The following is a 115,343-nucleotide window of genomic DNA, read 5'->3' as shown; positions in this document are numbered from 1 at the left end:
CTCGAAAGCGCCTACGAACAGACACTGCCGCCGCTCGCCGCTCTCGTGTCGTGACGCATGTGCCCCGAGCCCCGGGGACTCATCAGGAACCCGCCGTGGATGCACTGACGACCGACCCGGTGCCCGAATCCGATCACACAGGCGGCTTAACCGCCGTCGCGCCCGACGACATCTGGCCTCAGCGACTGGACACCTGCTGGCAATGTATCAGTACACCGGCGGGCGCATGCGAGTCACCGGGGGATCTGCCAGACCACGGCTGGCTGGCGGCGCAAGTTCCCGGCACGGTGGCAAGCGCGCGCCGTGCCGCGGGTCTCTTCAACGTGGCGCATCCCGAACCCCTCGCCTTCGACGATCACTGGTATCGCGTGACGCTGAACGGCACGGGCAAACGGCGTCTGCGTCTGCATGGACTCGCAACCATCGCGGAAGTCTGGCTCGACGGCATCAGACGCCTCGACTCCGATTCGATGTTCGTCGCACATGAGCTCGACGTCCAACTGAACGGCAGCGCGACGCTCGACATATGCTTTCGCTCTTTAGCGCCAGCGTTGGCGGCAAAACGCTCGCGCGCAAGATGGCGGCCGCGGCTCGTCTCGCCGCCCACGTTGCGCAACGTCCGCACGACGCTGCTTGGCCACATGCCGGGCTGGTGCCCTTCTGTACACGCGGTTGGACCGTGGCGGCCGGTCGAGATGCTGAGCGATGCACGGAACGGGATCGACCGCTTCGAAGTCGCGAGCCGGATTGACGGCGACGACGGTATTGTTTCGCTAACGCTACGTTTCGTTCATCCGCACGATCGCGCGGCGTGCCGCGCTTCGCTCGGCTGCGGCGGCCACGTTTCGTCGCTGCAATGGCGCGACGCCTTCACACTGACCGGCAGCGTGCGGGTGCCGTGCGTCGAACGCTGGTGGCCTCACACGCACGGGGCGCCCACTTTATATCCACTTCTATTGCACCTCGATGACAGCGGGGTCATTGCGCTGCCGCTCGGCTCCATCGGCTTTCGCGAGATCGCCGTGGAACGCGGCGCTGACGGTACGGGCTTCGCGCTGCATATCAACGGCGTGCCGGTGTTTTGCCGTGGCGCGTGCTGGACGAGCGCCGATCTCGTGACGCTAACCGGCAGCGAAGCGCAACTCCGGCACGCGTTCGAACTAGCCCGCGACGCAGGCATGAATATGCTGCGCGTAGGCGGCACGATGGTCTACGAGTCCGACCTCTTCTATACCCTTGCCGACGAATATGGCGTGCTCGTCTGGCAAGACTTCGCACTGGCGAATTTTGACTACCCGAACGACGCGGCTTTCCGTGCGTCGATCGAATGCGAGGCCTCGCAGTTTCTCGCCCGCACGCGCCGCTTTGCGTCGCTCGCGGTGTTGTGCGGCGGCAGCGAGGCCGATCAGCAGGCCGCGATGTTCGGGCTGCCGCCTTCGATGCGCGTGCAACCAGTGTTCGACGAGCTATTGCCCGCTATCGCCGCTCGCGAGCGGCCGGACGTGCCTTACGTGAGCAACTCGCCGTCAACAGGCGTGTGGCCGTTTTGTACTAATGAGGGCATCACTCACTACTATGGCGTGGGCGCGTACCAGCGGCCGCTCGACGATGCGCGCCGCTCACACGTGCGGTTCGCTGCCGAATGTCTGGCTTTTGCCAACGTGCCGGGCGACGCCACCTTGAATGAAGCGCTCGGTACGATCCATCCGCACGATCCGCGCTGGAAAGCCGCAGTGCCGCGCGATCCCGGCGCAGGATGGGATTTCGACGACGTCCGCGACCACTATCTTCAGACGCTTTATGGCGTCGAGCCGGCGCGTTTGAGATACGAAGACCCGCAGCGCTATCTGGACGCGTCGCGGGCAGTGGTGGCCGACTTGATGTCCGAGGTGTTCACCGAATGGCGCAGGAACGGATCGGACTGCGGCGGCGGACTCGTCTGGCAGCTTCAGGATTTGCGGCCGGGCGCGGGCTGGGGCTTGATCGACGCCACGGGACGGCCTAAAAGCGCTTTACACGGCCTCGCTCACACGCTCCAACCCATACAGGTGCTGCTCACCGACGAGGGCCTCAACGGCCTCGATATCCACCTGATCAATGAGCGCGCGCAAACGTTGTCAGCGCAACTCGAACTCGTCTGTCTGCGCGACGGCCGCGTGAAAGTTGCACAGGCGAGCCGCGCGGTGCAACTCGCGCCGCGTTCCACCGCCCGCATCTCCGCCGCCGCGTGTCTCGATCAGTTCTTTGATCTGACGCATGCCTACCGCTTCGGCCCGCGCGCACACGACGTAACGATCGCGACGTTGCGTGATGCGGCGAGCGGGAAGATTTTGTCCGAAGCGTTTCATTTACCCGAGCGGCGCATTGGCGATCGTCACGAACTCGGCTTGACCGTCGAAGTCGAGCGCGCAGGCGACGGCTGGCAGCTGGTGATAGAAGCACAGCGTTTCGCGCGCTTCGTTCATATCAATGACGCGAAATACCGCGCCGCGCACGACTGGTTTCACCTTGCACCGAACCGTCCTCGCATCGTGCCGCTCATTCCGCTCGCGCCGAACGCATCGCAAAGCGCAGTGGTTGCGTGCGCATCGAACGTCGCCTTTAAAGCGGATGCAACAAATGCGGCACCCGCCGGTGAAGTGCTCGCACTGAACGCGGCGAGCCCCACCTTCTACGGGTAAACGTATCTTCTACCGCTCATCCCTTCGCAAGCCGCGTAAAACCTCGCGCTGCGCGAATGCATTTGTCTGCTGCGGCCCATCACTGTCGTTTTTTTTGCGACTCCCTAAACCACAAATGACGAACCGTACGCCAGCGAACGCAAAGCGTTGAACACATCTGAATCAATTCCGGCACATCGCGGACATCGCGTGAAGCGGTGCCTGGAAAGGCCCGGTTCACCCCGGCGATTGCTGCTCGACACCCCTGCCAGTGGGTGCGAATCCAATAGGATCAAGCACTTGGCTCATATTAAAACAGCGCTCACGACGCCGGCTTCCAGGATGACCGATGTACAGAATTGAAACAAAAAGCCGCATCTGGGTGGGCCAACCCACACTGACGTCCTCGCTGCGTCGCACCAGTCAGGCTTTTCCCTATGGCTGGCACAGTCCTCGCTAATAGGAGAACGCGACACCGCGACGCCGCAGGGGAGCAACGAAAACGGCGTCGCGCATCAGGCAAATACGGGGCCGGTTCCATTCATCCTCCGCTGCGCGCAATGCAGCGGACTTATAAAAGGATGCGGGAATCGGATCAAAAACAGGAAGACGCGAACACGCGCGCCTTCACGCGAGGACCGATCATGTTGACACTTCAATCAGATCTGCATGGAAACCATTTGCTCGGCGCATTGCCGTCACACGAATGGCAAGCACTTGCTCCGCACCTCGAACTGGTTCATCTACGCACTGAGCAACTGCTCTGCGATTCGGGCCAACGTATTCACCATGTGTACTTCCCCACTACCGCAATCATCTCAATGCTGTCGACGATGGAAGACGGCAGCTCGGTGGAAATCGCCGCGGTCGGCCGCGAAGGCATGACGGGTGTGCCGGTGCTCACGGGCGGCGAGACCATGCCGAATCGCGTGCAGGTTCAATGCGCGGGCTTCGCGTACCGGATGAGCGCTCAAGCTCTGAAGCAGCAATTCGCACGCTCCGATTTCCTGCGCCGGCTGATGTTGCTCTACATGCACGCTCTTCTCACGCAAGTCGCGCAAACGGCAGCCTGCAACCGTCATCACGCATTGAACAAGCAACTGTGCAGGTGGCTCCTCATCGAAGTAGACCGTGTCGCGTCGAACGATCTGACGGTCACGCAGCAGTTGATCGCCGACATGCTCGGCGTGCGCCGCGAGGGCATCACCGAAGCGGCCGGCAAGCTGCATGACGAAGGCCTGATCCATCATAGCCGCGGGCATATCAAGGTGCTCGACCGCAAGGGGCTCGAAGCGCGTGCGTGCGAATGCTACGGACTCGTCAAGCGCGAGTTCGACCGCCTTCTGCCGCGCCTGCGCCAGGCTGAGACTGTCGAATAAAACACCGCACCGTTCGACTACCTCGCAGAGTCAATAATGTTCAGGAATACTGCGCGATGCCTCGACGCAATCTTCGTGATCGCGGGAGGCCTGCTCGCCCATTGGATGCGGTTTTCGACGCTCGCCGCATTGCCGGACACGGAACGCCTGCTGATCGCGTTCAACTGCGTGCTGGTGCTGCTGATGTTTCCCGGCTTCGGCGTGTACGAAACATGGCGCGGCAAGCCTTTGATGTCGATGCTCGCAAGAGTCGCGGCTGCATGGCTCGCCGTCGTCGCCGGTGCGTTGCTGCTCGCGTTCACGCTGCATCGCATGGATGAAGTGTCGCGTTTGTGGCTCGCCTATTCAACGCTGATTTCGGGCGTGCTGATCATCGCGACCAAATGCGGGGTGCACGTGGCGTTGCGCAGTGTACGGCGCCGCGGCATGAATTTCCGCACGGTTGCAATCGTCGGCGCCCCCGGGTTTGCGCGCACGTTGCTTGCCCATCTGGAACACGCGCCGCAAGCGGGCTTCAAGCCGGTCTGTGTATTCGATAGCAGCATTCACACCAGCATGCATGCGGGCATCGAAGCGTCCGGCGCTTACGGCGCGCGTCTGAACCGTCTGCCGGTACTGACCGACCTGAACGCATTTGCCGCGAAAGTGCGGGACGAAAACGTGAACGAAGTGTGGCTCGCATTACCCTTATCAGAAGAACGCATGATCTATCGTTTCCAGCGCATGTTCAGGAACGACTTCGTGAATCTGCGCTTTATTCCCGATGTACGCAGCCTCTCGCTTTTCAACCACTCGCTCGTCGACGTAGTGGGTTTGCCCACGCTGAACCTCGGGGCGCCGCCGTTCTCGCCGCCGCAGATGTGGCCGAAGCTGATCTTCGACCGCCTCTTCGCGGCGGCCGCGCTGATCGCGCTCGCGCCGGTTTTCCTGGTGCTTGCCGTCGGCATCAAGCTCACTTCGCGAGGACCGGTGTTCTTCCGCCAGACCCGAAAGGGCGCCGACGGTCAGACGTTCTCGATCTACAAGTTCCGTTCGATGACCGTGCATCAGGAGGCGCATGGCGAGCTCACCCAGGCCTCTCGCAACGACGCGCGCGTGACGAAGCTCGGCGGCTTCATGCGCCGCACGAGCCTCGACGAGCTGCCGCAGTTTCTGAACGTGCTGCTCGGCCAGATGTCGGTGGTCGGCCCGCGTCCGCACGCAATCGAGCACGACGATCTCTACAAGGACCAGGTGTACGGCTACATGTACCGCTACCGTATCAAGCCCGGCATCACGGGTTGGGCGCAGGTGAACGGCTATCGCGGCGCAACACGTAAAGTGGAAAAGATGGAAGCGCGCGTGAAGTTCGACCTCTTCTATATCCACAACTGGTCGTTCTGGTTCGACATGAAGATCGTCTTCATCACGATCTTCAAGGGCTTTGTCGGCCGCAATGCATTCTGATCATGCCGCTACGTGAACCGCTCGTGAAAGTCTCCGTGATCGTGCCGACGTATCGACGCACCGCCGATCTGGCGCGGTGCCTCGCGGCGCTCGACGCACAGGAGCGCCGCCCCGACGAAGTGATCGTCATCGCTCGTCACGACGACCATGCGACGCTCGACTGGCTTCGCACACGCGAAGCCAACCGGCCCGATCCGCGCCGCTATGTCGTGCTCGTGCATAAGCCGGGTGTGGTGGCCGCATACAACCTCGGCATCGAAAGCGCATGTGGCGACGTGCTGTGCTTTACCGACGACGACGCCGCTCCGCATTCCGACTGGGTCGCGCGAATCGCCCGCGCATTCCAGGGCGATCCGGGCCTGGGCGGTCTCGGCGGGCGCGACATCGTGCATGAACGCAACGGCATCCTGCAGGGGCAGAAGCCGTGCGTGGGCATCGTGCGATGGTATGGCCGCACGATCGGCAATCATCACATCGGCCACGGCCAGGCGCGCGAAGTTCACGTGCTCAAAGGCGTGAACATGGCGTTTCGCCGCGAGGCGATCGGCACACTGCGCTTCGACGCGCGCTTGCGGGGCAGCGGCGCGCAGGTTCATTGCGAAATGGGCTTCAGCCTCGACGTGCGGCGGCGCGGCTGGAAGCTCGTCTACGACCCGGCGCTGCTCGTCGAACATTTTCCCGCTCAACGCGGCGACGAAGATCAGCGCTTCACATTTAACGACGCGGCCTTTTATAACGCGTCGTTCAATCTCCGACTCATCATGTGCGAACACCTGACGCCGCCTGGCCGATGGGCGTTCGTCGCTTATTCGACGCTAATCGGCGATCGCGCGGACCCGGGGTTCCTGCGTGCATTGTCGCTGGCATTCGAGCGCGGCGGACTGGCGCTTGCGCTTCGCAAATGGCGAGTGGGTTTACGCGCAATGCGCGGGGCATGGCAGGAAGCGGTGCGCTAACCATCGACGTACCGGCTACACGCGAAGGGACCATAAAATGACTATCAAAACAATTGCCGCGACGCTCGCGGCTGCATCTCTATGCGCCTGTTCACTGGCGCCCGGACCATACCTCGACACGAAACGGCTGGAACCGCCGGCACCGCCCGAGCAGACCGCCGAGAAGTTTCCGGTGCATGCAATCGACGTCGGTTATTTCCGCGAGCAACGCGCGGCCACCGTTCCCGCCGTCTGCCCGTTGACGTGCCTTACACCGCAAACGCGCGGCCTTTACGAGTATCGGCTGGGGATAGGCGACCAGCTGACCATCATCGTCTGGGATCACCCTGAACTGACGGGCGGCGTGGGCCTCGCAACCGGCACGCCGCCGTTGCCCGGAGGTAGCGCTGCGCCCTCGCCCGGCCCTACACAGACGCAAGGCGCGACGCCCATCGCGCCGACCACGATGAGCAGCGGCGAAGGCGGTCTTACGGTGCGTGTCGCCAACAACGGCACGATCTTCTTTCCGCGCGTGGGCCGCATCAAGGTGCAAGGCATGACTGCGCAACAGGTTCAGGAAGCGCTGACGAAAGGTCTCGCGCGCACGATTCGGGACCCGCAACTCGACGTGCGCGTGTCGGGCTTCAACAGTCAGTCGGTGCAGGTGACCGGCAACCTGCGCACGCCCGCGTCCGAAGCAATCACCGATGCGCCGCTCACCGTGCTCGACGCGATCAACCGCGCGGGAGGCGCGCTGCCCGACGCCGATCTGCAAAACGTCGGCGTCACGCGCGACGGCAAACGCCATACGGTCGACGTAGCGGCGCTACTCGAAACCGGCGATCCGCAGCAGAACGTATTGCTGAAGGACGGCGACATCATCGATGTGCCGGATCGCTCGAATAGCCGCGTATTCGTGCTCGGCGAAGTCAACAAGCCGACTTCGCTGCCGATGAACCGCGGCCGTCTCACGCTCGCCGACGCACTCACCGGCGCAGGCAGTCTCGATGTGAAGACCGGCGATCCGCGCTACGTCTATGTGGTGCGTGGCGCCGACAAAACGCTGACGCCGGACGTCTATCAACTCGATATGACGCAAGTGGACGCGTTGATGCTAATGACCAAGTTCGATCTGCAACCGAAGGATGTGGTGTACGTGCAAGTGTCGAATGCCGCGCGCTTCAATCGCGCACTCGAACAGATCACGCCGACTCTCCAGTCGCTGTTCTACACCGTCCAGTTGTCCAGATAAATTGCTTGCAACGGAGTATCGACATGAGTACGTATGACATGCTGGACCACGGGCCGGCGCCGGGCGGCGACGAAGACGCTGTAATGCGCGATCTGCTGCGCACGGTTACGGAGCAGATCTGGTGGGTAATCGGCATTGCAGGCAGCGTGATCCTCGCCGCAGTCGTCTATACGAAGATCGCCACGCCTGTCTATTCGGCCGACGCGCTGCTTCAGGTCGATGCGCAGAGCAGCGGCAACAACCCGCAAGGTCAGAAGCTGCTTTCGTTGACGCCGAGCGTGGGCCCGATGCGCACCGAGGCCGAGATCGAAATCATCAAGAGCCGCGCGGTGGTCGAGCCGGTAGTCGAGCAATTCAAGCTGAACTTCAGCACATCGGCGAACACGGTGCCTGTGCTGGGCAAGATTGCTTCGCTGTTCGCGAGCCCGGGGCACCCGTTCGCTGCACCGTTCGGACTGACCGAATATGCGTGGGGCGGAGAGCAGTTCGAGGTTGCCTCGATCGTCGTGCCGAAGGCGCTCGAAGGCGCGCAACTGACGCTGCGCGCGCTCGACAAAGGCCGCTACGTACTGACCGATGCGCGCGGTGCAACGCTGTTGACCGGCGTGGCCGGCGTGCAGGCGCAAGGCCACGACATCACGCTGCTGGTGAAAAGACTGGTGGCGCGTCCCGGCACCGAGTTTTACATCACGCGATTCAATCAGTTGGACGCGGTATCGGGCCTGTCCACTGCATTGCAGGTCACCGAAAAGGGCCGTGACACGGGCGTCGTGCAATTGTCGTATTCGGGTACCGACGCCCATACGATCACCGCGATCACGAACGCGGTAGCCGCCTCGTATCTGAAGCAACGCACCGAACGCGCACAGGAAGAAGCGAGCCACATGCTCGACTTTCTCAACAGCGAACTGCCGCGGCTGCGCGACGAGGTAAAGAAGACGGAAACCGCACTATCGGAGTATCAGTCGAAAGTCGGTTCGTTTCAGCCGACTCAGGAAGCGGGCGTGTATCTCGCCGGTGGCCTCGACTACGAAAAGCAGATCGCGGCGCTGCGCATTCAGCGCGCGCAATTGCTGCAGCGTTTCACACCTGAAAGCCCGGAAGTGCTGCAGGTAGACTCGCAATTGGCGGCAATGGCCCGTGAGAAAGCGCGCTTCGAAGACCACTTCACGACGCTGCCGAGCTCCGAGCGTAACGCGCTCGCATTGCAACGCGATGCGAAAGTCGCCGAAGAGATTTACGTCGCGCTGCTCAACAGGATTCAGGAGTTGTCGATCTCGCGGGCCGGCACGATCGGCAACGTTCACATCGTCGACGAAGCGTTGCTGCCGTCGAAGCCCGTGCGGCCGAAGTCGGCACTCGTGATTTCTGCGGGCACGCTGCTCGGCGTGATCGGCGGCATTCTGTTCGCGTACTGCAGGCGCAAGTTCTTTACCGGCGTAGCCGATCCGGAGTTTGTCGAACGCCGCTTCCAGTTGCCGATTTTCGGCGCGATCACATTCAGTCCGGAACAGGCGCGCAGCGACCGGCAGTTGAGCGCGACGCGCGGAGCCGCTCTCGCCGCGCCTCGCTCGCGGCCGACCGAAGTGGAAGATGCTACTGCGTCCCCGAGCGGCATCGCGGGACTGTTGTCGTCCCGCTCGCGCGCGACTGCAGCGGCAGACGAAGCGCGCAGCGAGCCAGTCGGCACACAAACGGTGGTCTCGTCGGGCAGGACACCGGTGCGCCCGCTGCTCGTCAAGACGCATCCGTACGACACGACTGTCGAAGGCTTGCGCGGCTTGCGCGCTACTTTGCAGTTCGGCCTGCTGGATGCGCCGAACCGCATCATCGCGATTACGAGTCCGGCGCCGTCCGACGGCAAGAGTTTCCTGAGCGCGAACCTCGCGGCGCTGATCGCCGAATCGGGCAAGCGCGTGCTGCTGATCGATGCGGATTTGCGGCGCGGTCGTCTCGCACAATATCTCGGCCGCTCCCCTGAAGGCGGGCTCACCGAGTTGCTGACAGGCCAGGTGGACCTTGAAACGGCGGCACGCGCGACGGGCGTGGCGGGTCTTCACTTCATCGCGGCGGGCACTTATCCGCCGAATCCGTCGGAGATTCTCACCTCGTCGCGGTTCAGTGAAATCCTTGCGCGTTTCGAACAGCAGTTCGACCTGATCATCGTCGATACGCCGCCGCTGCTCGCGGTCGCCGACGCCGCAGTGGTCGCGAATCTCGCGGGCTCGACGGTGCTCGTCATGCGCGCCGGCGCGCACACCGAAGGCCATCTCGCGGAAGCGTTGAAGAAGCTGCGCCGTGCACGCGCGCGCGTGGTCGGTGGCGTGATGAACGCCGTACCGCTGAAGAGTCACAATAAAAATGGTACGTACGACTATGCTTATGCATACACGTACGCGACTGCCCATCCTGACGACACCGGCAAGACGGGCTGATTCACGCTGCAAGCGATAAACGGTAAGCGATCAAGGGCCGCGCTCCATGGAGACGCGGCCTTTTTTCTATTACCGCGTCGACGCGCGACGATGCAATGGTGAGAGTGCTGGAGCTATAGCAGACAGGGCGCCGACAGCGGAAAACCGCCGGCGCAGAACGAGTGAGACGTTCTGAGTGAAACCAGCCGCACAGACGGACCGCGGACGATCGGCGCCGCCCGGCTACGGCCTTATAGAAATGCGCTGACGTCCGTCTGGAAACGCTGGGCAAGCGCTTTTGCGACCTTCTTGCTGATCGAGCGGCGGCCCGCCAGGATATCGCTCACCACCGTCGGCGACGCGATGCCCATCAGATCCTTTTGCTTGAGACCGTGGGTCTCCAGCAGGTGCCGCAATACCTCGCGCGGCTCGCCTTTCGGAAGCGTCGTATTCTGCGCTTTCCAGGCGCGGACGAGCTCCGAAACGATCGCATGAAGATCGGCAAGCGGATCGTCCTCCTTGCCGTTCAGATGGGCGGCAAGCGCGCTGGCGAGCTCGACCATCGTCTGGTAATCATGCTCGTTGCGAATGGGAGTAATGGGCACGTGAGCCTGCAGCGCGGCCCAGCTTTGAGCAATGTCGGGAAAAGATCCCGGAAGGCGATCGGCATTCATGAGTGTAGGTTCATCCTCGTCCAAAGGTCGTGCTCGCATGCGTCACCACGTGACGAACGACTAACGACTGCCTGTTGTAATAAATCGCCGCGACAATCCGTGCCGGCTGTCGCCGCGTCGAAGACCGTGTATCGAGGCGGCCATGACCCACGCTGGCGCCTCCCCCCGGATAGCCGCTCGGGTGGCATCGCCCGGCGGCTTGTTCGATATGCTGCCCCTGCTGAAACAGGTTTGAATCGCCGAGCAAGGAAGCTCGCGAAAGCCTCGGCTCATCGTCCCCAACTGCTCCGCGACGCCGGCTGTGCAGGCCAGCCAACCTCGTCGGCGATGAGATCGGCGCCAGTTCTCTCCACTACCGCCGCCTCACTGCGCAAGCCCGCCGCGGCGATCGTGCGCGTCACCTCAGCCATGAACGCGCGGCGAAACACAGCCGACGAGAACCGCTCCGCGTTCGCACGGCAAGCGGCTGGCGTGATCTGCTCGCGCTGCCGCTCGAAACGGTCGATGGCATCGAGCATCGACACGACAGTCTGTCGTCCGAAATAAACGCCTGTAGGATGCGCTTCACCGACAGGCACAACTGTTTCGAGCGCTCCGCCCTTGCCGAACGCAATGACCGGCGTGCCGCAGGCCTGTGCTTCGAGCGGAACGATGCCGAAGTCCTCTTCGGCAGCGAAGACAAACGCCTTCGCGCGCTGCAAATAGTCCTTGAGCACGCCGGCCGGCTGGTAGCCGAGTATCGTCACATTCGGCCCGGCCTTGGCGCGAATCGCAGCCATTTCGGGGCCGTCGCCGATCACGACCAACTGGCGGTGCGGCGTTGCGCTGAACGTCTCGACAATCAGGTCGATGCGCTTGTACGGCACCATTCGCGAGGCCGTCAGATAAAAGTCTTCCTTGCGTGTGCATAGCTCGAACTGCTGCACGTCGACGGGAGGCGGAATGACGGCCGCGTCGCGCCGGTAGGTTTTCATCATGCGGCGCGCGACGAATTGCGAATTGGCGATAAGACGGTCCACGCTATTCGCCGAGTGCGAATCCCAGCCACGCAGGTAATGCAGCAGCAGGCGCACGAGCCAGGACCTGGGGCCGTGCGTCAATCCCGCTTCGCGCAGATACTGATGCTGCAGGTCCCACGCATAACGCATCGGCGAATGCACGTAACTCACATGCGTTTGGTCGGGTCCGACGAGCACACCCTTTGCAACCGCATAGGAACTCGTGATAATGAGGTCGTAGCCCGAGAGGTCGAACTGCTCGACCGCGAGCGGCATCAACGGCAAGTAAGCGCGGTAGCGGCGCCGCGCGAGCGGCAGGGATTGAATGAATGAGGTAGTGACCGGTTTGCCGCGCAACGGCCGGCGGTCTTCGAGGAAGTCGACGAGACTGAAAAGATCCGCGTCGGGAAAGCATTCGATGATCTGCTCGAGTACTTTCTCCGCGCCGCCGGGTGCGACGAGCCAGTCGTGCACGATCGCAACTCTCATGATCTCCTTATCCTCAGTCAACGCCTCTGGGCTTAACAACGAGTGTATGTGGCGCTTCGTTTGCTGCGTGTGCGCGTGCACACATTCGACGCGCGACGGGACGCGAATAATTAATCATCGCCATTCGCCTCTTGCGAACGAACAAAAACCAATTAATTCGCCTTCCTATGCGCCCTACGCTCGACGCCTCTCCAATCGCTACCCCGCTGCCGCTCGTGTCGCCGGTGTTCATCGATCCAGTTGCAGCGCCTGCCGCGCCGGTCGGCTCCGGCATGTCGGCACCCACGGTCAGGCAAACGAGCGCATTGCCGCGCGTGCTCTTTGTCGACCAAAGCGGCCAACTCGGCGGGGCCGAGTTCGCGTTGCTGCAATTGGCAGAACATTGCAGATCGCATAGCGAAGTCGTATTGCTTGCCGACGGTCCGTTTCGAATGCGTCTGGAAGCGCTCGGCGCCCGCGTGCAAGTGATGAACGACGCGAAGGTCTCGGGCATCGCGCGGCAAGCGTCGGCTTTGAACTGCTTGCGCGTGCTGCCGGGCATCGTGCGGCAGGTCCGCGCTCTTGCGGCACGCGCGCGAGCGTTCGACGTATTGTTCGTCAACACACAAAAAGCGCTTGTGCTGGGCGCGCTTGGCAAGGTGCTGTATCGCAAGCCTGTGGTCTGGTATCAGCACGACATTCTCACGCGCGAGCATTTCGGCCGGGTGCAACTGAGCGTCATCAAGTGGGCGGTGCGGCTTGCGGTCGACCACGTGATCGTCAATTCGCAGGCATCGGCGAGGTCGCTTGCAGCGCTCACAGGTCTCGCCGCAGACTCGGTACCGGTCGTCTACAACGGCATCGACGCGAGCGCGTTCGATCGCGTGGATGGCACCGACATCGGCTCGCTCAGGCAACGCCTCGGCTTGCCGGAGAACGCATGGCTTGCCGGTCTGTTCGGCCGCCTCGCTCCGTGGAAAGGTCAGCACATCGCGCTCGAGGCGTTGGCGCGATTGCCCGATGCGCACCTCGTTCTGGTCGGCGCACCACTATTTGGTGAGGATGCCTATGCGCAGCGTCTGCGCGACCAGGCCGCCGCGCTCGGCATTGCCGAACGCGTGCATTTCGCGGGCTTTCAGGACGACGTGCCCACGTGGATGAAAGCGATGAATGTGATCTTGCACACGTCCACGGAACCCGAGCCGTTTGGCCGTGTGATCGTCGAGGGCATGGCGGCGGGCCGGCCGGTGATCGCGGCGGCCGCAGGCGGCGTAACGGAGATCGTGCGGCATGGCCGCAACGGCTGGTTGGTGAAGCCCGGCGATGCAGCGGCGCTCGCGGAGGCAATCGTCGCGTTACGCGCAGATCCGGCGCTCGCACAGCGCCTCGCGCAACAGGCGCTGACCGATGCGCAGGCGGAGTTTTCGGTGGAGCGGTATTTGCAGCGAATGATGGACGCGCTGACGGCCGCCATGCAGCGCCCCGGTGACAGAACGAATACGCAGGCGAGCCGCTAGAACGCGTGCCGCTGCTGAAACGATGGATGCGTGCGAGCCCGCGTGAGCAGGCTCGCGCGTGACTCAGTCCTTGCGGTATTCGATGGTTTGCACGCCGGTGTCCGTGCCGAGCAGACACAGATTTGCGCCGCGCGCCGCGAACAGTCCGACCGTGACGACGCCTGGCCACGCGTTGATATGCATTTCGAGCGTGCGCGGGTCGCTAATACGCAGACCTTTGACGTCGATGATCTCGTTGCCGTTGTCGGTGATGAAGGGCGTGCCCTCTTTCGTGACGCGCACCACCGGCACACCGCCGAGCGCCGTCACCCGGCGGCCGATTGCGGTGCGTGCCATCGGCACCACTTCGATCGGCAGCGGAAAATTGCCCAGCGTGTCGACGAGTTTGCTCGCATCCGCGATACAGACGAATACGTCCGATACCGAAGCGACGATTTTCTCGCGCGTCAGCGCACCGCCGCCGCCCTTGATCATCGCGCCGCTGTGGTCGATCTCGTCGGCGCCGTCCACATAAACCGGCAGCGAATCGATTTCGTTCAGATCGAGCACCTTGATGCCGTGCGATTGCAGGCGCGCGGTGGTGGCAAGCGAACTCGACACCGCGCCGCGATAGCGCGCCTTGTTGGCGGCCAGCGCGTCGATGAAGCAGTTCGCGGTAGAGCCTGTGCCCACGCCGATCAACGAGCCTTCGGGCACGTTGGCGAGGACGTAGTCGGCGGCGGCCTGGCCGACCAGTTGCTTGAGTTCGTCTTGAGTCATGGGAATGCCGGCTAGCAGTAAAAAACACTAGTTTACCGGAGTGGGAGCCGCGGGCCGGCCGGAATTACTTCTTCACCGCCCGCTGCCTGACCGCCTCGAACAGACACACGCCGCTCGCCACGGATACGTTCAGGCTTTCCACGGTGCCGGCCATCGGAATCTGCATGACGACGTCGCAGGTATCGCGCGTGAGGCGGCGCATGCCCTCGCCTTCGGCGCCCATCACGAGTGCAACGGGACCGTCGAGCTCCGTCTCATAGAGGCTCTTGCTGGCCTCGCCGGCCGTGCCGACAACCCACACGCCGGCGTCCTTCAGTTCGCGCAACGCCCGTGCGAGGTTCGTCACGGTGATGTACGGCACGGTGTCGGCGGCGCCGCTCGCGACCTTTGCGGCAGTCGCGTTCAGGCCGACGGCGCGGTCACGCGGCGCGATCACCGCGTGCGCGCCGGCAGCATCGGCGACGCGCAGGCAGGCGCCCAGATTGTGCGGGTCCGTCACGCCGTCCAGCACCAGAATGAGTGGCGAACCGTTGATGCCGTCGAGCAATTCAGCCAGGTTCTGCGCGAGCGGCATGTCGCCCGCGCGCGCGACGACGCCCTGATGACGCTCGGTGTGCGCGAGGCCCCACAGGCGCGTTTCGTCGGCGGCGATGAGACGCACGCCCGCTTCTTTCGCCACGTGCAGAAACTCGGTCATGCGACGGTCCTTGCGCGTGGCGTCGTAATAGACATCTTCGACGGTGGACGCGTCGTGCCTAATACGCGCGGTGACTGCGTGGAAACCGTATAGAACCTTGTGACGTGCCATGACTGATACAACCTTTGATTGAGCCCGGCAGGATCGCCGCGCTGCTGTGATGAATATATGTGCCTGTGCGCGATCCAGCCAGCGCGTGAATGCGGGATTGACCGCAGATTGAACCAGGCAGATGAAACGAACACCGCGCGCAACCGGCACGTCAAGACGTACCCGCTGCGCGCGGTTCAAGCCATGAGGCGGCTTTAGCGCTTCTTGCGCGCCGTCGGCTTGGACGCCGGTTTGGGCGCCGCGCCGTGCTTCTTCGCGGCACCGCGCGCGGCGCGTGCTTCCTTGACGGCAGCGCTTTGTGCGGGAGCCGCTTTCTTGCGACGCGCGCCCGCCGCATTGCCGCCTTCGACCGGCGGCAATGCGCGCACGCGCGCGCCGCCGTTTTCACCGGATGATTTGTCGGCCGCCGCCGCGCCGCGCACCGGATGCGGCTTAATCGGCGTATCCCGCACGAGACGGAAGTCGATCTTCCGCGCGTCGAGATCCACGCGGCTCACCTGCACGCGCACGCGATCCGACAGGCGGTAGCGAATGCCGGTGCGCTCGCCGCGCAGTTCGTTCTTGATCTCGTCGTACTGGAAGTAGTCGGAGCCCAGTTCGGTCACGTGCACGAGGCCTTCGATGAAAAGCGAGTCGAGCTGCACGAAAATGCCGAACGACGTGACACCGTTCACCATGCCGCCATATTCTTCGCCGAGCTTGTCGCGCATGAAATAGCACTTGAGCCATGCCTCGACGTCGCGCGACGCTTCGTCGGCGCGGCGTTCGTTGGCCGAGCAATGCAGACCCAGTTCTTCCCAGATTGCCACGTTGTTCGAGCGCGAGCGGCCGCTTTTTTCCTCGTCGGCCTGCTGCATCGCGCGCGCGCGTGGCGACAGCGCCGTGTTCAGCGTGACGCCTTGCGGCGGCTCCGGCTGATACTTGCGGCCCTGCAGGATCGCGTAGATCGCGCGGTGCGTGAGCAGATCGGGATAACGGCGGATCGGGCTCGTGAAGTGGGCATACGCCTCGTAGGCGAGACCGAAGTGGCCGATGTTGTCGGGGCTGTACACGGCCTGTTGCATCGAGCGCAGCAGCATGGTTTGCAGCATCTGCGCGTCGGGCCGTTCGCGGATTTGCGCCATCAGCGCGGCGTAGTCGCTTGCATGCGGCTTGTCGCCGCCGCCGAGCGTGAGGCCCATGCCGCGCAGGAACGTGCGCAGATTCTCGAGCTTTTCCGCAGTCGGCCCGGCATGCACGCGGAACAGACCCGGATGCTTGTTGCGCTTGAGGAAGTCGGCGGCGCAGACGTTCGCGGCCAGCATGCATTCCTCGATCAGCTTATGCGCGTCGTTGCGGGTGCGCGGCACGATCTGTTCGATCTTGCCCTGCGCATTGCAGACGATGTACGTCTCGGTCGTGTCGAAGTCGATCGCGCCGCGCTTCTGGCGCGCGGCGAATAGCGACTTGTAGACGCCGTACAGATTCTGCAGTTGCGGCAGCAGCGCGGCGCGGCGCGCGGCTTCCGGACCCTTGGTGTTCTTCAGCACCGCGGCGACTTCGGTATAAGTCAGGCGCGCGGCCGAATGCATCACGCCGGGATAGAACTGATACGCCTTCACTTCGCCGCGCGCGGTGACGATCATGTCGCACACCAGCACGCAACGGTCGACGCTCGGATTCAGCGAGCACAAACCGTTCGACAGTTTTTCCGGCAGCATGGGAATGACGCGGCGCGGGAAATAAACGGAGGTGCTGCGTTCGATCGCGTCCGCGTCGAGCCCGCTCTTCGGATGCACGTAGTGCGACACGTCCGCGATCGCGACGATCAGGCGGAAACCATCGCCGCGGCCTACCTTGACCGGCTCGCAATAGACGGCGTCGTCGAAGTCGCGCGCGTCTTCACCGTCGATCGTGACGAGCGGCACGTCGCGCAGGTCGACGCGGTGACGCACGTCGGCCGGGCGGACTTCATCGGGAAGTTTCGAGGCTTCGGCAAGCGCGTCGGGGCTGAACTCGTGCGGCACGCCGTACTTGCGCACGGCGATTTCGATTTCCATGCCGGGGTCGTCGATATCGCCGAGCACTTCGGCCACGCGGCCGAGCGGCTGCGAATGACGACTCGGAAAATCGGTCAGCTCAACGACCACCACCTGACCGACCTTGGCCTTCTTGGTGTTCTGCGTGATCAGGATGTCGTGGCCGATGCGCTTGTCTTCGGGAGCGACGATCAGCGCGCCGTTCTCATTGAGCAGGCGGCCAATGACGCGCTTGTTCGCACGGTCGGTGACTTCGACGATATGCCCTTCCGGCCGGCCACGCCGGTCATAGCCGACGATGCGCGCGAGTACGCGATCGTTGTGCATGACCTTCTGCATTTCGGCGGTGGGCAGGAACAGGTCGTCCTGGCCGTCGTCGCGAATCAGGAAGCCGTAGCCGTCGCGATGGCCCTGAACGCGCCCCGCGACGAAGTTCGACGGATGAGTCAGTTGATACAAATTGCGCTGATCGAGCCGGATCTGGCCGTCGCGCTCCATCGCGCCGAGGCGCTTGAAGAATCCCTCGCGCTCCTGGCGCTTGATCGACAAGGCTTCGGCGATGTCGTTGGCGGCGAGCGGCGCTTCGCTCGTACGCAGGACGCCGAGGATTTCCTCGCGGCTCGGAATCGGATACGGAAATTTGCTCAAGGGCTTGTCGATGATTTTTTCTCGTTGCATGGACGTCGGTCGGCGATGTGGCTCGGCTTAAGAAGCGTTTGCAGCGCGCATGATCCGCGCCTGCCGTTGCACTAAAAAGACTGTCTCGGGTCCGGCTCGTTCAAGGCTGAGTCCGACGGGCTTGTGCACCGTGCCAACGAACTACTGCGAGGCATTCTAACACCCGTGCGGCGCGCCACGCGGGCCGTCAATAGTCGCCAGGAAGCCCGCGCAGCGTCGTCGACGGGTTGTTTAAGCAAGTTTTGAGAAACGCTTGACAGGCTCCATCCTGCCGCTATAATGGCGGTCTTTGCTGTTCATCACCTGCCCAGGTGGCGAAATTGGTAGACGCACTAGGTTCAGGTCCTAGCGGTGGCAACACTGTGGAGGTTCGAGTCCTCTCTTGGGCACCAGGATTCAAAACTAAAGCCGCCATGTTGTATGGGCGGCTTTAGTTTTTGTGAAAAGCGTTTTGTGCAAAGCGTTTTGTGCAAAGCGTTTGGTTTGATGGTCATGCAGTCTGATTGCCGGTCGTCGGCAATAGACGCATTGCTCGTAGTTGTAAAAGCGAAGTTTGTTTATAGCGGGGATTGACACGCTGCATCAGCCCGCTAAAATAGCGTTCTAGCTTGAAGACGTGCCCAGGTGGCGGAATTGGTAGACGCACTAGGTTCAGGTCCTAGCGGTGGCAACACCGTGGAGGTTCGAGTCCTCTCCTGGGCACCACAGTTGTTCCGGCGCAAGCCGCAGTAGTTCGAGAAACCCCGTAAGGTCAACGTCTTACGGGGTTTTTTGTCGTCTATAGATTCGTTGCGTTCAACTGACGCCGAAGATTTTTGCCCTACCCCGATATCACGCTCGTTAATAAAGACGGTCGGCCACGCTCAATGGCTCAGACGCACGACGCTGTTACGCCGGTGCACTTCACGTCCTGACGTTTTTCCGGTGACAGTTGCCGCAGCGCATCTGAAATAAGTTCGCCGACCAGGGACCGAATCGCCTCGTCGCCGACTGCTTGCTGCGTGCATATCCTCAAGAAGTGCAAGCCATTGCACAGACTCATCAGCGTCAACGCGACGGCGTCCTGCGGCAAAGGCAGCTCGCAGCCGCCATGCACGACATTCGCTCGCAAATAGGCGCTGACTTCGTCCAGTTGTTCGTGGCGGAGCGCATTCACGCGCTCGCGGAATGCGCTGTCGCGGCGCGCAATGAGATGCGCCTCCAGCCAAAGCGGAAAGGAATCGCTTGGCAGAAAGCAGCGGCTGTAATACGCGATCGCGCGTGAGCTCATATCGTCGCCCCGCTCCGCGACCATGGACTGCAGACGCGCACTTGCCTCGTCGACATCGCGCCGGAGCAGTTCTAGAAGTAGCTCCTCTTTGCAGTGGAAATTGGAGTAGAAGGCGCCGCGCGTATAACCCGCCGCCTTGACGATGTCCTCTACGCTCGTCGCGGCCAAACCCTTTTCAAGGAAAACGCTCCGCGCAGCCTCGAACAGACGCTCTCGCGTCTGCTGTCTTCTCCGCGCGTGCGTCAGGCGTTCGTGCTTCATCGCATAGCTCACCGGTGACGTTGCCGTCTGGACTCGCCGAGCCTCAGCGAACGTGTCAGATGGCGGGTTGCTCGACAGCTCTACTTGTGCACCGAGCGGCGCACCGGTCATGTTTGTATATACAAGTCATGACTGATTATATTGTCAATTCATAAAACAGGAATGGAAATAGTGAACCGTTCCTGCAAGCACGTTCATCCTGACGTTACGCGGGCTCGGCTGCGGTCGCCGCCTGCGCGACGTTGACGTCGCCGAGGTAGACGCTTTCGCCCAGTTCACATTCACGCGACGCCTTGCCGAGCGCGTGAACTATCTGCACCCGGTAGAGGCCGCTGTCCTTTGCGAGGCCCAGGAACCGGAAATCGCCGAACGCGTCCGACACCGTTTCGGCAATCTTCTCGCCACGCGCGTACAGCACAACCACTGCATCGGCCACACACTCGACGATGCCTTTCACCTCGGCACTCACGCTTCCGCCGATAAAGCAGCTTTCCCAGCGCTCAAGGCCGCTGTACCACACGCGAGGTTGTGTGCCGAGGCGCGGTTGCAAAACCTTCAGCCCTTCTTGCCTCGCTTTTTTTGCCATCTTTGCGTCGTCCAGCTTGACCGTTTCGAACACGCCAGTCGGGCATGACTGTTCACATCTGGGACGCTGCCAACCCCCGTCGAGCAGGTGGGCGTCGAAGATCCACGTCTGCGGCAGTTGCAGTTCCTCGTTCCACACAATCGCCTTGTAAGGGCAGGACTTAACGATATCTTTCCGCCCGCGCGCCTTGTCAGGATCGATGATGACGATGCCGTCGGCACGTTTGCGAACGGCGCCGTCACCCGCTCGCACGCATGGCGCGTCGTCGCAGTGATTGCACATCACGGGCAGGTAGGTCGTGTCGACCATGTGCGAGCGGCCCTGCACACGGCGCAAGATCCGGATGGGGCTCCCGGCGCCGGCCGCAGCGGGCGCGGCGTAACCGGGGAAGTCGTTGCCGACGTGCTCGTCGCGCGCGGCGATGACGCAGTTCTGGCAGTTCTCGCAACGTCCGACCTTGATAATCAGATTCCATTTTTTCACGCTGTGCTCCTTACGCTGCGCGGGCGAGCAGAAACGCTTCGGCGCCTCGCCATTTTTCGACCTGTACGAGGCATGAATTCGGGCTCATGCTGCTCGTTCCTGCCGTTTGGGGCCGGTCGGGTGTCAGCATATTCATGCAGCCACCAATTTCGACGCGCTCGCCGTCGATCTCGATCAATTGAAATTCGGCGCTCGCCTCATATGACTTGACGACCCCTGCGGTGACCAGCGGCGAAACGTCGGCCGCGCAGATCACGGCTCCGCGGTCGTTGTAGACCTTTACGAGATCGCGATGACCGATGCATCGCATCGCCGCATCGGCCGCGCTCAACCTGAGGAGCCAGAAACGGTGACCGCCGATGAGCGCGCGATGATCCTCGACACTGTTGATGGATGAATTCTTGCCGTCACAATGCGTATGAAAGCTATAACGGCTGTGCGTGGCGATCAGCTGCAATGGGTACCGGTGAGCCAGGTCCGAGCGCAGTCCTTCCCACGACGGGATATAGCGGTTCAGCGGCGGCCGCTCAGGGTTGTCCGCGGTATGGCGCTTGAGCAGTTCGGGAATGAACTCGAACTTCCCGCTCGGCGTTTGCAGTCCCATGCCGAATTTTTCGGCATGCTGCGACGGCAGCGGATGCGGTTCCTGCAAGTCCTTGCGACGCCCCTGCGCGAACCAGCGCATATCCGGCGGCTGGCGTAATTCCGCTTTCTCGGGTGGCACGACGAAATAGCCTTTGCGGCAGAAATCTCGCCACGAAACGTGATCGGGTAAATCCGACGATTCGAACACGCGCTTGACCCAGTCGAGTTCGCTGCATCCCTCGGTGAACACGCCGCCGAGGCCGAGCCGGCTCAAGATGGCAGTGAAAATGTCGTAGTCGGAGCGCGACTCGCCCAGTGGCTCGATGCATTTGTGCTGCATGGTCATGATGCGATGATTGACCGTGCTGAAACCATGATGTGCGTAGCCGCCGGAATTCGACCATTCGCCAATGTCCCATCGCTCGAGCGACGTGCACGCGGGCAGGATGATGTCGGCGAACTGCGCCTCGCCTTCCATCCAGATCGACTGGTTCACGACAAACTCGATACTCGGGTGCCGGTAAGCCTCGGCCCAGCGTCCGGATCGGGTCACCGTGCTGAAGGCAGAGCCGCCATATCGGTAAATCATGTGGATGGGCGAGTAACCGGGCATCGGATAACTGAACGGCGCAAATTGCGCTTCCTGAGAAATGCCGTCCCATAGATATCCGGTCGCATGGCCGTTGATGATCGCGTCGGGCAGTTGCTGGCGGGGCACCATCTGCTTGACCGGGTTCATGGTGAGAATGTGCGGCATGCGCTGGTAGTTGTTCACCGCGTTCGCGGTCCAGGCCAGGTCGCCAGACATACCGCCGTCCGCATAGCCAGGAAAGTAGAACTGCAGATCGTGTGGGACCCCGATTTCCAGGCAGCCGAAATTGACGCCCGGCTTACCCCAGCCTTGCATCGCCATCATCATGACCATGCAGCGCGCCCATTGCGCGCCCGTGGCGCCGCGTGCGGCACCGCCAAATCCCGCCCCTGTCATGCCGACGGCGAGATAGACCTTCCTGTTCCCCCACCGCCGCGCGAGCGCGCGAACGTCTTTTGCAGGAACGCCGGTTTCCGGCTCCTGCCATTCCGGCGTCTTCGGCACACCGTCGGATTCGCCGAGCAGATAGGCACGCCATTCGTCGAAGCCGGTCGTGCGCGTGGCAACGTAGTCTTCGTCATATAAGCCTTCCACGGCCCATACGTGCATGATGGCAGTAGCCAGCGCCGCATCGGTTTGCGGTCGCACGGGAATCCATCGTCCGCCGAACAGTTGCGCAGTCGGATTGCAATGCGGATCGATGTGCACGAACTCGATACCAAGCTCCTTCGCCCACAGACGCCTCGCCGTTCCTTCGAACCCGGCGTATGCGCCATTGGTGCTCTCCGGGTCGCAAGACCAGAATACGATCATTTCCGCTTCCTTCAGGCAATCTTCGACGCCGCCGTAGCCGGACGGCACGCCGACCCGCATCGAGTTGCCGAAGTGATGCATCGCCCCCCAATACCATCCCTCCCAACTGTCCGGATTCGCGGCCACGCGGGTGAACCCGATCAGGTTCGCAAACCGGGTCAGCGCGCTCAGGTAGTAGCCGACATTGCCCCATTGGTGATGGGAAGACATCGGAAACGTGATCGAACCGGGACCATGAACGCGCTTTTGCCGGTTGATCTCCCGCGAGACGATGTCGAGAGCCTCGTCCCAACTGATCGGCACATAGCCGGACGTGCCGCGGTTTTGGGGATTGCGTTCACCATCAGGATCGAAGTCGACCCGCTTCATCGGGTGAAGGATGCGCTTGTCGGAGTAGACGAGTGACTTGATCGCCAATGCATGCGGCGCGACCATGCCTCGTCGTGGCGGGCTGAAACGGCGTCCGCGCGCCTCGATCTCCCAGCTTGGCGCATCGGAGCGATCCAGGTCTATCGGCGTGACCCGGACGATGCGGCCATCCTTTACATAGACGAACAACGGCCCGCCATTCGTGCAGGTCGCATAGCGCCGCGTGCCATCGCGCATCGGCGTACCCATCGGCAGGCTGACGGTTTGCATCATGCTCAGTGTTTGCATGAGCCAGACCAGCAGTTCGTCGTCGCCTTCCGTCACGACCTTGAAATTCTTCGCCGCATGCACGATCTCGGCCTGATCGGGACGTGGAGAGAGGAATTTGAGCGCGGTGGCGACATCCTTGAATGCGATGCGTACGTCCGGCTTTCGGCGCGTGTCAGCGAGAGAACGGACTCGCCCGTTCTTTATCTGGATTGCGCGCCCCATGCTTTCATCCATCAGTCCGATCGAGGCGACCAGGTCGTGCTCGTTCAAACGATGTCGATAAGCCGGAAAGCGGCGCGCCGTCAGTTCGAGAACTTTGGGCAGCGCAAAAAGAATGGTCTTGAGGACCTGTCGTTTCATCATTCGATCCTATGTGAGCTTTGTGTTGGAAGCGCAGCGGGCGGACTTGCGCTAGAACGTGTACGCCACGTTCACGAAAACGCTGACGGGATCCAGCCTGAGCGTGGATTTCGACACGACCTGGGTTCCCGTGGCGGTCTGCCCGTGCAAGGTCAGGTTGGTCTTGACCGGCATGTAGTTGACGTTGCTTCCAACAGACCAGTGCTTTGTAAGCGCGTAACTTGCGCCCAGCTCGAATACCGGATTCCACGACGACCTAAGCGTTGCGTGCGCCGATCCGCCGGGCCCAAAGCTTCCTTCGACGAACGCTTTGTTAGTAGCCCGTACCTGTGTGAACCACGTATAGTTCACGCCGAGCCCTACGAATGGCCGGAACGCCGAGCCGGCCGAAAACAGGTGATAGCGAAGTTCAATCGCCGGCGGCATGGGCTTCGTCGTGCCGAGATTGCCGTACTTCGCGAGCGTCCCCTCCCCAATCAGATCGACTTTCACTGGAAAACCCAGAAGCGCCGCAACGCCGATGTTGTCCGTCACGTAGTATTCGGTTGTGATCCCCACCGTATCCGACGTCGATGCATGCGCCCCCGTGCCTGTGAGCGTCTGATTCACCGGCTGCCCGCCGACGCTCTCGACCGTGAGCGGCGTTGCGTGACCTTGTGGCGCCACATGCAACCATCCGAGCGACAGCGTCAAGCTGCCTGCGCTCTGCGCGTGGGCCGCATCAGTCAGCGCGATCCCGCAGACGCAAGCCACCGCTCCGGCAATGCCGGTTCTCCTCTGCTTCATCATTGTTTTCTCCTGTCTCCAGTTGCCGCAACTGTTACGAATTGGGCTTGTCCATGCCATTAGTGAGGCATTCTTTTAACTTTCTAATAGTCGTACTAAATTAACTGAGTCGTTGCACGTGCGATGAATAAGCAATGCGCGCAAACGTCCTTGCTTGCGACGATGCCCTATCGTCGCGTCCCTGCTACGGCGGCTTCATCGCTCCTGCTGCTGGCGCACACAAGAAAACGAAAGGGCGAACGGAAAGCGTGCGAGTGCCGAGGCGGCCAAAGCCTCCAGCGCGAGATCGGGCAGTTCAACGCGCAGCGCAAGACCCGCTGTTGCGTCTTCAACGACGCTAATGCTCGCGCCTTCGATGCCAGCCGCTGCAAGAGCGCAATCAACTGCGTCTACCGTCTCGCGCCGTTTGAGCGAGGGCTTGAAAATCTTGCCGACAGCCGTCAACGGCATGGAGTCGACAATGCGGATCGCCTTCGGCAGCGCGGCGCGCTCCTGAATCTCGCCACGCAGGAAATCGAACAATTCCGCTTCTGTTGCGCTCATGCCCCGCTTCATTTCAACATAGGCGACGGGCAGCTCGCCTGCGTGTGTATCCGGGCGGCCCACTGCGGCGGCGAGGCGTACCGCCGGATGACGATGCAGCGGTTCTTCGATTGCCGCGGGATCGATGTTGTGTCCACCCCGGATAATCAGCTCTTTCTTGCGGCCGGTGAGCCAGAAGTAACCGTCGGCGTCACAACGGCCGAGGTCGCCCGTGTTAAGCCAACGGCCGCCGTCTCCCGTATCCATCCAGATGCCGCTGTTCTGTTCTGCTCTCGCATAGCCGACGAATACATTCGGGCCGGAGATCAGCAACTGTCCGACTTCATTTGCAGCGCAGTCCCGGACGTAACTTCCGGCTTCGTCGACCACCACTGCTTTCATCGCCTGACCGGGCAGACGCAGACCGATCGAGCCGGCCCGGCGTTCGCCGAGCGGCGGGTTGACGCTGCTGACGCAACTGCCTTCCGTGAGACCGTAACCTTCGAGAATTCTTATTCCCGTGCGAGCCTGAAATGCGCGGAGCAACTCGACCGGCATGGGTGCGGCGCCGCATAGTGCGTATTCGAGTGAACCGATATCCCGGCCTTCGACTGAAACCTCCATCAATGAACCATAGAGGGTCGGCACGCCGCTGAAAAAGTTGATCCGGTAGTGCTCGACGATTTCCCAGAAACGCTTGACGACGCCCTCGCCCCGATAGCCCTGTGCAGTACCGAGCACGACATGCGCGCCGCGCGAAAATGGCAGCAGACCCGTCACCGTCACGGCGTTGACGTGAAAGAGCGGTAGTCCGCAGAAGATCGTCTTCCCGGGTCCGACGCTTTCCCCAAGGAACCAGCCGGCGCTCCACGCGTTGGCCACTTCGTTGCCGTGTCGGCGCATCGCGATCTTGGGCAGGCCGGTCGTGCCGCCCGTGCAGAAATAGGAGGACACGTCGTCCGCATTCATCTGCTCCGCGGTGCAAAGCGCCTCGCCCGACTCGCGCGCAACTGCCGTCGCGAAATCGTGGAACTCAATCTGCGAGGCCACGGCGCGACTCTCGCCGACAGGTTCGTGCTGCGGCGAGCATTCGCCGGCGAGATCGACGAGCACGACATGCCTGAGCGAAGGCACCTTATGCAGAACCGCCTTCACCTTCTGCCAGACGTCAGTGCCTGGGAACGGTGCCAGCGTGACAAGCACGGCAGCGCCCGACGCCTTCAGCAATTGACCGATCGCCTCGCTTTCGAGCATCGGGTTGATCGCACAGACTATCCCCACCGCCTCGCCGCCCCAGATCACACAATGCGTCTCGGGCAAATTGGGCAGCACATAGGCGACGACGGTGCCGCGCTGTACGCCGAGGCGCGACAGCATGTTCGCCGTGCGCGTGATATCGCGCAGCAGTTCGCTGTACGTCCAGTGCTTCGCGTTCGCGTAATCGTCGGCAGTTGCGAAATACGAAAGCGCCGGTGCCGATGGATCGATCGCGGCGCCCCGGCAGATCATCTCGTAGGTGTTTGACGGCAGATCGGCCGGCTGTCCTTGCGCTTCGATAGCAAGAACATCCTGTAGGTTGGCGACGCCTTTCATGCTGCCTCTGCGACAACCAGGTTACGCTGCACCCCGAGGTCGATCGAACCGTCGGGGCTGGCAATACGCGCTTCCACCACGTCTCCCATGCTCAGATACTGCGGCCGCTCGGACTGCATCTTGAGGAACATGCGCCACTTGTCCGCTTCCGGAAGTTGCGCCGCGGCGCGCTGCTTCTCGGGCGATGGAACGATGAGCGCGCAGCCGGACGGCGTCCCGGTCGCGAGCAGGTCGCCTGCGTACAGGTCATGCACTCCAGAGAGTTCAGTCAAAGTCTCCGCCGGACCGTAGACGAGTCCCGCCGTCGAATCGCTCTGGCGAACCGCGCCGTTCACAGTCAGCGTCAGCTTGAGCTCCTTCAGCTTGCGAATGTCCTGCTGTTGAAGCAGACAGAGGTATGGACCGACAGGGCCAAACGTGCGGTAGCTCTTGCCCTTATAGAACTGCATTTGCGGAATCTGAATATCGCGCGCCGAATAGTCATTCACGATGACGATGCCCGCTACGAAGTCGTGGAGATTCTCGTCGGTAACCGTTTGGCGGCATGTGACGTCGCGCTTGAGAACAAGGCCGAGTTCGATCTCGTAGTCGAGAAACTGCACCTCTTTGGGCTTTACCAACCGGGAATCGGCGGCAACGATACAGCTAGACGCCTTCGTGAAGATCATGTTGAACTTCTTCACATCGGGGTCCAAGCCGGACTCGATCATATGCTGACGGTAATTGGCGCCCTGGCAGATGAACTGCTGATCTGCCGTAACAGGCGAGAGCCACTGCACGTCGGACTCCGAGATCTTCTGGCCGTCGAGGTACAGCAACTGCTCGACAGGATTGGCCTCGATGAACTCCGCGGTGGACTTGAACTCACCGGGGATGGGCGTAATAGCGCCATCGGCCACGACGCCCCAATGTGCGCGGCCCTCATGCAGGTAATGCAGAACGTGAACTGGCATAGGTCGATCTCCGGATTCAAATAAAAGGTGTGGTGTCACGCGAAAATTCTGGCCAGCGTCCTCAGCTTGCTCAGCGTGAGATCTGGGCAGCGTCGCAAATTCGAAATCAATGCGGCAATGCTCGCGGGAGTGAATCGGGGCCTCGTGAAACTGCGTGGCATCGTCGGACCCCACTGAGCCATCGCCTCGCGGCTCACGGCATGAATGCCCGTTGGCGCGGCGGACGTGAACAGATCGCCGTCGCAGTAGTGCTCATGCTTGTCGCCCCACGGGTCCTGCCAGTAGTCGAATATCTGGCTGCCGAGAATATGGCGGCCGATGCCCCACGCGTGCGTCCAGCCTTTGTCGCGCAGAACGCGTTGGCCCATACCGACCGCGTCGGCGTCCACGACTTCGTAGGCACTATGGCTGTAGGTCGCTACGAAGCCTTGTGCGAGCGCGAGCGTGTGATGATCGGCCGGCTCGTCACCGAGATCCAGCCGCAGGAATGCAACTGCGGGCGAACCGTCGGGAAGCACCTGCACGTCGCTCGGAATGAAGCCGAAGTGGCGCGTGTACCACGCACAGGTTTCCTGATAGTCGGCGAGTTCGAGCACGACATGCCCGAGCCGGATGACCTCCGGCGGCTGTTCGGGCGGCCGCTGTGTATCGTTGATGCGGACTGCCGCATCGACGGAATTGAAAGGCAACGGCTGCCGATGGGGCAAAGCCTCCGCTGGCGATTGGCCCCATATCGCATCGACTCGGAAACCCGACGGATCGGTTAGCTGAACGACGTAACCGCCGCCCACGAGCGCAGACGCTTGCACCTGAGACGCGCCCGGCAGGTTGGCCAATGCATCGAGTTCGGCCAGGCTGCCGACCTGCAAACCGAAACCGGCAAAGCGAGCTTTCTGCGCCTTGCGCACGGCGTAGCAGAAATGCGAAGCGCCGGTACCGCGAAGAAGTAGGAGCGCTTCGTCCAGCGATACGCTTAGGAGCCCGAAGTCGTTGAGGAATCGTTCTGCCTGCACGAGGTCTGGCCGCTCGAACATCAAATAACTCAATGCCGTTGCTTTCGCCGTCGGGTTGGCGTGACGAGCAGGCTGTGCGGTAGTGATTTTCATGGCGGGATGTGATCAGGCGATCGTAGTGATCGATGCGGCTTCGAACGCCGGCGAACCGGCAGCGCTCGCATACGATGGAAGATGTCGGCGCCCACCGAGGTTGCCGACGGAACCGTGAATCTGAGAGGTGCCTGGACAGCAGCTGGATAGACCTGTCACGCGACGACGCTCGGGTCGCCGGCCAATCGCTGTCTCCGCTGGCGGGCATTTCGCCGCCACGGCATGATCGACGCATGACGACGCCGCCATGCGCGGAAGAATGAAGTAGTGCCGGCCGGTCGGCGCGACACCCTTTCGCGTTGCTGTCTCCACAGTCACTCCATCTGTTTTCATTAGACCGGCCGTTGCGCCGTTGATGACATTAAACTCATCGCTGATGGTTTTGTCAATGTAGACGTTCGAATCTATACTGTGGACATAACCAGATCAGGATTGAACATGACGAACACGACAAATCGCCGGACAGCCCAGCGTCCGGCGCGTAAGGCGCCGGTCTCGTCGGCGCCTGCCGTCGAAGAACGCGAGCCGCGTGGCGCGCGCCGCAAACGTGAGACGCGCGCGCGGCTGCTGGACGCGGCGCTCAGGTTGATGGCCGAAAAAGGCATGGAGGGCGTGGCGATCAACGAGATCACCGAGGCGGCAGACGTCGGTTTCGGCTCGTTTTACAACCACTTCGAGTCGAAAGAGGCGATCTACGCGACGCTGATCGACAACGTGTTCGAGGAATTTGCGGACATGCTCGATCGTCTCGCGGGCGGCATTTCCGATCCGGCCGAAGTGGTCTCGGTCTCGGTGCGCCATACGGTGCTACGCGCACGGCGCGACCCGGTTTGGGGACGTTTCCTGATTCGCGAAGGGTTCTCTGCTCGTGTCGTGAGCCGCGGGCTGGGCCAGCGACTGCTGCGCGACATTGGCAACGGCATCGCTGCGAAGCGTTTCATCGTCGCAGATCCGTTTGTCGCGTTTCTGGCAGTGGGAGGCACGGTCCTCTCAGTGATTGCAGCCGATCTGAACTTTGCCGCACCGGGCGCAACCGCACCGGCAGTGCTCGCAGAACTCGGTTTCAGCGGCGAGCATTTTCCCGAGCGCACGGCGGCCATGCTGCTGCAAACGCTGGGTCTGAAGCGCGCGGAGGCGGAAAAGATTGCGGCACGTCCGCTGCCCGTCGTGGACGAGGCCGCAGAGGAGCAGTGAGAGGGATGACTGACGCGAGCGGTCCGGGTGCGTTTGCCATCGCACCCAGAATGTCAGCCGGAATGTCGCCCGCGGTACCGCTCGCACCACGCTCATCGAGCGTGATACGCGACCCGCGGAGCTGCTTTGCTTCTCGCCGCGCGGGACCAATCGGTCGGCGATCGTTGCAGCGCTATCGGACAAACGGGGACATGCGAGCGCCGCCTTCCCCGTTTTCACTCGTCATTGCCCCCGACGCCGCCGTCTGCTGGTTCACTGGCAGCTCGCCCATCGCCTGGAAAAGCGCCGCCGTGTCGCTCATGCGCTGGCTCTCCGCCCGCACCGCGCCCATTTGCGCGTTCAGATAGCGCGCTTCGCTCGCGTACTGCGCCGTGGCAGGCAGCGACCCCATACGATGGCGCGACGCGGTGTCGTCGAATGCTGCGCGCGCGGCCTGAGCGGCTACTTCGTTCGACGCCAGCGTCTGCGCATCGTTATCGAGTGCGGCCAGCGAATTCGCCACGTCCTGGAACGCGGAAAGCACCGTCGCCTTGTAGTGCAGCACTGAGGCGTCGTAGGCATCGATCGACGCGCGGCGCTGTGCAACGAGCGCGCCGCCATGGAAGATCGGCTGCGACAGGCTGGCGCCGATAGCCCATAGGCCGCCTGCGCCCGAAAGCAGCGCCGGCCAGCTAAAGCCGCCGCGGCCCATCGAGGCGGTCAGCGACAGGCTCGGGAACATCTGCGCCGTTGCAGAGCCGACATCGGCGGCTGCAGCCTTGACGGCGGCGTCGGCGGCCTGAATGTCAGGACGCGCACGCAGCAGGTCCGAAGGGACAGCGACGGGCACATGCTCGGGCAGCGACAGCGTGTCGAGTGCCGGCACGCTCGGCGGGTTGTCGGGCGTACGGCCGAGCAGCACAGCGAGTGCATGAATCGCAGAGGCGCGCTGCTGACGCAGCGCCGGCAAAGTCGCCGCGACCGACGCGGCATCCTGTTTCGACCCAAGCGCCTGCACGCGCGAGACCGAGCCGAGCGCATAGCGCTGCCGATCGTCGTTTGCCGTGTCGTTGGATACGGCAACGAGCCGTTCGGTGAGCGCGATCTGCCGGTCGAGCGCCGCGACATTGATCGAAGCACCCACGATGTTCGCGGCCAGCGCACGCCGCGACGCTTCCAGCTCATACGCCTGTACGTTCACGCGAGCCGCGCTTGCCGAGTTCATGTAACGCGTCTGGCCGAACAAATCGAACGTGTAGTGCGCCGCAAGCTGACCTGCAAAGAAGTTGTATTGCACCTGCTCGGGACCCAGTCCGGGCACGACCGGTGACCGGGCGCGCTGGACCTGTGCGACACCGTCGATCGACGGAAGCGTCGTTTCGCCGATCTGCGCCCGCAGTTGCTGTTGCGCCGACGCGAGCGTGCGCTGTGCCGACGCGAGCGTAGGACTGTTGCGCAAGCCCTCGTCGACGAGAGCGTCGAGCGCGTCGGAGCGATAGAGGCGCCACCATTGCGGCGCTGAGGTCGCGCCTACATCGAAAGTCTGCGTAACGCCGCCCGCCGCCACTGTCTTCGAAGGCAGCGCCTGCGCGCCGTAATGCTCGGGCGAAGGCATCGCCGGCGGCTCGCCGCCCGGTCCGAACGAACACGCGCTCACAGCGAGTGCCGCAGCCACCGCCAGCACGGATGTCCTGTGGTTGAAGCTCATGATCAAACCTCCGTATGCTCGACGACGACCGGTTGCGTGCCGCGCTCGTCATGGCGGACCCTGAAGCACGTCGCGTACAGCGCCGGCAGAAAGAACACGGTCAGCACCGTGGCGATCGTGATGCCGCCCATCAGCGCGGTTGCCATGGGTCCGAAGAAGCCCGAGCGAAGCAGCGGAATCAGCGCGAGCACGGCGGCGGCCGCCGTCAGCATGATCGGCCTGAAGCGCCGCACCGTTGCGCCGATGATCGCGTCGAAGCGCGCATGCCCCGCCGCGATGTCCTGATCGATCTGATCGACCAGGATCACCGAGTTGCGCATGATGATGCCGAACATCGCGATCACACCGAGCAGCGCGACGAATCCGAATGGCTTGCCGAACAGCAGCAGCGCCGTCACCACACCGATCAGACCCAGCGGCGCCGTCAGCACCACGATGAACGTGCGCGCAAAGTTCTTGAGCTGAATCATCAGCAGCGTGAGCACGGCAATGATCATCAGCGGCATTTCCGCATTGATCGACGTTTGCCCCTTCACGCTTTCTTCAACTGCACCGCCCACGTCGATCCGATAGCCGACAGGCAGTGTGGCGCGCACAGAGGTCAGTGCGTGGTCGATGTCGCGCGTGACGTCGATGCCCTGTGCGTCGCCGCGTACATCGGCCTGCACCGTAATGGTCGGCTGCCGGTCGCGTTCCCAGATCACGCCGTACTCGAGCGTATCGCGTACATGTCCCAGCGAGCCGAGCGGCACTGGGCCATTCGGTGTCGGAATCGCGAGGCTCGTGAGCTTTGCCGGATCGACGCGCTCGCTCTTCGGCGCGCGCAGATCCACGTTGATCAGCTTGTCGCGCTCGCGATACTGCGTGACCGTATATCCCGATAGCGTCATGGCGAGAAAGCTCGATACGTCTTCCGAACTCACGCCCAACTGGCGCGCCCTGTTCTGGTCGATCTCGAACGAGATGGAGCGTTCGGCCGGTTCGTCCCAGTCGAACTGGACGTTGCGCGTGCGCGAGTCGCCACGGACCTTCTCCGCGACCGTCTCGGCGAGCGAGCGCACCGTCGCGATGTCGTCGCCGCTCACGCGGAACTTGATCGGGAAGCCCACGGGCGGCCCGTTCTCAAGTCGTGCAACACGGGTACGAACTCCGGAGAAGTCTTTCTCGAGTTTCGCGTCGAGCCAATGCATCAGCTCCTCACGCGTCTCGACGTCCCTGGCCGTAATCACGAATTGCGCGAAGTTCGGCTGCTGAAGCTGCTGGTCGAGCGGCAGATAGAAGCGCGGCGCGCCCGTGCCGACGAAGTCGACGAAATGCTGGATCTCCGCCTTGCCGTCGAGCACTTTCTCGAGGCGCTTCGCCTCACGCAGCGTTGCCTCGAACGAAGCGCCTTCGGGCAACCTCAGGTCCACGAGCAGCTCAGGCCGTTCGGAGTTCGGGAAAAACTGCTGCGGCACGCGCGTGAATGCGCCCATGGCGATCGCAAACAGCACGGCGGTCACGCCGAGCACGACCCAGCGCCGCTCGATGCACCACGTCACCCAGCCTGCCAGACGCTTATAGAAGCCCGTGTTGTAGACATCGTGCTCGTGCCCGTGCTGGTGCCCATGACCGCTGCCCGCATGACCCTTGCACTCCGGCAGCATGTGGAAACCCAGCAGCGGCACCAGCACGACGGCCGCGAACCACGAAACGACGAGCGCGATTGCCGACACTTCGAAAATGGAGCGCGTGTACTCGCCCGTGCTCGATTTCGCGAGGGCGATCGGCAGGAAACCGCAGACGGTCACGAGCGTGCCGGTCAGCATCGGAAATGCGGTGCTGGTGTAGGCAAACGCCGCGGCGCGCGTGCGGCTCCAGCCCTGCTCCAGTTTCACCGCCATCATTTCGACCGCGATGATCGCGTCGTCGACGAGCAGGCCGAGCGCGAGCACGAGCGTGCCGAGCGACACCTTGTCGAGGCCGATACCGAACAGATGCATGCACAGCGCCGTCACCGCGAGCACGATCGGAATGGTGATCACGACCACCATGCCCGTTCGCAGGCCGAGCGAAACGAGACTCACGACGAGCACGATCGCCACAGCCTCGCCGACCGAGCGCACGAACTCGTCGACCGAGTGCTTGACCGCATGCGGCATGCTCGAAACGGGGGCGAGCTTCAGACCCGCGGGCAGCGTGGCCTGCAGTTCGGACGCCTTTGCGTCGAGCGCCTTGCCCAAGTCGATGACGTCGCCGCCCTTTTGCATCGTCACGCCAATGCCGAGCACCGCCTGTCCGCCGACGCGCATCTGCGTCACGGGCGGATCGTCATAGCCGCGCCTGATGGTGGCGATGTCGCCGAGCCGGAACGTGCGCTTGTTGATCGTGATCAGCACGTCCGCCAACGCCTGCTCGTCCTTGATCGCCCCGCTTGGCCGCACGAACACGCGGTCGTCAGCCGTGGTGACCGTGCCGACGGGCGCGACGGTATTCTGCGCGTCGATGGCCTGGGCCAGCTGCTGCGGCGTGATCGAAAGCCGCGTGAGCTGCGCATTCGAGACCTCGACGAAAATGTGCTGGTCGGGATCGCCGAAGTAGTCCACCTTCGCCACGCCGGGCACGCGCAGCAGCACCGTGCGCAGCTTGTCAGCGTAGTCGTGCAGTTGCGCGGGCGTGAAGCCGTCGCCCTCGAGCGCGTAGATGTTGGTGTAGACGTCGCCGAACTCGTCGTTGAAGAATGGCCCGACCGTACCCTTCGGCAGCGCTGCCCGGATATCGCCCACCTTCTTGCGAACCTGGTACCAGGTCTCGGGCACTTCCTTGACGGGCGCCGAGTCCTTCATCGCGAAGAAAATCATCGACTCGCCGGGGCGCGAGTAGCTCTTGATGTTGTCCACATACGGCGCCGCCTGCAACTGGCGGCCGATGCGATCCGTGATCTGCTCCTGCACTTCGCGCGCGGTCGCGCCCGGCCAGTAGGTCTGAATGACCATCGTGCGGAACGTGAATGGCGGATCTTCCGATTGCGCGAGGCGCGTATAGCCGATCACGCCGAAGAGCGTCGCCAGTCCGATCAGGAAGATCACGAGCTGCTGGTGACGCAGTGCCCAGGAGGAGAGATTGAAACCGCCTGTGTCGGCGGTCTCTTTGTCGGAAGCATTCACGGGCGGCATGTCCGGCCCGTTCTCATGGTCGCGTGCGTTCATGACGGGAAGTCCTCCGGATGCAGCGGCGGCACGACTTGCACATGCTGTCCCGAACTCACGGCGTGCACGCCTTGCAGGATCACGCGGTCGCCGTCATGCAGGCCCGAACCGATCGACACCGTACGTTCTTCGTATCGCTGGACCGTGACCGGGCGCAACTCGAGCGTGTCGCTCCCGCTACGCACGACCCACACCGCGGGATTCTCGCCACGATGGAAAAGCGCAGTCACCGGCACCGTGAAGGTCTGTCCGGCTACGTTGCCCTGAACCGAATCGAACGCGACGTTGGCCGTCATGCCAAGGCGCACTTCCGGGCTCGCTGCCGCGAGCGTCAGCTTGACCCGCCAGGTGCGGCTTTCCTGATCGGCGGCGGCCGACACTTCGCGCACGCTCGCTTCAAACGACTTGCCCGGCAACGCCGGCAACGTCACACGCGCCTTGCTGCCGGCCTTCAGCGAGTTGACCACGCGCTCCGGGGCATCGCAGACGATATCCACATCACCCGTCCAGTCGATGTGATACACGGCCTGCGTGGCCTGAACGTTCTGCCCGGTGTTGGCATCTTCGGAAGTCACCACGCCGTCGTGATCCGCGGCAAGCGTTGCATAGCGCAGGTGATCGGAGGCGAGCGCCATCTGCGCCAGCGAGGAATTGCGCTGCGCCAGCGCGGTCGCGTAGGCATCCTGGGTCTGTTCGAGCTGTGCGGGCGCAATCAGGTTCGCGTGCGCCTGCGCCTCGTCGCGGTCGAGCTGCTGTTTGGCAAACACGAGGCGATGTTCTGCGGCGTCGAGCTGCGCTCGCGCGCTCACAAGGTTGTTCTGCAGATCGGTTGGGTCGAGCAGCGCCACCGTCTGTCCCGCCTTGACGGTATCGCCGATACGCACTCGCCGCTCAGTGAGCTTGCCGCCGACGCGAAACGAAAGCGTCGTGGAATAGCGCGCCTCTACCTGCGCGGGCAGCGACTCGCCCGGGATGCGTCCGTCGGGGCGAACCACACGTGCAACGACCGGCTTAGCCGCGGGCGCCACGACCTCGCGTTGATGACATGCGGGAAGAAGGATTGCGCTGCACGCCATGAGGATGACGGGCGCCCGATGCGTCGACCGGATGATGGAAGGTAACAACGAACGCGCCCGCTTCAGCGCGACAGGAACGGAATGTTTCACGATGTTCACAAGACAGGTGGTGAGTCCAGGTAGAAAAGTCGTCCGCGCTGATGAAAGGCCGCCGCGCCCGGGAGCACGCGTTGCCATTGGCGCGAAAACAGGAAAGCCCTCTGATGCGCTACTGATCCTCTCGAGCGCCGCGGCAAACGATGACACCGGTTTCTGGCCGACCATCGAACCCGGCACGCAACACATGTGTGTTGCAGATCAGCATTGACGGAGCCGCGCGATTGCGTAAGCGCACGCGTTGCTCTGCACGGTATCTGCGGATTCCGGCCTGGTGTCCGTCAACGCCTGAGACGCCGCCGCTGTATCCACCCTGCTCGTTCAGTCCTGCTAGCCCACGTTTCCGCATGTCAGCCGCACGGATGAGATTAGACCCATAACTGATAGTCTTGTCAACAATGACGTTTGAATCTAAAATCGGAACAGACAATGACCGAGGAGGCAACAATGTCTGATGGCTCCAACCCGCGCGCGAGCCGCCGACACGCAGTCATGGCCCCGATTCCGGCGCGCGAGCCGCTCGCCGGAGATTCACCGCGTCTTGCCCGGCGCAAGAGCGAAACCCGCGCCCGTCTGCTCGACGCCGCGTTCGGACTGATCGCGAAAAATGGAATGGACGGTGTGACGATCAGCGAAATCACAGACGCAGCCGATGTGGGATTCGGCTCCTTCTACAACCACTTCGACTCGAAGGAAGGCATCTTCACCGCGCTGGTCGAATGGCTGTTCGAGGAATTCGCCAATACGCTGGATCGACTTGCAAGCGGCTTGTCGGACCCCGCGGAAGTGATCGCGGTGTCGATTCGTCATACGCTTTTGCGCGCTTGCCGCGAGCCGGTCTGGGGAGAACTGCTGATACGCGAAGGCCTGTCTATGCGCGCGCTCAGCCGAGGGCTCGGCCAGCGGCTGCTGCGCGATACGGAAAGAGGCATTTCCGAGCAACGCTTCGTGGTGGCCGACGAGCTGATGTGCGTGATTTCCGTCATCGGCACAGTGCTCGCAGGGGTGGCCGTCGAACTCAATTCCGCCGCGTCGTCGAAACGTGTGGTTCGTATCCGCAAAACGCTTCGATCGAAACAGGAGAAGCTCGCAGAGAACACGGCGGCCATCGTCCTGCAGGCGTTCGGCCTGAAACGCGCGGGGGCAGAGAAGCTCGCCCGGCGTCCGCTGCCGGCGCCGCTCTAAAGCCAGCAATGTGTTTGAGGAACCGCCAGGCCGTGTCTTACTCTCTTCTGATCAGGCAGCGTGCATCTGCGGCAACCAGCGACGCCCAGCTATTCGAACTGGACGCACTGAGCCGCCGTGCAGCCGACGATGTCGACAGATTGATAGCAAGCTCTCTGCAGCCCGATCTCGCGAGAACACATGCGAAGCTCGAGGTCCTGGGTGCGATGCCCGCCGCGGCCACCGGTTCGGAAACCCCTGCGGTGGCGAGAACTGCTGTTCGCCATACTGAAAAGGCTACGCGCGGCCAACACTTCGCTGTCGAACCCAAGAACCGTGGTGGTTCAAGAAGCGAGAAGTGGCGAACTGATCGCGTGACAGCAATCCACTTAGAAAAGGCCCGTGGAATAGCGCTGTGTCATGGCTTTATGTGCACGCTGCACGTTGCTTGAAAACACGGCCCGCGTTGAGCATTCCCGTGGGGTCGAGCAGCGCCTTGAGTTTGTTCATCAGTTCGATTTCCGGTTCCGAGCGGCTGTAATGCAGGAACGGCTCTTTAATCACCCCGATGCCATGTTCGGCAGAAATACAGCCTTCGGCCTCGCTAACGGCCGCGTAGATCACTTCTTCGACTTCCAGCAGGTTTGAAGCGTCCGCATACGGGCCGGAAAGCAGATGCAGGTTTCCATCGCCGAGATGGCCAAAGAACAGATGCGTCTGCTGCGGGAAGCGTTCGCTCAAAGACGAGCGTGCATCGTCGACAAAGCGCTCCATTCTGTCCATCGGTATCCCGATGTCGAACGCCGCATGAGGCTTGAGCTTCGACAGCAATTCGCCGACCGTCTCGCGGTATGCCCACAACTGCTTCGCGTGCTCGATGGTCTGCGCAATGATCACGTCCTGAACGACGCCTTCTTCGAGCATCCGTTCGAGCGACTGTTCAAGCGCGAGCCTGTCGTCATCGTAGGATTCGCCCAGCGTTTCAACCAGCACATACACGGGAAACCGCTCGTCGAACGGTGCCTTCAAATGAGCAATGTCCATCGCGGCGCTCATGAAGTCCTGCCACATCAGTTCGAACGAGGAGAGACTCGCGAGCCGCGCGCGCAGGTACTTGAGCAGCCGCGTCGCGTCTTCGAACGACGCAACCGCGCACAACGCCGTATTCGCCGCTGAAGGCTTCGGCTCCAGCTTGAGCACGAGGCGCGTGATCACGCCGAGCGAGCCTTCGGAACCGATAAAAAGCTGCTTCAGATCGATACCCGTCGTGTTCTTCGTCACCCTGTTCATCATCGACAGCACCGTGCCGTCGGGCAACGCAACTTCCAGTCCGAGAATCCGATCGCGCATCGTACCGAAGCGGATTACGCGATTGCCGCCCGCATTCGTCGCCGCGTTGCCGCCGATCTGACAGGTGCCGCGGGCACCGAGATCGAGTGGAAAGAACCAGCCCTCCGCTTCGACGAACGTTTGCAACTGTTCGAGCGGCACACCGGCTTGCACCGTCAGCGTACCGCCAATCCTGTCGAACGATTCGATCGCATTGACGCGCGCAAGCGACAATGCGACTTCACCCGCCTGCGGCGTCGCACCGCCCGCCAGTCCAGTCAGTCCGCCCTGTACGACGACCGGTTGTCGATGCTTCGCCAGCACGCGCAATGCGCGTGCAACATCGGCGGGCGTTCGTGGGAACAGGGTCATTCGTGGCCGGACACGCGGCGCGTCGCTCCAGTCACCGGCGTGTGCATCGGCAACGGACGCATCGAGCGACACGCAATCCGCGCCCAGTGTTTCGACAAGTGAGAGGTGGAGTGCGTCCGGATGCTGTGCTTGCATGTTCCGATCCTCCGCTCAGGTCGCCACGCGTTCGATCTGTCCGCCGAAGCGGCCGACGAAACTGCCTGCGATCAACGCGATCAGCGCGACGACAGTCAGGAAAATGCCAGGCGCGGTCAATGCGCCGGTGTGATGCAGCAGTTGCGTGACGACCAGCGGCGTAATGCCTGTGAAGAGCACGGTCGCGAGGTTGAGCGACAGCGCGATGCCGCTGAAACGCACGTTGGTCGGAAAAAGATCGGCCAGCAGATACGCGTAGGCGCCGTTCACAAAGCCGCCGACTATGCCGATGATCACGAACGCAAACAGCGGATCAATGCCATGCGCGGCCACGAGACGGTAAAACGGATAGCTGCCGAACAGCATCAAAAGCGAACCGATGCGATGCCAATGCCGCGAAGGCACCGAATCGCCAAGCCACGCGAATAACAGCAGCGACGCAGACATCGTCGCGATGCCGAGGTTCTGTCCGGCGCTGACTGCCGTAGGCGCGTAGTGCAGAACGGTCGTCAGGTACGACGGCAGCACGACGAAAAGGAGACTGTTCGATGCATTCACAATCCCCGCCACGCCGACCCCGATCGCAACCTGCTTCAGGTAATCGGTCAACACTTTCCTGAACGGACGCTTAACCTTGTGACTCTTGAGCCGCTGATACTCGTTCGATTCTTCGAGCGAAGTGCGCAGCCAGTACGAGACCAGCCCGATCACGCCGCCGATGATGAAAGCAATGCGCCAGCCGAACGCGAGCACGTCGTCGGCGTTGAGCAGCGAGTGCAGCGCGAGGCTGATCAGCGTCGCCGTCAGTACGCCGGAATTCAGGCAGAAGATCACGAGTCCGCTGACGAGACTCGCTCGAACCGGAATCTCTTCAACGACGTACGTGATCGAGCAAGGCAATTCGCCCGCGAGGAAAAAGCCTTGTGCGAGACGCAGCAGCACTAGCAGCACGGGCGCCAGCACGCCGATCGACGCATAGCTTGGAATCAGCCCGATGCCGATGGTCGCCGCCGACATCGCCAGCACGGACACCAGAAAAATTATGCGCCGCCCGAAGCGGTCGCCGAGACTGCTCAACACGATGCCGCCCAACGGACGCGACACGTAGCCGATCGCGAACACGCCGAACGTGCTGATCAGCGACGCCAGCGGATCCGTTGCGGGAAAGAACTGCCGCGCGATTTCACGCGCGAACACGCCGTAGATGATGAAGTCGTAAATCTCCAGCGAGCCCCCGAGGCTCGCGAGTATCACCGTCTTCCACTTCTGCCTGACCGCTGGCTGGCGGGCAACCGCCGCAATGTCTGCTGAGGCCATCGAGTTGTCTCCGTCATGGTTTTTTATCGGAATGTCTATGGCACGCGCTATTCGACCGGTACGGGTGTCGCCGCGGGCGTGCCTGTTCTCAACGCGGCGTCCCGGCCGCCGAATGCTTGCACCAGTCTGTCCTGATCGGCCTTGGCGGCAGCATCGGCGGCCTCGGGATCGACCAGCGTCCGAAGCTGCCGTTCGAAGCGCGCCAGCACGTCGGCGTATTCCGGCAACGGCGCAAGATCACGCAGCTCTTCCGGGTCATTTTCCAGATCGAACAGTTCCGGCCGCATGCCGACGTAATGGTGGTACTTGTAGTGGCTGTCCGCGACCATGTAGGCTGCGCTCTCCGATCCCACGGCGTGATATTCGCTGAACGCGAGGCGCTCAGGCACGTCTTCCGCGCGGGCAAGTTTAACGAGCGACTCGCCCGGACCGTCGATCATTTCCGCATCGCAGCCCGCGCATTCGAGCAGCGTATTCTGGATATCGACCAGCGACACCGGTGTGCCGCTCACCTTCCCCGCCGGAATGTCCGGACCGGCGACGATCATCGGCACGCCCGTCGACTCGCGGTACATGAGGCACTTGTTCCACATGCCGCGCTTGCCGAGGTTGTCGCCGTGATCGCTGCTGTAGATGATCGTCGTCGATTCGTCGAGCCCGTTCTCTCGCAACGCGGCGAGCACCTTGCCGACCTGTGCGTCGAGAAACGACACGAGCGCGTAATAGCACGCGACGGCGAGGCGCCGACGCTCGTCGCTGCCGATCGCGGCGTCGTGATCCATATGCCGCGCCTGACGTTCGACCCAAGGATGCCGCACGTAGCCCGTCGACGGATGCAGCGCCGGGAGATCGATCCCGTCTGGATCATAAAGATCGAAGAATTCCTGCGGCACGACGAGCGGAAAATGCGGCGCAACGAGGCCGACGAACAGCACCCAGGGTTTGTCGTCGCGGCTGTGCGCGCCGAGCCAGTCGCACGCCGTATCGGCCACGCGCATGTCGAAGCGGTTGTAGTCGGACATGCCCGGACCGATCTTGTCGTAGAGCGGAGAGCGGCCCATCGTCGCGGGCATCGGATTGCGCACCGAGCCCCACACCTGGCCGATGCCATCGAGAATGTGCACCGCGTGATGCTGCTTGTGAAAGCCAACGGGCGACGCCTCAGTCTTGTAGTGCAGCTTGCCGATCGACTCTGTCAGCACGCCGCTCGCCGACAGATGCTGCGCCGAGCCAGGCGTACTGCCGTCGTATGCGATTGCGTTGTCCCAGCAGCGGATGTCGTGGACATAGCGCCCCGTCGCGAGACTCGCGCGCGCCGGCACGCAGATCGGCGACGGCGTGTACGCGTTGCTGAAGCGCGTGCCGCGCTGCGCGAGCGCATCGAGCGCCGGCGTCTTGATGAGCGGGTGTCCGGCGCACCCCATCAGGTTGTGCTGATGTTCGTCGGACAGAATGAAAAGGACATTGGTGGGCTTCATGGCGCTGTCTCTGCGGCTTGTATTGGGTATTGCCGCGTCTCCTGCAGTTCATAGTGGTCCAACGCCGCATGACGCGCAATTGACATTTTGTGAAAGGCGAATAACTATTGGTTATTCGCTTTCGCGCCAAGGCATTGCTTATGGATCCAATCGAACGCTTCTTTCAAGCTGGATTGAAGCTCAGTCACCTGCGTCTGCTCACAATGTTCGACAGCCTTGGGCAAATCCGGCTCGTCGCCGAAAAGCTCAACGTGACGCAACCTGCCATATCGAAGCAGCTGGCAGAACTTGAAGCGGGTCTCGGCGTGCCCGTGCTGACGCGTGTGGGCAACCGGCTGTTTTTCACGCCGGTCGGCGAGGCGCTGATGAAGCGCGCTCGCGAGGTATTTCATCAGCTTGAACAGGCGCGCTTCGAGGTCGATGCGTTGACGAGCGGCATCTCGGGCAAGATTTCCGTCGGCGCGGTCGCGACCGTAATGCCCGTGTTCGCCCCCGAACTCGTGGTCGAACTGAAAAAACACGCGCCCCATGTGAACGTAAGCTTTTACGAGGCCACCAGCGACCGCCTGTTTCCGATGCTCGCCGCAGGCGCGCTCGATTTCGTCCTGAGTCGCACAGGTCCGCCGCGCGCCGACACGGCGGCATTCGCCTCGCATGCGGTGCTCAATGATCCGATCGTCGTGGTCTGCGGGCGCGAGCATCCGCTTGCCGGGCGCCGCACGATCGGCGCGTCCGATCTCGCCGGGCTGCCGTGGATCCTGCCGCCGCGCGAAGCGCCGACCTTTCTCTCGCTGCAAGCGTGGATGCATGAACACGAACTCGAGTTTCCCGATGGCTGCGTGCAATCCATTTCGTTGCAAGCGAACGAAGCAATGATCGCGTCGTATCCCTTTCTCGCGTTGATGCCGCTCGCAGTCGCGCGGCAAGGCGTGCATCGCGAGAAACTCGTGATTCTTCCGTTAGAAGGAACCCGTTTTCTGGAGACGGTGCAGCTGTTCTATAACCACTCGTCGGCGAATCCTGTCTTGCCCGTCGCGCTAACCTGTATTGAGTTAGCTGAAAAGCGGATTTCGAGTTTGCTGCTGGCATAAGGTTCGTAGACCCAAGTAAATCGACCCATCGCGGTGTCGTTCTCGATCCACTACGCGTAGCTCAGGAACGACCGCGCGTTCTCCGCCTTGCTCAGATCTGCAATCAACTTGCACAGATCCGCACTCGCTAAGGGACCGGTCACCCGCCTAAGATGCCTCTACACCGACAGCGTGGGATGAGCCAGCGTTGCTCGGCGCACACGGAAACATCTCACGTATTGGCATCCGTCGATGTCGCTTCAGCAAGGGCACAACATGGCAGACCGGTCCACCGCCTTTCTCACTGAGCAGCAGATCATGATTCGCGACGCGGCACGTCGTTTGGCCGCCGGCGTCGTCGCACCCACGGCGGCAGAGCGCGATCGGACCTCAGCCTGGCCGCATGTAGAACTGAAAACGCTGGCCGATGGCGGCTTCCTCGGCATGTTGATTCCCGAAGAGTATGGCGGCGTCGGGGCTGGATTTGTCGAGTTCTGTCTCGCACAACACGAGTTCGCCGCTGTCGATGCGGGCCTCGCGACCATCCTGCATGTGCACAACATCACTGCAATGTGCATTGCCGCGAACGGCACCGAAGCACAGAAGCGTAACTACCTGCCGGCGATGGCGCATGGCGAGGCGATTGGTGCGACGCTGATTTCCGAGCCGCAAGCCGGCTCAGATACCGCGGCCTTGCGTGCCACCGCACAGCGCGACGGTGATTGCTTCGTGCTCAACGGCACCAAGCAATTCGTCTCCAACGGGAGCGAAGCGGGCGTGGCCGTTGTTCTGGCCCAGACGGACAAGTCCAAAGGCAAGAAGGGCTGGAGCACCTTCGTTATCGACCCCAGGCAGGCGGGCTACCAGGTCAGCCGGATCGAAAGCAAGCTCGGCCAGCATACGGCGCACACCGCACAGATCGTGTTCGACAATTACCGCGCTCCGGCGACGAGCCTGCTGGCCGAGGAAGGCTGCGGATATTCGACCATCCTCGGAAGCCTGTCGGATGGCCGCATTGGCATCGCCTTCATAGCGGCAGGCGCCGCACGAGGTGCCCTCGAAGCTGCGCTTCAGTATGCGAACGAGCGCGAGGTTTCCGGAAAGACAATCATCGAACTGCAGGGCGTCGCATTCGATCTGGCCGACATGGCTGCGCAAGTCGACGTGGCCTTTCAGTATTGCCTGCACGCGGCACAGCTTTGCGAAGCCGGCATGGAATGCGGCAAGGAAGCCTCCATTGCGAAACTGTTCGCCAGCGAGATGGCGGAGAAGGTCTGCTCGCAGGCGCTGCAGATTCATGGCGGCTACGGCTACCTCACGGACTTCCCGGTTGAGCGGTATTTCCGCGACGTGCGCGTGACGCGTATCTACGAAGGCACCAGTCACATACAGAAGCTGATCATCGCACGCTCGCTGGCTTGAGCACGGGCGGTTGTCCGCACAACAAGCTTTGACGGAGACGACATGACATTGCCGCTCGAGGGTATTCGCGTGCTTTCGCTCGCGCAACAGTATCCCGGCCCGTTTGCAACGCTGGTGATGGCAGATCTGGGAGCAGAGGTCATTCTGGTGGAACGCCCACCCGAAGGCGACCCCGCTCGCATGCAGCCGGATTTCCACGCCGCGTTGAACCGCAACAAGCGCTCTGTTGCGTTGGACCTGAAGACCACGGCAGGCCAGGACGCGCTGCGCAGCTTGATCGCCACCGCCGACGTGCTCATGGAAGGTTTCCGCCCCGGCACGATGGATGGGTTGGGCTTCGGCTACAACGACGTAGCCGCGATCAACCCGCGCTGCGTGTATGTGTCGATCTCCGGTTTCGGTCAGCATGGCCCGTATCGCGACCGGCCGGCGCACGACCTGTCGTACCAGGCGATCTCGGGTTTGCTGTTCCGGCAGGCCGAGACCGGCAGGATCGAGCCACTGCCGGAGTTGGCGATCGGCGATCTGACTGCCGCCATGTTCGCGCTGACCGGATGCCTCTCGGCGTTGCTGGAGCGCACGAAGACGAACAAGGGCCGCCATGTGGACGTGTCGATGACCGATGGCCTCGTGTCCTGGATGGCGGTATCGCTCAGCCCGCTGATGAACGGCGGCCCGCCCGGACTCGCGCAAATCAATGCGGAACCGGGCTACGGGATCTACCGTTGCGCGGATGGCCGGCTGCTGTCGCTCTCGATTGCTTACGAAGACTGGTTCTGGAAGCCGCTTTGTGGATGGCTGGAAATGCCCGATGTCGCCCACGCCACGCATGACGAGCGCGTCCAGCGTGAGGCCGAATTGCGGGAGCGGATTGGGCAAGCTATTTCACGTCTGCCGCGCGCTGAATGGGCGGCCTTGCTGGACGGTGCCGGTATTCCATGGGGGGCCGTCAATACGCTCGACGAAGTGGTGGACGACCCGCATTTCCGGGCGCGCGGCATGTTCACGCAGGCCATGGATGCCGATGGCAGGCGGCGCTGGCACGTAGCGCAGCCGTTGATATTCGATGGTGTGCGTTCCGGGCCGGTGAGCGGCGTGCCAGTCGTCGGAGAAGACAACGTAGCGCTGTTGCAGCGTCAATCGTGACCCACACCAAACGCAATCACAGCGATCCCGGAAGAACTTCAGGAGCAGGAGCATGAGCGAAATTTATGTTGTGGGCGTCGGTATGACGCCGTTCGGACGTCTGACGGAAGTGAGCCTCAAGGCCATGGTTCGTCAGGCGACAGAAGCTGCGCTGGACGATGCGGGCCTGCAGAAGGATTCGATCGAAGCGGCATTCTTCGGCAATGCATCGCAAGGACACATGGAGGGCCAGCAGATGATCCGCGGCCAGATTGCCCTGCGCGACATGGGCATCAGCCGTATTCCCGTGGTCAACGTCGAGAACGCCTGCGCCAGTGGAAGCAGCGCGTTCACGCTGGCGGTCAACCACTTGAAAGCAGGTGCAGGCGATATTGCGCTGGCGGTGGGTGCCGAGAAGATGTACTCGGCGGATCGCAGCCGCATGTTCTCCGTTTTCGACAGCGCACTGGACATCTCATGCGCGGCCGACGTGCACGCCGATCTGCTTCGCATGGGTGAAGGCGTCGAGGTGCCGCCGGGCACGACCTCGCCGAAACCGTACAGCGTGTTCATGGACGTCTATGCAGCCTTCGCGCGCGCTCACATGAAACGCTTTGGCACCACGCAGCACCAGATTGCAGCGGTCGCGGCGAAGAACCACGCGCATTCGGTGCACAACCCGCTGTCGCAATACCGCACGTCATACACCATTGACGAGGTGCTCGCGGCGGCGCCAATCACCTACCCGCTCACGGTGCCGATGTGTTCGCCAGTGTCGGATGGCGCCGCAGCCGCGATTCTGTGCACGGGCACTGCATTGCGCCGGCTGGGCCTCGATACGCACCGCGCGGTGCGCGTGCTGTCGTCGGTGATTCAGACCGGCAGCGATCGAAACTATACCGACGTGCGCAACCACCTCACCGTACATGCGGCACGGCGGGCGTATGAGGCGGCTGGCGTCGGCCCGCGCGATGTATCGGTGGCGGAAGTGCATGACGCGACCGCAATGGGCGAAATCATCCAGATCGAGAACCTCGGATTTTTCGAGTTCGGCGAAGGAGGCCCGGCTTCTGAACGCGGCGACACCTCGATCGGTGGCCGCATTCCGGTCAATCCATCGGGCGGGTTGGAGTCGAAGGGACACCCGGTAGGCGCAACGGGCATTGCCCAGGTGCATGAACTGGTGACGCAATTGCGCGGCGAGGCTGGACCACGTCAGGTCGATGGGGCAAGCATCGCTGTGGCTGAGAATGGCGGCGGACTCTATGGGGTGGAAGAGGCTGTTGCTTGCGTGACCATTCTCGGGCGCTGAGCACTGCGGATTTCTACCGCACCCGGACACCATCGGCAGGTCAGCGCCGATATGACCCAGGCGTGGTGCCGGTCCACGCCTTGAAGGCGCGGTTGAAAGCGGTGGTATCGGCGAATCCAAGCTGGGCCGCCAATTCCGCGATCGGCAATGTGCCGGTATTCAACCGCTCAATGGCCAGGTCTTTGCGTATTTGATCTTTCAGTGTCTGGAACGTGATGCCTTCCGCGGCGAGGCGGCGCTGCAGCGTACTGATCGACATGTAAAGGCGCCCCGCTACCGCGTCCATGTCGGGCCACTCCGGCTCTCTTTGCAGCAGCACCGCCCGCACCTGCGCGCGCGTCGCGTAGTCGCAGGGATGCGGTAAGACGAAATTGCCAGGCGCGTTTTCGATCAGCGCGCGCAGTGCGGCTTCGTCACGCCGCACCGGCGCGTTCAACGCTGCCGCATCGAACCAGACCGCCGAGCGCGTTTGGCCGAACTGAACCTGGCACGGAAACATGATGGTGTGAAAAGTGCCCCACTGCGGCACGTCGTAACTGAAGTCGACTCTGCGTGGCGGCAGGCGATCGCCTTTGAGCCACGCGAGCATATGCCAGAACACGCGCATCAATACGTCGTGCGCAATGTGGCGGTGCGCAACCTCGGCGTCGGAGAACTGCAGCGTGAAGCCGGCAAGCGCGTCTTCGCGTGCGTAGTGCAGGGCTACGTCGTGTTGCAGCAGCCGGAATGTGTGTGCCGCGCGGCGCATGGCAACTTCCAGGCTGGGCGCGCCGAGCGCGGAGCGAATGATCAGTGCAAAGCCGCCGGGCCGCATGGGATGTGACAGAAAACCGATGCACTCGTCGTCGAGCGCCACGATCAGTTGCCTCAGTAGCGCTCCGTACTGCTTCGGCGTGATCCGCGAACGAGGATCGTCGAGCACGGCAGGGGAAATCCCGCAGCCTTCCAGCAACGCGGCAATCTTCGCGTCCGACATGGCGGCCTGTTCCCTGGCTCCCACCAGCGAGCCATGCACCAGACTGACGGGAACGGTATGCGTTTGACCAGACATGCATGTCATTTAATCAGATTTACCGCGCTTACGCAGATGAGTTGAGCGGATCCGCAAAGAAGATGAATGGATACGCCATCGCGTTTTGACGAGAGGCTTCTAAGATCTATGTATCAAGTGACCCGTCAATGGAGCCTCTACTTATGCATGCAGCAGCTGTTCTCACGGACGTTCGCGACGGTGCAATCTGGCTCACGCTGAATCGCCCCGAAGCCATGAACTCCATTTCGCCCTCGGTGGTTCAAGGGCTAATGCACGGGCTCGACCTTGCAGCAACGTCTAACGAGGTCCGTGCCGTTGTCCTCTGCGGCACAGGGCGCGCTTTTTGTGCGGGCGCCGATTTGAAGTTCGTGCGCAGCACCGGCGACGCAGACGGCGTCGGAAGTTTTCTCGGCGACTTTCTGGTGTTGCTGAACCGGCTCGAAGCGTTCCCCAAGCCGGTGATCGCCGCGGTCAACGGCATGGCACTGGCAGGCGGCCTGGAGATGGTCTTGTGCTGCGATCTGGTCGTGGCCGCACGCTCGGCGCAGTTCGGCGACGCACACGCTAACTACGGCCTGTTGCCAGGCGGCGGCGGGTCAGTACGGCTGCCTCGCAAGATCGGACCGACGCGCGCGAAGTACCTGATGTTCACAGGCGAGTTCGTGTCCGCCGAGCACATGAAGTCGGCTGGCCTCGTCAATGAGATCGTCGATGACCCGGCGCTTCTGGAAGCGGTCGGCGCACTGGTTGCGTCGATTGCCGCGAAGAGTCCGCTTGGCCTCGCTCGCATGAAGGCACTGGTCGACGACGGTCTTCAGCAGCCGCATGAAACGGCGTTGCGGCAGGAACTGCTGATGAGCGCGCTGCATGAGCAAAGCCATGACATGCACGAAGGTTTAGCGGCGTTTGAAGAAAAACGTGCCCCCCGGTTCGTGGGGCGTTGATGGAACAGCCGACGCCTGTTCGGCAGCATGGGAAAGGATCAAATGAACCTGAATGACAAAGTCGCCATCGTGACCGGCGCGGCATCCGGCCTCGGGCTGGCAACCTGCAAAACGTTGCGTGCTGCCGGTGCAAAGGTGGTGGGATTCGATCTCGATGGCGCGAAGGTGGCCGACGCGCTCGGGCCCGACATGATGGGTGTGGCCGTCGATGTTTCCGACGAGCGTAGCGTGATGGCCGCCGTGGAGAGGGTCCGCGACGTTCATGGTGCGGTGCATATCGCGGTCAACTGCGCGGGCATTCTGGGTCCGTGCAAGACGATTTCGAAAAGCGAGCTGTTTCCAACTGAATTGTGGAACCGCGTGCTCGGCGTCAACCTGACCGGCACCTTCAACGTGGTTCGCCACGCGGCGTTGGCCATGACGGCAAATTCACCGGACGCAAGCGGCGAGCGCGGCGTCATTATCAACACCGCGTCGGGTGCGGCCAAGGCGGGTCAAATGGGACAAGCGGCGTACAGCGCCAGCAAGGCCGGCGTGGTTGGCATGACGTTGCCGATCGCTCGCGATCTTGCGGAACACGGCATCCGTGTCATGGCCATTTCGCCTGGATTGTTTGAATCCGGCATGTCGGCCGGCATGCCGGCGAAAGTGTCCGACGGTCTCATCGACAAAATGCTGTTCCCGCGACGCATGGGTAAGGCGGAGGAGTTCGCTGGTCTGGTCCGTCACGTGATCGAGAACGCGTATCTGAACGCGCAAACGCTAGACATCGACTGCGGTACGCGCTGAACTCGCCAACCAGAGGAGACCAGGATGCAACTGTCCGACTATTTCGACGCCGCCGCATCGCGCTACCCGAACCGGGAGGCTTTTGTGGACGGCGACGGCACGATCCGTATCGACTTCGCCGAAGCGCAGAAGCTCGTCTATGCCGTGGCTCATGCACTGCGTACCGACGATTCGCTGGGGCTTGGCGCGCACATCGCCATCTACGCGCCAAACGATTACCGCATCAGCCTGCTGCAGATTGCGATAAACCGGGCAAGCATGGTCTGGGTTTCGATCCATACGCGCAATGCGGTTGAAACCAATATTGCCGTTCTCGACTATGCGGACTGTGATCTCGTTTTCTTCCACAGCAGCTACGAGGCGTTCGTTCCGGCGATGAAAATTGGTCTGCCGCGCACGAAGACATTCATTTGTCTCGACCGCGCTTCAGAGCACGGGGCGAATTTCGCCGAATGGATTTCGTCGCATCAGAACGTGACCATGCCGGAAAGCGAGGTGGACGAGGATCGCCTCGCGGTGCTCCAGCCCACCGGGGGCACGACAGGCCCGTCGAAAGGTGCGCTGCTGACCAACCGGGCCGTCGAGATGAGTTTGATCTCGGTGTTTTCCGCACTCGACATGGACCACGAGACCCGCGTGCTGGCCGTCGCTCCCCTCACCCACGCGGCCTGCTTCGTGACGCTCGCTGCGGCGGTTCGTGGCGGCGCGACGGTGGTGTTACCGAGCTTCGATGCCTACAACGTACTCGATACCATCGCCCGCGAGCGCATCACGCACTTATTCCTGCCGCCGACGATTGTCTACGCGTTGCTGAGTTCTCCGGCGTTGGACCACACGGACACGTCGTCTCTGCGATGCATTGCCGTAGGTGCCGCCCCGATTGCGCCGGAGAAACTGAAGGAAGCTGTACGTCGCATTGGCCCGGTCATCTACGAAGTTTACGGGCAGAGCGAATGCCTGTTCCCCGTCGTCGCCAAACAACCTGCGGACTACCTGCTGGAATCGGGCGAGTTCGACGAAAGCGCCCTGCGCTCGGCCGGGCGTGCCGTACCGTTTGCGCGTGTCGAGATCATGGGCGACGATGGCGCCCTTGTCGGCCCCGGTGTACGCGGAGAGATTGTGGTGCGCTCGGCCATGGTGATGGCCGGCTACTACAAAAAGCCCGAGGATTCGAGCGCGGTCTCGGCCCGCGGATGGCATCACACGACCGATATCGGCATACGGGACGCGCGGGGGTTCATTACCATCGTGGACCGCATGAAGGACATGATTGTCAGCGGTGGCTTCAATATCTTCCCCGCTGAAGTGGAGGCTGCGATCAACGCGCATCCGGCCGTATTGGAGTGTGCGGTGGTTGGCGTGCCGGACGAAAAGTGGGGCGAGGCCGTGAAGGCGATCGTGCAACTCAAGGCGGGCCAGGAAATCTCGGAAGCGCAACTGATCGAGCTATGCAAGCAGGCGCTGGGGAGCGTCAAGGCGCCCAAATCGGTGGAGTTCTGGACGGACCTGCCGCGTAGTGCGGTGGGCAAGATACTCAAACGGGAAATACGCGCGCGGTTCTGGGAGGGACAGTGGAGGTCCGTCTGAGCTTGCGCCGTCAGCGCGGCTTTGCCGGTCGCATATGACTTGTTTGCGGCACTTATGCGGACGGCGATAAGCTCGCCGCCCGCCTTCAATATCCTGCCTGTCACGCTTGAAGCTGCGTTCGCGACCTAGCCGATTCCATGCGCCAGCACGTGACGTATGAAGGGAAGCACGCTCTCCCCTGCCAGCATGCCGAGCAGACCCACAAGCGCGATCGTCGGCGGCGCCGGCGACTTCACGTTGATAACGCTATAGACGAGCCCAACCAACACTCCGGCAGCGAGCGACACGAGGTAAGGTTTCATGAAGTCTTCCAGTTCCGAGCAGGGAAACAACGCTCACATTTCGAGCACAACACGCCCACGGGTCCCAGCCTGGACCGCCTCGTACGCAGCTTTTGCATTTTCCAGCGCGTATCGTTGCGCGATCACCGGCGGCTCGAAGCTTCCTTTCTCGAATTCGGCTCTTAGCGCATCCATGAAGGGTGCAGAGTCGGCAACGCCAAGCTTCGCGCTGTCTGCCCCGTATAGCTGTGTCTCGTTGTGATAAAAGTCGATCAGATCGAATTCGACGCGCCGCTTGCCCGTGGCACTGATTTCAACCACGCGCCCGCGCCGCTTCGCAAGCGAAAGCGCAAGTTCGAACGTCACGCCTCCTACCGCATCGTAGACGAGGTCGACACCACCGTTTGCCAGCTCGCGCACACGCAGTGCTGCGTCCTCCGATATAGGCACGTAATGGTCAATGAGGCGACCCGCAGGTGAATCCGGAAGCGGTTCATGACGATCCACTGCAATCACTCGCGCGCCGCGTGCTTTTGCAATTTGCGTCACGGCACCGCCAACGCCTCCCGACGCACCAATCACGGCGATGGTTTCACCCGCGGAAAGTCGTCCGTACTCGACTGCGCCGAGCCATGCAACGACGAAATTGACGCCAATGGAAGCGGCTTCGGCGTGTGAAAGATTGGCCGGCTTGCGCGACAACGCTTTCACGGGAATTCGCACAAATTCAGCGTGAGTCCCGTCGCGCGTGAAACCAATGTCGCCTCCCGTGCCCCAAACTTCTGCTCCGATCCATTCGGCAGGACCTTCGACCACAACGCCGCTGAAATCGCGGCCAGGAATTCGCGGCGGTACGGTGTGCGAGAAGTGACCCGAAAGATTCTTGACGTCACTGGGATTGACCGACGCCGCCTTGACTTGAACCACCGTCTGCTCTGCATCGGCATGCGGGGTCTCCAGATCGAGATACTCGAGTACGCCCGGGTCACCAAACGAGCGGAATTGAATTGCTTTCATGGCCTGGTCCTTTGACGGTTCTGGCTGCACTGGAGTCAGTGCATGCATTCACGGGTCAAAGTCTAGTGCGCGATGCGGCGGGCGTTGCGACAATGACTTCTGTGTTTCGGACAAATGCAAAGGAGCGTCCGATTGATTTACCGACTGTCCCGCACTACCCTTTCGCGCAACAACACACGAATCGATGCCATGTCCAAAGCAGTTCCTCCTGACCTGTCGGATAGCACGGAGCCCGGAAAGTCCTTGGCCCGGACGTACCCTCGTGGACTGCACATCGAGCCACACTCACATGACTGGGCGCAAGTTCTCTATGCGGTGGCGGGCGTCATGTGGGTCGAGGTCGGACGCCAGGCGTTGGTGGTCCCGCCTCAGCGGGCGGTCTGGCTGCCTCCTGGTGCCGTACATTCGATTCGAATGATGAGTGCAGTCGAGATGCGAAATCTCTATCTGAGAAAACGCGACGTCAAGCATTTAACCAAACGCCCGGACGTGTTCGAAATCAATGGCCTTTTGCGCGAGCTCATCACGACCATTGCAGAGCGCGAAGCGGAGCGAGACGACGAATACCTGGACCTCGCATACCGGTTCGCAGCGCTGGAACTCGCACACGCGAATCGCTACTCGCTACGAATCCCATTGCCGGATGGCACCGACCGTCGGCTCGAAGTCCTTTGCCGTGCGGTCATAGAAAATCCGTCGGTCGACATCAGCTTCGAGCAACATGCGGCGTCCGTGGGCGCGAGCGTGCGCACCTTGGCGCGACTGTTTTCCCGCTCGCTAGGCATCGGCTTCGCTGAATGGAGGCGGCAGGTACAACTTGCGATTGCGGTCTCCAGGCTCGCCGAAGGTCAGTCGGTCAGTACCATCGCCCGAGCGCTTGGATATCAGCCAAGCAGCTTCAGTGACATGTTCCGGCGAGAACTGGGAACGTCGCCAAGCGAGTTCGATGCAGACCGGACGCTCGCCGATGCGTCCGGGGCGCCGGAGCCGGCTCCTGACCTGGATCAGGCTCGCCACCCGCGATGAAAGTGCGCTTCGCGAGCCGCGCCCGGTCGTCCGTTCATGGGCTCACGCGGGCTACAGCCTCTGCTATCGCAGCCTTTCCTCTACCGCCGCTGGCTTGCAAAAGCGCCAGAATCGAGTCATCCGCCCTGACATGGAACAGAAAGTGCTGCATCCAGCGCTCATCAAACGAATGCCGGAGCTCGTCCAGTCACGGGGCTTCCGCTTGAGGGAGAGCTAATGGGCTCGCAACGCACAGAGTGTCAACGGCCAGTCCTCGCGACTGATTGTCGTGGCCTTATCGGCAACATGAAGACGACGGCGCTCGTTTCCACCCATGGGTCCATTGATTTCATGTGTTATCCCCGCATGGATTCGCCCACCATCTTCGCCGCGTTGCTGGACAAAGAAGGTGGCCAGTTTTCAATCACTCCATGCTCTGCCGATTTCACCTCGAAGCAGATGTATTTGCCGGAGACCAACGTCCTCCTGACCCGCTTCATGACAGGCGATGGCGTTTGCGAGCTTGTCGATTTCATGCCGGTCGTCAATGACTCCAAGGGCAAACTCTCGCAGTCGACTGCAAACTGCGTGATCCGGGCGGTCAAGGTTCTGTTTGGCTCGATGCACCTTTCAATCTCCTGCACACCTCGCTTCAATTACGGGCGCGCCGGCCACACTGTCGAGCAGACAACGGGGGGCTTCCGGTTCGTGCCCGATGACGGTGCCGCACCTCTTCTCCTTCATGCGTCAACATCACTTGCATGCGACCGCGGCACGGTTGAAGCCACAGTGAAGCTTAGCGAAGGCGACACGCTTTGCATCGTGCTCGGCGCCGAGGCCGAGCTCGCGGAACAGAAGATTGATGGTGAGGCGCTGCTCAGCGATACCACCGACTTCTGGAAGCGCTGGTCTTCCCAGTCGTCTTACCGCGGCCGTTACCGGGAGATGGTTCTTCGCTCGGCGCTTACCCTCAAGCTACTCAGTTCGAGTGAGCACGGCGCGATTATCGCGGCACCCACCTTCGGACTTGCTGAATCGCAGGATGGCTCACGTAGATGGGACTACCGCTTTACGTGGATACGCGATGCCGCGTTTTCCGTCTATGCGCTATTGCGGCTCGGCTATACGCAGGAAGCGGAGCATTTCATGCAATGGATTGCGAACCGGAACCGGGACTGCGCTTCGGACGGCTCCCTCCAGGTGATGTATGCCGTCGACGGCCGGCCTGTGCCAGAAGAAGAAGCCCTCGAACCGTTTGGCGGCTCAACCGGCAGCTTCCTGATAGGCAACGCTGCCCGGGACCAGAAGCAGCTGGATGTCTATGGGGCGCTCCTCGATGCCGTGTACCTGTACAACAAATATGGCGTCAGCATTTCGTACGAAGGCTGGCGCCATGTAGCGCGAACTGTTCAGTACGTGGTCGCGCACTGGCGGGAGGCGGATAGCGGAATCTGGGAATTGCGCAATGGTACCCGCCCGTTGCTGCATTCTCGCCTCATGTGCTGGGTGACTATTGACCGTGCTCTACGGCTTGCTGAGAAGCGCTCGTTGCCGGCACCGTTTAGCGACTGGTTCGCCGCAAGGGACGAGATTTATCGCGACATCCACGAGAATTTCTGGAACCCGGAGCGCAACAGCTTCGTCCAGACTCCGGGCTCGAACACGTTCGACGCCTCCGTGCTGATGATGCCACTGGTACGGTTCATCGGCCCGCAGGACCCTCGCTGGATCGGAACGCTTGACGCAATCGGCGCAGAACTGAAGGTGGACCCGCTGATATTCCGCTACACGCGCGGTTCGACGCTCGACGGCCTGCCCGGTATGGAGGGCGGATTCAGCGCGTGCTCTTTCTGGTATGCCGAGGCCCTCGCGCGCTCCGGGAGAGTCGACGAGGCCCGCCTCGTATTCGAAAAGATGCTGGCTTACGCGAACCACGTCGGCCTGTTCTCAGAGGAAGTCGCCACGACGGGAGAATCCCTCGGCAACTTTCCGCAAGCGCTGACTCACCTCGCCCTGATCAGTGCTGCTTACCGCTTAGACCGCGACCTTGATGGAACCCATGTTCCGTGGACCTGACACTGGGACATTGCGACACAGGGCAGCAATCGCCCTAAATGTACGCTGCAACACCCATCTGGAAGGATCGTTTAGGGGTTCGACGGAACCGGAGGCGGACAGGCGCTGAGCGCTCGGCAGGTACGCCGCTTGCGAAAGTTGGTGGAGTTCTCTCTACCACTATCGCGTGATGTCCACCGTACTGCTCGTCGACGATGACCTTGAAAACAGATGGGCGCTGCAACTGGCGCTGGAAAGTCGCGGCCACCGGGTCGTGCTAGCCGGGAACGGATGGGATGCGCTGCGCAAGGCACAAGCCGACTTTCCGGAACTCGTTCTCACCGATCTGGAGATGCCTGAGATGAGCGGCAGAGAGCTTTGCCAGCGTCTCAAGTGCCGGCCTGTATTTTCCGACATACCAGTGGTGTTGCTGTCGGCTATGCCGGAACCTGAAGAAGAAGGGATGCGCTCCTGGAATGCGTTCCTCCGGAAGCCGGCCCCGATTGAAGTGTTGCTCGATACCATCGACACGTTCATCGCTGCACGGCTGACTTACGCGCGCGCATCGCAGCGCGCCGAGTACCCTATTGTGGTGCGATGGACAGCTATCGATTCGCGATGCTGGCCTTGACTGCATCGCAGCGCGTAGCCACTTTGGCACGTCGTCACTTTAGATCGTGACGGTGCTGATTGGAAAGTTGGCTCCATCCATGCTCTGCACCGAAACCGGCAAACCGTGGTCCGGCTCATGCTGTTCGGTAAAAGAACATTCACTGCGTTTGAGCATCCCGTTCTTCTTTCGCGGGATTCAATCGAGTCGTCGCAACGTTGCACTGTTGGGGAGCAACGGCAGTCCATAGTGCCGAGTCGAGTCTTGAGCCGGGCCGCACCAGACGCAGCGCATGAGAGCCGTCGCAAAACTCGAGGCATTCTATCTCCATGCAATCGCCAACCGGTTCCGATGCATTGCGACAGACGCCGCGAAAGTGCTTGAACGGGAGCCCTCCTTCTCGCAGCATATCGAGAGCCGATGGCTCCCCGTCGAGTTCTTCCTTCGTTAATCGGCATCTATTTAGTAAGGTTGTTGCAGCTTCGGCGTCGTGCATCTTCGTACCCCGTTGGAGAGTCATGGCGAATGCCGCCGGGGGGCGGTGTTCCACTCCATAACGCTAGCAATTTTTGTGCAATGCAGCACTGCTATGCGCTGCTCGACTCCAGCGTCCGCACCGGCGCCTGTGCAGCGGCGCCGGTCTGAAACATGGGCTTATTGCCGCATAACCCAAGCACCACAAGGGATGCAAATTCGGCGTCAACGCAGGCAAACTTTCTACAAAGCGGAGCGCGACACCGCCTTCACAAAATCTTCATAAACCGGCCGGCGGTGATTTTCTCCAATAAATACGGCGTTCGCCCGCCCTTCGATAGCGTTCAGCGTCACGCGCGGGTCATGAAGCCAGAAGGAATGGTTTTTGCCCATACTGGTGCATCGCGCAATATGAGGAACCATCATGACTTCGGACGGCAGCAAACCCTTACCCGACCGTGACGCGCTGGCGGAATCCAGCTTTGCGATCTATGCCAGCCCGTTGGTTACCGAGGCCATCGCACAGGTGTCGGCTCTGCGGGACGATGCAGATGCCGAGAAGCTTCACAAACTTCGCATCGCCCTGCGCCGCTTGCGCACTTTGCTCTGGGCATATCGGCCGATTCTCGACGAGAAATTCGACAACGAGCAGCGCGCCCTTTTCAAGTTCATGGCCAACGCAGCGGGCAACACGCGCGATTGGGACATATTGATCAAGCTCGTTGAGAAAGACAGTGACCAGGCTCTTCTGGATGCATTCCGAAGAAGTCGAAACGAGACGGCCGAAAAAAGCGCCGAAACTCTAAGTAACGCACATCTCGACAAAACACTGCGCAATGCAGTGAGCGAAGCGAACCGGGAGTTGAACACATCGCCGACTCGAACACCGCTGCGGAAATTCGCGCAAAAGCGGGTAAAGACAGCGCAGCAACAATTGAAAAAACGGATGCGCCACGCGTCGAAAGCGGGCAGTTCTGATTACAACTCGTATCACGACGTGCGCAAAGCTGGAAAGAAGGTGCGCTATCTCATCGAGTTCTTCGAGCCGTTGCTGGGAAAAAAACAGCGCAACGGACTGAAGGGACTCAAGCGGCTACAGAAGCATTTCGGCGCATTAAACGACGCCGTTGCGAGCCGTGACCTGCTCGACGCGAATCGTTCTTCGTTGCCTGCAGATGTCGATGCAACGTCAGTCTTTCGTGCATTGAAGAAAGAACAGCAGCGCCAGATTAAAGCGGCGTCAAAACTGCTTGGTTAAATGCTCGGGCCAGCACACCACACTCGCCTCGCAAGGCGCTATGGTGTACTGGCCCGTTGTGTGTTCGTTGTGTGTGGTTAGCGCCGCCGTGCGGCGAGCTAACAACCTGGCGTCATTCGAGCAACGGGGCAATCTTGTCCAGCGTCACAGAAGGCACAAACTCCTTGTTCTGATAAACCTTCGCCAATTCCGCTTCTGGTATTACCCGTGCGCCTGATGGCAGCGACGTGTCAGCCTTCGCGAATGCTGCTTCCCAGATGGCCGCAAGATATCGCGCTCCTGCGCCCATCAGCCTCGCCGTATCGTCTCCAAAAGCATTCCAGAGACCATCGACTACCTTCGCGGAACTGCCGCCACCGAGGCGAATATATTCGTCGATCAGCTTGCTGGGAGGGAGAATGTCTGCCGCCTGCGCCATCAGCGTTACGGTGGCGAAAGCGGCATCGCGTCCGTTAGAAATGGCGGGGATCGTACCTTCGAAGCGTTTCGCTTGCGGAGCAATCTTGGGCAGCAACTCAGTCGAGTGCCGGTCCACCATCTTGTCTTCGTACGTCGAATGGACTCCCTTGCCCGGCCACGTTTTGCTGGTTGCGCCCGGGGCATCGCGGTATCCGTCGGCATGATAGGACCCGTGAAGCGGCTGGCACGCATCGCCAACGTAGTGAGCCAATACGCCTGCGGCGCACAGGAATCGCGTATCGTCTCGGGCCTTCAACTGCCGAACCATCTCGTCAAAGATCTGCCACACGCGGAACGGCAGCAGTCCCTCTGAGCGACTGTCCGCCTGGCCTTCGTCTGCATACCACTTCAGCCATACAGAAACACTCATGTTGTCGATGCTGCTCAACGTGACGTCGCGCAAGGTCTTGCCGTTGGCATTGGGCTCGTCGATATCGGCGTAATGGGTCGGATGTTCGGGCCCGGCGTTCTGCGCGTAGTCCCGTCCGCCAGGCACACGCGCTGGCGTTTTCTTCCACACGAGGTCGGGCACATCGGCAAGTTCAACGAATTCGCCGTTGGCGAGTTTCGCGTGGATCTGCTGCGGCGTCAGCTCATCAGGACGAAAACTGATGCGCTCGATATTCGCCTTCATGAACTCCCGCAATGGACCGTTCGCTACCGATTCGATTGCAGCGGTCGCGATGCTGTAATGACCCGTTTGTCCCCAGTACGGGTTAGCGCCTTGATTGTGGTCGCGAACCAGGTCGACGTCGAGCAACTGACATGCAGTGCTGAGCCCGGTAGCCAGCGCATAGTTCAGACGCATGTCGCCCTCAAGTAACGTCTGGCCGCCCCACTCCACCGCCAACGGATGCAGCTTGGGCTTTTCCTTGTCTCCAGACTTCAGGTACCACACCGTGCCGGAATCGCCGGCCTGTGTTTGCGTCGAGCCCGATGTTGGCGCGATGAGAAACTGCGAAACATAGTCATAGCCCGCCAACGATTTGTGGCGGTAGAAAAGTGCCTTGATGGTTCCGTCGAGCAGTCCCGAAGCGCTACCGAACGCAGTCACGGGCTGATCGACAAGTCGAAGGCTCAGGCTCAGTTCATTCAGGTCAGCGATTTCCTCAGGCGTCCCTTCGATGCCGAAGGGCTGGCTCGACCAGTCGTTGACGTCGTGGACTTCGACGAGACCAATGTCTAGCGTCAAATAACTGCGACTCCCAGGAAACTCCGGAAAGACGGAGGTGAACGGTTCGCGCGTCAGTTGCCGCTCAGAGGCGATGCCGATTTCGGCAACTGCACCACGCAGACGCGCTTTGACGGGACTTCCAGGCTCTCCGCACACGTGCCGATTCGTGAGCGCATAGGTTGTATGGCCGTCGGTCACGAGACATCCCACGCTCGCGGTGCGTTCGACACCCTGCGCCTGCGCAAGCAGCGGGCATCCGCCGCCGATATAGGTCGAGGGCCAGCGGGTATCGGTCGGAGCGTTTGTTGACGGCTCGGTTTCCTGCACTGCCACGACGCAAACCGGAACTGCGCGGCCGTCCGGCATATAAAGCGTACGCGGCACCATATGGTCTGGGTCGACCTTGCCAAATCCGAATTCCGTCGCATCTACCCAGTTGCGCACGAGCACGATGACTGCAGGCCACGAATACGGACGCACTTCCGAATTGTCGAACGTACGAATGCCTTTCTCGAGCGGCGAACGGCTTCCGTCGGAATCGGCATTGTCCCCGGGCCACGGGTCGTCTTTCCGGATCAGGTAGAGACCCACAGCAGTGCCTACGACGTTCGCCTTGTTCGACAGATGCCAGTGGTAAAGCTCTCTGGCTTCGAGCAAGTCCTTCAGTGAGAGGCTCTGGAAATTCTGCTGCGTGGACAGTGGGCTCATCTCATCACCTTCGCGAGTTCGACCAGGAGCGGCCGGTTAGGATGCGCGTCGTGGGACGAGAAACTGTCCACTTCGCACGTTCGCATTCAGGTTGGATGACCCATGTGACAACTTCGCGAAAGCATCGCTGGCGAGGTCGCAACGCGGGCTTTCCAGGTCGCGGCGGACCGCAGATGATCTAATCGCCCCTTGATTTAGAGGAACATCGTGCGGGTGGCGCAAGGAACACGTCTCAGTCCCTTGCGCGCTGCTAACAAGTCAGAAGGCGCGCGAGCGGAGCGCCGCGACCGCCTGCTTTCATCCTTTCGCGGGGCGCCCCGTCTTCACCGCCTCTACCGCGGTCACGGCTGCCAGAAGACGTTTCAACGCCGCGGCCTCGAGCATGATCAGCCCCGCTCGCAACAGCTCACTCTTTTTGACGGATACGCCCGCGTCCAGACATTTCTGCTTCAAGGCCGCGATTTTTTCGTAGTCGGATTTCGGCATCGTAAAGCTGTCTCGCACCACCTTTTCCTTTCTGGCACGACGGGGCTTCTGTTCAGCCTGCGCCTTTACTTCTTCCTGCTTCGAAGCAGCGGCGCGCTTTGCTTTCGGTGCCGTTTTCGTCGGGACAGGATTGTTGGTTGCAGGCTGCTCGGCAGGTACGGCCTGCGATACGTTATCGCTTTGCTGACCTTTCGAATTCTTGGGGAAATGAAACGCCTTTTTTGTTGGCTGTCGTAGAGTCGGTGCGGCCATGGCTGATCCTTTTTTAAGAGTAACGGTATAAACAGTATATACGGTTATTTCTCTGGGAAGTGGTCGATAAGTGGTCTATGGATGTGCCGCGTGCGCCGCGCGCTTCGTGACTTCGGCGCCGGTTGCGTATGCCCCCCCTTCCAGTCTCGCCGCTCACACCTGCACATCGTCTGGGGCGGCGAAGAATCGGTCCTTGACCGTCTCGACCCAGTATCATGTCGCATCGTCGCCGATCGGTTTGCCGTGCCGCGAAGGCCCATCGCCGTTGCGGTTGGAGACTCTGGACGCGGGCCTGCCGCGCCCCCGGGAGGAGCCGGCGTCGTTGACTTGGCGTGCTTCGTCCCGTATCGTTAAATGGACCCTTGGAGTGAGAGGTGTGCCTGCGTCAACCGCTCGCACATATGCAACCAGCCTTGCTTTGTGGCACTCTCCGGTCCCCATCATCTTTGGATAGCAGCATGCCTGGTTACACTGGCGAGCTTGCCCGACGGCCTGCCCGGGCACCCGATTACGCAGCCGAAAATCAGGCCCTCGTCGCTCTAGCCCGGGCCCAGGCTGGTTCGCGCGAAGAACTTCTCCAGGCAATTGCAGACACCGCGCTGTTGCTGTGCTCGGCGGGCAGCGCAGGCATCAGCCTCATCGAGCAGCAACAAGGCGAGCAGGTGTTCCGCTGGCTTGCCGTATCAGGACTCTGTGCGGGCCTTCAGGGAAAAACGACCGCATGGGAAGACTGCCCCTGCGGAGTAACTTTGCGGGCCGGCACCGCCCAGTTGTTTGTCGAGCCACAGACGCAATTCCCGTGTTTGTCATTCCCTGGCATAAGCGTCCCGGAAGGTGTCGTTGTTCCTATCAATGTAGGAGGCAAGGACCTCGGTGCGATATGGGTCATGTCCCACCGTGACGACCGCCGATTCGACCTCGAAGACGCCCGGCTGTTATCGAATCTTGCCGTCTTCGCGGGCTCTTCGCTGACAATCGTTGACGCACGCGATATCAGCGAGGAAAGCGAGCGCAGGCAAAACGAATTCATCGCGATGCTCGGGCACGAACTGCGAAATCCGATGGCGCCGATCGACAGTGCGATTGGCGCGGCCAGGCATCTGTGCGCCGACAACCAGCGAGCGGCCCGCGTGCTGGATATCGCACACAGGCAGATGCGCCACCTGCGCACTCTCGTAGACGACCTGCTAGACGCCGCGCGCCTGCAGCACGGAAAGCTCACCATCAAGCTCAGCGACACATCGTTCAACGACATTGCGTTCGATGCGCTGTCGGCAATCAGGCATCACATTGAAGCGCGCAAGCATAAGCTGACGGTCACCGGCCTCGACGAGCAGCTTCCTGTCCGTGCCGATCATGTGCGGTTGAGTCAGGCTCTCGGCAATTTGCTGTCGAACGCCGCAAAGTACACCGCAGTCGGCGGCGATATCCGGATGAGCGTGAGCATCGAGCCTTCGAATTCCACTGACGGCGTCTCTGACTCGGTGCTCGTCGAGATTCAGGACAATGGCATCGGTATCGAAAGCGTCGCTCAGCAACAGATATTCGAACTGTTTGCCCAAGGAGCGAGAGGCGCAGCGCGGGCAGACGGCGGCCTCGGCATCGGACTCGCCGTTGCCAAACGCATGGTGGAACTCCATGACGGCGAAATCTTGTTGCGCAGCGACGGTCCAGGAAGCGGTACGACGGTACGCCTACGACTACCGATACTGAGGCCGGTCGCTGATGCGCACATCGCTCAGCAGGTGCAAGCGCGTGCGGAGACGAAACGGGCGCGACTGATGGTCGTCGACGACAATCGCGACGCGTTGGAGGCACTCGGGCTTCTGCTCGAAGTGGAAGGTCATGAAGTCACCACGTCGGACAATGGCATCGACGCAATCAAGCTGATGTCAGAGCGCCGCCCGGACATCGCACTGATCGATATCGGAATGCCGGTGATGGACGGATTCGAGGTCGCACGCCTCGTCCGGTTGAATCCAGAACTTAACGGCATCGTGCTGGTGGCACTCACCGGCTACGCAGCCGAATCCGACAAGTCCCGAGCGCTTGCCGCTGGTTTCGATTTCCACCTGACCAAGCCGCTTTCGCTGGACAAACTCGAATACATCCTGTCCAACCGGTCCGAAGGCACGCTTAGCGGCATGGTTTGAAGCCTGGGTGCCGCGCACCGGTTTGTATCGCCATCGTTTTGTTCTGATCCACAGCTCCCTCTGATCGGCCGGCGCTTTCGCAACAGCCGCGGCATGCGGCTTGCTACGCCTTCAAAACCCTCGACGTCCCACTAGTCGCCCTCCGTACCGCCCGCCTCGTGGCGGGATTGACGCTGCAATGACGGCGTGCGGCTTGTGTCGTTCTGAAATTGCACGACCCGGCAGTCCCTCGAAAAACGATAATTTGCGGAGTTCACGGAGCCGATGCAGACATCTCATCCAGCGCACCCGGTAGCAATATTCCTCGGCAAGACGCGTTTCGCTGCCGACGATCCGCTCGCCCTCGGCGCTGTATTGGCGGACCTCATCGAACACGAGTTCGATCGCGCGCCCCGCATGCCGCTGCCCGGTCAGGGCGAGACTCTTTCGCGTTGGCGTGTTCTCGCCGATGTCGCGGCGCACGATCTGGGGCTCGTGAAACTGTACGAGGGCCACACCGACGCCCTGGCGATCCTCGCGGAACTCCATGGCCCCACGCCGCCGAGTGGGAGCAAATGGGGCGTCTGGGCGGCCGAATCACCCAACGCGCGCGTCCGCGCAACACGACAAACAACCGGAAGCAATGGTGCCGACGTGGTCCTTGAAGGCATCAAAGCGTGGTGTTCGGGGGCAGGCGTTCTCAGCCATGCACTCGTGACCGCGTGGCTCGACGATCAACCAGTGCTCGTTGCTGTCGCAATGAATCACCCTTCCGTTTCGATCGATACCTCGAACTGGCTGGCCGTCGGTATGCAGGCCACGGCAAGCGCAGACGTGACTTTTCGCGGCACGCCCGCGACGCTCGTTGGCAACGCCCATGCCTATGTGAATCGGCCCGGCTTCTGGCATGGCGGCGCCGGCATCGCGGCGTGCTGGTACGGAGCTGCGGCGCGCATCGGCGAAGTGCTGCGTGACGCCTGCCGTCAGCACGCAGACCCGCACCGCCTCGCACATCTGGGAGCAGTCGATTGCGCGCTGGCAGGCGCGGCGTCAGTGCTGCGGGAAACGGCCGCGCATATCGACGCGCATCCTCACGCCATCGTGCAACGCGAGGCACTGCGTGCGCGGCTGGTCGTCGAAGACGCAGCGACTGCCGTGATGCGTCACACCACGCGCGCACTCGGCGCCGGACCGCTATGCCGCAACGGCCGTTTCGCCCGCGCGATGGCCGACCTGCCCGTGTTCATTCGACAAAGTCACGCGGAGCGCGATCTGGCGGCGCTCGGCGAAACGCTCCTTCAAGAAGGTGGCGGCAGCACGCACACGTGCGAACCGGAGAACTCCCCGTGGACGCTATGACGCGCGACGCCGACCGCTATTTCGATGACCTGTACAAACACAGCGACGATCCGTGGAACCTGCGCAACGGCTGGTACGAACGCCGCAAGCGCTCGCTCACGCTCGCCGCTTTGCCACGCGAACGTTACCGCAATGCGTTTGAGCCCGGATGCGCAAACGGCGAATTGACCGCCGAACTCGCGACGCGTTGCGGCGCGCTACTTGCCGTCGACCTGCACGAGCGCGCGGTGCATGCCGCTCGCGAGCGCGTGGCGCACGCGCCGCACGTGCGCGTCGAGCAATGCTCGGTGCCGCGAGAATGGCCGACGCAAAGCGGACCGTTTGACCTGATCGTCGTGAGCGAACTGGCCTATTACCTCGACGACAGCGAACTGGAAACGCTCGCCGCACGGATCGCCGACACGCTCTCGTCCGACGGCACACTGCTCGCGTGTCACTGGCGCTGGCCCTTCGCCGAGGCGTTGCAGGAGACTACCAAGGTGCATGCGCTACTCGATACGCGTTGTGGCTTGACGCGGCTTGTGCATCACGAGGAAGCCGATTTCATCGTCGATGTCTGGTCGCGCGATGCGCGCTCGGTAGCGCAACATGAGGGCCTTTTATGATTGGCGTCGTCGTTCCCGCACACAACGAAGAGGCGCTGCTCAAGCCCTGCCTGATAGCGCTCGCCGAGGCGTCGTGCCATCCCCTGCTTGACGGCGAAGCTGTGCGAATCGTGGTCGTGCTGGACGCGTGCGACGACCGCACCGGCGTCATTGCACATGCGCATGGCGCACAGACGCTGAGCGTAAGCGCGCGCAACGTCGGCATAGCACGCGCGGCCGGCGCCGATCTGCTGCTGGCCGAGGGGGCGCGCTGGCTGGCCTTCACCGACGCCGACAGCCGCGTCTCGCCGGGCTGGCTCGCCGCGCAGCTCGCGCTGGGCGCCGACGCTGTTTGCGGCTCGATCGCCGTGGACGACTGGAGCGAGCATCCGCAGAGCGTGCGCGACTTCTTTCGCGCAACCTACATGGATGCGGACGGCCACCGGCATGTGCATGGCGCCAATCTCGGCGTCAGTGCACAGGCCTATCTTCGCGCGGGCGGTTTTCCGCCCTGTGCGTGCAGCGAAGACGTGGGGCTTGTCGATCGCCTGATCGCTACGGGCGCACAGATCGCATGGAGCGCAGCACCGCGCGTCGTGACGAGCGCGCGAACGGCGGTACGCGCTCGCGGCGGCTTTGGCGATACGCTCGTCTCATGGGCGGCGAACTAGCGCGCTGATCTTTCGCGTCGCTATGCATTGCCGCGAAAAAATGGAGCAATCTCCATTCAGAACGGACTGATGCCGGACATGCCGCCATCGACTGCGAGGTCGGCGCCGGTCACGTACCCCGATGCATTCGACGCAAGAAAAAGAATCGCCGCAGCAACCTCGGCGGGTTCGGCCGGCCGCTTCATGGGAATGACATTCGACCATTCCAACAGTTGCGCGTCGGATATGCCCAGCGTATCGAAGATCGGCGTATGGGCCACTCCCGGTGAAATGCTGTTCACCCGCACGCCGAATTCGACCAGATCGGCTGCAAAGCATTTTGCCAGCGAGACCACCGCCGCTTTCGAAGCGCAATATGCGGAAAAATTCTTTGTGCCCTGACTGGCCGCGAGCGACGCCACGAGGACGATCGACGCAGGTCGGGCGAGAAACGGCAACGCCTCTCGAACAGTCGAGAAAACGCCCCCGACATTGATGTCGAGAAGTTCGGAAAATTGCTCCAGCGTCGTCTCGCGCAGCGGAGTTTGCCGGGAGATGCCTGCGTTCGCGACCACCACATCGACATTGCATTTGAAACGGCCGACCGCTGTCTGATATAGCCGTTGCATGTCTTCCGGGTTCGCGGCATTCGCCATGACCGGCAACGCGTTCTCGCCGAGTTTGTCCGCGGCCTGCTGGAGTTTTTCCGCGTTACGCCCGCTGATCACCACGCGCGCGCCTTCGGCTATAAACCGTTCAGCGGTTGCAAAGCCTATACCGCTGCTGCCGCCCGTCACCACTGCCAGAGCATGGTCGAGTTGCATTGCGTTATCCCCGCAAGTTGACGACTAACGCACGGCCTGGCCGGATTGCGCGCGTCGTGTGGCCGGTGCCCTGCAGATCGTTCGCAATGAAAACCGCACCCGCTCCAAAACGCTGCGCTGTGTCGCGCGCTTGCACGCTGATTTCCAGTTCGCCTTCGAGAACCACGACATATTGCCGTGATGGCGGGTTGTGCCAGCCGAGAAAGTAATCACCGTCGAATTCATGCATGAGCACGCTTTCGCATGGCAGCGGCGAAGACAGCGAGACGGCAACGCCCTTGAACAACACCGGACTAGTCTCGAAGTCCTGGATAGTCCTGAAGTTCGAATGTCCGTCGGCGCCCGCGTATATCTCGATGCATTCCATCGGATCTCCTTTTCTCGTCGACGAACAGGTGCAAGCGGTTCGGCATATGTGCAGACGATTCCACACGGCCATCAACCGCTTGCGGACAAAAATCGAGTCTAGGAGGTGAAACGCAAAAGATCACGCAGGCGCTTTGTGAACTGACTACGCGTTGAAGCCACCGTCGATCGTCAGGCTCGCACCGGTGACGAACCCGGCGTCCGGTCCGACAACATAAGCCACCATGCCGGCGATCTCATCAGGATGTGCATGACGCGGCAGTGCCATGAGGCCATGCAATGCCGATGCAAAGTCGCCGCTTTCCGGATTCATGTCGGTGTCGGTCGGGCCAGGCTGCACGTTGTTGACTGTGATCCCGCGCGGGCCAAGGTCGCGTGCAAGGCCTTGAACCAGTCCTCGCAGCGCCGACTTGCTCATCGCATAAGCAGCGCCGCCCGCAAAAGGCATACGCTCCGCATTGCAACTGCCGATGTTGACGATGCGCCCGCCATTCCCCATGTGCGGAAGCACCGCCTTGATGGCGACGAACACCCCGCGCACATTGACTTCCAGCGTCTTGTCGAAGTCTTCCAGCGAGAAGGTGTCGACCGGGCCCATCAACAGCACACCGGCGTTATTGACCAGAATGTCGATCTTGCCGAGCGCCGCCGCTGCTTCGTCGACGGCGCGCGTCAGTGCCGCTGGGTCGCCTGCGTCGGCCTGCAGCGCGATGGCACGCCCGCCCTCAGCCGTGATGCTTTCCGCGAGATCGTTCGCGATCGCCGCCGAGCCTTTGTAGGTGAACGCGACAGCCGCACCGTCGCGCGCTAACCGTCGCACGATGGCGGCTCCGATTCCGCGGCCGCCGCCGGTCACAAACGCCACTTTGCCGTTGAGGGTTGAGTTCATGATGTCGTTCCTTGTTGAATTGAGTGCATGAAGTATGGGCTCGACACCTGGTTACCGGTAGCGTCTGATGTAGAGTTGGTCTTTCAACCATTTGTATCAAATCGCGATGGAAGCGTTGAACTCGATCGAGTCGTTCGTCCTTAGCGCGGAGTCGGGCAGCTTTTCGGCAGCCGCCCGGCGACTCGGCCTCACGCCCGCGGCGGTCAGCAAGAACGTGGCTCGCCTCGAGGCGTCGCTCGGGCTGCGTCTGTTTCAGCGCACCACGCGGAACCTCACGCTCACGGCGGCCGGCGAACGTTTCCTGCGGGACGTGGCCGATCCGTTCTCCGCGGTTCGCGATGCCATTGCAAATGCAGCCACGCATGAGGGCAAGCCGTCCGGCGCGCTGAAGGTCAGCATGGCGCTGGCATTCGGTCGCGAGTATCTGCTGCCGTTGCTCGGCGAGTTTCTTGAACGCTACCCGGCGATCATTCCCGACTGGCACTTCGACAATCGCCCGGTCGATCTGGTCGCGGGCGGTTTCGACGCGGCGATCGGCGGCGGCATCGAACTCACGCCGGGAGTCGTCGCACGCGAACTCGCGCGGACTCACGTCATCGTGGCAGCATCCCCTTCGTACATGGCGAAACGGGCAATGCCGCGTCATCCCGGCGATCTAACCGACTTCGACGGCATCGTACGGCGCTCGGCGACCTCGGGACGTCTGCGTTCATGGACGCTGCGTAACCAGGTCGGCGAGCAGGCCGAGGCCGAGTGCCGTCCGAGGATGATTTTCGACGACCCCGAGGCGATGGCTCACGCGGCCATGCTAGGCCACGGCGTCGCATTTCTTCCGATGCCGCATGCGGCGCGCTGGCTCGCGAGCGGGGCGCTGGTCCGCCTGCTACCCGGCTGGTACGCGGACCACGGACCGATTTCGATCTACTATTCGAACAAGAAGCTCCTCCCCGAAAAAACGCGTGTGTTTATCGACTTCGTGGTCGCTGCTTTTCGGGAGCAGAGGCTCGCGTCCAAGTTCGACGCGCGATAACACGAGACGCCCGACCCATCTGTCATCGCGACTCGACAGCCGCGAATCTGCTCGTTGCACGCCGCGCGAGGGAAAACCCCTAAACCGTGAAGCGGGCTCGTCCGCCCCCGCCACGCATGGGCCTCGGCATCGCATGCCTCGAATCGTTACCCTCACGATAACGAACGCCTGGCGAACGTCATTGAACGGTCATCTCGCGCTCCCATAGACTCGCGCCATATTCAAAAGAATTAGCAACCGCCTTGCGTGAGGTCAGAGCAAGCACATGGCGAGCTCGATCCGACAGCTTTTGCATGAGACACGGGACAGGAGACACGAATGATCATTTATGGAACTGCGCTGCTTGCTTTCTGCCACCTCGCCGGTCTGTTTCTCGGCGACCTGCTCGGGGTCGCCATCGGCGTGAAGACGAACGTTGGCGGGGTCGGCATCGCGATGCTGCTGCTGATCTTCCTGCGGCTCTATCTGCACGGTAAGGGTCTGCTGCCCAAGGAGACGGAAGCAGGCGTGGGCTTCTGGGGCGCAATGTACATCCCCGTCGTCGTCGCGATGGCGGCCAACCAGAACGTCGTCGCCGCGCTCAAAGGCGGCCCCGTCGCGCTGCTTTCGGCACTGGGCGCGGCAGCCTTGTGCGCCATCTGTATTGCTGTGCTCTCACGCACCGGTCGCGACAGCACGTCGTTCATCGGCAGCCCGCAACCCGAAGAAATCTGAAGCAGGAGCCAGCCATGATCCAGATGCTCGACAAAGTACTGATACACAACGGCCTCGTCACGGCGTTCGCGCTGGTTGGGCTCATCATGTGGGTGTCGTCGGTGATTTCGCGCAAGCTCACGTTCGGGCGCGTGCACGGCTCCGCGATCGCCATCGTGATCGGACTCGTGCTCGCTTACTTCGGCGGCGTCTTCACCGCAGGCCAGAAAGGTCTGGCGGACCTGCCGCTCTTCGCCGGCGTGGGCCTGATGGGCGGCGCGATGCTGCGGGACTTCGCAATCGTCGCGACGGCCTTCGAGGTGCAGGCCACCGAAGCGCGCAAGGCGGGGCTCATCGGCGTCGTCTCGCTGCTGCTCGGCACGGTGCTGCCGTTCATTGTGGGCGCAAGCGTCGCTCACGCGTTTGGCTACACCGATGCGGTCAGCATGACGACCATCGGCGCGGGTGCGGTGACCTACATCGTCGGACCCGTGACGGGCGCGGCGATCGGTGCAAGCTCGGACGTGATCGCGCTCAGCATCGCGACGGGCCTCATCAAGGCGATCATCGTCATGATCGGCACGCCGCTCGCGGCCGGCTTCATGGGACTCAGGACGCCCCGCTCCGGAATGATCTTCGGCGGCCTTGCGGGCACGGTGAGCGGCGTGAGCGCGGGACTGGCGGCCACCGACCGGCGGCTCGTTCCTTATGGCGCGCTGATCGCCACGTTTCATACGGGCGTGGGCTGTCTGCTCGGACCCTCGCTGCTGTTCTTCACGACGCGCGCTCTGGTCGGCGGCTGACTTGATCGCAGCGGTTTCGCGGGTGATGTGGTGACTCTTGTGAGCCGTCATGCACCGCCTCGCGGGACAATCGCAAGCGGCCACGAACACGGGCACTCACTGCTATGCGCACGACAAAGCCGCGGTCCAAAACCTCAGCCGGCGTTTCTTGTTCGAAGACGGCACACGGCCATGAGCGCGAGCAGATTCGGATCGCGCTCGCGTGCTCGCAGGAAGCTGACGCCGATCGTCTGGCGCATCATGTATTGCGGTTTAAGCGGGATGAACTGCACCTTGTCGCCGAATACGCCTCGCACGCGGCCGGGCAACAGCGTATAGCCGACGCCTCCGCTTACCAGGTTCATCAGCGAATAGATGTCGCCTACTCGCATCGTCACGTTGGGCGTGAATTCGGCGACGCGAAATGCTTCCTGGAAGCCGTGATAGGTCGCAAACCCCTCGCCTAGCGAAACGAAGGTTTCGTCGCGGCAGTCGCGCAGATCGACGGCATCGAGGTTTGCATACGGCGAATCCGCGGGCGCGGCGAAGAAAATATCGTCTTCGAAAAGCGGGATCGATTCGACCTCGGGCTCGGCGTCGGGCAACGCCATCAGTGCCGCATCGATCGCGCCCTGCTTGAGCTTCTCGATCAGTTCGGCATTCGGACCGAGCACCAGTTCGACCTGAAGTGCCGGCCGCCGCACCTTGAGGTCGACAACGATGCCCGGCACGGTCCTGATAGTCAGCGAATACAGCGAGCCGATCTTCAGGCGATCCGACGAATAACCCGCGGCCTCGCGCGTCGCCCGGATGCCGTCGGACATCAGCGTGATGACTTCTTGCGCGACGTCGGCGAGCATTTGCGCCGCATCGGTGGATTTCAGATTGCGGCCTTCATGGCGAAACAGTGCGCAGCGCACACCCTGTTCGAGCGAGTGCAGCGCGCGATGCACGCTGACCGTGCTTACGTTCAACGCCTCGGCCGCCTTCGCAAGACTGCCGGTCTGCATGAATGCGAGCAGCACTTCCAGTTTGCGGAAGGTAATCTCATCGTCGATTCGGTCGCGCATGTCGAGCTGTGGAACGGTCGAAACCGTCGATTATCGGCTCGCGAGCGCCTGCGGCAAATAGCGTTATTCCCTCACGGGCTGAGCGAAGCAGCCGGCGCGGGCACGGGTTGCGTCAATTGCTTGAGCTGCGGCAGTTGCGTCAGTTGTGTTAGTTACGTCAGTTGCGCGGCTGATGGCGCTGCCAGTACCACCCAGGTACCTGATGCAGTTCGCTCAACAGCTTGCTGCGGCGATGTTCCCGCCGATAGTGACCTACAGTGAAGACGACCGCGATCAGGAGGACCGTTACACCCATGACGATGCTAATCAATTCTTCGTTCATTACCGCCCTTCGTTCAGTACAAAGTTCTGGCCGTGACTGCTGCACGCTCAGCGCTTTCGCGCCACCGCGTTGAGCATGGAATGGCCCGCGCCGGTCACATGCAGGCGCTGGTGCCCGCAAGCGAGTTCCTCAAGGGCGACCAGTTGACGTTCAAGCAGCGTGTCGAGTTCTTGCCTACACATGTCGATCTGGTCGGGCGCGGCCTTGACCAGCATCAGCGTGGCGAACTCTTTTGGACTCAGCATGGGTTGTCTCTCACAAATTTTGTATTAATAAAGACGGAAGAACGAATTACCTGCGGGCCGTTCCACTCCGGTAAATTTCGACATTTATCTCGGCTTTTCGCTAATGCGAGGCGGAGATGCATCGGGTGAACATTCTAAACTGAAAGGTACGGTGGTTATCAATCGAATAAACCATCGACGCGTACAGACGATAGCCGTTATATAAACATATGATATGCGGCTTTATGAAACGCCCGATGCGTCTTGGATTCATCCGCACGCCTACCTGAGCGTGCGCTGCAGTCAGTTGACATGAGTAATTCAGCAATTCGCCAGATGTCAATCACGTGTCAACGGCCAAATTAAAAGAGCAAAAATAAATCGACACTTAATTACTTGGCAAAATGTCCGACGATGTTCGAATTAGTCCAAACAATTAATAATCCGCGGCACGCTAATTTTTGCGAGTCGCGAATTTCCCGTAAAAGACATTCATCAGCTTGCGTGGCTGTCACCGCATAACAGCCTTATCTGCCTGTAACATTCAGCTGCAGCGCAAGGTCGCGCTCGGGCGGAAGCCTATCGCCCGTCGGCAGTTGGTTTGTCGCGATATAGGCCCGGATCTGATCCCCGATCAGGTGATAGAGCCGACGCGGCTGTACCGATTTGAGTTCCATGGTCCGAATCCCTGACATACTCAACTGGCCTGACCAAGTACGGTGAAATCACGGGCAAAAGCGCGGGGTTGGCTTGATACCGTGCGTACCAGCCACCCGTCAACTCCGTATTTACCCGCAAATCGTCAAAGTGGCTTGACCAATTCTGACAGGGAAAGTTATTCTACGTTCAGCGAATACAAGGCTAGTTCAGCTTCTGTCCCGGTTTCGATGACATCACGCGGCAACGGCGCCGCTATCAGCGGTAGCCATCCACGCTCTCGCACACGATGTTTCTGTCCTGCTCCAACTTTTCGATAAAAAAGCCCACATAGGTCATTTAGTCATGCTTACAGTTGTCTGCGAGAAGCCCGGCACTCTTCGATCCGAAACGCGCTCGATTCCCGAACGCGGGCCGGGCGAAGTATTGCTGAGGGTCAGGCGCGTCGGTGTGTGCGGGACCGACATGCACATCTTCACGGGCAATCAACCGTACCTTGAATACCCACGCGTAATGGGCCACGAACTGTCGGCCACTGTCGAGGCAGCCGACGCGGAGTCCGGCCTCGCTGCCGGCGATGCAGTCTATGTCATGCCTTATCTGTCCTGCGGCACATGTATTGCCTGCCGCAACGGCAAAACCAATTGTTGCGTGAACATCAAAGTACTCGGCGTGCATCGTGACGGCGCAATGACCGAATATCTGAGCGTACCCGCTCAATTCGTTCGCAAAGCGGAAGGCGTTACGCTCGATCAGGCCGCGATGGTCGAATTCCTCGCCATTGGCGCGCACGCTGTCCGACGCGCGGACGTGAGCGCCGGTCAGCGCGTGCTGGTCGTCGGCGCGGGGCCCATCGGCATGGCTGCGATGATCTTCGCGGGCCTTCGGGGCGCAACGGTCACCGCGCTCGACTCGAGAGCAGACCGCTTGGAGTTCTGTTCCGCGAAGCTAGGCGTGGCAGCGTCGGTCGCCCTCGGTAATGGCGACATTGAAGCGCTGAGCGAGCTGACGGACGGCGAGTTCTACGATGTGGTGTTCGATGCAACCGGCAATCCGGACGCCATGCGCCGTGGCTTCGAATTCATCGCACACGGCGGAAAATATGTGCTGATCTCCGTCGTGAAGGACGTCATATCGTTTTCGGATCCGGAGTTCCACAAGCGCGAAGCAACGCTGCTGGGAAGCCGCAACGCGACGCTCGAAGATTTCGACACGGTACTCGATGCGATGCGTGCGGGCAAAATCCCCGACGCCGCTTTGAACACGCATCGCTTGCAGTTGTCGTCGCTTCCCGCCGATTTCTCGAAGCTGCTCGATCCGTCAGCAGGCGTCGTGAAAGCCATCGTCGAATGCTAACGAACGGAAACCGCGCATGACCAACACGCCCTGTCCAATCCTTCAGTTCGGGACCAGCCGATTCTTGCAGGCACACGTCGATCTGTTCGTCTGCGAAGCCGCGCGTCGCAATCCGGATGACGCGCTCGGAAAGATCGCGATGGTGCAGACCACTGCGAGCACGCAAAGTCGCGCGCGCATCGACGCAATCCGCGCAAACGCGCGCTACCCTGTCCGCATTCGCGGCTTGCATCGCAAGGAAACCGTCGATCTGACCATCGAGTGCGACAGCGTTGCGCAAGCGCTGCATGCCGACGACGATTGGCCGCTATTGCTCGAATACATTCGCGACGAAGTGAAAGTGATCGTTTCGAATACCGCGGACAACGGCTATGCGCTCTTTGCTGAAGACACCGCCTCGGTACTTGACGGCTGCACAGCGCCACGCGGCTTTGCGGCGAAGCTGGCCGTTCTGTTGCACGAACGCTATCGCGCGGGCGGCAAGGCAATCACGCTGCTGCCGTGCGAACTGGTTTCGCGCAATGGCGACGTATTGCGAGATCTGGTGCTTTCGGTCGCGCGCGGCTGGCAAATGGACGCTGACTTTCTGCGCTATCTGACGAACGATTGCATCTGGGTCAATTCGCTCGTCGACCGGATCGTCTCCGAAGCCATCGAGCCCGTCGGCGCCGTGGCCGAGCCGTACGCTTTATGGGCGATCGAACAGCAGGAAGGCATGGTCTTGCCCTGCCGTCATGAAAGCATCGTGGTGACCGACAATCTGGCGCACTATGAACGCCTGAAGCTTTTCCTGCTGAACCTCGGTCATACGATGCTGGCGCAATGCTGGCTCGATTCGCAAGGCGATCCGACCACTACCGTCCTCGACGGCATGCGAAACGAATCGTGGCGCGCAACGCTCGAATCGACATGGACCGACGAGGTGCTTCCCGTGTTCGAAGCGCTGGGCCAGAGTGAGATTGCGACGAAGTATCTCGACGATGTGCGAGACCGCTTCAGCAATCCGTTTCTGGCGCACCGTCTTGCCGATATCGCCAACAACCACCAGGAAAAGAAACAGCGCCGGCTCAAACCCGTTGTCGAACTCGCCAGCGAACTCCGCGTGCGGGTCGAGCAAAAGCATCTCAAGGCCGCACTAGCCGGTGCCTAGTCGTTCATAATCGTTGGCACTGGTCTTATCAAAGCAGGCGGCCCGGCTCCCGGCAAGAGGCCGCCATAAATAAGTAAAGGAGACAATATGCGCAACATGCGTTGGATAGTGATACTGCTGTGCTTTCTTGCGATCGCGATCAACTACATCGACCGCGCGAATATGGCCGTGGCGGCGCCCGCCATCCAGAAAGCGCTGGATATCGGCCCCGCTCAAATGGGTCTTATCCTGAGCGGCTTCTTCTGGACCTACGCGTTGATGCAGATGCCGTTCGGCTGGTTCGTCGATCGCATCGGTGCGCGCATCGCATTGCCGCTCGCGGTGGGCTGGTGGTCGCTGTTCACGGCGCTGACCGCGGCAGCGACCAGCGTCGGCGCCATGTTCGGTTGCCGTCTGCTGCTAGGCATCGGCGAAGCCGGCGCCTATCCTTCGTGCGCGAAGCTCGTGAGTCAATGGTTCAAGCCCGCACAACGCGCGCTTGCCACAAGCATCTTCGACAGCGGATCGCGGGTCGGGTCCGCACTGTCCATTCCGGTGGTGGCGCTCATCATCAGTGGGCTTGGCTGGGAAGCGTCGTTCGTCATCACGGGTGTGGTCGGCTTCGTGTGGGTTCTCGGATGGTTCCTGGTCTACCGGAATCCTTCGCGCGGCGATCTGACCGGCGAGTCCGATGGAGATGCCCCGCAAACCGCCGGTCCCGGGCGGAAGGTTCCGTGGCTCTCGCTCTTCAGGCATCGCACGCTGTGGGGCATGATGCTCGGCTTCTTCTGCCTGAACTTCGTCATCTATTTCTTCATTACCTGGTTTCCCAGCTATCTCGTCCAGACGCGCGGTTTTTCGCTGAAGTCGCTCGGCACGCTCGGCATGATTCCGGCGTTGATGGCGATTCCTAGCGGCTGGCTCGGCGGCTTCGTATCCGACGCGCTGTATCGCCGCGGCTGGAGCCTCACCAAGGCCCGCAAGACCTGCATGGTCGCCGGTATGCTGCTGTCGTCGGTCATCACGCTATGCGCGTTCACGACGAACATCTACCTGATGCTCGCCTTTTTCGGCATTGCTTATGGAAGCCTCGCTTTTGCCGCTGCGAGCATCTGGTCGCTGCCCGCCGACGTCGCTCCTACGCCCGATCACGTCGCCTCTATCGGCGGCATCCAGAATTTCGCGTCTAATTGCGCCGGCATTGTGATCACCACGTTCACGGGCCTGATGGTTTCGTTGACGCACGGCTCGTTCACGATTCCACTGTGCGTGGCGGGAGGATTTTGCGTACTCGGCGCGTTCAGCTACCTCGTCATTGTGCAAAAAATCGAGCCGTTGCCCGTCGAAGGCGATGCATACGACGCCGAACGCAGCCACGCTCATTCAACGGTATGAACATCATGTCCAGTCAATCAACGCAATCCGATCCTGCAGTCATTCGCCTGCATGCAAACGACGACGTCGTCATCGCAACCCGGCAGTTGATGTCGGGCGCGCGCATCGCGTCGGAAGATCTCGTCATCGCCGGACTGATTCCGCCCGGCCACAAGATCGCGACACGCGCTATCGCTGCAGGCGAGCCGGTCAAACGCTACAACCAGATCATCGGAGTAGCAACGCAACCGATCCAGCGTGGCCAGCACGTCCACGTTCAGAATCTGGGCATGGCCGAGTTTTCGCGCGCTCACGAGTTCGGCGTGGCGGTGCATGCAACGCAATACGCCGCCGAGCCCGCGACCTTCATGGGCATTCGTCGCGCCGATGGACGAGTTGCAACACGCAACTACATCGGCGTGTTGACGAGTGTGAACTGTTCGGCCACCGTCGCGCGTGCCATCGCCGATCACTTCCGGCGCGACGTGAATCCGCATGCGCTCGCCGACTATCCGAATGTCGACGGCGTCGTCGCATTGACGCACGGGCTAGGCTGCGGCATCGACACACTCGGCGAGGGGCTTGCGGTTCTGCGCCGCACGCTTGCCGGATATGCGGTTCATCCGAACTTCCACTCGGTGCTGTTCGTCGGGCTTGGCTGCGAGACGAACCAGATTGCAGGCGTGCTCGAGTCTGCCGGATTGAAGGACACGGAACAGTTGCGCAGCTTCACGATTCAGGATTCCGGCGGATCGAAGAAGACAATCGAGCGCGGCATCGCGATGGTCAACGAGATGCTCGCCGACGCTAACCGTGTGAAGCGCGAGCCGTTGCCGGCATCGCATCTGATCGTCGGTCTGCAATGCGGCGGGTCCGACGGATATTCCGGTATTTCGGCCAATCCCGCGCTGGGTGCTGCGGTCGATCTTTTGGTGCAGCACGGCGGCACGGCGATTCTCTCGGAGACGCCGGAAGTGTACGGCGCGGAACATCTGCTCACGCGGCGCGCCGTCAGTCGCGCGGTCGGCGAAAAACTGCTGGCACGCATTGCGTGGTGGGAAGAGTATTGCGCGAGAAACGGTGCGGCGCTCGACAACAATCCCTCTGCGGGAAACAAGGTCGGCGGCCTGACGACGATACTCGAGAAGTCGCTCGGCGCGGTGGCCAAAGGCGGCACGACAAACCTCGTCGACGTGTATCAGTACGCCGAGCGCATCGACGCGAAGGGATTCGTCTTCATGGATTCGCCCGGCTACGACCCGGTGTCCGCAACGGGCCAGGTCGCGGCGGGTGCCAACCTGATCTGCTTCACGACAGGGCGCGGTTCGGCCTACGGCTGCGCGCCCTCTCCTTCGTTGAAGCTGGCGACGAATACCGCGCTGTGGGAACGGCAGGAAGACGACATGGACATTAACTGCGGTGGCGTGATAGACGGGTCCGCTTCGATCGAAGAACTCGGGGAAGCTATTTTCGCGCAGATGCTCGAATGCGCGTCGGGTGTGCCTTCGAAAAGCGAAGTGAACGGCTACGGGCAAAGCGAGTTCGTGCCCTGGCAGTTGGGCGTGATCACCTGAAGACAGCAGCGGCACGCGTTGTCGCTTGCATCGTCCTGCGCCGCCGCGAACGCTCGGCGCGCCATGGGCCACGCAAGCGCGCCGGCCGCGGATTCGCCGCATGCCGCTGCGCTGCGCCACCATCGGCAGCTTCGCCGTTGGAACTGGGTGACACAACGACGCCGGCGTTATGGTCGTCGTTGAATACACCGTTCAGCTCGATTGCACGAAGCATCGCTTGAAGTTTTTTCAGCATCACAGCACAGAGTCCTCATCAGGCATCGCACTCGCGGCCAGCTCATCGCGACGCAGTGTGGCCAGTCACGCGTAACGCCTCACGCGCAACGGCGATTCAAGCCGCACTCAAGCGCGCCAGTTCCGTATCGACCAGCAGCTTCTTCAACTCCGGCACGCACGACCCGCAGTTGCCGCCGGCCTTCAGGCACGCGGTGATCTGTGCGGCGGTCTTCAAGCCCTGCTCGCGAATCGCCGTACAGATCGTATTGCGCCCCACGCCGAAACACGAGCAGACCGTCGGCCCGGTATCGGCGCCCTTGCCTATGGGTTGGCCCGCTAGCACGGCAATCCGGTCGGCTTCGTCGAGCTTGTCCTTCGCAAACAGGCTTGCAAGCCATTCGCGCGCCGGCAAGTCGGGACGCGCCGACAGGAAAACACAGTTCTCGATGCGGTCGTCAACCACATGAACCGCGCGATAGACACCGGCGGTGCGGTCCTCGTATTCGAGCCAGTCGGCATGTGCATCGTCGACGCCCAACAGCGCCCGCGCCCAGGCGCCGCGATCGCCCTGCTCCGAGAGCGGATTGCGGCCCGCGAGTTCATAGCGCACGAACTGCGTGCCGTGAATGCGGGTCCAGTACGTGATGCCGGTGAGCGCCGGAGCGCGCCGGCTCAGCGAGAAGCCGTGCCACGCGACATGAAACTTGTCGACCCGCACCGGCGTATGTTTGAACTCGGGCTCGCCGGATAACGGATCGACCGATGGATTGACCACGGCGCCCACACGCGCGTCGGAAGCCACCTGATCGTTCCAGTGAATCGGCACGAACACGCTGCCGCGCGCCATGCCGCCGCCATATTGCACGCGCGCGACCATCGCACCCCAGCGGCTCGACACGCGTGCAAGGTCGCCTTCGCGCACGCCGCACAACAGCGCGTCCTGCGGATGCATGTCGACGAATGCCTCCGTGACATGACCCGCGAGTTTCTCCGACTTGCCCGTGCGGGTCATGGTGTGCCACTGGTCGCGCACGCGGCCCGTGTTCAGCGTCAGCGGATAGTCGTCGTCGGGCGCGTTAGCCGGCGCGCGCGGCGGCGTAGCAATGAAGCGCGCCTTGCCGTCCGCGTGGCTGAAGCGGCGATCGTCGAACAGACGCACGGTGCCCGGAGCGGCAGGATGGTTGTCCGCGCGCACAGGCCACTGCACGGGTTGCAAACCGGCATAGCCCTCGCTACCGAGACCCACTAGCCCAGCGAGATTGAACGCGCGATGCACGCCGCCGTCTTCAACGCTTGCGTCTTCAGCGCCTGCATCTTCACGGCCCGCGCTGCTCCCGTTACGCCATGCACTCAGCCGCGCATGCTCATCGAAAATCTCCTGCTGGTTCGCGAACTCGAAACCTGCATAGCCCATGCGCCGCGCGACGTCGCAAATGATTTTCCAGTCCGCGCGTGCTTCTCCCGGCGCGGGAAGAAATGCGCGTTGCCGCGAAATCCTTCGCTCGGAATTGGTGACGGTGCCGTCCTTCTCTCCCCAGCCGAGCGCGGGCAGAAGTACGTGAGCAAACGCATTGGTGTCCGTGCGCTCCACAATGTCGGAGCAGACCACGAGATCGCAGCGCGCGAGCGCGCGTTTCGCCTGGTCGCTGTCGGGCAGGCTCACGACGGGGTTGGTACCCATGATCCAGACCGCCTTGATCCGGCCTTGCTCGATCGCCTCGAACAGTTCGACCGCTTTGAGTCCAGGCCGCGATGCGATCGCAGGTGCGTCCCAGAACTGCTGAACGATTTCGCGATGCTTCGCGTTGTCGAGTTCCAGGTGCGCGGCGAGCGTGTTTGCGAGACCGCCCACCTCGCGCCCGCCCATTGCATTTGGCTGTCCGGTGAACGAGAACGGACCCATTCCGGGCTTGCCGATGCGCCCCGTCAGCAAATGGCAATTGATGATGCTATTAACCTTGTCAGTGCCGGCGCTCGACTGGTTCACGCCTTGCGAATACACGGTCACCACGCGCTCGGTCCGCGCGAACAGGCGGTAGAACTCGAGCAGATCGTGAGGATCGAGCTTGCAGGCCCTCGCGCATTGGGCGAGGTCGAAGCGGGTCGCCGCGCCGTTCGAATCATCGTTCACATCACTGGCTGAAGCGGCGGCTAACGCCTCGGCAAATCCGCTCGTATGCGCATCGACGAACTGCGCATCTATCGCGCCGTGTTCCGCGAGAAAGCCAAGCAAGCCGTTGAAGAGCCGCACGTCGGTGCCCGCGCCCAGCGGCAGATGCAGATCGGCCATCTCGCAGGTCGCGGTGTAGCGCGGATCGATCACGACGATCTTCATGTCTGGCCGCGCTTCCTTGATCTTGACAATCCGCTGGAACAGGATCGGATGACACCACGCCGTGTTCGAACCCACCAGCACGACGAGATCGGCCAGTTCGAGATCTTCGTAGCAGACCGGCACGATGTCCTCGCCGAAAGCCCGCTTGTGTCCCGCAACCGATGACGACATGCACAGCCGCGAATTGGTATCGATGTTCGCGCTGCCGACATAGCCCTTCATCAGCTTGTTCGCGACGTAGTAGTCCTCGGTCAGCAACTGCCCCGAGACGTAAAGCGCGACCGCATCCGGCCCGTGCTCGTTGACGATCTTGCGAAAGCCGCCGGCCACCGCATCGAGTGCATCGTCCCACGACACGTCGCGCAAGACGCCGCTCCCGGGCTCGCGCATCTTCGGATGAAGCAACCGTCCGTCGAGTCCGATCGTTTCGCCGAGCGCTGAGCCTTTCACGCACAGGCGTCCGAAGTTCGCGGGATGCAGTTCGTCGCCTGCCATGTCATGTCCGCCGTCTGGCCGCGCGCTGACGCGCACGCCGCAACCGACGCCGCAATACGGGCAGGTGGTCCTGACAGTGTTGCGGCTGTCGTCGGCCGCGCTCGAAATAGCGATGGGGAAACTCACGGTGTCTTCCAGGTCAGGCGGCCTGCGTTTCGCAGAGCGTTTTGCCGAACAGCAAATGGCTGCGCAGCGAAGAAATGTCGGTACGGCTCTGGATCAGGTCGAAATACCACGCGCCTTCTTTCACGTCGCCGTATAGCACCGCGCCGATCACGCGGTCATCTTCGATCACCAGACGCTTATAGACGCCGCGGCGCGGATCGCGCAGCACGAGGTCTTCGCTGTCCGGACCGCCGATGAAATCGCCGGCCGAATACAGTTCGACGCCGGTGACCTTCAGCTTCGTCGCCGTCGCACGTTGCACATAACGGCGATGACCCGCGCCGGCGAGATGTGCGCCGCACACGCGCGCCTGGTCCCAGATCGGCGCGACGAGGCCGAACGTCGCGGTGCGATGCTGCACACATTCGCCGACCGCATAGATGCGCGGATCGTAGGTCTGCAACGTGTCGTCGACGACGATCGCGCGGTCGCAATGCAGCCCCGCCTGTTTCGCGAGGTCGATGTTCGGCCGCACACCGGCCGTCATCACCACGAGATCCGCGGGGACCTCCGTGCCGTCGTCAAAACGCACCGCGGTGACGCGATCCGGTCCGACGATTTCCGCGGTATTCGCCTTCAGCAGGAAACGCAAACCCTTGCGCTCCAGCGCCTGCTGCAACAAGGCCGACGCGCTTCGGTCGAGCTGGCGGTCCATCAGGCTGTCCGTGACGTGCACGACCGTTACAGACATGCCCTGGCGCATGAGCCCGTTCGCGGCTTCGAGACCAAGCAAACCTCCGCCGATCACGACCGCGTGACGATGACTGCGTGCCGCATCGAGCATCGTTTCGACATCCTGAATATCGCGGAACGCGATCACACCCGGCAGAGTGTGACCGGGCACGGGAATGAGAAACGGCTTCGATCCCGTTGCGATCAGCAGCCGGTCATAACCCGCTTCGACGCCATTCCTGGAGCGCACGATGCGGCGCGTACGGTCGATTGCGACCACCGGATCGCCGGCATGCAGACGAATCCCGTTCTCTTCATACCAGCTACGCGAATTGAGAATGATGTCGTCGACGCTCTTCTCGCCCGCCAGCACTGGCGAAAGCATGATGCGGTTGTAGTTGCCGTATGGCTCCGCGCCGAACACGGTGATGTCGTAGAGATCCGGCGCGAGCTTGAGCAGTTCCTCGACCGTGCGCATGCCGGCCATGCCGTTGCCGATCACGACGAGACGCGAGCGTGAGGGCGTTGCCAATGGTATGCCTCGCGGCAAGCGCGCATCGATTTCCGCTTTCATGCCGCGACCCACACCTTGCCGCCCTCGACGCGCACGAGATACGCACTCACCGAATTCTCGGGTGCTTCGAGGCACTCGCCGGTGCGCAGGTCGAAGTGATGCTTGTAGATCGGCGAAGCGACCACGATGCGCTCCCCGAGGCTGCCGATCAGCCCGCGCGAAAGTACCGCCGCGCGCGAGCCCGGATCGAAATTGTCGATTGCGAACACGCCGCCCTCGCCGTCCGCGACGTGAAATACCGCTACCTGCTCGCCGTTGACGAGCGCGCAGACGCCCGTATTCGGAACGATGTCATCGAGCGCGCATACGGGCATCCAGGAAGCCGAAGTCTGTTCGTTGCTCATGCTGGGTTCCTCACTCATGTAGGTAGTTGTCAGGCGGTTCATACGGCGTCATTCGGTTTCATCCGCTCGCGACGCGGTTCGCGACACAATCCGGACGGCAAATAAAAAACGTCCCGCGGATGCAATCGCCAGAGCGACTGTATTCGTGGGACGCCGTTGTCCGAACCAGTAATCTACGAAGGGACTTCTTGCTGCGTGCGGGCCGGATCGTCATTGATCCGCTGCCTTCTTAATGCAAAGCCCATGCCATCGGAGAACAGCAACACAGTCACGGCGCGCAACGCCCGCCGGTTAAGCCACCGCACATGTCGCCGCGCCGAACCGCTCGACCGGAGCAGAGGCATTGCGAGGCATGGAAGCGCAACAATGGTGCGACGCAGCACCGTCTGCGTGCAGCGCATCGTGGCGCGGTGCAACGAGCCGCACGCGGGACGCGTGTGCTGACTGGCGACGCTCTGCCTGTTTGCGGCGGCAAGCGCGTGCTCTATGAGCGCCGCTGAAGCGCATGGCCCACGCGCACAGCGTCCCGGCGTCTGCCAGGTGTCGCCGTGCTTGTGACGGTGCTGCCATGAAGCGCAATCAGAAAGGACCGCCTTGCTTCTTTGTTAGGCATAAGGCGATCACACTCCTCATCCAGCACTACGTTCAGACGTCGGTGGACAGCGTGACGGATTCCCACGCGGCGATTTCATCGGACAATGCCGACAGTTTCGTGCGCACGAGGCTGAGCGCATCGCTGCCCAGCAGCAGGTGCGCGGGCGGCCGCCCGGCAGAGATCGCGGCCAGCATGGCGCGTGCAGCCTTGACCGGGTCGCCGGTCTGCTTGCCGCTCTTCTCTTCGCGAGCCTTGCGCACCGGATCGAACAAGGCGTCGTAATCCGGGATGGAGCGCGGCGTGCGCGCCATCGAGCGGCCTGCCCAGTCGGTGCGAAAAGAGCCCGGCGCCACGGCAGTCACCGCGATGCCGAACGGCTCGACTTCCTTGCCGAGCGCTTCCGAAATGCCCTCGAGCGCAAATTTGCTGCCGCAGTAATAGGCGATGCCCGGCATCGTGATGTAGCCGCCCATCGACGTGATGTTGAGGATGTGGCCACGGCGGCGTTTGCGCATGTACGGCAGTACTGCTTTGATCATTGCCACTGCACCGAACACGTTCACGTCGAACTGCCGCCGCATTTCGCCGAGCGGCGACTCTTCCAGCACGCCTTCGTGGCCGTAACCGGCATTGTTCACGAGGACATCCACTGGGCCGACATTGGCCTCCACTTCAGCCACGACGCCGTCGATAGCGTCGAAGTCGGTCACGTCCAGCACGCGGCCCCATGCGCTGTCAGGTGCAAGCGCCTCGAACTCTCTTTTCGACGCTTCGCTGCGCACCGTGCCAATCACACGATGACCCGCCGCAAGCGCTTCCTGAGCGAGCGCGCGGCCGAAGCCGCTGCTCACGCCGGTGATCAGCAAAGTCTTGGTCGATGCCATGATGCCTCCTTTCTCAAGTTGAACAGGAAGTGCATACTATTCTCTTCAACCCGCCGGTTTGAGGCCGAATCGTGGATTTTTCTTGCCTATTCTTATGACGACCGAAAAAACGCCCTTGGAGGCGCGCGCTGCCAGCCGACCTGCTCGCCGACCTGTTCGTCAGGATCAGCAGAAAATGGCGGCCCTACTGCGCGCACTGGCGCCCCAGGAGGGCTACAACCTGACGGCCTTGCCGGGCGTTCGCATCCTGCGCTCCGACCGGCCGTTGTCGTCCACGCCCGTGCTGTACGACCCCGGCATCGTGATCGTCTGCCAGGGACGCAAGCGCGGCTATTTCGGCGATCAGCTTTACGTGTACGACGAGCAGCACTATCTCGCGGTGTCGGTGCCAGTGCCCTTCACTATGGAGACCGATGCGACGCCGGAGCACCCGCTCCTCGCTATCTACGTGCACCTCGACTTCAAGCTGGCCGCCGAACTGATGGCCCAGATCGAGCGTCATGAAATGCCCAATCACGCGCAAGCGCCGCAGAGCATGATGTCGAGCCCAATGGACGAGGCGCTGCGAGACTCGGTGCTGCGCTTCCTGGAAGCGATGAACCGCCCGCTCGATGCAGCGGTTCTTGGCCCAGGGTTATTGCGCGAACTGTACTTTCGGGTTCTCACAGGTGCGCAAGGCAGCGTGATGCGCGCCGCGCTGGGCATGAACGGGCAGTTCGGCAAGATTGGCAAAGCGCTGCGCCGCATTCATTCCGACTACGCCGACGCGCTCGACCTCGCGGAACTCGCGAGCGAAGCCGGCATGAGCGTTCCCACGTTTCATACGCACTTCAAGGCGATCACGCGTACATCGCCGATGCAGTACGTGAAGTCGACGCGCCTGCACCAGGCCCGCTTGCTGATGTTGCGACAGGACATGACGGCCGAGGCCGCAAGCAATGCGGTCGGTTATGCGAGCACGTCGCAGTTCAATCGCGAGTTCAAGCGGCTTTTCGGACTCACGCCTGCCGCGGAAGCGCGGCGCATGCGGGCAAGTTTCGCCATACCGCCCGCGCACGCCGGTTCGGAGTTTGTCTCTTCGCATTGACGCGGACGGTCGCGCCATCGTTCAACGCGCCGCTACTTGAATCGCGTTCGCTGGCTACACGCGCCCGCCAGGGCCGTGGACAGGCCAGCACCGCGCGAGCCCCGGCTCGGTCCGCTCGGTCCGCGCCCGGTTCGCGCCCCGACTCGGTGCCACGTGCTAGCCCGCAGTGCCTGCGTACGCCGCCTTTAGCGCGGCGACGTCGAACTTCACCATTTTCATCATGGCCTCGGCGGTGCGCCGCGCTTTTTCCGGATCCGGATCGGCCATCATGGCGATGACGTCGGCCGGCGCAATTTGCCACGACACGCCGAAGCGGTCTTTCAGCCAGCCGCACGCGTCGGGCGAGCCGCCGCCTTCGAGAAGCGCGTCCCAGTAGCGGTCGACTTCCGCCTGATCGGCGCAATTCACAAGGAGCGAAACGGCATGGTTGAACGGTTCGTTGCCGGGGGAGCTCATGGCAATGAACGGCTGTCCGAACAGAACGAACTCGACGACCTTCGTCGAACCGGCGCTCGGCACCGGCGTGACGCGGACTATGCGCGAGTCCGGAAAGATGCTTGTGTAGAAGGCCGCAGCCTCCTCGGCTTCGGTGGAGTACCAGAGAAAGGGGGTGATCTTCTGAATCGTCATTGAGCGTCTCCTGTCAGTATCGGCCAGATGAGCGGCGAGGCCGCATGCCGCTATGGGGACGACGAAAGAAGACCATCAAAATCGACACGCCGGGAAGAAAAATACGGCTCGCGAGCCGCCCCCGGATAACGCATCGACTCCGCCGCTCCACCGGAGCCGATTATAGGCAATCAAGCGGGCAATCAAGCGCTTCGCTATCCGTCCGATACATCCCCGCGCGCTCGGTCAGGCACCAAGGCGCTGCCACCGCGAACTACCCGAATCACGGCGCGCGTGGCAATCGGAAAGAGGCCTACGAGAGCAGACACCTCGTGCCGCGCTGACGCAGCGCACTCCCTCACGCGATTCTGCATGCGCCAACGGCCTCCGGGACCGGAAGCATCGGCGACCGCGCGCGCAGCTACATGACGACGCTGACTGCGATCGTAGCGCGCCTTGTCATGGACGGGCGCGCCAGCGTTCTCGCAGCCTTTACTGCTTGACCTCACCCGTTCGGCCCGTCCCGGACGCTCCTTGCGGCGACAGCGCGTTTGCGCGCTTATCCATCAGCGTTCCCGGTTTGTTGCCGGGCGCGCCCATGGCCGCGGGCTCGTCGACGGTGTGCCCGGCCTGTCCAGGCTGCGCCTGCGTGCCGCTCTGCGTGCCACTGTTCGCCGGCGCGTTACCGCTTTGCTGCGCATAGACCGTGCTGCTCACGCACAGCACCAACGCGACACCTGCCACTTTCAGCATACTCATGACTGTCTCCCGATTTCACGGCGCTCGCCGTTTTCAAGGAATCCAGCATGGCGCGTGCCGCGAACCGAATTACGGCGCGCAAAGCCCGGCACAACCGGGGGAAGTAAGAACAGCGCCGCTATTCGACGCGCCGCCGTGTGGAAATTGCAGAGGCCGTTGAAATGACCAGATCGGCGAAGCGCTTCTCGTCGCGATCCGCCTGCCAGCGCGAGCGGGCCACCGCAATATTGACCGCGCCGATGCCGCGCCCGTGCGCGTTCGTGATCGCCGCCGCCGTCGAAATATCGCTCACGAAGTATTCGTCTTCGGTATGCGCGTAGCCCTGCTTGCGGATCTGCGCGATCCGCTCTCTGATCTTGCGCGGCTGGTAGACGGTGGACGCCGTGTACGCCACGAGATTCGTGCGCGACAGAATGTCGTCGATTTCGCCGTCGGCGAGCGTCGCCAGAATAGCGAGGCCGGGCGCGGTGCAATAGGCGGGCAGCCGCGAGCCCGTGATGACATGTGCGTTGAACACGTTGCGGCTCACGATCCGCAGCACGAACACGATGTCCGTATCGTCCAGCACGGTGAGGTTGGTTGCCTCTTCCGTCTCGGAGCCGAGCTGCTGCAGATAAGGCGTCGCACGGCTCACGAGATCGTTCGACGTGAGATAGTGATACGTGAAGTCCAGAAGCCGCGGCGACAATTCGTACTTGCGACTGTCCGGGTCTTTGAAGAGATAACCGAGCGCAGCGAGCGTATAAGTGAAGCGCTGCGTCGCGCTCATGTCGAAACCCGTGAACGACGAGATTTCCGAGAGCGACAACTGACGCTTGCTGCCGTCGAACGCGGTGAGCACCTTCATCGCCTTTTCCACGGACTGCACGTAAAGCGAAGACGCGGTCGGGTCGACGGCTTCGGCCGACGGCTTTGCCGCAGAAGTCTTGCGCTTGCGCGGGGCTTTGGGCTCGTCGCTCATCAGGTCAGTTCGTATCCGGTTTGAACGGAGAATTATCGCATAGCCCTAAAACGTTATCTATATACGATAGCTACTGCTTTGCGGTAGCGAGCCGGTCCCACGCATTCCCAGTGTCGCGGGACAGCAGGTGTTTCTTCACGCGCTCGCTCGCCGTCATCTCGAAGCCGGCCACCGCGCGGTAATAGCGCGGCAACTGGAAACTTGCGAGCCGCTCGCACGCCCACGCGTGCAATGCTGGCCACTCCACCGGTTCGTCCTTGAACTGCACGTCGAGCAAGATGTCCTGCTCGCCGATCGCCGACGCGACACCAATTGCCGCGCTAGCGCGGATCGCCGGATGCGCCGCAAAAATGCGTTCGATTTCCCAGGCGGACACGTTCTCGCCGCGCACGCGCATGCTGTCCGTCTGTCGGCCGATAAAGAACAGATCGCCGTCCGCATCGCGGCGCGCCCGGTCGCCGGTATGAAGCCGGCCGTTGCGCAAAGCGGCTCTGGTTGCGTCGGGATTCTTCAGATACGCCGGCAAAAAAGTGCCCTCTACCTTGCTTGTCAGCACAATCTCGCCCGCCTCGCCCTCTTTCACCGGACGGCCATTTTCATCGAGCAATGCGATGTCGATCCACGGCAACGCACGGCCGATCGAACCGGCCTTGCCCGTCACGTTCGCCGTAGCGAAGCTCGAACATTCGGTCATGCCGTAGCACTCGCGCAGCGACACCTTCAACCGCGTATGAATCGGCTCCCACGATGATGCGCTCACGCCCGCGCCCCACGCAACGCGCAACGTGTGCTTTACGGGTTGTTCCCTCTCGGGCAACTGCATCAGGATATCGAGCACGCCGCCGAGATAATGGAGTTGCGTCGCGCCCGCGCGCTCGATCTGCGTCCAGAACTGCGATGCGGAGAAGCGCGGCACGGCGTGCAGCGTCACGTTGGCAAGAAACGGCAGCAGCAGCATCTGAGCACCGCCGATGTGGCACAACGGCTCCCACAGAAAGAGCCTGTCGCTGTCGCGCACGTCCGCCACGCGAAGTGCCGCCTCGCTCGCGATACGCATCATCCGGTGCGTGAAGACGACACCTTTCGGCGCGCCGGTCGTACCGGACGTGTAGATGATGCACAACGGATCGTGCACGCCGATAGCCGGCGTCGCGAATTCCGCGCTCGTATCGTGCGCATCGAATGCCGGCAGATGCGTGCGGCGCGCCGCGCCGCAATCGAGCTGCGCCGTCACCGCGTCGAATTCATCGTCGACAACGAAGAGCTTGGGCTCTGCATGCTGCAGCAGATATTCGAGGCCCGCCGCGCGCAGCTTCGTGTTAACAGGCACCCACACCAGACCGCTCAAATGCAGCGCGTAGATCAGATGAATATGCTCGGGACTGTTGCCGAGCATCACGGCAACGCGGTCGCCCTGCCTCAGACCTTGCGCGGCAAACCAGCGCTGCAATTGCACGACGTGGCGCGCGGCGTCTTCGCACGAAATCGCGCGATCCTCGAAGTGCACGATGGTGCGCGCGGGGTCGCGGCGCAATCCCGCCGCGAGCAGCGGTACGCAGTCGAGTTCGTCGTTGGTGTGCCGGTGAGCGAAATATTCTGGATAACGATGCATGTGTGAACCGGTCGAAATACGAAGACTCAGCGCGTCTTGCGCTTGAGCCAGGAGGAAATCGCGACGACGAGCGCGATCAGAATGACGAGCGTTGTCGACACGGCTGCAAGTGTCGGCGTAATCGCAAGCTGGATGTCGTCCCACATCTGCTTGGGCAGCGTCGAGTTGATGCCGCCGGAAACGAAGATCGCAATCGTGAGGTCGTCGAACGAAACGAGGAATGCGAACAGGAACGCAGCCGTCACGCTTGCCATGAGAAGCGGCAACACGATCGACGTAATGCGCCGCAATGGCGACGCGCCCATCACGCGCGCGGCGTCGTCAAGGCGCCAGTCGAAGCGTTGGAAGCCGGCAGCGAGCGTGACGACCACATACGGAATGGCGAGCACCGTATGGCCGATCACGAGGCCGAGGTTGGTGCCTGTAAGGCCGAAGCGTCCAAACAGATAAAGCAGGCCGACTGCCACCACGATACGCGGCACGATCAGCGGTGCGACCAGCAGCGCGAAAATCGGCTTGCTCGCGCGGCGCGGCATGCGCGTCATCGCGAGTGTGGCGCCGAAGCCGAGCAGCAGCGACAGCAGCGCGGTGCCGAGACCGACTTCGAACGAGCGGATGATCGCGCTTTGCCACACCGGCGAATCCATGAACGTGCCGAACCAGCGCACGCTGAAAAGCTTCGGCGGGAAAGAAATGTAGTCGCTCTTCGTGAATGCATAGGGGATCACGGAAAGCACCGGCACGACGAGCACGATCATGATCGCGCACGTATAGAAACCGAGCGGGCTGACCGCGCGCGCGCCCTCTTCGGCGTGCGTCTTGCGGCGCATCATGAACGGCGCGGACACGCGCCCCGCCGCGATCAGAAGCGCGAGTTTGATGCCTTGCGCACGCGAGCCGCGCTGGCGTTCGGCGACTTCGCCGGTGAGCGACGTGAGACCCACCATGCGGTCGTACACAAAGAAGATCACGATCGAGCAGACCAGCAACACGGTCGACAACGCGCCGGCAAAGCGCATGTCGAAAAGCTCCAGCACCGACGAGATCACGAGTTGCGCGATCATCGTCTCCTTCGGCGAGCCGAGCAGCGCCGGCACGATGAAGAAGCCGAGGCTCGATATAAACACCAGCAGGCCGGCCGCCGCGACGCCCGGCGAGGACAGTGGCAGAAACACCGTGAAAAAGCTCGTGCTGCGTTCGGCGCCGAGCGTTTCGGCGGCTTGCGTGAGCCGATCGTCGATGCCGCGCATGACCGGCAGCATGGTCATCACGGCGAGCGGCAGCATCGAATGCACCATGCCGATCAGCACGCCGGTGAGCGATGGAATCGTGCCGCTCGTCTCGCGCACGAGGCCGAGCGATAACGCGATGGTCGACAGCACGCCGGTCTTCGAAAGCAGCAACATCCATGCGTAAGTCTTCACCAGATAACTGGTCCAGAACGGCAGCATGATCCACAGCAGCCAGCGTTCGCGTGCTCGCTCAGACAGACGGCTCAGCATGTAGGCAACCGGATAGCCGAGCAGAATGGATAGCGCCGCCGTCATGAACGAAATGGCGAAGGTGATCCACAACACTTTGGCGTAGACCGGTGTGCGTGCAATGCGCTCGAACTGCGCGAAGCCGACCTGCCCTTCGGCGCTGACAAGTCCGCCTTGAAGAATTTCGCCGACCGGCACGATAAAGAACACCAGCAGGAACACTAGCGTCGGCACGATCGGCAAAAAGCGCATGCAGCGCGCGAGCCACACGGAGCGGCCGCGGCGCGAGGCTTCGTTCTCGCGGTGCGCGTGAAGAGCGATGGTCATCGTGGTCCTCTCAGGCCTGCAGAAGCGTCGTGCGATACGGGTCCCACACGAGGCCGACCTTGTCGCCGATGCGCGGCGAGAGGCTGCGCTCGCAGCGCACGGTGAGTTCGCTGCCGTCGTTCATCGCGAGTTGCACACGTGTATCGCTGCCGAAGAACACGATGTCCGCAATCGTGCCGTCGACAAAGCCGCGTTCGGGTTCGACAAGTCGCGGCGCCTCCGGGCGGACCAGCAGCGTGTGACGGGTGCCGGCCGCGCCGGATGCAACGGATGCGTTCATTGCGTTCATTGGCAGCGGAATGCGGCCGCCCGCCGCGAGCAGAATCGCCTCGCCGCTTGCGCCGCGCGTATCGTCGAGCGCGCCTTCGAGCAGGTTCGAATGACCGATGAAGCCGGCCGCGAAGCGCGTCGCGGGACGGTCGTACAGATCGGCAGGCGTGCCCACCTGCTCGATGCGCGCCTGATTCATCAGGCAGATGCGGTCGGACAGTGTGAGGGCTTCGTCCTGATCGTGCGTGACATATACGAACGTTGCGCCGAGCTCCTTATGCAAGCGGCGAATCTCCGACTGCATATGCTCGCGCAGTTTCTTGTCGAGCGCGCCGAGCGGCTCGTCGAGCAGAATCACCGAAGGCCGGTACGCAAAGCAGCGCGCAAGCGCGATCCTCTGCTGTTGGCCGCCCGACAATTCCTTGGGAAAGCGCTTGGCATATTCGGTCATGCGAACCATCGCGAGTGCGTCGTCGACGGCCCCGCGCACTTCGTCGCGCGACTTGCGTCGCATGCGCAAACCGTACGCGACGTTGTCCCACACGCTCATGTGCGGAAAGAGCGCGTAGCTCTGAAACACCATGCCGATGCCGCGCTTGCCGGGCTCGACATGCGTGACGTCGCGCCCGTCGATCTCGATACGGCCCGCGCTCGGCGCGACTAGGCCCGAGATCATCTGCAACAGCGTGGTCTTGCCCGAGCCCGACGGACCGAGCAGCGTCAGGAACTCGCCGGCCTGCACGGCGAGGTCCGTCGGTTCCAGCGCGACCGCATCGCCGTAGCGCTTTGCAATGCCGATCGCCTCGAGCTTCGAACTCATGATGCGGTCCTTACGAAATGATCCAGGAATTGAACCGCTCAGTGACTTTCTGACGGTTCGCTTCCCACCATTGAGGGCTCGGCAGCCGCATATCGCGAATGTTGTCGGGCGCCGTGGGCAACAACGTCGCGCGGTCTTTGGAGATCGTCTCGAACGCTTTCTTGTTGGTCGGACCGTAGGCAAGCGTGCGTGTGAGCAGCGCCTGACGCTTCGCGTCGGCGCAAAAGCGCACGAACTGCTTTGCGGCGTCCGCGCGCGGCGTGCCCTTCGGAATGCCCCACCCTTCGATCGAATAAAGACCCTGGTTCCATACGATCGTGACCGGCGCGCCGCCGTCCTTCGCGGCTTGCGCGCGGCCGTTCCATGCCGAGATCATGTCGACGTCGCCGCTCTGGATCGCCTGCATGGCTTGCGCGCCCGAGGTCCACCAGATGTTGACGTGCGGCTTGATCTTGTCGAGGCTCCTGAACGCGCGGTCCACGTCGAGCGGATAGAGCTTGTCGAGCGGCGCGCCGTCGGCGAGCAGCGCCTGTTCGAGCGTGTCGAGCGGACTGCGCCGCAGGCAGCGGCGGCCGGGGAATTTCTTTACGTCCCAGAAGTCCGCCCACGATTTCGGGCCGTTGTCCTTGAACTTGTCCGCGCGATACGCGAGCACCGTCGAATACACGTCGACGCCGAGCCAATTCGGCGTGATCGCGTCGGGCATGATGTCCGGATAGTCGCTCGTCTTCAGGCCGATGGGTTCCAGCAGACCTTTCGATTCAAGGTACGGAATATCCGCCGACAGCGTGAGCGTGGTGACGTCCCACACATAGTTCTTCGTCTGCACCATCGCCGCGAATTGCGCGACCGGCTGCGATTCACGCGCGACGCTCACGACCTTGATGCCGGTTGCTTTCTCGAACGGATCGTAGAACGCTTCGCGATAAGCGGTCGTATAGGGGCCGCCCGGGTCCGACACCACGATCTGCTTCGATTGGGCTCGCGCGGCGAGCGGCATCGCGCTCGCCACGGCAAGCGCGCCCGCGCCATGAAGAATGCGACGGCGCGTTGCGTTGAAGTCTTGCGTCATTGTTCAGGTCTCCCGCACATGGGTTGAGATTGGAACGGTGCGACTTTGACTCGATTCTGGCGGCCTCGGGCTGCGCATTCGGCCCCGCTCGCGGCCGGCTACTTTCCGCGCTTACGGAAGAACTCTTCCATCATGCGAGCGGGTTCGCCCGAGTCGTACGCTTCGCGCTGAATGCGCTCCCCCGCTTCGATGCAGTCGACGAACCCCGGCTCTGTCATCTCACGAAAGCGCTGCTTGTCGAGACGCATCGCGACCGGCGGCTTCGCGGCGAGTTCGGTGGCGATTTCCAGCGCCTTGTCGAACACCTTGTCTTCGTCGACCAGATGATGGATGAGGCCGATGCGATGACACTCGTCCGCGTCCATCAGACGCCCCGTCAGCGTAAGTTCGATGGTGCGCGACATGCCGAGCATCGAGTTCATGATCCAGGGGCCGGTGGTGCTGGCAATGCCCGCATTGATTTCCGGCTGGCCCATGCGCACACCTCTATGTGCGACGCGAATATCGCCGAGCAGCGCCACCTGGAATGCCGAGCCCGCGGCTGTGCCGTTCAGCGCCATGACGAGCGGCTTCGCAAGGCTGCGCAGCGCCGTGTAGTAGCGCTGCCATTCCTTGACCCACGCCACCGCGCGTTCGCCGTCGAAATCATGTGCTTCCGACAGGTCCTGGCCCGCCGAGAACGCCCGGTTGCCCGCCCCCGTCATGATGATCGCGGCGACGTCGGGGTCGTTGTTAAAGCGCTCCAACGCCTCGATGATCATTTCGCGCATCGGCGTGGTCCACGCGTTTAAACGCTCAGGACGATTGAGAGTGATGACCGCGACGCGGCCGTGATTCGAGAACAGCACGTCATTGCTCATGGGTTATCGCATCGCAATAGTTGATGGTGTAATGCAATATAGGCGCATCAAAATTAAGGTGCAAGCGGGTTTACCAGAGAGATGATCGGTGAAGCTCTCTAGCGCACGCTCTGCGGGTTTCGAGCGCTTAATAGTTAGTTGGACGATCGGACACAACCGCGTCGAAGTGCGCGGTGGAGCTTGGTTTAATAGAGGGAGGATTGGCACCGCGGCGCTGACGCACAACGGCATTGCGCCGCTGGAAACGATCACGACAGATCGCGGATCGCGGAGCACGGAACAACAGAGGCCGCATCGATGACAAAATCGACGCGCAGAAAAAAGCCGCAGACAAGCTGCGGCGAACAAACACACACGCCGAACGTTTGGGAACGCTGACGCCTGATGAATCGTAGCCACGTTTGCGGGGCATGAACATCGGGTGTTTTGTATGAAAGCATGCGCTGAGCGCGTCAGAAGCTTGTGGCACGTGCGTGTCGGCGCAACTGGCTCTTCGTCAAGTCGCGAAAAAACAACGCGAAGCGCACGACGGATTACCAGATACATGGCGGGCGATGGAAGCGATCGCCGGTCGACATCCGCGCAACAATGTAAAATCACACGCCGGTCGAATGCTGCAACCCCGCTGCAACCCCTATTCGCGCAGTCACCGCGATGCGCGTGTATCGCTTCGTCACCAGGCCACGCTGTGCGAACGTGCAGGACGGTTCCCGCGTGGCGTCTTTGGCTTCCATCTCGTTCGCAAGACTGCGGACGATTCCGTGTTCAGCACGAAATTGATTCGGCGCGACGACCAACGTGCTCGCACCGGGTGGTAAAACGCCAGCCGGTCCAACTTATTACTCAGGTTTCAATTTGACTCCACTATCCGTCTACGTTCTCACATACAACAGCGAGCGTTATCTGGACAAGGTTCTGGCGGCCGCGAAGCGTGTCGCGGATGACCTGCTGGTCGTGGATAGCGGCAGCACCGACGCGACGCTGTCGATTGCGGCCAGACACGGCGCGCGAATCGTGCATCGGCCGTTCGATAATTTTCGAACGCAACGGCAGTTCGCCAACGGGCTTTGCCTTCACGAAACCGTGATGTTTTTTGATAGCGACGAAATCGCAAGCGACGCGTTAATCGACGAAGTGCTCGCACTGAAAGCCCGCGGTTTCGATCACGAAGCGTATGCCGTCAGGCGCGATTGGGTTGTCATGGGCAAGGTCATTCACGCGCTGATGCCGATCTCGTCTCCGGACTATCCGATCCGCATCTATCGTCGCGCCACGCTGCGTTTCACCGACCATAGCGTTCACGAAACGCTGACCGGTTACGAGAACTGTGGGCGAATCGAATCGCCGGTCGTTCATCGTACGTTTGAGACCGCGAGTGAGATGAAGACCAAGCTCGATCTGTACACGGACCTCGCCGCAACCGACCTGCTGGATAGAAGAGACCCGGCTCGCGTTCTGTGGCTCAAAAGCTGGTTCAGCCCTTTGGGCGCATTCCTGAAGTGGTACATCCGCAAAGGCAATGTCCGCGACGGTCGCATCGGCCTAACCCTCGCGCTTTACGCTTCGTCCTATACGCGGCGAAAGTATCGCAAAGCGCTCGTGCAACTCAATGCAAATCGTTGAGGTGCTTTTTTCTGTCGGCGCGTGAGAGCAGAATGAAAAGCCGCCGCCCACACTGAACCGTGCGATCTGCCCAGGATCGCACCCTGCCGACCGGGAGTTTCGTATGATCGTATCGATGAATACGTATTTCGACGTTCCCGGCGGCTTGCGCACGGGCACCGTCGGGCTGACTCTGGCTTTCGTCGTTTCCACCGCGGGCGCGGCGTCGAGCTGTCCGACAGTGATCACGACGCCGGGCGGCAGCGCGTTCGACATGGCCTCGCTCATTTCGGACAACGGCTCGCCGGCAGCGGCGCTCGCGAAGCTGCGCTCGGTGTTGTCGAAGCTCGGCTGGGGAAGCCGCTGCAGCATGCTCCGAAACGTGGCCGCATGCGAGGAAACGGTCGAGCTTGCGAAGCGGGCAGTCGTCGCGCTCGAAGCTTGCGCCGGCTCGACGCCGCCCACGACGCCGCCCAATACGGGCGCCGACAAGCCGCGCGAACAAAGCGGCGACCGGGGCCAATCAGCACGACTCGGCGAATAAAGCCGTAGGCGAGGCTACCTGGCGATTCGCGCGATGCTCGTTGGTTGTTCTACCCACGCCATGCGCGACATGCGTCACTGCGATTCGTACTTCAGTCCGAGGCAGCGGCCGTACGCCGAAGCGCGGCTTCGACGGGCGTCGCCGCAAGCGGCGAACTATCCACATCCGCTGTTTCCACGACCACGCGTTCGAGCGCTCTGAACGGCGCGAGTAGCGCCTCGTCCGCGACGCTCGATGTAATGAGCCGCCAGTCGCGTTCGAGAGGAGTCCAGTGTTGTTGCCGCGAGCGGCCGAGTTTGTCGGCGTCGGCAAGCACGAGAACCTGCGCCGCGCGCCGGATGATGCAGTCTTTCAGATACGCTTGCTGCGCGCTGGCTTCGCACAGCCCGAATTCGGCGACCACGCCATCCGCGCCGAGAAACGCCTTGTCGACGCTCAAACGGCTCAGCGAAAGTTCGGCAAGCGGCCCGAGCGTGCTCATGCTCGAACTGCGCAAGTCGCCGCCGATCAGCGTCAGATGCACACCCGGAGCGTTCGCGAGCGTCATCACGGCAAGCAGATTATTGGTGACCACGTGAAGATCGACGCGCGAGCCGAGATGCCGCGCGAGCGCGGCGCAAGTCGTGCCGCCGTCGAGCAGCACCGTATCGCCGTCGTGCACATGCGCGGCAGCCGCCCGCGCAATCGCTTCCTTCTGCTCGCGCTGCGTCGCCTTGCGTTCCTCCAGCGACGCCTCCGGCTCATGCGAGCCGATCAGCGCGGTCGCGCCGCCATAGGTGCGCACGAGACGGCGCTGGTTCGCAAGCGTCGTGAGATCGCGCCGGACCGTTGCCTCGGACACGCCGAGCGCGGCGCTGAGTTGTTCGACGTTGGCGTCGCCGGTCACAACGAGATCGAGAATCGCGCGATGGCGCTCGGACGCTTTCATGGCTGTCATCTGCAGTAAAAGAGGCTGCCGATCTTACACCACGGCTGCCCGCTATTTGCCCTGCTTCAGCCGCGCCGCGTGGCGAGTTCCGCGCCCTGGCGAAGTGCCTCGAGCAAGCTGCGCTCGTCGGCGATGCCCTTGCCCGCAATGTCGAATGCTGTGCCGTGATCGACCGACGTGCGGATCACTTCGAGGCCCACGGTCACGTTCACGCCGGCTTCGAGGCCGAGCACCTTCACCGGGCCGTGGCCCTGATCGTGATACATCGCGACCACCAGGTCGAAATCGCCGCGGCCCGCGCGGAAAAACAGCGTGTCGGCGGGCAGCGGCCCCGTCACGTCGAGCCCGCGTTCCTGCAGCACTTTCACCGCCGGCACGATCTTCTCTTCTTCCTCGCCGTAACCGAACAGGCCGTTTTCGCCGGCGTGCGGATTGATGCCGCACACGCCGATGCGCGGCTTCGCAATGCCGGCCTTCACGAGCGTCGCGTTACCCCGTTCGATGGTGCGTTGTACGAGACCCGGCTCGATCTTGCGGATCGCGTCGATGATGCCGATATGCGTGGTCACATGAATCACGCGCAGTTGCGGCGCGACCAGCATCATCGACACCTCGTCCACACCCGTGAGATAAGCGAGCATTTCCGTGTGGCCGGGAAACTTGTGGCCGCCCGCGTGCAGCGCTTCTTTATTCAGCGGCGCCGTGCAGATCGCGTCGATCTGCTTCGCCTCGGCGAGTTGAACCGCGCGCGCGATGAACTGATAGGCGGCGTCGCCGGCGACTGCCGACAACTGGCCGAACGGCATGTCGGCGGGAATCAGGTCGAGGTCGATGCAGTCGATCGTGCCCGGCTCGTAGTGCGCTTCGGCCGCTTCCTTGATACGGCGGATCCTGGCGTTGCCGCCGACGATCTCGTTTGCGCGCTCCAGCCTTCGCGCGTCGCCGATCACGAGCGGACGGCACTGCTTATAGACGATGTCGTGCGCAAGGCTCTTGACGATGATCTCCGGGCCGACGCCCGCTGCGTCGCCCATCGTGATGCCGATGACTGGAAGGTAATTGCTCATGATGTTTTGCCTGGTCCTTGATGTCTGCCTAACCTGCCCGCCTGATTGCGCCGATGCGGCGCTCAGGCTGGAGCGTGTGAGCCGGTTCCCGCGACCGCCGACGTTGCCGGCGCTTCGTGCAGATAGCGCCACGCGGCGAACAGCGCGTGATCCGTGCCGAAGGCGCCCGCCTTCGTGACGATACGCAAATGCGGTTGCGAAGCGCGGGCTTCGACGGGCTTGCCTATGGCCACGCCCGGTTCGATCTCCGCGATCAGTTCCACACCGCTGACGCCGACGGCACTCAACATCGCGCGCGCGGTCTCGCCGCCCGTTGCGATCAGTCCGCCGAGCGCATCGAAGTGCGGCTCGACGAGCGCCGCAAGTGCCGTGGACAGCAGCGCGCCTTCGGCGGGATCGAACGCGTCGTCGCGGCCGATGCGCAGCAACAGATCCGCACGCGTCCCGATCACCTCGCCGATCCGTGCCCGCCATGCGGGCCAGTCGGGATGACGCTCTCCGTCGCGCAGCATCGCGGGCGGTACGGTCAGTTCCGCCATGCCCGCACGTTCGCGCAGCATCGCACACTGCCGCTCCGACACCGCCGAAAGACTGCCCACGAGAATCAGCACCGGCGCGTTTTCATCGCGCGATTGCGGTGGGCATTGAGTCTGTGCCGCGGGTCGGGCGTCGAACAGACCGGCGAGGCCCGCGATCTCGCGCGCGAGGCCGCCTGAGCCGACCCAGAACAGCGCCTCGCTCATCTGCGTCGTGACCTGAGCGAGCGTCGCTAAATCCTGCCTTGTCTCGGCGTCCACCACCAGTGCCTGCGCGCCGCTCGCTGCCACGGCCGCGATCTGCGCGGCGAGCGTGTCAGCACCTTCGCGCAACGCGTCGACTTCGAGTTGCGTGGTCGACAAGCCGGCTTCCGCCAGCATCGCGTGCAGGTCGGCGGCGCGACCGGGATTGTCGAACTGCCAGGTGTCCGTCGATTCGAGCGGTTCGCCGTGCACGAACACGCGGCCGCCGCGCAACGTGCGACCCGTCGCCGGGAACGCAGGCGCGACGATCGCGAGGCCGGCTAGCGGCTGCAACGCGGCGACCTCGGCCGCCCAGTTGCCGCGTAGCGTCGAGTCGATTTTCTTGTACAGACGCCGGCCCGGACCGCGCAATGTCTGCCACGCCGCCGCGCTGCGTTGCGCGGCCTGGGCTGGCGTGAGACGGCGGGTGTCGGTGTCCGCGGCGATCACGTCGGCCGCCTGTGCGTCGAGCCCATGCGCCGGCACGTCGAGCGTCACGATGGTGCGGTGGCCGGCGCTTGCAAAGCCGATCGCGCAATCTGCGGCGCCGGACAGATCGTCGGCGATGATCAGTATGCTCATCGCGCCAGCTCTCCTGCTTCGCGGCGAAGCTGCACGCGTTTCGCGACGGCGGCAGTGAGGATCGGAGAAAGGATCGCGGTCACCACGACACACGCGGCCACGAGCAGTGTCGCGCTTTTAGCAGCCTCTGAGTAGACCGGGTTCGCCGCGGCGATCAGCGCCGGCACAGCGGCCGCATTACCTGCGGTATTCGCTGCCGCGACGCCCGCCACACCGGTGCCGCCCGTCAGACGATCGGCCAGATAAAGCGGAATGCCTGTGACGATCACAACCGCAATGCCGAGCCCGATGCCGAGGATGCCGGCCTGCCACACCTTGTGCAGATCGAGGCTCGCGCCGAGCGCCAGAGCGAAGAATGGAATCATGACTGGTACGGCTTTGCCGAGGAACGCGCGCATTTCGCGGTCCAGGTTACCCAGCAGCATGCCGAAAACCAGCGGCAGGATGCTGCCGACGAGCGTAGGCCACGGGAACGCCGACAGACCGGCGACGCCGAGCGTGACCATGGTCAGGAAGGGGCCGGATTCGAGCGACATGATGGTGTAGGCGCCCACGTCTTCCGAGCGGCCGTATTGGCCCATCAACGCCATGTAGAGCCCGCCGTTGGTGTCGTTCATCGCCGCGACGACGGCAAGCGTCGACAGACCGGCGAAAAGTCCCGACGAAATGGGCTGTTCGCCGAGGAAATGCCCCATCACGACGCCGATTACGATCGCGGCGCCAACCTTGGTGACGAACAGCGCGCCGCCTTTTTTCAGCAGATAAGGCGTGGCTTTGACGTCGATGCTCGCGCCCATGCAGACGTAAAACACCGCGAGAATCGGCAGCGCGCCGGTGAACAACGCGTTTGTGAACGAGCCGAAGAATTTCGGCATGCCCGGCAGGAAGGTCGCGACGAGCGCGCCTAGCAGCAACGGGACGATCATCATGCCGCCGGGTACGCGTTCAATGCCGCGCTTTATGTGTATTTGGGCCATACGAGTCTCCAGTCTGATCCGACCTGATTGATTTGGTCACTGATTTGATTGAAACAATCAGATCGCAGTGTACTTCTTCCACGAAACTTGCGCAAATCAATCATTTGTGTGATCGATGTGAGCAGACGGCGACCCGGCGCGCGTGCCCAACGCGCTGCTGCGCATCTCGCTAACCGGCTGGAACTGCCCGCGCCGACGGCGCGAAACCTATGCTGACCACGTACACTGCGGTCAGCAACGGGCAATCAAAAGGAGCGAGGTAAGCAATGACGAGCGCGGCGTTCTCCCCTGCAGGTTCTGACAACTGGCTAGAGGCGCGGCGCGATCCGGAGACGGGAATCGAAAGCCTGCGCGCGCATTTCAGCGGCCACGCCTACGATCCACACGACCACGACGACATGCTGGTCGGCTACACGGAACAAGGTGTACAGCGCTTCCGGTGCCGCCGCTCGCTGCATACGAGCGTCCCGGGCCGCGCGATCCTGATCGAGCCAGGCGCGTTGCACGACGGCCATGCGCCGGAAGCAGGCGGGTTCACCTACGCGATGTTGTATCTGCCGCAGACCTGGGTCGAACGCGCGACGCGCCGCCTGAACGTTCCCGGTCTTCAGCGGGTCGACGCGGCTTTCGCGCATACGCTGGTCGACGACAGCGGCCTTGTCGACGCAATCCGGCAAGCGTTCCTCGCGATCTACGGCAACGAAGGTCGACTGGCGCGCGACCAGACGTTGGATCGCCTCGTCAGGCGGCTCGCCGGTCACCTGGGCGATATGCCGATGACGGATAGCATGGCTATGTCAACCACAATCGCCCGAGTCCGCGACTTCTTGCACGACCACATGGACGGCAACGTTGGACTCGATGAACTGGCCAATATTGCGGGGATTGACCGGTTCCGGCTGACGCGTCTGTTTCAGCAGGCGTTCGGCACGTCGCCGCACGCGTATCTGGTCCGCCTGCGCCTGCGCGCGGCGCGCAGACTGCTCGCAATCGGCCGCACACCCGCGGAGGTTGCCGCGGAAGTCGGATTCGCGGATCAAAGCCATCTTGGCCGCTGGTTTCGCCGTGCGTACCGGATGACCCCAGCCGCCTACCGGCGCATGTGCACGAACGTTCCAGACTGATTGCGCAGGCTCGTCGATCATGAGCGCCTCACCGAGGAGCAAACATGTTCGATACGAAAGTAGCGCTGATCGTGCGCGACGATCTCGCAGTCTGGCAAAAACTCAATGTAGCCGCGTTTCTCGCGACGGGTGTCGCCGCCGCGATACCGGACGCGCTGGGCGAGCCTTACGAGGATGCCGCCGGGCGCCGATATGGCCGCATGCTAGGTCAACCGATGCTGGTATTCGCCACCGATCTTCCCGGGCTGCAAGCTGCGCATCGGCAAGCCGTCACGCGCGAACTCACGATCGTGCCCTACGTGCACGCGATGTTTTCAACCGGCCACGACGCGGCAAATCGCGAGGCATTTCGTGCGCAGGATGTGGCGAACCTGGACCTCGTGGGTCTCGCGCTGCATGGGTCCAAAAAGTCCATCGACAAAGCGGTGAAAGGGCTGAAATTGCACACGTGAGTCGGCGGGAGCGCCGGGCGCCGGGCGCCGGGAGGGACCACGCGCGCCGTCACTACGAGGTGCGCATCGACGTGATCCGGCCGGAAGTCGAATTTTCGTTCTATCGAATCACGCGCAGCGGCCGCGATACGCTGCCCGCGTTGGATCAGTTCACGCAGATGTTCGCGGCGGCGGCGCAGCTGAGTCCATCCAACGCGGCGTCGAGAGCAAGGTAATCGCGTCGGCGTGTCCGACACCGCTCGGCCGCCTCGCCGTCCCGCACGTAGCCAACCGGCATCGCCTCACAAGTACTCGACGTTGCCATCCACACTGATTGCCTGCCCCGTCACATTGCTGCCCGCCGGCGACGCGAGGAACAGTGCCATTGCCGCGATGTCGTCGACAGTCACCATGCGGCGCAGCGAGATCTTCTTCAGATACTCTTCGCGCATCGCGTTAAACGGGATTCCGAGGGCGTCGGCACGAGCGGAGATCACGCGGTCCATCCGTTCGCCTTCCACCACGCCGGGCAGGATCGCGTTGACGCGGACATTGCTCGGTCCGAGCTCCGCAGCGAGCGATTTGACGAGCCCCACGATCGCCCATTTCGTCGACGCGTATGGCGTTCGGAACGGATACCCAAGGCGTCCCGCAACAGAAGACATTGCGATGATGCTCGCGCAGTCCGATGTCTCCTTGAGTACCGGCACCGCCTTGCGCAAGAAGTAGAACTGACTGTTCAGATTGGTGGAGACAGTACTTTCCCATTGCGCGGGATCGAGTTCCTCCACGGCACCCGTAGGTCCCGCTATGCCGGCGTTATTGACGAGAACATCGAGTCCGCCGAGCTTGCGCTGCGCATCGTCGATGATCTGATCGACCTGTGCCTGCTTCGACACGTCGGCGATGCCCGCGTGCAGTTTGGGGAACCGCGACGTGGCCTCATCGATGGCGGCCTGGTTCACATCGCAGATATAAACCTCTGCCTGCGCCTCGATGAACGCTTCGGCAATCGCCAGGCCGATTCCCGCAGCACCCGCTGATACGAATACCCGCAGCCCGGGCCTCGGCTTCAAAAGATCAATGATGCTCATGCTCGTGTCTCTCCGATGTTCTTGATATGGCTCGTTATGCGGCTCGCAGCGTGGCTTGTAGAGTGATTAATAGAGCCGCTCACAGCGTGAGTCCTCCGGTGGCCTCGATAACCGCGCCGTTGACATAGCTTGCCTCGTCGCTCGCAAGGAACGCGTAGATGCTGGCGATTTCCTCGGGCTTGCCGAGACGCCGCAGCGGCACCTGGTCGCGCATCTTCGTCAATACATCTTCAGGGATCGTCTTGAGAATAGGCGTGTCGATGAAACCCGGCGCAACCGCATTGACACGAATGCCTTTCGGACCCAGCTCGCGACTCCATGTCTTCGTGAAGCCGATCACGCCGAACTTGGCTGCGGCATAGTTCGTCTGTCCGTAGTTACCGTAGACGCCCACCACGGAACTCGCGTTCAGGATGACACCGGAACCCTGTTCGATCATGGTATCGACAACGGCCTGTGCGGTATGGAAAACGCCGCGAAGGTTCACGTCGATGACGTCGTCGAATTGCTGCAGCGTCATTTTTTGCAAACGGGCGTCGCGCGTGATGCCCGCGTTGTTCACCACCACATCGATGCGCCCATATGTGCCGCGCACTTTGGCGACCATTTCATCGACTTGCGTGCGATTGGTGACATCGACGGCAAATGCGTCCGCCTTCCCGCCCGCTTCGCGACACAGGTGCGCGACCGTCGCCACCGCATCGAGATTCATGTCGCACGCGATCACGACCGCCCCTTCGCGTGCGAACTTCAATGCCGTTGCCGCGCCGATCCCCTGCCCCGCGCCGGTGATAATCGCGACTTTTTCGTTCAGCTTCATCGTTGAATATCCTTACTGTAAAAGCCAGGCACTAACATGCCCGCTATGGTTTCATCTGTGCAGCCGGCCCCGACGACGCAAGCACACCGGCCTCGCTGCGCATTGCTCGCGCCAGCACAGGAACCAGTGCGAGACCGAGCACCCCGGCAATCAGTATCACCGTGAAACCCGCATCGCTTCGACCGGAGGATGTTTCTGCAATACCGAACAGATACGGTCCCACAAAGCCGCCAATCAAACCGATCGTGTTGACGAACGCAAGGCCGGCGGCTGCCTGAATGCCTTGCAGACGCTTCATCGCGATCGCCCAGTAAGAAGGCAGCACACCGCCCGCGAAGAACGCGGTCACCGTGAGCAGCGCAATGCGCGCGGCGGGATTCGTCACTGCAAGGTACGCACAAGCACCGAGGATAAGCCCTGCGGTCAGGATACCGAGAAACACACAGTCGCGATCCGTGCGGCGGTGAATACGCGGAAGAACCAGCACGCCAAGCAGAAAGCCGAGACCGACGCTCGCCGAGAGAAAACCTACCACGAGCGACGAATCGACATGCATCTGGTGAACGATGGCGGGCGTAAAGAAATACAGTCCGACGAACGCGACCTGATTCAGAAAGTAGATGAGGCCGATCAGCACCGTCGTCGGCCGTTTCAGAGCGGCGATCCAGTTCGCAGACGAATAGTCGGCGCGGCCGTGCCCGTCGATCACCGCATGCGTCTCAAGCACATCGCGCTCGGCCGCCGAGAGCCATCGTGCGTCGCGCGGCCGTTCGGGCATCTTGAAGAACAATACGATGCCGACGATCACGCTCGGAATGCCTTCGAGCATGAACATCCATTGCCAGCCGTGCAGGCCGCCGAAGCCGTCGAGTTGCATCAGCGCGCCGCCCAGCGGATTGCCGAGCATGAGCGCGAGCGCCGGCGCAATGTAGATCCAGCCGACCACGACAGGCCTGTCGTGAGGTGCGAACCAGAGCGTCACCATATACATCAGCGCGGGGAAAAGGCCCGCTTCCGCAATGCCCAGCAGAACACGCAACACGTAGAACGAGGATGTTCCCTGCACGAACATCATGGCCGTCGACAGAATGCCCCACGTCACCGCGATGCGTGCGATCCAGCGGCGCGGCCCGACCTTGTGGGCTGCGAGGTTGCTCGGAACTTCGAGCAATGCATAGCCGAGAAAGAAAATGCCCGAGCCGAAACCATATGCGGCGGCGCTGATGCCCACATCCGCCGCAAGCTGAAGCTTTGCGAGCGCCACGTTGGTGCGATCGAGGAAGGACATGAAGTAGACGGCGCACAACAACGGGATGAGTCTGGCCATTGCTTTGCGCGTGGCGATGCGATGCAACTGTCCGACCCGCTGATCGGCGGAAGCGGTATCCATAACGTTGTCTCCAATATATGAAACAGCTCTATTTTTTTGTTGTTGCGAGGCAAACCAGGACTCATCGGGTGATGAGTCCCGTAGCAGGTACAGAGCGGCTACAGATTGACCTGATCGGCGCCCTTGAGGCCCAGCATTTTTCGCGCGTCGGCGGGCGTGGCGATTTCCAGAGACAGCTCTTCCAGAATGCGCCGGATTTTGCGGACCTGTTGCGCGTTGGTCTCCGCCTTCACGCCCTTCGCGAGATACACACTGTCTTCCAGACCCACGCGCACATTGCCGCCCATGATCGCGCTCATGGTCACGAGCGGCATTTGATGCCGACCTGCGCCGAGCACCGAGAAGTGATAATTCTCCCGGCCGAACAGCCGGTCTGCCGTCGAACGCATCAGCAGCATGTTTTCAGGGTCGGCGCCCAGACCGCCCAAAATCCCGAACACCGATTGAATGAAAAACGGCGGTTTAACGAGGCCCTGATCGACGAAATGCGCGAGGTTATAGAGGTGGCCCACGTCGTAGCATTCGAATTCGAAACGCGTGCCGCTTTCGCCCAGTTCCAGAAGAATGTTTCGGATGTCCCTGAAGGTGTTGCGGAAGATCATGTCTTCCATTCCTTCGATGTAGTCCTTCTCCCAGCCGTAGCGCCACGATGAGATTTTTGCGGCGACCGGATGGATCGAAAAGTTCATCGAGCCCATATTGAGCGAACACATCTCAGGTCTCGCCAGTCGAGGATACGCAAGACGTTCTTCGAGCGTCATACGCGTGCTGCCGCCTGTCGTGATGTTGATGACGGCGTCGGTCGCTTCGGCGATCGCGGGGACGAAGGCCTTGAAGATTTCCGGACTCGGTGTCGGGCGGCCGTCAACCGGATCGCGAGCATGCAAGTGGATGATCGCGGCGCCCGCCTGAGCCGCTTCGATCGCCTGATCCCTGATTTGCTCTGGCGTGATCGGCAAGAATTCGGACATCGACGGGACATGCGTTGCCCCCGTGATGGCGCATGAAATGATGACCTTTCGGCTGGTGTCGCTCATTGAAATATCCTCGATTGCGGAGATGATCCGGCGCACTGTCGTACCCGACCGGATCACGCGTCCACGTTGTCCCCATTGTCTGCAGATGCCGCGACCGCTGTGCGGGCGCATCGTCTTGTGTAGTCAATCTTATTTCGATACGATCGCAGTGGTAAGGTCATTTCCGGACATGGAGATGTCCCCCGAGGACAATTTGCGGAGCTTTCTTTGGCATCGACCCGCCCATTGCTTAACGAGCGTATCTACGCGCCGTACAAAATCGCCGCGCTGGTCGAAGTCCTCGCGGAGCAAGGCATTGCGGCCGAAACCAGTCTGAAGGGAAGCGGCCTGACAGTGGATCAACTCAACGACGCGTCCGTGATGACCTCGGTGCGTCAATATGCAGTGGTGGCCCGCAACGCGGTGCTGCTCTCGCGCGACCCGGCGACGCCGTTCAAGGTCGGCTCGCGTCTGCACCTGTCGGCGTACGGCATGTACGGCTATGCGTTGATGTCGTGCCTGTCGTTGCGCGATTACTTCCGTCTCGGCGTGAAGTACCATCGCCTCGCAACACCCACGGTGACGATCGACTGGACGGAGTATCCGGACAAGGCTGTCTGGTCGTTTCCGGACGCGTTCGTTTCGAGCCCGTCGCGCGAACTGCGCGAGTTCATCATCGAGCAGCAGTTCACGCAGCATGTCACCCATCTGCAGGACGTGGCCGGCCATAGCTGCCCGCCGCTCAAGGCCTGTTTCTCATACCCTGCTCCGCCGCATGCCGGTATCTATTCGCAGTACCTCGGCTGTCCGTGCTTTTTCGACGCGCCGCAGTGCGAGCTCATCTACGACAGCGCGATTCTGAACCAGAAGCCGCAACTCGCGCACAAGCTCACGGCAACACTGCTGCAGGAAACGTGCGATCGCCTGATCGGGCAGGCGAAGACCTCGGTGGGCACATCCGGCGAGGTGTACCAGATTCTGATGAGCACGCCCGGTGTTTTTCCAGGCATGGAGGAAGTGGCGACAAGGCTGAATCTTACGAGCCGGACCTTGCGGCGCCACCTTGAAACAGAGGGAACCTCGTTCGTGGCAATCGTCGACGATGTGCGCTGCTCGCTCGCTATCGAATACCTGCAGTCGACAAGAATGAGCACCGAAGATGTCGCGATGCTTCTAGGCTTCAGCGACGCCGCAAACTTTCGCCGCGCCTTGAAGCGGTGGACAGGAAAAGGGCCTGGCGAATTGCGACGGTGAGCGCGTTTCCAAAGCCCGTTGCCTCGAATTGAATGGCAGTACTGCGAACGTTAATGTGCTCTTCGAACGCAGGTACCGTTAGCGGAAACTCGCGCGACACGGCGGCATGAAAGGCTTTACCTTCAGATCCGCGCGTAAATCGAACTGCCGATTGTCAGCGTCGTCGCACTGGTCGACGCGAAACGGATCTCGTAGAGGTCGCGCCCGAAATTGCCCGGCACCTTGACCGACATGCCACCGAGCGTGTCGCTCAACGGCACGAATAGCTGGTAGCGAAGGTCTTCGTTGCCGTATAGCACGTAGCCCGGAAGTTCGTTCAGTGTCGCGAAAAATCCCGGCGGATTGCCAAGAACGACGATCGGCACAGCGCTCGGCGAATCGTTGGTCAACGTCCATTGCGTACCCACGCGTTGCTGCCACGCGCTGTCGAGCGCCGCCAGCGGTGTCATTTGCTGACCGACCGGCAACGTCAGATAGGCATAGCCCGCGCCCGGCACGACGCGCTTCATCAGATAGCGATAGTTGAACGCATTTCCCCCGCTGTCGCTGCCCGACACGACTGCGAAGCGATATGACGCCGTGTCGGTATCGCTTGCCCACCAACCGTCGCTGCGATACCGGTATGCGCCAATCTGCGCCCAGCCTCGCGTGTGGGCGTCCCACTGGTTGATCTGCAGACTACCGTCCGCGTTGGCAAGCACCTGATACGGCGAATCCGAATTGCCGTAGATGCCCGCGCCGCTCGCAATGCCCGGCCCCGATGCAACCGGCGGGGGCGTTGTACTGATCCTCGCCGGCAGCGACGAAATCGTGCCGTCTTCTTTCAACGCCGACAGCACCAGCGTTTCAGCAATCCCGCGAGCGTCGTATCCCGCATTGCCGGTCACGAGCAGCGCGAAATGCGAGTTGGGCACGACGAAAAATTCGGTCGAATAGAACGCAGTGCCGCCGTCTTTTTCCCACCCGAGCACGCCTGCAGCGTTAAGCGCCGGCTGCACCACGGTGTCCCAGCCTAGACCCCAGCGCCATTCGGGCGATGGGTTTATCGTCAGGCTTTTCGTCTGGTCCGCGCCCATCTCCGCGATACCCGCCGCGGAGACGATGCGCCGCCCTTCGAACATGCCGCCGCCGTAGATCATCTGCGCGAGGTTCATCATGTCGACGGGCGTGGAGCTTAGTCCTCCGGTCGCGTACGCATTGACGAATTCCTGGCGCTGCGTGCCGTTCACGTCGGGCAGCGAGAACGATCCGCTGGAAGGCACGCTCGTCAGATAGCTGGAGTTCGCCATCTTGAGCGGCGCGAGAATCTCCGACTGGACGAAGTTCACGAAGCTCTGCCCCGTCACGGCGAGCACGACCTGCTCGACCATCGTGAAGCCGTCGTTGCAATACACGGCCAGTTCACCGGGCAAATGCTTCAGGTGCGAGTTGGCGAGTTCGGCTTGCGTGTCGGCGGCGTAGCCGGCAACCGGCTCGAACGTGAAGAGATTGCGCCCATTCGTGCCGGGCAGACCGGATGCATGCGACAGCAGATGACGCATGGTGATCTGCGCGTATTGCGGCGACAGCATCGTGAAGGCCGGCAGATATTTGACGATTGGCGTGTCGAGCGTGATTAGCCCACGATCGACGAGGATCGTCGCCGCCAGCGCCGGGAACAACTTACTGACCGAGCCGATGTTGAAGCGCGTCTGCGGCGTCGCCTTGATCTGCCCCGGCACCGATGCCAACCCAAAGGCCTGCTGCCAGATCACCGCGTTGCCTTTGACCATCGCGACTGAAATCGCGGCGACGCCATTCGACGGATCACTGACGGCCTGCTGGATCACCTGTTGACCAAGTGCAATGGTCTGCTGATAAGGCGTCGAATGGAGCTCGTCATTGCCGCAGCCGGGCAGCACGGCCGCGAGCACCCCGGCGCCCGTGTAGCCGAGAAACTGCCGCCGCCCTTCGCTGGAAAGTCCCTCGTTATTGCGGTTGCATCTGGCCACGGCATTCCCCTTTGTTCAAGTTTTTCAGGACCTGCAACAAGCGCTTCTTCAACCGTGGCATCGCCAGCACGGCGAAGCCATTTTCCGCATCTTCGACACAATGCAAGGGCGCTTTTCGCGTGCTGCACCCTGCCCCAATCATAGCGGCGCAATGCGAGCGCGAGTAGCAATGTGTCGAGATGCTGCGAGGCTTTGGCTCAAGAGTGCGCCTGACGAGTTGCAGACATGTGGTCGGGCAGCCGGCTAAGCCTGCGAACGAGATGTACCTTGTGAAGGGCCGCCTAAGCAGCCGCTTCTTGCAGTTTTTCCATCAGCATCAAGGCGTTCGGCACCGCCTCGCCGTGCGCGGTGTTGTCGAAAATACACCAGACGTCGGCTCCGGAATCGCGGGCTTCGACAATGCGCGCCGCGACCGCTTCGATGAACGGCTCGTCGTAGGCCGAATAGTAGATTCGAGGCGAGCCGTGCAAACGGATGTACAAGGTGCGCGGATCGCCCACCGGTTCGGCGCCGGCGACGGGCGGTGGATGCGCGCGCACGCAGGCGACCCTGCCGTCGATTAGAGTCTGCGCGGCTTCGTCGGTGAACCACGATGCATGACGCGGTTCGCAGACAACGCGCACGCTTGTGAGGTCGCGCAGTAGCGCAAAGAAGTCGCTTGCGACGGATTTATCGAATGCGAGGCTCGGAGGCAACTGCAGCAACAGGCAGGCCATTTTCTCGCCTAGGGGCGCGACTTCCGCAAGAAATGCGCTCATGGCGGCATCGGCGTCGCGCAACCTGAGTTCGTGCGAGACCGCCTTCGGAATCTTCACGGAAAACCGGAACGCTTCGGGTACGGTTTCCGCCCAGCGGGCGTAGGTTTTCGGCTGATGCGGGCGATAGAAAGACGAGTTGATTTCCACAGCCGGGAACACCCGCGCATACCGCTCGAGATGGCTGCCCTGCGTGGGAAATTGCGCCGCGACATTGGATGACAGCGCCCAGCCTGCACAGCCGATCAGTATCGGCGATGCGGTGGGACGAGTCTCGCGATGCGTCGAATGGGTCATGTGTGTAGGCGCAGCAAAGTCTGGGCCTATGCGGCGTGGTGAGGCCGCTGGGTTTAGCAGCTAGATGTGGCACCTATAAGAAAAAGGCCCGCGGGGAAGCGGGCCTTGCGAGATGCTGACGGCGGGAAGACTGCGGAAGCAGCGTTCCTTTGCGAGACCTTTTACGTCGACGATGGCTTTGGTCGCGCTTGGTCGGGCTTGGTCGCGTCTAGTCAGCTTCGGTCTTTTGCGTCGGTTAATGGACCGGACGTGCTCGATCTGCACGCCGGTTGTTACCGCTTATTCCCACTCGATTGTCAACCCGATGGCTGCAACCTTATCTGGACAGGGAAGCAGCTAGTTCAAATATCGACGATACCGCCAAGGATACCGAAAAATACCTCCGGTACTTGCCGCGGCTCCGCGGACCCCATCGGATATCCACTAACAACCCTGTTAAAGCAGTCCCAAAGATGAAGTACCTCGAGACCATTGTTGTTGGCAATACCGTCATCGATACCGCAAAGCATTTTCCAATGCGGTCCGATTAAAGCCTGCGGGCGCCGACGCCTCAATTCACAGAGCCTCATCCAGGTCGGAATTGCATAGTACCCCTTGGGGCCGCCCCACAGGGAATTACTCAATGAGGGGGTGCCCTCTTACCCCAAACCTTACCCCCACGGGTAGGCGGAATGATATGGAAAAAACGGATACAAACGCGTCACGCTAACGAACCCGTGCGTTCAGTGTCTCGCTACAGGTATCGTGCATTTGCGAATTTACGGCGGTCGACGAGCCATCCCGCAGGGTGTCCGTCGCTCCCCGCCCGTTGTAACACTGCTCGCACTATGCCACACGACAAATCAGCATGTCAGTGTCGCAAGAGGTCTCGCTCGATGCTCCGTCTGAGCACGAGGACGCATTCACTCTCCAAAATGTACGTGACACACGCAAGAAGCTCCAAGAACACTCCGCCGATAGAGTCAGGCTCGTATCTGAAGCCCGTCGGTTCGGTTTTGGCAGTGCGCGGACCTGAGTACAAGAGTAGCGATCCCCCTTCCGCGCGAATGTGAAAGCGGTCCATCAACTCACCGAGGGCACGCATCTTGGCTTCGTCAAGACGCCCCGTCGCAGAGGTGTCGTAGTGAACACCGGCAACCTTGTTTGCTACATAAGCGATAACGTCATGCCGCGTAAGAAACACACCGGTACAGAATGCCACCTGTTGGCCGAGGAATTTCGCCAAATTGAGACGGACAACGTTGTTCGGATCGAACTCCTCGGCAATGGAGTCGTAGCCGCCAGGACCTGGTGACATATACGCCGTAAGATTTCCATACCCAGACATTCCCATCAAGCAAAACTGACCAACATGCCCCTCACGCGCTGACCGAACAAGCGGCTGGGAATCGGGAACCGCAAATTTGAGCGGCAACCCTCGCCGACCGGCAGCAGCTCCTAACTCTCCGTCCAGCAGGAGCCTCCGTATTGTCGCAGCATGGAGTCTGACTTCATCTCTACCCGGATGTTCGACCTTTGCTAGCCTATCCAGATTTCGGAAATCCCCGAGGAGAAAATCGTCTCGCCGAAGGTCAATCTCAGGTCTTGTCATACTTGAAATCTCAGTTTGTCTCTTCGGATACGTCCGGCAATTTTCAACGAAATCCCAGCGAGGTTTGTGGAAGGCTGATTCGGCGCTTCGCTATTAATTGAAGTCGCCGCATCGGCACAGCAAGGTCAGCCATTCTCTGCCGTTGAAGTAGTCCAACACTGCCCCGCCTCTCTTTGATCGCTTGCTGTAGCCACACATGGTCGTGGCTGGGCCGATCACCGGTCGGACTTTGAAAGTCGATTCAACTAAGCCGCCTCCCTCATGGACGTAATCAACGGCGACTCATCTGAATCATAGGTCAGGTGAATCTGTGTCTTGGCGCGCGTCACGCCTACATAGAACAGACGAGCCGCCTCTTCCAGCTGCTCGTCGGTCCTGTCGAAGCCACTGGGGAACACTCCGTTCTCCAGCCCTACCATGATGACAGCTTGGAACTCCAATCCTTTCGAGCTATGCAGCGTCATCAGATTTATCTGGTCGGGGCTCTTACCCTGATTCCCGAAGATCTCCACCGTGAATGCCCGCAGGGGGCCGCCTGCCCCCGCGGCCGCTGTCAGTTCTTCAAGGTTGTCTTTCTCATCGGCAAGTCCAGGCTCTTGTTCAAGTAATTCATCCAGCACGTCGCGACGCAATGCCAAGAGCCATCGGCGTAAAGGGAGCGCACTATCCCGAAGCGAGAACAGTGCCGAAATCAAGCGCTTCCGTGTAGCCAGCAACTCGGACTCGTGCGTGACCGAGCGGTACATCCGTCGCCATGCTTTGAGGAGTTGGGAGAGCGAGATTTCCCCGGTCTGCCATCCCCCGGAACACCATCGTGCCGCATCCGTGAGCCACTCGGTCACGCGTGTGCGCTTGATGGGTGAGCCGTTGTCAAGACGGAAGTATTGCAGACCAAGAGCATCTGCCGCCTCCGCAATCGGCGCGCCCTCATTAAGCGTGCGGTATAACACCGCTATATCTCCCGGCGCCCACGACGGATTCGCCCCGAGCAACGCTGGCACCAGCGTACCGAGCGCATAGTCCGCCTGCTCGCGAATGCTGCACTCCAAACGGTGAATATGGATTTCGCCGGACCGGCCATCATGGGAACGGAACTCCGCTGGCTCGGGCAAGAGCGCCCTGGAGGCAGCGATGATTCTATCGGCGCACCGGTAATTCAACTTGAGCGTAACGGACTCCATCTGCTGGAGACCAGCCAACGCTCTCAACAGGTCTGGCTTTGCACCGGTGAACCCGTAAATGGACTGGTCAGGATCACCCACAGCGATGATCCGAACTCCCGCTTGAAGGAGCGCCAACACGATGCGGTGCAGGGGCACGCCGAGATCCTGATATTCGTCGATCACGACCACGGGATACTTGGCCCGAATAGCATGCCGGACCCATTCGTTCTTCTCAACAAGCTGCAGGCCGGCAAGGACCAATCCGTCGAAGTCGATCAGGCCGTTTTGTAGAAGCAAATTTTCGTAGGCCTCGACTACCATCGTTTCCCGGGCCGACCACGCGCGCCATTCGTCACTTCCTCGGTCCAGAATCGTGCGCCGTAGCCTGTCGCAGGCCATGCGGAACCATGCCGGTGCGTTCCCGCCCAACTGCGCACGATAGGCATCGCCGAAAAGCGCTCTTGCCTGTGCTGGTGAAGCCACAACCAGTGGATCCGGCATTTGGAGCCCCGCCATCTTGGCATAAGGGAACACCAACTCCGTCAGGCAAAAAGAGTGAACAGTGGAAAGCACGAGACGATCGCTGTCGCCCACGCCGAGTCTCGTAAGCCGTGATCGCAGTTCACCGACGCAAGCATTGCTGTAGGTGATGCACGCGATGCGGCGCGGTCTGCGGACGTCTTCAGCAAGAAGTCGGGCGATCTTAATGGTGATCGTCTTCGTCTTACCACTGCCAGGGCCTGCCAAAATGACACAGTTCCCCGTCGCCTGGTAGGCGCACCATTGATCTTCATTCTCGCGCAAATCTTCCGCAGCTTTGAGATAGAGAGGTGTCGAGGTACTCATGCCAGTTTGGCTTTCAAATACTTCAGAGCCTTCTTTATGTACGTTGGGCATACATCGACGCTCTCCTCCACGAGGACCGCTGCAAGGCGCTGTGCCACTCTTCCTTTACCGATGGAATCGATGTCCTTGAGGAACTGCGAGGGATCGAGCGAGTCGGGGTCTGCGGACATGCCCTTAAAGCGCGCATGCATTTTCTTGTTGGTGGTTAGCGAACCGACCGCTGTATGAAAATAATCCTCAGCCCCCGCCTTAAAGAGATCAATCTCGAACGTAAACTCGTTCAGGAAGATGCCATGCTTCGGCGCGAGCTCGAGAACCTCTCCATAGCTGCTTTTGTCCCAGACTTCCTCGTCCAGAAGATGACGCATGATCTGATTAACGACACGATTTTTGCCATAGCTGTTTCCCACACCATTGTCGTCAGGGTCTGCGTCCTCCTGGCTCACCGCTTGATTCTTGGGATCGAAATCCGTCAGCACCACAAACGGAATATCAAGTCCTTTCTGGCCCAACAATTGAACATAGGGCGCCAAGTTGGTTCCAGCAATGGAACAGACGGAGATACCCATAGCATCGAAATCCAAAGCCTTGTCATTTAGCTTGGCCAGCGTGGGCAATAGGAACTTCTCCGCATCGCCCTCAACCAGGATGACACCCTTCGAGAAAAAAAGCTCGCCGCGCGTGACGTCAATGTAGCGCTCCAGATCCTCGCGATCGCTGGTATTGAGCTTGACTCCCTTGAGAGAACGCCCAACGGTATGTCCTGCATCGACAACATGGCGTAGGACAACCACGTTGGCGAGCGGCGCCACACTTGCTACGTTGGGTGAGTGCGTTGTGAGAAGAATGCTGCGTGGCTCTGTATCGGCCTGAACCTCGTCGCGCGTCTGCAGGTAGTTTCGGTAAATGAGCCGTTGGAGGTGCGGATGCAGATGAGCCTCAGGCTCTTCTATGGCTAAGAAGGTGTGTTGACGTTCCCCTTCATCTACCAAGTACTGGTGCTCAAGATGCTTCAGGGCAAGGTAAAGCACATTGGCGGAACCGAGGCTGGCCTCGGCCACGCCGCGCTTTCCGCTATCGATCATCATTTGTAATGCGCGCAGCAAGCGCTCCGGTTCGGTCGGTGCGAACCCCAAGGCTGTTTTAACTGCGTGCTTATCCCCAACCATGACAGTGAGCTGATCGTTGACTTGACTCACCACATCGGACAGCTCAGGGAGCGCCGCAATCTTCGAGGTTGTTGCATGGACCTCGCCAGCGATCGCGCTGAGCGCTTTCGCATCTACC

The 115,343-nt window shown here is 61.8% G+C and carries 95 protein-coding genes and 2 tRNA genes (2 of these 97 cut by a window edge); 41 read left to right on the top strand and 56 right to left on the bottom strand.

The features are described from left to right. The 7 genes from J2W46_RS15835 to J2W46_RS15805 form a co-directional block, all read left to right on the top strand. A protein-coding gene (locus tag J2W46_RS15835) for a DUF1839 family protein (protein ID WP_131318156.1) crosses the window boundary here: on the top strand, positions 1 to 54 show its end. It extends 1,032 nt beyond the left edge of the window; the window shows 54 of its 1,086 coding nt (coding positions 1,033–1,086); its start codon lies off the left edge, out of view; it ends in the stop codon at positions 52 to 54. Between the two features lie 65 nt (positions 55 to 119). Continuing rightward, positions 120 to 2,681: a glycosyl hydrolase 2 galactose-binding domain-containing protein gene (locus tag J2W46_RS15830; RefSeq protein ID WP_374726839.1), complete on the top strand. Its 2,562-nt coding sequence runs from the start codon at positions 120 to 122 to the stop codon at positions 2,679 to 2,681. Positions 2,682 to 3,304: 623 nt separating this feature from the next. Beyond that, positions 3,305 to 4,039, top strand: a complete 735-nt coding sequence (locus J2W46_RS15825; RefSeq protein WP_006048767.1) for a Crp/Fnr family transcriptional regulator — start codon at positions 3,305 to 3,307, stop codon at positions 4,037 to 4,039. Between the two features lie 36 nt (positions 4,040 to 4,075). Then, the gene (locus J2W46_RS15820) at positions 4,076 to 5,485 is read left to right on the top strand and encodes an undecaprenyl-phosphate glucose phosphotransferase (protein ID WP_310354923.1); all 1,410 of its coding nucleotides are present in this window, start codon (positions 4,076 to 4,078) and stop codon (positions 5,483 to 5,485) included. A 2-nt stretch (positions 5,486 to 5,487) separates the two neighbouring features. Further along, complete coding sequence (locus J2W46_RS15815; protein WP_020065740.1) at positions 5,488 to 6,441, top strand: glycosyltransferase family 2 protein; 954 nt, start codon at positions 5,488 to 5,490, stop codon at positions 6,439 to 6,441. 37 nt (positions 6,442 to 6,478) lie between these two features. Continuing rightward, complete coding sequence (locus tag J2W46_RS15810) at positions 6,479 to 7,672, top strand: polysaccharide biosynthesis/export family protein (protein ID WP_288823917.1); 1,194 nt, start codon at positions 6,479 to 6,481, stop codon at positions 7,670 to 7,672. Positions 7,673 to 7,695: 23 nt separating this feature from the next. Continuing rightward, entirely contained in the window at positions 7,696 to 10,107 is a 2,412-nt protein-coding gene (locus J2W46_RS15805; RefSeq protein ID WP_310354919.1) for a polysaccharide biosynthesis tyrosine autokinase, read from the top strand. Between the two features lie 230 nt (positions 10,108 to 10,337). On the opposite strand, the gene J2W46_RS15800 is transcribed toward J2W46_RS15805, so the two are convergent. Both J2W46_RS15800 and J2W46_RS15795 read right to left on the bottom strand, forming a co-directional pair. After that, positions 10,338 to 10,760, bottom strand: coding sequence for a helix-turn-helix domain-containing protein (locus J2W46_RS15800; protein WP_020065737.1), 423 nt, complete (start codon positions 10,758 to 10,760; stop codon positions 10,338 to 10,340). Positions 10,761 to 11,029: 269 nt separating this feature from the next. Next, positions 11,030 to 12,247 carry a glycosyltransferase family 4 protein gene (locus J2W46_RS15795; RefSeq protein ID WP_020065736.1) on the bottom strand — a complete coding sequence of 406 codons (1,218 nt, stop codon included), beginning with the start codon at positions 12,245 to 12,247 and terminating at the stop codon, positions 11,030 to 11,032. A gap of 167 nt (positions 12,248 to 12,414) precedes the next feature. On the opposite strand from J2W46_RS15795, the gene J2W46_RS15790 reads away from it, so the two are divergent. Further along, positions 12,415 to 13,743 (top strand): glycosyltransferase, encoded by a 1,329-nt coding sequence (locus J2W46_RS15790; RefSeq protein WP_088174628.1) that lies wholly within the window; start codon positions 12,415 to 12,417, stop codon positions 13,741 to 13,743. Positions 13,744 to 13,806: 63 nt separating this feature from the next. Here the strand turns inward: J2W46_RS15790 and rpiA are convergent, their stop codons facing one another. From rpiA to rnr, 3 genes are all read right to left on the bottom strand, one after another. Further along, positions 13,807 to 14,502 (bottom strand): ribose-5-phosphate isomerase RpiA, encoded by a 696-nt coding sequence (gene rpiA / locus J2W46_RS15785; RefSeq protein ID WP_087750926.1) that lies wholly within the window; start codon positions 14,500 to 14,502, stop codon positions 13,807 to 13,809. Between the two features lie 64 nt (positions 14,503 to 14,566). Continuing rightward, on the bottom strand, positions 14,567 to 15,310 hold the full coding sequence (gene rlmB / locus J2W46_RS15780) for a 23S rRNA (guanosine(2251)-2'-O)-methyltransferase RlmB (RefSeq protein WP_020065733.1): 744 nt from the start codon (positions 15,308 to 15,310) through the stop codon (positions 14,567 to 14,569). A gap of 194 nt (positions 15,311 to 15,504) precedes the next feature. Further along, on the bottom strand, positions 15,505 to 18,006 hold the full coding sequence (gene rnr / locus J2W46_RS15775) for a ribonuclease R (protein ID WP_020065732.1): 2,502 nt from the start codon (positions 18,004 to 18,006) through the stop codon (positions 15,505 to 15,507). Positions 18,007 to 18,311: 305 nt separating this feature from the next. Between rnr and J2W46_RS15770 the strand changes: the two genes are divergently transcribed. Both J2W46_RS15770 and J2W46_RS15765 read left to right on the top strand, forming a co-directional pair. Next, positions 18,312 to 18,398: transfer RNA gene (locus J2W46_RS15770), tRNA-Leu, on the top strand. A 226-nt stretch (positions 18,399 to 18,624) separates the two neighbouring features. Continuing rightward, a tRNA-Leu gene (locus tag J2W46_RS15765) sits at positions 18,625 to 18,711 on the top strand. Between the two features lie 166 nt (positions 18,712 to 18,877). Here J2W46_RS15765 and J2W46_RS15760 read toward each other — a convergent pair. The 7 genes from J2W46_RS15760 to J2W46_RS15730 form a co-directional block, all read right to left on the bottom strand. Further along, on the bottom strand, positions 18,878 to 19,648 hold the full coding sequence (locus J2W46_RS15760) for a TetR/AcrR family transcriptional regulator (protein ID WP_310354915.1): 771 nt from the start codon (positions 19,646 to 19,648) through the stop codon (positions 18,878 to 18,880). Positions 19,649 to 19,742: 94 nt separating this feature from the next. Next, complete coding sequence (locus J2W46_RS15755) at positions 19,743 to 20,606, bottom strand: 4Fe-4S dicluster domain-containing protein (RefSeq protein ID WP_310354913.1); 864 nt, start codon at positions 20,604 to 20,606, stop codon at positions 19,743 to 19,745. 10 nt (positions 20,607 to 20,616) lie between these two features. Continuing rightward, a complete protein-coding gene (locus J2W46_RS15750) occupies positions 20,617 to 23,595 on the bottom strand; it encodes a molybdopterin-dependent oxidoreductase (protein ID WP_310354911.1) in 2,979 nt (992 codons plus the stop codon). 51 nt (positions 23,596 to 23,646) lie between these two features. After that, positions 23,647 to 24,384 carry an OmpW/AlkL family protein gene (locus tag J2W46_RS15745; RefSeq protein ID WP_310354909.1) on the bottom strand — a complete coding sequence of 246 codons (738 nt, stop codon included), beginning with the start codon at positions 24,382 to 24,384 and terminating at the stop codon, positions 23,647 to 23,649. Positions 24,385 to 24,576: 192 nt separating this feature from the next. Continuing rightward, on the bottom strand, positions 24,577 to 26,496 hold the full coding sequence (locus J2W46_RS15740; RefSeq protein WP_310354907.1) for an acyl-CoA synthetase: 1,920 nt from the start codon (positions 26,494 to 26,496) through the stop codon (positions 24,577 to 24,579). Continuing rightward, positions 26,493 to 27,449, bottom strand: coding sequence for a fumarylacetoacetate hydrolase family protein (locus tag J2W46_RS15735; protein WP_310354905.1), 957 nt, complete (start codon positions 27,447 to 27,449; stop codon positions 26,493 to 26,495). Before J2W46_RS15735 ends, J2W46_RS15740 begins: the two co-directional genes overlap by 4 nt. Positions 27,450 to 27,484: 35 nt before the next feature. Next, positions 27,485 to 28,555: a VOC family protein gene (locus J2W46_RS15730; protein ID WP_310354903.1), complete on the bottom strand. Its 1,071-nt coding sequence runs from the start codon at positions 28,553 to 28,555 to the stop codon at positions 27,485 to 27,487. Between the two features lie 438 nt (positions 28,556 to 28,993). Between J2W46_RS15730 and J2W46_RS15725 the strand changes: the two genes are divergently transcribed. Further along, positions 28,994 to 29,749: a TetR/AcrR family transcriptional regulator gene (locus tag J2W46_RS15725; RefSeq protein ID WP_204520657.1), complete on the top strand. Its 756-nt coding sequence runs from the start codon at positions 28,994 to 28,996 to the stop codon at positions 29,747 to 29,749. A gap of 172 nt (positions 29,750 to 29,921) precedes the next feature. On the opposite strand, the gene J2W46_RS15720 is transcribed toward J2W46_RS15725, so the two are convergent. From J2W46_RS15720 to J2W46_RS15710, 3 genes are read right to left on the bottom strand one after another with little or no spacing between them, the layout of a single operon-like run. Continuing rightward, positions 29,922 to 31,436 carry an efflux transporter outer membrane subunit gene (locus tag J2W46_RS15720; RefSeq protein WP_310354900.1) on the bottom strand — a complete coding sequence of 505 codons (1,515 nt, stop codon included), beginning with the start codon at positions 31,434 to 31,436 and terminating at the stop codon, positions 29,922 to 29,924. A 2-nt stretch (positions 31,437 to 31,438) separates the two neighbouring features. Then, positions 31,439 to 34,624, bottom strand: a complete 3,186-nt coding sequence (locus J2W46_RS15715) for an efflux RND transporter permease subunit (RefSeq protein ID WP_310354898.1) — start codon at positions 34,622 to 34,624, stop codon at positions 31,439 to 31,441. Continuing rightward, the gene (locus J2W46_RS15710; RefSeq protein WP_374726835.1) at positions 34,621 to 35,799 is read right to left on the bottom strand and encodes an efflux RND transporter periplasmic adaptor subunit; all 1,179 of its coding nucleotides are present in this window, start codon (positions 35,797 to 35,799) and stop codon (positions 34,621 to 34,623) included. Before J2W46_RS15710 ends, J2W46_RS15715 begins: the two co-directional genes overlap by 4 nt. Before the next feature lie 444 nt (positions 35,800 to 36,243). On the opposite strand from J2W46_RS15710, the gene J2W46_RS15705 reads away from it, so the two are divergent. Further along, positions 36,244 to 36,981 (top strand): TetR/AcrR family transcriptional regulator, encoded by a 738-nt coding sequence (locus tag J2W46_RS15705; protein WP_310354896.1) that lies wholly within the window; start codon positions 36,244 to 36,246, stop codon positions 36,979 to 36,981. 405 nt (positions 36,982 to 37,386) lie between these two features. On the opposite strand, the gene J2W46_RS15700 is transcribed toward J2W46_RS15705, so the two are convergent. Genes J2W46_RS15700 through J2W46_RS15690 form a run of 3 tightly spaced genes read right to left on the bottom strand, consistent with a single transcriptional unit; the run spans position 37,387 to position 41,591 of the window. Next, complete coding sequence (locus tag J2W46_RS15700) at positions 37,387 to 38,796, bottom strand: FAD-binding oxidoreductase (RefSeq protein ID WP_310354894.1); 1,410 nt, start codon at positions 38,794 to 38,796, stop codon at positions 37,387 to 37,389. Between the two features lie 15 nt (positions 38,797 to 38,811). Then, complete coding sequence (locus J2W46_RS15695) at positions 38,812 to 40,113, bottom strand: MFS transporter (RefSeq protein WP_310354892.1); 1,302 nt, start codon at positions 40,111 to 40,113, stop codon at positions 38,812 to 38,814. Positions 40,114 to 40,160: 47 nt separating this feature from the next. Continuing rightward, on the bottom strand, positions 40,161 to 41,591 hold the full coding sequence (locus tag J2W46_RS15690; protein WP_310354890.1) for a sulfatase-like hydrolase/transferase: 1,431 nt from the start codon (positions 41,589 to 41,591) through the stop codon (positions 40,161 to 40,163). A 140-nt stretch (positions 41,592 to 41,731) separates the two neighbouring features. Here J2W46_RS15690 and J2W46_RS15685 point away from each other — a divergent pair, with 140 nt between their 5' ends. The 4 genes from J2W46_RS15685 to J2W46_RS15670 all read left to right on the top strand — a co-directional run bounded on the left by J2W46_RS15685 (position 41,732) and on the right by J2W46_RS15670 (position 46,520). Continuing rightward, positions 41,732 to 42,682 (top strand): LysR family transcriptional regulator, encoded by a 951-nt coding sequence (locus J2W46_RS15685; RefSeq protein ID WP_088174642.1) that lies wholly within the window; start codon positions 41,732 to 41,734, stop codon positions 42,680 to 42,682. Between the two features lie 255 nt (positions 42,683 to 42,937). Continuing rightward, positions 42,938 to 44,083 carry an acyl-CoA dehydrogenase family protein gene (locus J2W46_RS15680; RefSeq protein ID WP_310354888.1) on the top strand — a complete coding sequence of 382 codons (1,146 nt, stop codon included), beginning with the start codon at positions 42,938 to 42,940 and terminating at the stop codon, positions 44,081 to 44,083. A 42-nt stretch (positions 44,084 to 44,125) separates the two neighbouring features. Then, positions 44,126 to 45,229: a CaiB/BaiF CoA transferase family protein gene (locus J2W46_RS15675; protein ID WP_310354886.1), complete on the top strand. Its 1,104-nt coding sequence runs from the start codon at positions 44,126 to 44,128 to the stop codon at positions 45,227 to 45,229. Between the two features lie 52 nt (positions 45,230 to 45,281). Continuing rightward, complete coding sequence (locus tag J2W46_RS15670) at positions 45,282 to 46,520, top strand: thiolase family protein (RefSeq protein ID WP_310354885.1); 1,239 nt, start codon at positions 45,282 to 45,284, stop codon at positions 46,518 to 46,520. 40 nt (positions 46,521 to 46,560) lie between these two features. On the opposite strand, the gene J2W46_RS15665 is transcribed toward J2W46_RS15670, so the two are convergent. Continuing rightward, a complete protein-coding gene (locus tag J2W46_RS15665) occupies positions 46,561 to 47,571 on the bottom strand; it encodes an AraC family transcriptional regulator (protein ID WP_310354883.1) in 1,011 nt (336 codons plus the stop codon). Between the two features lie 143 nt (positions 47,572 to 47,714). Between J2W46_RS15665 and J2W46_RS15660 the strand changes: the two genes are divergently transcribed. The 3 genes from J2W46_RS15660 to J2W46_RS15650 are packed head-to-tail and all read left to right on the top strand — an operon-like array spanning position 47,715 to position 50,873. Continuing rightward, complete coding sequence (locus tag J2W46_RS15660; RefSeq protein WP_310354881.1) at positions 47,715 to 48,497, top strand: enoyl-CoA hydratase/isomerase family protein; 783 nt, start codon at positions 47,715 to 47,717, stop codon at positions 48,495 to 48,497. A gap of 42 nt (positions 48,498 to 48,539) precedes the next feature. Further along, the gene (locus J2W46_RS15655) at positions 48,540 to 49,286 is read left to right on the top strand and encodes an SDR family NAD(P)-dependent oxidoreductase (RefSeq protein ID WP_310354879.1); all 747 of its coding nucleotides are present in this window, start codon (positions 48,540 to 48,542) and stop codon (positions 49,284 to 49,286) included. Between the two features lie 24 nt (positions 49,287 to 49,310). Beyond that, on the top strand, positions 49,311 to 50,873 hold the full coding sequence (locus tag J2W46_RS15650; RefSeq protein ID WP_310354877.1) for a class I adenylate-forming enzyme family protein: 1,563 nt from the start codon (positions 49,311 to 49,313) through the stop codon (positions 50,871 to 50,873). A 125-nt stretch (positions 50,874 to 50,998) separates the two neighbouring features. Here J2W46_RS15650 and J2W46_RS15645 read toward each other — a convergent pair whose 3' ends face one another. After that, positions 50,999 to 51,175 carry a DUF1427 family protein gene (locus J2W46_RS15645; RefSeq protein ID WP_204520642.1) on the bottom strand — a complete coding sequence of 59 codons (177 nt, stop codon included), beginning with the start codon at positions 51,173 to 51,175 and terminating at the stop codon, positions 50,999 to 51,001. A 33-nt stretch (positions 51,176 to 51,208) separates the two neighbouring features. Continuing rightward, positions 51,209 to 52,171, bottom strand: coding sequence for a quinone oxidoreductase family protein (locus J2W46_RS15640; protein ID WP_204520641.1), 963 nt, complete (start codon positions 52,169 to 52,171; stop codon positions 51,209 to 51,211). Between the two features lie 189 nt (positions 52,172 to 52,360). Here J2W46_RS15640 and J2W46_RS15635 point away from each other — a divergent pair, with 189 nt between their 5' ends. The 3 genes from J2W46_RS15635 to J2W46_RS15625 all read left to right on the top strand — a co-directional run bounded on the left by J2W46_RS15635 (position 52,361) and on the right by J2W46_RS15625 (position 55,862). Continuing rightward, positions 52,361 to 53,197 carry an AraC family transcriptional regulator gene (locus J2W46_RS15635; RefSeq protein WP_310355231.1) on the top strand — a complete coding sequence of 279 codons (837 nt, stop codon included), beginning with the start codon at positions 52,361 to 52,363 and terminating at the stop codon, positions 53,195 to 53,197. A 216-nt stretch (positions 53,198 to 53,413) separates the two neighbouring features. After that, positions 53,414 to 55,252 carry a glycoside hydrolase family 15 protein gene (locus J2W46_RS15630; RefSeq protein ID WP_310354875.1) on the top strand — a complete coding sequence of 613 codons (1,839 nt, stop codon included), beginning with the start codon at positions 53,414 to 53,416 and terminating at the stop codon, positions 55,250 to 55,252. Positions 55,253 to 55,421: 169 nt separating this feature from the next. After that, positions 55,422 to 55,862, top strand: a complete 441-nt coding sequence (locus J2W46_RS15625; RefSeq protein WP_020065709.1) for a response regulator — start codon at positions 55,422 to 55,424, stop codon at positions 55,860 to 55,862. A gap of 696 nt (positions 55,863 to 56,558) precedes the next feature. On the opposite strand, the gene J2W46_RS15620 is transcribed toward J2W46_RS15625, so the two are convergent. Beyond that, on the bottom strand, positions 56,559 to 56,708 hold the full coding sequence (locus J2W46_RS15620) for a hypothetical protein (protein WP_310354873.1): 150 nt from the start codon (positions 56,706 to 56,708) through the stop codon (positions 56,559 to 56,561). Between the two features lie 31 nt (positions 56,709 to 56,739). Here J2W46_RS15620 and J2W46_RS15615 point away from each other — a divergent pair, with 31 nt between their 5' ends. After that, positions 56,740 to 57,573: a CHAD domain-containing protein gene (locus J2W46_RS15615; RefSeq protein ID WP_310354871.1), complete on the top strand. Its 834-nt coding sequence runs from the start codon at positions 56,740 to 56,742 to the stop codon at positions 57,571 to 57,573. Positions 57,574 to 57,685: 112 nt separating this feature from the next. On the opposite strand, the gene J2W46_RS15610 is transcribed toward J2W46_RS15615, so the two are convergent. Together J2W46_RS15610 and J2W46_RS15605 are read right to left on the bottom strand one after the other, a co-directional pair. After that, positions 57,686 to 59,914: a Nal1-like putative serine protease gene (locus J2W46_RS15610; protein WP_310354870.1), complete on the bottom strand. Its 2,229-nt coding sequence runs from the start codon at positions 59,912 to 59,914 to the stop codon at positions 57,686 to 57,688. 297 nt (positions 59,915 to 60,211) lie between these two features. Continuing rightward, a complete protein-coding gene (locus tag J2W46_RS15605; protein WP_310354868.1) occupies positions 60,212 to 60,652 on the bottom strand; it encodes a hypothetical protein in 441 nt (146 codons plus the stop codon). A gap of 401 nt (positions 60,653 to 61,053) precedes the next feature. Here J2W46_RS15605 and J2W46_RS15600 point away from each other — a divergent pair, with 401 nt between their 5' ends. From J2W46_RS15600 to J2W46_RS15585, 4 genes are all read left to right on the top strand, one after another. Then, positions 61,054 to 62,805, top strand: a complete 1,752-nt coding sequence (locus tag J2W46_RS15600) for a hybrid sensor histidine kinase/response regulator (RefSeq protein WP_374726834.1) — start codon at positions 61,054 to 61,056, stop codon at positions 62,803 to 62,805. A 264-nt stretch (positions 62,806 to 63,069) separates the two neighbouring features. Continuing rightward, positions 63,070 to 64,143, top strand: coding sequence for an acyl-CoA dehydrogenase (locus tag J2W46_RS15595; RefSeq protein ID WP_310354864.1), 1,074 nt, complete (start codon positions 63,070 to 63,072; stop codon positions 64,141 to 64,143). Continuing rightward, positions 64,140 to 64,748 (top strand): SAM-dependent methyltransferase, encoded by a 609-nt coding sequence (locus J2W46_RS15590; protein WP_310355230.1) that lies wholly within the window; start codon positions 64,140 to 64,142, stop codon positions 64,746 to 64,748. Before J2W46_RS15595 ends, J2W46_RS15590 begins: the two co-directional genes overlap by 4 nt. Further along, positions 64,745 to 65,398, top strand: a complete 654-nt coding sequence (locus J2W46_RS15585) for a glycosyltransferase (RefSeq protein WP_204520633.1) — start codon at positions 64,745 to 64,747, stop codon at positions 65,396 to 65,398. Before J2W46_RS15590 ends, J2W46_RS15585 begins: the two co-directional genes overlap by 4 nt. A 56-nt stretch (positions 65,399 to 65,454) precedes the next feature. Here J2W46_RS15585 and J2W46_RS15580 read toward each other — a convergent pair whose 3' ends face one another. From J2W46_RS15580 to J2W46_RS15570, 3 genes are all read right to left on the bottom strand, one after another. Continuing rightward, positions 65,455 to 66,201 (bottom strand): SDR family NAD(P)-dependent oxidoreductase, encoded by a 747-nt coding sequence (locus J2W46_RS15580; protein WP_310354862.1) that lies wholly within the window; start codon positions 66,199 to 66,201, stop codon positions 65,455 to 65,457. Positions 66,202 to 66,205: 4 nt separating this feature from the next. Beyond that, positions 66,206 to 66,568: a cupin domain-containing protein gene (locus tag J2W46_RS15575; protein WP_087752171.1), complete on the bottom strand. Its 363-nt coding sequence runs from the start codon at positions 66,566 to 66,568 to the stop codon at positions 66,206 to 66,208. Positions 66,569 to 66,712: 144 nt separating this feature from the next. Beyond that, a complete protein-coding gene (locus tag J2W46_RS15570) occupies positions 66,713 to 67,456 on the bottom strand; it encodes an SDR family oxidoreductase (RefSeq protein ID WP_310354859.1) in 744 nt (247 codons plus the stop codon). 106 nt (positions 67,457 to 67,562) lie between these two features. On the opposite strand from J2W46_RS15570, the gene J2W46_RS15565 reads away from it, so the two are divergent. The 3 genes from J2W46_RS15565 (at position 67,563) to madM (ending at position 69,982) form a co-directional block, all read left to right on the top strand. Then, the gene (locus J2W46_RS15565) at positions 67,563 to 68,486 is read left to right on the top strand and encodes a LysR family transcriptional regulator (RefSeq protein ID WP_288823939.1); all 924 of its coding nucleotides are present in this window, start codon (positions 67,563 to 67,565) and stop codon (positions 68,484 to 68,486) included. Between the two features lie 318 nt (positions 68,487 to 68,804). Further along, positions 68,805 to 69,200: a malonate transporter subunit MadL gene (madL, locus tag J2W46_RS15560; protein ID WP_020065696.1), complete on the top strand. Its 396-nt coding sequence runs from the start codon at positions 68,805 to 68,807 to the stop codon at positions 69,198 to 69,200. Positions 69,201 to 69,214: 14 nt separating this feature from the next. Beyond that, positions 69,215 to 69,982 carry a malonate transporter subunit MadM gene (gene madM / locus J2W46_RS15555; protein WP_310354856.1) on the top strand — a complete coding sequence of 256 codons (768 nt, stop codon included), beginning with the start codon at positions 69,215 to 69,217 and terminating at the stop codon, positions 69,980 to 69,982. Positions 69,983 to 70,116: 134 nt separating this feature from the next. On the opposite strand, the gene J2W46_RS15550 is transcribed toward madM, so the two are convergent. From J2W46_RS15550 to J2W46_RS15535, 4 genes are all read right to left on the bottom strand, one after another. Beyond that, positions 70,117 to 71,031, bottom strand: coding sequence for a LysR family transcriptional regulator (locus tag J2W46_RS15550; protein WP_020065694.1), 915 nt, complete (start codon positions 71,029 to 71,031; stop codon positions 70,117 to 70,119). 157 nt (positions 71,032 to 71,188) lie between these two features. Then, a complete protein-coding gene (locus J2W46_RS15545) occupies positions 71,189 to 71,353 on the bottom strand; it encodes a hypothetical protein (RefSeq protein ID WP_020065693.1) in 165 nt (54 codons plus the stop codon). A 47-nt stretch (positions 71,354 to 71,400) separates the two neighbouring features. Beyond that, a complete protein-coding gene (locus J2W46_RS15540; RefSeq protein WP_027775273.1) occupies positions 71,401 to 71,598 on the bottom strand; it encodes a hypothetical protein in 198 nt (65 codons plus the stop codon). 506 nt (positions 71,599 to 72,104) lie between these two features. Next, positions 72,105 to 72,254, bottom strand: a complete 150-nt coding sequence (locus J2W46_RS15535; RefSeq protein ID WP_310354854.1) for a GntR family transcriptional regulator — start codon at positions 72,252 to 72,254, stop codon at positions 72,105 to 72,107. 325 nt (positions 72,255 to 72,579) lie between these two features. Between J2W46_RS15535 and J2W46_RS15530 the strand changes: the two genes are divergently transcribed. From J2W46_RS15530 to J2W46_RS15515, 4 genes are all read left to right on the top strand, one after another. Then, the gene (locus J2W46_RS15530) at positions 72,580 to 73,590 is read left to right on the top strand and encodes a zinc-binding alcohol dehydrogenase family protein (protein WP_310354853.1); all 1,011 of its coding nucleotides are present in this window, start codon (positions 72,580 to 72,582) and stop codon (positions 73,588 to 73,590) included. 16 nt (positions 73,591 to 73,606) lie between these two features. Continuing rightward, positions 73,607 to 74,740, top strand: coding sequence for a mannitol dehydrogenase family protein (locus J2W46_RS15525; RefSeq protein WP_310354852.1), 1,134 nt, complete (start codon positions 73,607 to 73,609; stop codon positions 74,738 to 74,740). 87 nt (positions 74,741 to 74,827) lie between these two features. After that, a complete protein-coding gene (locus J2W46_RS15520) occupies positions 74,828 to 76,114 on the top strand; it encodes an MFS transporter (protein WP_310354850.1) in 1,287 nt (428 codons plus the stop codon). Continuing rightward, positions 76,111 to 77,667 (top strand): UxaA family hydrolase, encoded by a 1,557-nt coding sequence (locus tag J2W46_RS15515; protein ID WP_020065688.1) that lies wholly within the window; start codon positions 76,111 to 76,113, stop codon positions 77,665 to 77,667. The genes J2W46_RS15520 and J2W46_RS15515 overlap by 4 nt, the downstream gene beginning before the upstream one ends. Before the next feature lie 331 nt (positions 77,668 to 77,998). Here the strand turns inward: J2W46_RS15515 and J2W46_RS15510 are convergent, their stop codons facing one another. From J2W46_RS15510 to J2W46_RS15495, 4 genes are all read right to left on the bottom strand, one after another. Further along, a complete protein-coding gene (locus tag J2W46_RS15510) occupies positions 77,999 to 80,839 on the bottom strand; it encodes a molybdopterin-dependent oxidoreductase (RefSeq protein WP_310354848.1) in 2,841 nt (946 codons plus the stop codon). A gap of 13 nt (positions 80,840 to 80,852) precedes the next feature. After that, a complete protein-coding gene (locus tag J2W46_RS15505) occupies positions 80,853 to 82,124 on the bottom strand; it encodes an NAD(P)/FAD-dependent oxidoreductase (protein ID WP_310354847.1) in 1,272 nt (423 codons plus the stop codon). Continuing rightward, complete coding sequence (nirD, locus tag J2W46_RS15500; protein WP_310354846.1) at positions 82,121 to 82,468, bottom strand: nitrite reductase small subunit NirD; 348 nt, start codon at positions 82,466 to 82,468, stop codon at positions 82,121 to 82,123. The genes J2W46_RS15505 and nirD overlap by 4 nt, the downstream gene beginning before the upstream one ends. A 645-nt stretch (positions 82,469 to 83,113) precedes the next feature. After that, positions 83,114 to 83,947, bottom strand: coding sequence for an oxidoreductase (locus tag J2W46_RS15495; RefSeq protein ID WP_310354845.1), 834 nt, complete (start codon positions 83,945 to 83,947; stop codon positions 83,114 to 83,116). A gap of 175 nt (positions 83,948 to 84,122) precedes the next feature. Between J2W46_RS15495 and J2W46_RS15490 the strand changes: the two genes are divergently transcribed. After that, on the top strand, positions 84,123 to 85,034 hold the full coding sequence (locus J2W46_RS15490) for an AraC family transcriptional regulator (protein ID WP_310354844.1): 912 nt from the start codon (positions 84,123 to 84,125) through the stop codon (positions 85,032 to 85,034). Between the two features lie 156 nt (positions 85,035 to 85,190). Here J2W46_RS15490 and J2W46_RS15485 read toward each other — a convergent pair whose 3' ends face one another. The 8 genes from J2W46_RS15485 to J2W46_RS15450 form a co-directional block, all read right to left on the bottom strand. Further along, the gene (locus J2W46_RS15485; protein WP_087752184.1) at positions 85,191 to 85,664 is read right to left on the bottom strand and encodes a VOC family protein; all 474 of its coding nucleotides are present in this window, start codon (positions 85,662 to 85,664) and stop codon (positions 85,191 to 85,193) included. Between the two features lie 471 nt (positions 85,665 to 86,135). After that, complete coding sequence (locus J2W46_RS15480; RefSeq protein WP_020065679.1) at positions 86,136 to 86,402, bottom strand: hypothetical protein; 267 nt, start codon at positions 86,400 to 86,402, stop codon at positions 86,136 to 86,138. A gap of 118 nt (positions 86,403 to 86,520) precedes the next feature. After that, positions 86,521 to 87,363: an IclR family transcriptional regulator gene (locus tag J2W46_RS15475; protein WP_020065678.1), complete on the bottom strand. Its 843-nt coding sequence runs from the start codon at positions 87,361 to 87,363 to the stop codon at positions 86,521 to 86,523. A gap of 70 nt (positions 87,364 to 87,433) precedes the next feature. Continuing rightward, positions 87,434 to 88,975 (bottom strand): AMP-binding protein, encoded by a 1,542-nt coding sequence (locus J2W46_RS15470; protein WP_310354842.1) that lies wholly within the window; start codon positions 88,973 to 88,975, stop codon positions 87,434 to 87,436. 26 nt (positions 88,976 to 89,001) lie between these two features. Next, complete coding sequence (locus tag J2W46_RS15465) at positions 89,002 to 90,783, bottom strand: ABC transporter permease subunit (protein WP_310354839.1); 1,782 nt, start codon at positions 90,781 to 90,783, stop codon at positions 89,002 to 89,004. Positions 90,784 to 90,793: 10 nt separating this feature from the next. Beyond that, positions 90,794 to 91,873, bottom strand: coding sequence for an ABC transporter ATP-binding protein (locus J2W46_RS15460; protein ID WP_020065675.1), 1,080 nt, complete (start codon positions 91,871 to 91,873; stop codon positions 90,794 to 90,796). Between the two features lie 10 nt (positions 91,874 to 91,883). Beyond that, entirely contained in the window at positions 91,884 to 92,945 is a 1,062-nt protein-coding gene (locus J2W46_RS15455) for an ABC transporter substrate-binding protein (RefSeq protein WP_310354838.1), read from the bottom strand. A gap of 98 nt (positions 92,946 to 93,043) precedes the next feature. Continuing rightward, complete coding sequence (locus J2W46_RS15450) at positions 93,044 to 93,805, bottom strand: enoyl-CoA hydratase/isomerase family protein (RefSeq protein WP_020065673.1); 762 nt, start codon at positions 93,803 to 93,805, stop codon at positions 93,044 to 93,046. Positions 93,806 to 94,660: 855 nt separating this feature from the next. Here J2W46_RS15450 and J2W46_RS15445 point away from each other — a divergent pair. Together J2W46_RS15445 and J2W46_RS15440 are read left to right on the top strand one after the other, a co-directional pair. Then, positions 94,661 to 95,428: a glycosyltransferase family 2 protein gene (locus J2W46_RS15445; protein ID WP_204520620.1), complete on the top strand. Its 768-nt coding sequence runs from the start codon at positions 94,661 to 94,663 to the stop codon at positions 95,426 to 95,428. Between the two features lie 103 nt (positions 95,429 to 95,531). Continuing rightward, on the top strand, positions 95,532 to 95,951 hold the full coding sequence (locus J2W46_RS15440; protein WP_088174675.1) for a hypothetical protein: 420 nt from the start codon (positions 95,532 to 95,534) through the stop codon (positions 95,949 to 95,951). A gap of 91 nt (positions 95,952 to 96,042) precedes the next feature. Here the strand turns inward: J2W46_RS15440 and J2W46_RS15435 are convergent, their stop codons facing one another. The 4 genes from J2W46_RS15435 to J2W46_RS15420 all read right to left on the bottom strand — a co-directional run bounded on the left by J2W46_RS15435 (position 96,043) and on the right by J2W46_RS15420 (position 100,284). Further along, positions 96,043 to 96,879 carry a DeoR/GlpR family DNA-binding transcription regulator gene (locus tag J2W46_RS15435; RefSeq protein WP_214875582.1) on the bottom strand — a complete coding sequence of 279 codons (837 nt, stop codon included), beginning with the start codon at positions 96,877 to 96,879 and terminating at the stop codon, positions 96,043 to 96,045. Positions 96,880 to 96,944: 65 nt separating this feature from the next. Further along, entirely contained in the window at positions 96,945 to 97,946 is a 1,002-nt protein-coding gene (gene pdxA, locus J2W46_RS15430; protein WP_310354833.1) for a 4-hydroxythreonine-4-phosphate dehydrogenase PdxA, read from the bottom strand. Positions 97,947 to 98,008: 62 nt separating this feature from the next. After that, positions 98,009 to 99,307, bottom strand: a complete 1,299-nt coding sequence (locus J2W46_RS15425) for a four-carbon acid sugar kinase family protein (RefSeq protein WP_310354831.1) — start codon at positions 99,305 to 99,307, stop codon at positions 98,009 to 98,011. Then, the gene (locus J2W46_RS15420) at positions 99,304 to 100,284 is read right to left on the bottom strand and encodes a 2-keto-3-deoxygluconate permease (protein ID WP_020065666.1); all 981 of its coding nucleotides are present in this window, start codon (positions 100,282 to 100,284) and stop codon (positions 99,304 to 99,306) included. The genes J2W46_RS15425 and J2W46_RS15420 overlap by 4 nt, the downstream gene beginning before the upstream one ends. A 266-nt stretch (positions 100,285 to 100,550) precedes the next feature. Between J2W46_RS15420 and J2W46_RS15415 the strand changes: the two genes are divergently transcribed. From J2W46_RS15415 to J2W46_RS15405, 3 genes are read left to right on the top strand one after another with little or no spacing between them, the layout of a single operon-like run. After that, complete coding sequence (locus J2W46_RS15415; protein WP_310354829.1) at positions 100,551 to 101,408, top strand: AraC family transcriptional regulator; 858 nt, start codon at positions 100,551 to 100,553, stop codon at positions 101,406 to 101,408. A gap of 44 nt (positions 101,409 to 101,452) precedes the next feature. Then, positions 101,453 to 101,860: a DUF2000 domain-containing protein gene (locus J2W46_RS15410; RefSeq protein ID WP_310354826.1), complete on the top strand. Its 408-nt coding sequence runs from the start codon at positions 101,453 to 101,455 to the stop codon at positions 101,858 to 101,860. Continuing rightward, positions 101,857 to 102,075, top strand: a complete 219-nt coding sequence (locus J2W46_RS15405) for a hypothetical protein (RefSeq protein WP_310354824.1) — start codon at positions 101,857 to 101,859, stop codon at positions 102,073 to 102,075. Before J2W46_RS15410 ends, J2W46_RS15405 begins: the two co-directional genes overlap by 4 nt. A 66-nt stretch (positions 102,076 to 102,141) precedes the next feature. Here J2W46_RS15405 and J2W46_RS15400 read toward each other — a convergent pair whose 3' ends face one another. The 4 genes from J2W46_RS15400 to J2W46_RS15385 all read right to left on the bottom strand — a co-directional run bounded on the left by J2W46_RS15400 (position 102,142) and on the right by J2W46_RS15385 (position 106,180). Beyond that, positions 102,142 to 102,933: an SDR family oxidoreductase gene (locus tag J2W46_RS15400; protein ID WP_310354823.1), complete on the bottom strand. Its 792-nt coding sequence runs from the start codon at positions 102,931 to 102,933 to the stop codon at positions 102,142 to 102,144. A 79-nt stretch (positions 102,934 to 103,012) separates the two neighbouring features. Continuing rightward, a complete protein-coding gene (fabG, locus tag J2W46_RS15395) occupies positions 103,013 to 103,753 on the bottom strand; it encodes a 3-oxoacyl-ACP reductase FabG (RefSeq protein WP_310354820.1) in 741 nt (246 codons plus the stop codon). Between the two features lie 43 nt (positions 103,754 to 103,796). Further along, positions 103,797 to 105,143, bottom strand: a complete 1,347-nt coding sequence (locus J2W46_RS15390) for an MFS transporter (RefSeq protein WP_310354818.1) — start codon at positions 105,141 to 105,143, stop codon at positions 103,797 to 103,799. Positions 105,144 to 105,241: 98 nt separating this feature from the next. Further along, complete coding sequence (locus tag J2W46_RS15385; RefSeq protein WP_020065659.1) at positions 105,242 to 106,180, bottom strand: BKACE family enzyme; 939 nt, start codon at positions 106,178 to 106,180, stop codon at positions 105,242 to 105,244. A gap of 207 nt (positions 106,181 to 106,387) precedes the next feature. On the opposite strand from J2W46_RS15385, the gene J2W46_RS15380 reads away from it, so the two are divergent. Then, positions 106,388 to 107,413 (top strand): AraC family transcriptional regulator, encoded by a 1,026-nt coding sequence (locus tag J2W46_RS15380; RefSeq protein WP_027804256.1) that lies wholly within the window; start codon positions 106,388 to 106,390, stop codon positions 107,411 to 107,413. 122 nt (positions 107,414 to 107,535) lie between these two features. On the opposite strand, the gene J2W46_RS15375 is transcribed toward J2W46_RS15380, so the two are convergent. From J2W46_RS15375 to J2W46_RS15355, 5 genes are all read right to left on the bottom strand, one after another. Next, on the bottom strand, positions 107,536 to 109,404 hold the full coding sequence (locus J2W46_RS15375) for a serine hydrolase domain-containing protein (RefSeq protein ID WP_310354815.1): 1,869 nt from the start codon (positions 109,402 to 109,404) through the stop codon (positions 107,536 to 107,538). A gap of 281 nt (positions 109,405 to 109,685) precedes the next feature. Beyond that, entirely contained in the window at positions 109,686 to 110,456 is a 771-nt protein-coding gene (locus J2W46_RS15370) for a DUF72 domain-containing protein (RefSeq protein WP_310354814.1), read from the bottom strand. 850 nt (positions 110,457 to 111,306) lie between these two features. After that, on the bottom strand, positions 111,307 to 111,753 hold the full coding sequence (locus J2W46_RS15365; protein ID WP_310354813.1) for a hypothetical protein: 447 nt from the start codon (positions 111,751 to 111,753) through the stop codon (positions 111,307 to 111,309). 539 nt (positions 111,754 to 112,292) lie between these two features. After that, positions 112,293 to 114,107, bottom strand: coding sequence for an ATP-dependent helicase (locus J2W46_RS15360; protein ID WP_310354810.1), 1,815 nt, complete (start codon positions 114,105 to 114,107; stop codon positions 112,293 to 112,295). Further along, positions 114,053 to 115,343 carry the 3' portion of an ATP-dependent nuclease gene (locus J2W46_RS15355; protein ID WP_310354808.1) on the bottom strand. 551 nt of this gene lie beyond the right edge of the window, so the window shows 1,291 of its 1,842 coding nt (coding positions 552–1,842); its start codon lies off the right edge, out of view — the gene reads right to left on this strand; it ends in the stop codon at positions 114,053 to 114,055. The genes J2W46_RS15360 and J2W46_RS15355 overlap by 55 nt, the downstream gene beginning before the upstream one ends.

The sequence above is a fragment of the Paraburkholderia strydomiana genome (assembly GCF_031456815.1).
Taxonomy (GTDB): domain Bacteria; phylum Pseudomonadota; class Gammaproteobacteria; order Burkholderiales; family Burkholderiaceae; genus Paraburkholderia; species Paraburkholderia caledonica.
This window is presented reverse-complemented; position numbering and strand designations above follow the sequence as displayed.

What these genes read in the sequence shown, in the direction of transcription:
- J2W46_RS15825 (WP_006048767.1), top strand. Translation starts at nt 3,305, where the DNA reads ATGTTGACACTTCAATCAGATCTGCATGGAAACCATTTGCTCGGCGCA.
- J2W46_RS15820 (WP_310354923.1), top strand. Translation starts at nt 4,076, where the DNA reads ATGTTCAGGAATACTGCGCGATGCCTCGACGCAATCTTCGTGATCGCG.
- J2W46_RS15815 (WP_020065740.1), top strand. Translation starts at nt 5,488, where the DNA reads ATGCCGCTACGTGAACCGCTCGTGAAAGTCTCCGTGATCGTGCCGACG.
- J2W46_RS15810 (WP_288823917.1), top strand. Translation starts at nt 6,479, where the DNA reads ATGACTATCAAAACAATTGCCGCGACGCTCGCGGCTGCATCTCTATGC.
- J2W46_RS15805 (WP_310354919.1), top strand. Translation starts at nt 7,696, where the DNA reads ATGAGTACGTATGACATGCTGGACCACGGGCCGGCGCCGGGCGGCGAC.
- J2W46_RS15800 (WP_020065737.1), bottom strand. Translation starts at nt 10,760, where the DNA reads ATGAATGCCGATCGCCTTCCGGGATCTTTTCCCGACATTGCTCAAAGC.
- J2W46_RS15795 (WP_020065736.1), bottom strand. Translation starts at nt 12,247, where the DNA reads ATGAGAGTTGCGATCGTGCACGACTGGCTCGTCGCACCCGGCGGCGCG.
- J2W46_RS15790 (WP_088174628.1), top strand. Translation starts at nt 12,415, where the DNA reads ATGCGCCCTACGCTCGACGCCTCTCCAATCGCTACCCCGCTGCCGCTC.
- rpiA (WP_087750926.1), bottom strand. Translation starts at nt 14,502, where the DNA reads ATGACTCAAGACGAACTCAAGCAACTGGTCGGCCAGGCCGCCGCCGAC.
- rlmB (WP_020065733.1), bottom strand. Translation starts at nt 15,310, where the DNA reads ATGGCACGTCACAAGGTTCTATACGGTTTCCACGCAGTCACCGCGCGT.
- rnr (WP_020065732.1), bottom strand. Translation starts at nt 18,006, where the DNA reads ATGCAACGAGAAAAAATCATCGACAAGCCCTTGAGCAAATTTCCGTAT.
- J2W46_RS15760 (WP_310354915.1), bottom strand. Translation starts at nt 19,648, where the DNA reads ATGACCGGTGCGCCGCTCGGTGCACAAGTAGAGCTGTCGAGCAACCCG.
- J2W46_RS15750 (WP_310354911.1), bottom strand. Translation starts at nt 23,595, where the DNA reads ATGAAACGACAGGTCCTCAAGACCATTCTTTTTGCGCTGCCCAAAGTT.
- J2W46_RS15745 (WP_310354909.1), bottom strand. Translation starts at nt 24,384, where the DNA reads ATGATGAAGCAGAGGAGAACCGGCATTGCCGGAGCGGTGGCTTGCGTC.
- J2W46_RS15740 (WP_310354907.1), bottom strand. Translation starts at nt 26,496, where the DNA reads ATGAAAGGCGTCGCCAACCTACAGGATGTTCTTGCTATCGAAGCGCAA.
- J2W46_RS15735 (WP_310354905.1), bottom strand. Translation starts at nt 27,449, where the DNA reads ATGCCAGTTCACGTTCTGCATTACCTGCATGAGGGCCGCGCACATTGG.
- J2W46_RS15730 (WP_310354903.1), bottom strand. Translation starts at nt 28,555, where the DNA reads ATGAAAATCACTACCGCACAGCCTGCTCGTCACGCCAACCCGACGGCG.
- J2W46_RS15725 (WP_204520657.1), top strand. Translation starts at nt 28,994, where the DNA reads ATGACGAACACGACAAATCGCCGGACAGCCCAGCGTCCGGCGCGTAAG.
- J2W46_RS15720 (WP_310354900.1), bottom strand. Translation starts at nt 31,436, where the DNA reads ATGAGCTTCAACCACAGGACATCCGTGCTGGCGGTGGCTGCGGCACTC.
- J2W46_RS15715 (WP_310354898.1), bottom strand. Translation starts at nt 34,624, where the DNA reads ATGAACGCACGCGACCATGAGAACGGGCCGGACATGCCGCCCGTGAAT.
- J2W46_RS15705 (WP_310354896.1), top strand. Translation starts at nt 36,244, where the DNA reads ATGTCTGATGGCTCCAACCCGCGCGCGAGCCGCCGACACGCAGTCATG.
- J2W46_RS15700 (WP_310354894.1), bottom strand. Translation starts at nt 38,796, where the DNA reads ATGCAAGCACAGCATCCGGACGCACTCCACCTCTCACTTGTCGAAACA.
- J2W46_RS15695 (WP_310354892.1), bottom strand. Translation starts at nt 40,113, where the DNA reads ATGGCCTCAGCAGACATTGCGGCGGTTGCCCGCCAGCCAGCGGTCAGG.
- J2W46_RS15690 (WP_310354890.1), bottom strand. Translation starts at nt 41,591, where the DNA reads ATGAAGCCCACCAATGTCCTTTTCATTCTGTCCGACGAACATCAGCAC.
- J2W46_RS15685 (WP_088174642.1), top strand. Translation starts at nt 41,732, where the DNA reads ATGGATCCAATCGAACGCTTCTTTCAAGCTGGATTGAAGCTCAGTCAC.
- J2W46_RS15680 (WP_310354888.1), top strand. Translation starts at nt 42,938, where the DNA reads ATGGCAGACCGGTCCACCGCCTTTCTCACTGAGCAGCAGATCATGATT.
- J2W46_RS15675 (WP_310354886.1), top strand. Translation starts at nt 44,126, where the DNA reads ATGACATTGCCGCTCGAGGGTATTCGCGTGCTTTCGCTCGCGCAACAG.
- J2W46_RS15670 (WP_310354885.1), top strand. Translation starts at nt 45,282, where the DNA reads ATGAGCGAAATTTATGTTGTGGGCGTCGGTATGACGCCGTTCGGACGT.
- J2W46_RS15665 (WP_310354883.1), bottom strand. Translation starts at nt 47,571, where the DNA reads ATGTCTGGTCAAACGCATACCGTTCCCGTCAGTCTGGTGCATGGCTCG.
- J2W46_RS15660 (WP_310354881.1), top strand. Translation starts at nt 47,715, where the DNA reads ATGCATGCAGCAGCTGTTCTCACGGACGTTCGCGACGGTGCAATCTGG.
- J2W46_RS15655 (WP_310354879.1), top strand. Translation starts at nt 48,540, where the DNA reads ATGAACCTGAATGACAAAGTCGCCATCGTGACCGGCGCGGCATCCGGC.
- J2W46_RS15650 (WP_310354877.1), top strand. Translation starts at nt 49,311, where the DNA reads ATGCAACTGTCCGACTATTTCGACGCCGCCGCATCGCGCTACCCGAAC.
- J2W46_RS15645 (WP_204520642.1), bottom strand. Translation starts at nt 51,175, where the DNA reads ATGAAACCTTACCTCGTGTCGCTCGCTGCCGGAGTGTTGGTTGGGCTC.
- J2W46_RS15640 (WP_204520641.1), bottom strand. Translation starts at nt 52,171, where the DNA reads ATGAAAGCAATTCAATTCCGCTCGTTTGGTGACCCGGGCGTACTCGAG.
- J2W46_RS15635 (WP_310355231.1), top strand. Translation starts at nt 52,361, where the DNA reads ATGTCCAAAGCAGTTCCTCCTGACCTGTCGGATAGCACGGAGCCCGGA.
- J2W46_RS15630 (WP_310354875.1), top strand. Translation starts at nt 53,414, where the DNA reads ATGGGCTCGCAACGCACAGAGTGTCAACGGCCAGTCCTCGCGACTGAT.
- J2W46_RS15625 (WP_020065709.1), top strand. Translation starts at nt 55,422, where the DNA reads ATGTCCACCGTACTGCTCGTCGACGATGACCTTGAAAACAGATGGGCG.
- J2W46_RS15620 (WP_310354873.1), bottom strand. Translation starts at nt 56,708, where the DNA reads ATGGGCAAAAACCATTCCTTCTGGCTTCATGACCCGCGCGTGACGCTG.
- J2W46_RS15615 (WP_310354871.1), top strand. Translation starts at nt 56,740, where the DNA reads ATGACTTCGGACGGCAGCAAACCCTTACCCGACCGTGACGCGCTGGCG.
- J2W46_RS15610 (WP_310354870.1), bottom strand. Translation starts at nt 59,914, where the DNA reads ATGAGCCCACTGTCCACGCAGCAGAATTTCCAGAGCCTCTCACTGAAG.
- J2W46_RS15605 (WP_310354868.1), bottom strand. Translation starts at nt 60,652, where the DNA reads ATGGCCGCACCGACTCTACGACAGCCAACAAAAAAGGCGTTTCATTTC.
- J2W46_RS15600 (WP_374726834.1), top strand. Translation starts at nt 61,054, where the DNA reads ATGCAACCAGCCTTGCTTTGTGGCACTCTCCGGTCCCCATCATCTTTG.
- J2W46_RS15595 (WP_310354864.1), top strand. Translation starts at nt 63,070, where the DNA reads ATGCAGACATCTCATCCAGCGCACCCGGTAGCAATATTCCTCGGCAAG.
- J2W46_RS15590 (WP_310355230.1), top strand. Translation starts at nt 64,140, where the DNA reads ATGACGCGCGACGCCGACCGCTATTTCGATGACCTGTACAAACACAGC.
- J2W46_RS15585 (WP_204520633.1), top strand. Translation starts at nt 64,745, where the DNA reads ATGATTGGCGTCGTCGTTCCCGCACACAACGAAGAGGCGCTGCTCAAG.
- J2W46_RS15580 (WP_310354862.1), bottom strand. Translation starts at nt 66,201, where the DNA reads ATGCAACTCGACCATGCTCTGGCAGTGGTGACGGGCGGCAGCAGCGGT.
- J2W46_RS15575 (WP_087752171.1), bottom strand. Translation starts at nt 66,568, where the DNA reads ATGGAATGCATCGAGATATACGCGGGCGCCGACGGACATTCGAACTTC.
- J2W46_RS15570 (WP_310354859.1), bottom strand. Translation starts at nt 67,456, where the DNA reads ATGAACTCAACCCTCAACGGCAAAGTGGCGTTTGTGACCGGCGGCGGC.
- J2W46_RS15565 (WP_288823939.1), top strand. Translation starts at nt 67,563, where the DNA reads ATGGAAGCGTTGAACTCGATCGAGTCGTTCGTCCTTAGCGCGGAGTCG.
- madL (WP_020065696.1), top strand. Translation starts at nt 68,805, where the DNA reads ATGATCATTTATGGAACTGCGCTGCTTGCTTTCTGCCACCTCGCCGGT.
- madM (WP_310354856.1), top strand. Translation starts at nt 69,215, where the DNA reads ATGATCCAGATGCTCGACAAAGTACTGATACACAACGGCCTCGTCACG.
- J2W46_RS15550 (WP_020065694.1), bottom strand. Translation starts at nt 71,031, where the DNA reads ATGCGCGACCGAATCGACGATGAGATTACCTTCCGCAAACTGGAAGTG.
- J2W46_RS15545 (WP_020065693.1), bottom strand. Translation starts at nt 71,353, where the DNA reads ATGAACGAAGAATTGATTAGCATCGTCATGGGTGTAACGGTCCTCCTG.
- J2W46_RS15540 (WP_027775273.1), bottom strand. Translation starts at nt 71,598, where the DNA reads ATGCTGAGTCCAAAAGAGTTCGCCACGCTGATGCTGGTCAAGGCCGCG.
- J2W46_RS15535 (WP_310354854.1), bottom strand. Translation starts at nt 72,254, where the DNA reads ATGGAACTCAAATCGGTACAGCCGCGTCGGCTCTATCACCTGATCGGG.
- J2W46_RS15530 (WP_310354853.1), top strand. Translation starts at nt 72,580, where the DNA reads ATGCTTACAGTTGTCTGCGAGAAGCCCGGCACTCTTCGATCCGAAACG.
- J2W46_RS15525 (WP_310354852.1), top strand. Translation starts at nt 73,607, where the DNA reads ATGACCAACACGCCCTGTCCAATCCTTCAGTTCGGGACCAGCCGATTC.
- J2W46_RS15520 (WP_310354850.1), top strand. Translation starts at nt 74,828, where the DNA reads ATGCGCAACATGCGTTGGATAGTGATACTGCTGTGCTTTCTTGCGATC.
- J2W46_RS15515 (WP_020065688.1), top strand. Translation starts at nt 76,111, where the DNA reads ATGAACATCATGTCCAGTCAATCAACGCAATCCGATCCTGCAGTCATT.
- J2W46_RS15505 (WP_310354847.1), bottom strand. Translation starts at nt 82,124, where the DNA reads ATGAAAGCGGAAATCGATGCGCGCTTGCCGCGAGGCATACCATTGGCA.
- nirD (WP_310354846.1), bottom strand. Translation starts at nt 82,468, where the DNA reads ATGAGCAACGAACAGACTTCGGCTTCCTGGATGCCCGTATGCGCGCTC.
- J2W46_RS15495 (WP_310354845.1), bottom strand. Translation starts at nt 83,947, where the DNA reads ATGGCATCGACCAAGACTTTGCTGATCACCGGCGTGAGCAGCGGCTTC.
- J2W46_RS15490 (WP_310354844.1), top strand. Translation starts at nt 84,123, where the DNA reads ATGGCGGCCCTACTGCGCGCACTGGCGCCCCAGGAGGGCTACAACCTG.
- J2W46_RS15485 (WP_087752184.1), bottom strand. Translation starts at nt 85,664, where the DNA reads ATGACGATTCAGAAGATCACCCCCTTTCTCTGGTACTCCACCGAAGCC.
- J2W46_RS15480 (WP_020065679.1), bottom strand. Translation starts at nt 86,402, where the DNA reads ATGAGTATGCTGAAAGTGGCAGGTGTCGCGTTGGTGCTGTGCGTGAGC.
- J2W46_RS15475 (WP_020065678.1), bottom strand. Translation starts at nt 87,363, where the DNA reads ATGAGCGACGAGCCCAAAGCCCCGCGCAAGCGCAAGACTTCTGCGGCA.
- J2W46_RS15470 (WP_310354842.1), bottom strand. Translation starts at nt 88,975, where the DNA reads ATGCATCGTTATCCAGAATATTTCGCTCACCGGCACACCAACGACGAA.
- J2W46_RS15465 (WP_310354839.1), bottom strand. Translation starts at nt 90,783, where the DNA reads ATGACCATCGCTCTTCACGCGCACCGCGAGAACGAAGCCTCGCGCCGC.
- J2W46_RS15460 (WP_020065675.1), bottom strand. Translation starts at nt 91,873, where the DNA reads ATGAGTTCGAAGCTCGAGGCGATCGGCATTGCAAAGCGCTACGGCGAT.
- J2W46_RS15455 (WP_310354838.1), bottom strand. Translation starts at nt 92,945, where the DNA reads ATGACGCAAGACTTCAACGCAACGCGCCGTCGCATTCTTCATGGCGCG.
- J2W46_RS15450 (WP_020065673.1), bottom strand. Translation starts at nt 93,805, where the DNA reads ATGAGCAATGACGTGCTGTTCTCGAATCACGGCCGCGTCGCGGTCATC.
- J2W46_RS15440 (WP_088174675.1), top strand. Translation starts at nt 95,532, where the DNA reads ATGATCGTATCGATGAATACGTATTTCGACGTTCCCGGCGGCTTGCGC.
- J2W46_RS15435 (WP_214875582.1), bottom strand. Translation starts at nt 96,879, where the DNA reads ATGAAAGCGTCCGAGCGCCATCGCGCGATTCTCGATCTCGTTGTGACC.
- pdxA (WP_310354833.1), bottom strand. Translation starts at nt 97,946, where the DNA reads ATGAGCAATTACCTTCCAGTCATCGGCATCACGATGGGCGACGCAGCG.
- J2W46_RS15425 (WP_310354831.1), bottom strand. Translation starts at nt 99,307, where the DNA reads ATGAGCATACTGATCATCGCCGACGATCTGTCCGGCGCCGCAGATTGC.
- J2W46_RS15420 (WP_020065666.1), bottom strand. Translation starts at nt 100,284, where the DNA reads ATGGCCCAAATACACATAAAGCGCGGCATTGAACGCGTACCCGGCGGC.
- J2W46_RS15415 (WP_310354829.1), top strand. Translation starts at nt 100,551, where the DNA reads ATGACGAGCGCGGCGTTCTCCCCTGCAGGTTCTGACAACTGGCTAGAG.
- J2W46_RS15410 (WP_310354826.1), top strand. Translation starts at nt 101,453, where the DNA reads ATGTTCGATACGAAAGTAGCGCTGATCGTGCGCGACGATCTCGCAGTC.
- J2W46_RS15400 (WP_310354823.1), bottom strand. Translation starts at nt 102,933, where the DNA reads ATGAGCATCATTGATCTTTTGAAGCCGAGGCCCGGGCTGCGGGTATTC.
- fabG (WP_310354820.1), bottom strand. Translation starts at nt 103,753, where the DNA reads ATGAAGCTGAACGAAAAAGTCGCGATTATCACCGGCGCGGGGCAGGGG.
- J2W46_RS15390 (WP_310354818.1), bottom strand. Translation starts at nt 105,143, where the DNA reads ATGGATACCGCTTCCGCCGATCAGCGGGTCGGACAGTTGCATCGCATC.
- J2W46_RS15385 (WP_020065659.1), bottom strand. Translation starts at nt 106,180, where the DNA reads ATGAGCGACACCAGCCGAAAGGTCATCATTTCATGCGCCATCACGGGG.
- J2W46_RS15370 (WP_310354814.1), bottom strand. Translation starts at nt 110,456, where the DNA reads ATGACCCATTCGACGCATCGCGAGACTCGTCCCACCGCATCGCCGATA.
- J2W46_RS15365 (WP_310354813.1), bottom strand. Translation starts at nt 111,753, where the DNA reads ATGTCACCAGGTCCTGGCGGCTACGACTCCATTGCCGAGGAGTTCGAT.
- J2W46_RS15360 (WP_310354810.1), bottom strand. Translation starts at nt 114,107, where the DNA reads ATGCCCAACGTACATAAAGAAGGCTCTGAAGTATTTGAAAGCCAAACT.